This is a genomic window from Mucilaginibacter sp. P19, from assembly GCF_050632265.1.
Taxonomy (GTDB): Bacteria; Bacteroidota; Bacteroidia; order Sphingobacteriales; family Sphingobacteriaceae; genus Mucilaginibacter; species Mucilaginibacter gossypii.
Genome location: NZ_CP192586.1, coordinates 2018506 through 2133848 on the forward strand (window position 1 = coordinate 2018506; position 115343 = coordinate 2133848).

General features: G+C 43.5%; 94 protein-coding genes and 8 pseudogenes (2 of these 102 only partly in view). 72 read left to right on the plus strand and 30 right to left on the minus strand.

Translation table 11 applies throughout. The features are described 5' to 3' along the window. The 4 genes and pseudogenes from ACQ86K_RS09615 to ACQ86K_RS09630 form a co-directional block, all read right to left on the minus strand. Positions 1–674: the 5' portion of a hypothetical protein gene (locus ACQ86K_RS09615; RefSeq protein ID WP_431200248.1), read on the minus strand. Its footprint begins 25 nt before the window's first position; 674 of the gene's 699 nt are visible here — the first part of the coding sequence; the start codon lies at positions 672–674; its stop codon lies off the left edge, out of view. Then, positions 674–1537: an ArnT family glycosyltransferase gene (locus ACQ86K_RS09620; protein WP_431200249.1), complete on the minus strand. Its 864-nt coding sequence runs from the start codon at positions 1535–1537 to the stop codon at positions 674–676. Before ACQ86K_RS09620 ends, ACQ86K_RS09615 begins: the two co-directional genes overlap by 1 nt. A 171-nt stretch (positions 1538–1708) precedes the next feature. After that, a pseudogene (murA, locus tag ACQ86K_RS09625) lies at positions 1709–3017 on the minus strand (UDP-N-acetylglucosamine 1-carboxyvinyltransferase). Between the two features lie 140 nt (positions 3018–3157). After that, a complete protein-coding gene (locus tag ACQ86K_RS09630; RefSeq protein WP_431200250.1) occupies positions 3158–3961 on the minus strand; it encodes a DUF4290 domain-containing protein in 804 nt (267 codons plus the stop codon). Between the two features lie 206 nt (positions 3962–4167). Here ACQ86K_RS09630 and ACQ86K_RS09635 point away from each other — a divergent pair, with 206 nt between their 5' ends. Further along, positions 4168–5265, plus strand: a complete 1098-nt coding sequence (locus tag ACQ86K_RS09635) for a mandelate racemase/muconate lactonizing enzyme family protein (protein WP_091176411.1) — start codon at positions 4168–4170, stop codon at positions 5263–5265. A 5-nt stretch (positions 5266–5270) separates the two neighbouring features. Further along, positions 5271–5726 (plus strand): GNAT family N-acetyltransferase, encoded by a 456-nt coding sequence (locus ACQ86K_RS09640; protein ID WP_091176371.1) that lies wholly within the window; start codon positions 5271–5273, stop codon positions 5724–5726. Between the two features lie 62 nt (positions 5727–5788). On the opposite strand, the gene ACQ86K_RS09645 is transcribed toward ACQ86K_RS09640, so the two are convergent. From ACQ86K_RS09645 to ACQ86K_RS09675, 7 genes are all read right to left on the minus strand, one after another. Continuing rightward, positions 5789–5926, minus strand: a complete 138-nt coding sequence (locus tag ACQ86K_RS09645) for a hypothetical protein (protein ID WP_167516179.1) — start codon at positions 5924–5926, stop codon at positions 5789–5791. Between the two features lie 103 nt (positions 5927–6029). After that, positions 6030–7400, minus strand: coding sequence for a dipeptidase (locus tag ACQ86K_RS09650; RefSeq protein ID WP_091176368.1), 1371 nt, complete (start codon positions 7398–7400; stop codon positions 6030–6032). A 121-nt stretch (positions 7401–7521) separates the two neighbouring features. Further along, positions 7522–7689 (minus strand): hypothetical protein, encoded by a 168-nt coding sequence (locus ACQ86K_RS09655; protein ID WP_167516178.1) that lies wholly within the window; start codon positions 7687–7689, stop codon positions 7522–7524. 60 nt (positions 7690–7749) lie between these two features. After that, on the minus strand, positions 7750–8889 hold the full coding sequence (locus ACQ86K_RS09660; protein WP_431200251.1) for a hypothetical protein: 1140 nt from the start codon (positions 8887–8889) through the stop codon (positions 7750–7752). 70 nt (positions 8890–8959) lie between these two features. Beyond that, complete coding sequence (locus ACQ86K_RS09665; RefSeq protein ID WP_176844580.1) at positions 8960–9112, minus strand: hypothetical protein; 153 nt, start codon at positions 9110–9112, stop codon at positions 8960–8962. A gap of 35 nt (positions 9113–9147) precedes the next feature. Then, entirely contained in the window at positions 9148–9291 is a 144-nt protein-coding gene (locus ACQ86K_RS09670) for a hypothetical protein (RefSeq protein ID WP_167516175.1), read from the minus strand. A 50-nt stretch (positions 9292–9341) separates the two neighbouring features. Continuing rightward, positions 9342–9503, minus strand: a complete 162-nt coding sequence (locus ACQ86K_RS09675; protein WP_167516174.1) for a hypothetical protein — start codon at positions 9501–9503, stop codon at positions 9342–9344. A gap of 567 nt (positions 9504–10070) precedes the next feature. On the opposite strand from ACQ86K_RS09675, the gene ACQ86K_RS09680 reads away from it, so the two are divergent. Both ACQ86K_RS09680 and ACQ86K_RS09685 read left to right on the plus strand, forming a co-directional pair. Further along, positions 10071–11345: a tetratricopeptide repeat protein gene (locus tag ACQ86K_RS09680; protein WP_431200252.1), complete on the plus strand. Its 1275-nt coding sequence runs from the start codon at positions 10071–10073 to the stop codon at positions 11343–11345. Between the two features lie 25 nt (positions 11346–11370). Next, entirely contained in the window at positions 11371–11502 is a 132-nt protein-coding gene (locus tag ACQ86K_RS09685; RefSeq protein WP_431200253.1) for a hypothetical protein, read from the plus strand. A gap of 24 nt (positions 11503–11526) precedes the next feature. Here the strand turns inward: ACQ86K_RS09685 and ACQ86K_RS09690 are convergent, their stop codons facing one another. From ACQ86K_RS09690 to ACQ86K_RS09700, 3 genes and pseudogenes are all read right to left on the minus strand, one after another. Further along, a complete protein-coding gene (locus tag ACQ86K_RS09690) occupies positions 11527–11826 on the minus strand; it encodes a hypothetical protein (RefSeq protein ID WP_143020896.1) in 300 nt (99 codons plus the stop codon). A gap of 309 nt (positions 11827–12135) precedes the next feature. Continuing rightward, a complete protein-coding gene (locus tag ACQ86K_RS09695) occupies positions 12136–12414 on the minus strand; it encodes a helix-turn-helix domain-containing protein (protein WP_431200254.1) in 279 nt (92 codons plus the stop codon). A gap of 165 nt (positions 12415–12579) precedes the next feature. Then, a pseudogene (locus ACQ86K_RS09700) lies at positions 12580–14864 on the minus strand (ATP-dependent helicase). A 165-nt stretch (positions 14865–15029) separates the two neighbouring features. Here ACQ86K_RS09700 and ACQ86K_RS09705 point away from each other — a divergent pair. Further along, positions 15030–15536 carry a hypothetical protein gene (locus tag ACQ86K_RS09705; RefSeq protein WP_091175457.1) on the plus strand — a complete coding sequence of 169 codons (507 nt, stop codon included), beginning with the start codon at positions 15030–15032 and terminating at the stop codon, positions 15534–15536. Between the two features lie 10 nt (positions 15537–15546). Here ACQ86K_RS09705 and ACQ86K_RS09710 read toward each other — a convergent pair whose 3' ends face one another. Further along, positions 15547–15906 (minus strand): response regulator, encoded by a 360-nt coding sequence (locus ACQ86K_RS09710; RefSeq protein ID WP_167516173.1) that lies wholly within the window; start codon positions 15904–15906, stop codon positions 15547–15549. Between the two features lie 366 nt (positions 15907–16272). Next, on the minus strand, positions 16273–18237 hold the full coding sequence (locus ACQ86K_RS09715) for a M1 family metallopeptidase (protein WP_091175452.1): 1965 nt from the start codon (positions 18235–18237) through the stop codon (positions 16273–16275). A 268-nt stretch (positions 18238–18505) separates the two neighbouring features. Between ACQ86K_RS09715 and ACQ86K_RS09720 the strand changes: the two genes are divergently transcribed. Both ACQ86K_RS09720 and ACQ86K_RS09725 read left to right on the plus strand, forming a co-directional pair. Then, a complete protein-coding gene (locus tag ACQ86K_RS09720) occupies positions 18506–20527 on the plus strand; it encodes a thioredoxin domain-containing protein (protein WP_091175450.1) in 2022 nt (673 codons plus the stop codon). 12 nt (positions 20528–20539) lie between these two features. Then, complete coding sequence (locus tag ACQ86K_RS09725) at positions 20540–21043, plus strand: FKBP-type peptidyl-prolyl cis-trans isomerase (RefSeq protein WP_091175447.1); 504 nt, start codon at positions 20540–20542, stop codon at positions 21041–21043. Positions 21044–21178: 135 nt separating this feature from the next. Here ACQ86K_RS09725 and ACQ86K_RS09730 read toward each other — a convergent pair whose 3' ends face one another. Next, positions 21179–21898, minus strand: a complete 720-nt coding sequence (locus tag ACQ86K_RS09730) for a hypothetical protein (RefSeq protein ID WP_143020895.1) — start codon at positions 21896–21898, stop codon at positions 21179–21181. A gap of 292 nt (positions 21899–22190) precedes the next feature. After that, positions 22191–24767 carry a TonB-dependent receptor domain-containing protein gene (locus ACQ86K_RS09735; RefSeq protein WP_431200255.1) on the minus strand — a complete coding sequence of 859 codons (2577 nt, stop codon included), beginning with the start codon at positions 24765–24767 and terminating at the stop codon, positions 22191–22193. 115 nt (positions 24768–24882) lie between these two features. On the opposite strand from ACQ86K_RS09735, the gene ACQ86K_RS09740 reads away from it, so the two are divergent. The 38 genes and pseudogenes from ACQ86K_RS09740 (at position 24883) to uxuA (ending at position 67245) form a co-directional block, all read left to right on the plus strand. Continuing rightward, positions 24883–25449 carry an acyl-CoA thioesterase gene (locus ACQ86K_RS09740; RefSeq protein ID WP_090524579.1) on the plus strand — a complete coding sequence of 189 codons (567 nt, stop codon included), beginning with the start codon at positions 24883–24885 and terminating at the stop codon, positions 25447–25449. A 52-nt stretch (positions 25450–25501) separates the two neighbouring features. After that, complete coding sequence (locus ACQ86K_RS09745; RefSeq protein ID WP_431200256.1) at positions 25502–26332, plus strand: tetratricopeptide repeat protein; 831 nt, start codon at positions 25502–25504, stop codon at positions 26330–26332. Beyond that, entirely contained in the window at positions 26310–27407 is a 1098-nt protein-coding gene (locus ACQ86K_RS09750; RefSeq protein WP_431200257.1) for a sensor histidine kinase, read from the plus strand. The genes ACQ86K_RS09745 and ACQ86K_RS09750 overlap by 23 nt, the downstream gene beginning before the upstream one ends. A 422-nt stretch (positions 27408–27829) precedes the next feature. Next, on the plus strand, positions 27830–28735 hold the full coding sequence (locus ACQ86K_RS09755; RefSeq protein WP_431200258.1) for a fatty acid desaturase: 906 nt from the start codon (positions 27830–27832) through the stop codon (positions 28733–28735). A gap of 570 nt (positions 28736–29305) precedes the next feature. Beyond that, positions 29306–30835, plus strand: coding sequence for a TolB family protein (locus tag ACQ86K_RS09760; RefSeq protein ID WP_091175432.1), 1530 nt, complete (start codon positions 29306–29308; stop codon positions 30833–30835). 16 nt (positions 30836–30851) lie between these two features. Beyond that, positions 30852–31766 carry a TIM barrel protein gene (locus ACQ86K_RS09765; RefSeq protein WP_091175478.1) on the plus strand — a complete coding sequence of 305 codons (915 nt, stop codon included), beginning with the start codon at positions 30852–30854 and terminating at the stop codon, positions 31764–31766. 180 nt (positions 31767–31946) lie between these two features. Then, on the plus strand, positions 31947–32558 hold the full coding sequence (locus ACQ86K_RS09770) for a gluconate 2-dehydrogenase subunit 3 family protein (protein WP_431200259.1): 612 nt from the start codon (positions 31947–31949) through the stop codon (positions 32556–32558). Between the two features lie 3 nt (positions 32559–32561). After that, positions 32562–34276 (plus strand): annotated as a pseudogene (locus ACQ86K_RS09775) (GMC oxidoreductase). A gap of 270 nt (positions 34277–34546) precedes the next feature. Beyond that, positions 34547–36226 (plus strand): GMC oxidoreductase, encoded by a 1680-nt coding sequence (locus ACQ86K_RS09780; protein ID WP_090524591.1) that lies wholly within the window; start codon positions 34547–34549, stop codon positions 36224–36226. 36 nt (positions 36227–36262) lie between these two features. Then, on the plus strand, positions 36263–37690 hold the full coding sequence (locus tag ACQ86K_RS09785) for a Gfo/Idh/MocA family protein (protein WP_091175426.1): 1428 nt from the start codon (positions 36263–36265) through the stop codon (positions 37688–37690). A gap of 111 nt (positions 37691–37801) precedes the next feature. Further along, positions 37802–38368: a gluconate 2-dehydrogenase subunit 3 family protein gene (locus ACQ86K_RS09790; protein WP_091175423.1), complete on the plus strand. Its 567-nt coding sequence runs from the start codon at positions 37802–37804 to the stop codon at positions 38366–38368. A gap of 149 nt (positions 38369–38517) precedes the next feature. Next, entirely contained in the window at positions 38518–39519 is a 1002-nt protein-coding gene (locus ACQ86K_RS09795; RefSeq protein WP_431200260.1) for a Gfo/Idh/MocA family protein, read from the plus strand. Further along, positions 39516–39668: a hypothetical protein gene (locus ACQ86K_RS09800; protein ID WP_431200261.1), complete on the plus strand. Its 153-nt coding sequence runs from the start codon at positions 39516–39518 to the stop codon at positions 39666–39668. The genes ACQ86K_RS09795 and ACQ86K_RS09800 overlap by 4 nt, the downstream gene beginning before the upstream one ends. Before the next feature lie 26 nt (positions 39669–39694). Then, entirely contained in the window at positions 39695–40747 is a 1053-nt protein-coding gene (locus ACQ86K_RS09805; protein WP_091175421.1) for a sugar phosphate isomerase/epimerase family protein, read from the plus strand. A 438-nt stretch (positions 40748–41185) separates the two neighbouring features. Continuing rightward, positions 41186–42493, plus strand: a complete 1308-nt coding sequence (locus tag ACQ86K_RS09810) for an MFS transporter (protein WP_091175419.1) — start codon at positions 41186–41188, stop codon at positions 42491–42493. Between the two features lie 140 nt (positions 42494–42633). Then, the gene (locus ACQ86K_RS09815; RefSeq protein WP_091175416.1) at positions 42634–43077 is read left to right on the plus strand and encodes a c-type cytochrome; all 444 of its coding nucleotides are present in this window, start codon (positions 42634–42636) and stop codon (positions 43075–43077) included. A 73-nt stretch (positions 43078–43150) separates the two neighbouring features. Further along, positions 43151–44364: pseudogene (locus ACQ86K_RS09820) on the plus strand (nucleoside permease). A 2-nt stretch (positions 44365–44366) separates the two neighbouring features. Next, on the plus strand, positions 44367–45260 hold the full coding sequence (locus ACQ86K_RS09825) for a hydroxypyruvate isomerase family protein (RefSeq protein ID WP_091175411.1): 894 nt from the start codon (positions 44367–44369) through the stop codon (positions 45258–45260). 50 nt (positions 45261–45310) lie between these two features. Continuing rightward, a complete protein-coding gene (locus ACQ86K_RS09830; protein ID WP_091175408.1) occupies positions 45311–46186 on the plus strand; it encodes a sugar phosphate isomerase/epimerase family protein in 876 nt (291 codons plus the stop codon). 18 nt (positions 46187–46204) lie between these two features. Next, complete coding sequence (locus ACQ86K_RS09835) at positions 46205–46975, plus strand: 3-keto-disaccharide hydrolase (RefSeq protein WP_091175406.1); 771 nt, start codon at positions 46205–46207, stop codon at positions 46973–46975. Between the two features lie 339 nt (positions 46976–47314). After that, entirely contained in the window at positions 47315–49324 is a 2010-nt protein-coding gene (locus ACQ86K_RS09840; RefSeq protein ID WP_431200825.1) for a ligand-binding sensor domain-containing protein, read from the plus strand. A 14-nt stretch (positions 49325–49338) separates the two neighbouring features. Then, entirely contained in the window at positions 49339–51477 is a 2139-nt protein-coding gene (locus ACQ86K_RS09845; protein WP_431200262.1) for a response regulator, read from the plus strand. A gap of 32 nt (positions 51478–51509) precedes the next feature. Beyond that, positions 51510–52292: an NIPSNAP family protein gene (locus tag ACQ86K_RS09850; RefSeq protein ID WP_143020893.1), complete on the plus strand. Its 783-nt coding sequence runs from the start codon at positions 51510–51512 to the stop codon at positions 52290–52292. Between the two features lie 381 nt (positions 52293–52673). Then, entirely contained in the window at positions 52674–53312 is a 639-nt protein-coding gene (locus ACQ86K_RS09855; RefSeq protein WP_431200263.1) for a hypothetical protein, read from the plus strand. Then, positions 53282–53920 carry an efflux RND transporter periplasmic adaptor subunit gene (locus ACQ86K_RS09860; RefSeq protein WP_431200264.1) on the plus strand — a complete coding sequence of 213 codons (639 nt, stop codon included), beginning with the start codon at positions 53282–53284 and terminating at the stop codon, positions 53918–53920. The genes ACQ86K_RS09855 and ACQ86K_RS09860 overlap by 31 nt, the downstream gene beginning before the upstream one ends. Before the next feature lie 286 nt (positions 53921–54206). Then, on the plus strand, positions 54207–55664 hold the full coding sequence (locus tag ACQ86K_RS09865) for a TolC family protein (protein WP_091175398.1): 1458 nt from the start codon (positions 54207–54209) through the stop codon (positions 55662–55664). 79 nt (positions 55665–55743) lie between these two features. Further along, positions 55744–56409: an ABC transporter ATP-binding protein gene (locus tag ACQ86K_RS09870; RefSeq protein ID WP_091175395.1), complete on the plus strand. Its 666-nt coding sequence runs from the start codon at positions 55744–55746 to the stop codon at positions 56407–56409. Between the two features lie 24 nt (positions 56410–56433). Further along, positions 56434–57507, plus strand: a complete 1074-nt coding sequence (locus ACQ86K_RS09875) for an ABC transporter permease (RefSeq protein ID WP_431200265.1) — start codon at positions 56434–56436, stop codon at positions 57505–57507. Next, a complete protein-coding gene (locus tag ACQ86K_RS09880) occupies positions 57410–57658 on the plus strand; it encodes an ABC transporter permease (RefSeq protein WP_431200266.1) in 249 nt (82 codons plus the stop codon). The genes ACQ86K_RS09875 and ACQ86K_RS09880 overlap by 98 nt, the downstream gene beginning before the upstream one ends. Before the next feature lie 28 nt (positions 57659–57686). Beyond that, on the plus strand, positions 57687–58871 hold the full coding sequence (locus tag ACQ86K_RS09885) for an ABC transporter permease (RefSeq protein WP_091175390.1): 1185 nt from the start codon (positions 57687–57689) through the stop codon (positions 58869–58871). Between the two features lie 21 nt (positions 58872–58892). Continuing rightward, complete coding sequence (locus tag ACQ86K_RS09890; protein WP_431200267.1) at positions 58893–60266, plus strand: sigma-54-dependent transcriptional regulator; 1374 nt, start codon at positions 58893–58895, stop codon at positions 60264–60266. Further along, complete coding sequence (locus ACQ86K_RS09895; RefSeq protein WP_431200268.1) at positions 60250–61284, plus strand: sensor histidine kinase; 1035 nt, start codon at positions 60250–60252, stop codon at positions 61282–61284. Before ACQ86K_RS09890 ends, ACQ86K_RS09895 begins: the two co-directional genes overlap by 17 nt. Next, positions 61239–61448: a hypothetical protein gene (locus tag ACQ86K_RS09900; RefSeq protein WP_431200269.1), complete on the plus strand. Its 210-nt coding sequence runs from the start codon at positions 61239–61241 to the stop codon at positions 61446–61448. Before ACQ86K_RS09895 ends, ACQ86K_RS09900 begins: the two co-directional genes overlap by 46 nt. Continuing rightward, positions 61379–61546, plus strand: coding sequence for an ATP-binding protein (locus ACQ86K_RS09905; protein ID WP_431200826.1), 168 nt, complete (start codon positions 61379–61381; stop codon positions 61544–61546). The genes ACQ86K_RS09900 and ACQ86K_RS09905 overlap by 70 nt, the downstream gene beginning before the upstream one ends. 367 nt (positions 61547–61913) lie before the next feature. Further along, positions 61914–63584 carry a hypothetical protein gene (locus tag ACQ86K_RS09910; RefSeq protein ID WP_431200270.1) on the plus strand — a complete coding sequence of 557 codons (1671 nt, stop codon included), beginning with the start codon at positions 61914–61916 and terminating at the stop codon, positions 63582–63584. A 111-nt stretch (positions 63585–63695) separates the two neighbouring features. After that, positions 63696–64004 carry a transposase gene (locus ACQ86K_RS09915; protein WP_143020740.1) on the plus strand — a complete coding sequence of 103 codons (309 nt, stop codon included), beginning with the start codon at positions 63696–63698 and terminating at the stop codon, positions 64002–64004. Positions 64005–64009: 5 nt separating this feature from the next. Further along, complete coding sequence (locus ACQ86K_RS09920) at positions 64010–64894, plus strand: IS3 family transposase (RefSeq protein WP_431198369.1); 885 nt, start codon at positions 64010–64012, stop codon at positions 64892–64894. 1157 nt (positions 64895–66051) lie between these two features. Further along, complete coding sequence (uxuA, locus tag ACQ86K_RS09925; RefSeq protein WP_431200271.1) at positions 66052–67245, plus strand: mannonate dehydratase; 1194 nt, start codon at positions 66052–66054, stop codon at positions 67243–67245. An 83-nt stretch (positions 67246–67328) separates the two neighbouring features. Here the strand turns inward: uxuA and ACQ86K_RS09930 are convergent, their stop codons facing one another. Then, on the minus strand, positions 67329–67691 hold the full coding sequence (locus ACQ86K_RS09930; protein WP_431200272.1) for a SnoaL-like domain-containing protein: 363 nt from the start codon (positions 67689–67691) through the stop codon (positions 67329–67331). Between the two features lie 293 nt (positions 67692–67984). Here ACQ86K_RS09930 and ACQ86K_RS09935 point away from each other — a divergent pair. From ACQ86K_RS09935 to ACQ86K_RS09965, 7 genes and pseudogenes are all read left to right on the plus strand, one after another. Beyond that, a pseudogene (locus ACQ86K_RS09935) lies at positions 67985–68418 on the plus strand (RNA polymerase sigma factor). An 11-nt stretch (positions 68419–68429) separates the two neighbouring features. Further along, positions 68430–68921, plus strand: coding sequence for an anti-sigma factor family protein (locus ACQ86K_RS09940; protein WP_431200273.1), 492 nt, complete (start codon positions 68430–68432; stop codon positions 68919–68921). A gap of 35 nt (positions 68922–68956) precedes the next feature. Further along, positions 68957–69244, plus strand: coding sequence for a HEAT repeat domain-containing protein (locus ACQ86K_RS09945; protein WP_431200274.1), 288 nt, complete (start codon positions 68957–68959; stop codon positions 69242–69244). Positions 69245–69258: 14 nt separating this feature from the next. Then, complete coding sequence (locus ACQ86K_RS09950) at positions 69259–69624, plus strand: hypothetical protein (RefSeq protein ID WP_431200275.1); 366 nt, start codon at positions 69259–69261, stop codon at positions 69622–69624. Positions 69625–69656: 32 nt separating this feature from the next. Next, on the plus strand, positions 69657–70121 hold the full coding sequence (locus tag ACQ86K_RS09955; RefSeq protein ID WP_431200276.1) for a hypothetical protein: 465 nt from the start codon (positions 69657–69659) through the stop codon (positions 70119–70121). Between the two features lie 11 nt (positions 70122–70132). Beyond that, entirely contained in the window at positions 70133–70957 is an 825-nt protein-coding gene (locus ACQ86K_RS09960) for a DUF4097 family beta strand repeat-containing protein (RefSeq protein WP_431200277.1), read from the plus strand. Positions 70958–71422: 465 nt separating this feature from the next. Then, positions 71423–71833 (plus strand): RNA recognition motif domain-containing protein, encoded by a 411-nt coding sequence (locus ACQ86K_RS09965; RefSeq protein ID WP_091175364.1) that lies wholly within the window; start codon positions 71423–71425, stop codon positions 71831–71833. An 88-nt stretch (positions 71834–71921) separates the two neighbouring features. Here ACQ86K_RS09965 and ACQ86K_RS09970 read toward each other — a convergent pair whose 3' ends face one another. Further along, positions 71922–73265, minus strand: a complete 1344-nt coding sequence (locus ACQ86K_RS09970) for an FAD-binding protein (RefSeq protein WP_091175361.1) — start codon at positions 73263–73265, stop codon at positions 71922–71924. A 252-nt stretch (positions 73266–73517) separates the two neighbouring features. Between ACQ86K_RS09970 and ACQ86K_RS09975 the strand changes: the two are divergent. The 4 genes and pseudogenes from ACQ86K_RS09975 to ligD all read left to right on the plus strand — a co-directional run bounded on the left by ACQ86K_RS09975 (position 73518) and on the right by ligD (position 78893). After that, positions 73518–74161 (plus strand): annotated as a pseudogene (locus tag ACQ86K_RS09975) (carbohydrate-binding family 9-like protein). 31 nt (positions 74162–74192) lie between these two features. Continuing rightward, on the plus strand, positions 74193–75488 hold the full coding sequence (locus ACQ86K_RS09980; protein WP_431200278.1) for a sugar MFS transporter: 1296 nt from the start codon (positions 74193–74195) through the stop codon (positions 75486–75488). 496 nt (positions 75489–75984) lie between these two features. Further along, a complete protein-coding gene (locus ACQ86K_RS09985; protein WP_091175355.1) occupies positions 75985–76161 on the plus strand; it encodes a DUF3606 domain-containing protein in 177 nt (58 codons plus the stop codon). Between the two features lie 7 nt (positions 76162–76168). Continuing rightward, positions 76169–78893 (plus strand): annotated as a pseudogene (gene ligD / locus ACQ86K_RS09990) (DNA ligase D). 270 nt (positions 78894–79163) lie between these two features. Here the strand turns inward: ligD and ACQ86K_RS09995 are convergent. The 3 genes from ACQ86K_RS09995 to ACQ86K_RS10005 all read right to left on the minus strand — a co-directional run bounded on the left by ACQ86K_RS09995 (position 79164) and on the right by ACQ86K_RS10005 (position 81157). Beyond that, positions 79164–80000 (minus strand): IS3 family transposase, encoded by an 837-nt coding sequence (locus ACQ86K_RS09995; RefSeq protein WP_431200279.1) that lies wholly within the window; start codon positions 79998–80000, stop codon positions 79164–79166. Beyond that, positions 79993–80361, minus strand: coding sequence for a transposase (locus ACQ86K_RS10000; protein WP_431200280.1), 369 nt, complete (start codon positions 80359–80361; stop codon positions 79993–79995). The genes ACQ86K_RS09995 and ACQ86K_RS10000 overlap by 8 nt, the downstream gene beginning before the upstream one ends. Positions 80362–80650: 289 nt before the next feature. Continuing rightward, the gene (locus ACQ86K_RS10005; RefSeq protein ID WP_091168283.1) at positions 80651–81157 is read right to left on the minus strand and encodes a hypothetical protein; all 507 of its coding nucleotides are present in this window, start codon (positions 81155–81157) and stop codon (positions 80651–80653) included. A gap of 207 nt (positions 81158–81364) precedes the next feature. On the opposite strand from ACQ86K_RS10005, the gene msrA reads away from it, so the two are divergent. The 3 genes from msrA to ACQ86K_RS10020 all read left to right on the plus strand — a co-directional run bounded on the left by msrA (position 81365) and on the right by ACQ86K_RS10020 (position 83668). Then, positions 81365–81973 (plus strand): peptide-methionine (S)-S-oxide reductase MsrA, encoded by a 609-nt coding sequence (gene msrA, locus ACQ86K_RS10010; protein WP_090526174.1) that lies wholly within the window; start codon positions 81365–81367, stop codon positions 81971–81973. Next, a complete protein-coding gene (gene msrB, locus ACQ86K_RS10015; RefSeq protein ID WP_091168280.1) occupies positions 81973–82491 on the plus strand; it encodes a peptide-methionine (R)-S-oxide reductase MsrB in 519 nt (172 codons plus the stop codon). Before msrA ends, msrB begins: the two co-directional genes overlap by 1 nt. Before the next feature lie 145 nt (positions 82492–82636). Further along, a complete protein-coding gene (locus ACQ86K_RS10020; protein ID WP_091168277.1) occupies positions 82637–83668 on the plus strand; it encodes a class I fructose-bisphosphate aldolase in 1032 nt (343 codons plus the stop codon). A 47-nt stretch (positions 83669–83715) separates the two neighbouring features. On the opposite strand, the gene ACQ86K_RS10025 is transcribed toward ACQ86K_RS10020, so the two are convergent. Then, entirely contained in the window at positions 83716–84813 is a 1098-nt protein-coding gene (locus ACQ86K_RS10025; protein WP_091168276.1) for an alginate lyase family protein, read from the minus strand. A 7-nt stretch (positions 84814–84820) separates the two neighbouring features. Further along, complete coding sequence (locus tag ACQ86K_RS10030; protein ID WP_256337423.1) at positions 84821–86383, minus strand: M20/M25/M40 family metallo-hydrolase; 1563 nt, start codon at positions 86381–86383, stop codon at positions 84821–84823. A 206-nt stretch (positions 86384–86589) separates the two neighbouring features. Between ACQ86K_RS10030 and ACQ86K_RS10035 the strand changes: the two genes are divergently transcribed. The 8 genes from ACQ86K_RS10035 to ACQ86K_RS10070 all read left to right on the plus strand — a co-directional run bounded on the left by ACQ86K_RS10035 (position 86590) and on the right by ACQ86K_RS10070 (position 101783). Next, positions 86590–87876 (plus strand): esterase-like activity of phytase family protein, encoded by a 1287-nt coding sequence (locus ACQ86K_RS10035; RefSeq protein WP_091168275.1) that lies wholly within the window; start codon positions 86590–86592, stop codon positions 87874–87876. A gap of 417 nt (positions 87877–88293) precedes the next feature. After that, the gene (locus tag ACQ86K_RS10040) at positions 88294–88824 is read left to right on the plus strand and encodes a carboxypeptidase-like regulatory domain-containing protein (protein WP_431200281.1); all 531 of its coding nucleotides are present in this window, start codon (positions 88294–88296) and stop codon (positions 88822–88824) included. A gap of 5 nt (positions 88825–88829) precedes the next feature. Beyond that, complete coding sequence (locus ACQ86K_RS10045) at positions 88830–91493, plus strand: SusC/RagA family TonB-linked outer membrane protein (RefSeq protein ID WP_431200282.1); 2664 nt, start codon at positions 88830–88832, stop codon at positions 91491–91493. Between the two features lie 26 nt (positions 91494–91519). Next, the gene (locus ACQ86K_RS10050) at positions 91520–93259 is read left to right on the plus strand and encodes a RagB/SusD family nutrient uptake outer membrane protein (RefSeq protein ID WP_091168271.1); all 1740 of its coding nucleotides are present in this window, start codon (positions 91520–91522) and stop codon (positions 93257–93259) included. 251 nt (positions 93260–93510) lie between these two features. Continuing rightward, positions 93511–96927 carry a VCBS repeat-containing protein gene (locus tag ACQ86K_RS10055; RefSeq protein ID WP_431200283.1) on the plus strand — a complete coding sequence of 1139 codons (3417 nt, stop codon included), beginning with the start codon at positions 93511–93513 and terminating at the stop codon, positions 96925–96927. A 143-nt stretch (positions 96928–97070) separates the two neighbouring features. Next, entirely contained in the window at positions 97071–98906 is a 1836-nt protein-coding gene (locus ACQ86K_RS10060) for a family 16 glycoside hydrolase (RefSeq protein ID WP_091168264.1), read from the plus strand. A gap of 12 nt (positions 98907–98918) precedes the next feature. Continuing rightward, the gene (locus ACQ86K_RS10065; protein WP_218134415.1) at positions 98919–100883 is read left to right on the plus strand and encodes a c-type cytochrome; all 1965 of its coding nucleotides are present in this window, start codon (positions 98919–98921) and stop codon (positions 100881–100883) included. A 129-nt stretch (positions 100884–101012) separates the two neighbouring features. After that, a complete protein-coding gene (locus tag ACQ86K_RS10070) occupies positions 101013–101783 on the plus strand; it encodes a 3-keto-disaccharide hydrolase (protein ID WP_091168262.1) in 771 nt (256 codons plus the stop codon). A 126-nt stretch (positions 101784–101909) separates the two neighbouring features. Here the strand turns inward: ACQ86K_RS10070 and ACQ86K_RS10075 are convergent. Both ACQ86K_RS10075 and ACQ86K_RS10080 read right to left on the minus strand, forming a co-directional pair. Beyond that, positions 101910–103141 (minus strand): annotated as a pseudogene (locus tag ACQ86K_RS10075) (MFS transporter). 56 nt (positions 103142–103197) lie between these two features. Next, positions 103198–103851: a FadR/GntR family transcriptional regulator gene (locus ACQ86K_RS10080; protein WP_091168256.1), complete on the minus strand. Its 654-nt coding sequence runs from the start codon at positions 103849–103851 to the stop codon at positions 103198–103200. A 184-nt stretch (positions 103852–104035) separates the two neighbouring features. Here ACQ86K_RS10080 and ACQ86K_RS10085 point away from each other — a divergent pair, with 184 nt between their 5' ends. The 5 genes from ACQ86K_RS10085 to ACQ86K_RS10105 all read left to right on the plus strand — a co-directional run bounded on the left by ACQ86K_RS10085 (position 104036) and on the right by ACQ86K_RS10105 (position 112536). After that, a complete protein-coding gene (locus tag ACQ86K_RS10085; RefSeq protein WP_431200284.1) occupies positions 104036–104695 on the plus strand; it encodes an RNA polymerase sigma factor in 660 nt (219 codons plus the stop codon). Then, positions 104692–105630 (plus strand): FecR family protein, encoded by a 939-nt coding sequence (locus ACQ86K_RS10090; RefSeq protein ID WP_129568816.1) that lies wholly within the window; start codon positions 104692–104694, stop codon positions 105628–105630. The genes ACQ86K_RS10085 and ACQ86K_RS10090 overlap by 4 nt, the downstream gene beginning before the upstream one ends. 111 nt (positions 105631–105741) lie before the next feature. Continuing rightward, positions 105742–109095 (plus strand): SusC/RagA family TonB-linked outer membrane protein, encoded by a 3354-nt coding sequence (locus tag ACQ86K_RS10095; protein ID WP_091168243.1) that lies wholly within the window; start codon positions 105742–105744, stop codon positions 109093–109095. 33 nt (positions 109096–109128) lie between these two features. Then, positions 109129–110643: a RagB/SusD family nutrient uptake outer membrane protein gene (locus ACQ86K_RS10100; RefSeq protein ID WP_091168240.1), complete on the plus strand. Its 1515-nt coding sequence runs from the start codon at positions 109129–109131 to the stop codon at positions 110641–110643. A 93-nt stretch (positions 110644–110736) separates the two neighbouring features. Continuing rightward, on the plus strand, positions 110737–112536 hold the full coding sequence (locus ACQ86K_RS10105) for an alkaline phosphatase (RefSeq protein ID WP_431200285.1): 1800 nt from the start codon (positions 110737–110739) through the stop codon (positions 112534–112536). 92 nt (positions 112537–112628) lie between these two features. On the opposite strand, the gene ACQ86K_RS10110 is transcribed toward ACQ86K_RS10105, so the two are convergent. The 3 genes in view from ACQ86K_RS10110 to ACQ86K_RS10120 are tightly spaced (at most 54 nt apart) and all read right to left on the minus strand, a layout consistent with a single transcriptional unit that may run on beyond the window. Beyond that, the gene (locus tag ACQ86K_RS10110; RefSeq protein WP_091168235.1) at positions 112629–113360 is read right to left on the minus strand and encodes an MIP/aquaporin family protein; all 732 of its coding nucleotides are present in this window, start codon (positions 113358–113360) and stop codon (positions 112629–112631) included. A 24-nt stretch (positions 113361–113384) separates the two neighbouring features. Next, entirely contained in the window at positions 113385–114899 is a 1515-nt protein-coding gene (gene glpK / locus ACQ86K_RS10115) for a glycerol kinase GlpK (RefSeq protein ID WP_091168233.1), read from the minus strand. A 54-nt stretch (positions 114900–114953) separates the two neighbouring features. Continuing rightward, positions 114954–115343: the final stretch of a glycerol-3-phosphate dehydrogenase/oxidase gene (locus tag ACQ86K_RS10120; RefSeq protein ID WP_431200827.1), read on the minus strand. It continues 714 nt past the right edge of the window; the window shows 390 of its 1104 coding nt (coding positions 715–1104); its start codon lies beyond the right edge, outside the window; it ends in the stop codon at positions 114954–114956.

The following is a 115343-nucleotide window of genomic DNA, read 5'->3' on the forward strand; positions in this document are numbered from 1 at the left end:
TCCGGGCTATACCTTTGATTTAACCGGTAATTTGGTGTAATGATAAACACAGCCGTACCCTTCTCTCTTGCAAGCGGATTGGTTACCTCTCCAACTTTGGTAAAACTGCCTATCATTTTCCCTTCCACAAATTCCTTAATATTTTTTCCGCCGTTTTCATCTACATAAATCATGTATTTGCATTTGAGGCTATCGGGTGCCCAAAGGGTAAAGCTGCTGTTCAGTGATATTACATCGGGATAACCGTATTGCTTACCATAATGATGGATGGCGCCGGCTTCACCGTAGTTATCGGCATAAACTAAAGTTTGTTTCTGATCGTTGGCATTAAGGCTTTTGTAAGCTTTATCAACCAATGCTGCCATATCATCCCAGCCCAGCATGTCGGCATAATCCTGGGTGGTGGCGTGTTTTTTACCGTCTTCCCAGGTCATGGCAAAGCGAGCAGGCGGGAGATGTTTATCGGCAAACCTGAAGAATGCCAGCGTTTGCGATAGCGGGAGTATAGGCAGTACTATCGGGAATAAAACAAGGTTTGGTAAAGTAAATAAAATAATTGTCGCAGTACGCAAAACATACCCACTCGTTTTTAATAAACGTTCGAAACCGAAAGCCCCTGCCGCAAACAGCATAGGGTAGGCGCCAAATATGTAATAGCTTTTACCATCCATCATCAGTAAAAAAAGAAGATGAGCGCGTAAGCCAATGCCAGAAACTGGAAATTACGTAGCCTGAATGAAAATATCAGGAACGCCAGTCCGTTAAGCCATACAAATAAAGCTACGCCATTGACCAGTAATTGTTGTTTAATAAAGTCGGTTGGGGTAATGTAATCCAACTGCTGCTCACGCAGGGTTTTCATATGCGTAAATACAGGCATGTGATGTGTTATTTGCCAGATGAGGTTAGGCAGTACGATAACTATTGTTATGAAGGCAGCACCAAGAATATGCTTATTGAACAGTAATTTACGCTGCTTGCTGATAAGGATACCAATAACAAGTGAAGCCGCGAAAAACAGCATGGTGTACTTAGTAAGTACGCCAAAGCCAACGGCTGCGCCAAGCCAGTATAGGTACCTTACATCGGTAGTGTTGAGGTATTTTACGAGCAGCCAAACCGTTAATACCCACCAAAACTGATCGAATACTACTGGCTGAAAAAGATAGTCACTTGCTGCAAAGGCAGGCGCAAAAATGAGCGACAAACAGGCAAGGGTTATAGCAAACTTCTTTCCGCCAAATTCAATGACGATGAGTCCGGTAAGCAGCACAATAAGTCCTCCAAACAGGGTAGGGAACAATCGTGCCGCGAAAACGGAGTTGCCAAAACAAGTTACAGAGATTTTTGCCAGGATGGCTATAAACGGCGGTACTTCCTTGTATCCCCAATCCAGATGATCGGCCAATACAAGGTGCAAAAACTCATCCCTGTGAAAACCAAAATGCGATATCGCGAAAAGATTAAGAACAACTTTAATAAATACAAATATCAGTACAAAATAAACGTAGGTAGATTTCCGGTTTTTGTAAGGCATTGTTAATATAATGGGTTTTGAGCTAAAGGCCGAAGGCTGAAAGCATAAAGCTATAAAAATATATTTATAAAGCAGAAAGCCTCATAAAGCAAAAAGCTCAAAGCATAAGGCTTAAAGCTTTTGCTTGTCCTTATGTTTTGAGCTTTAAGCCTTCGGCCTTAAGCTTTCTGCTTATATTCTCGTTATATCAGCGCCCAAAGCTTTAAGCCTGGTATCAATATGCTGATAGCCACGTTCAATTTGTTCAATATTGTAAATGGTTGACTGGCCTTGTGCCGAAAGTGCGGCGATCAGCAATGAAACCCCGGCACGGATATCTGGCGAGGTCATGGAAATGCCGCGCAGTTTAACCTGGTTATCCAGGCCAATAACGGTTGCACGGTGCGGATCGCAAAGAATGATCTGCGCGCCCATATCCAACAGTTTATCCACGAAGAATAAGCGGCTCTCAAACATTTTTTGATGGATCAGTACCGAACCTTTTGCCTGGATAGCTACAACCAGCACAATGCTTAATAAGTCGGGAGTAAAGCCAGGCCATGGTGCATCGGCAATGGTCATGATACTGCCGTCGATAAAAGTCTCTATTTCGTAATGTTCCTGGGCCGGGATAAAGATATCATCACCTCTAAGCTCCAGTTTAATACCTAAACGCCTGAAAACGTCGGGGATCATGCCCAATTCTTTGTATTGAACATCTTTAATGGTAATCTCAGATCCCGTCATGGCTGCAAGGCCGATAAATGAACCGATCTCGATCATGTCGGGCAATAATCGGTGCTCTGTACCGCCTAATTTTTCAACACCTTCAATCGTTAGCAGGTTTGAGCCAATACCGCTGATCTTAGCACCCATACGGCTCAGCATTTTACAAAGCTGCTGCAGGTAAGGCTCGCAGGCGGCGTTGTAAATAGTAGTAGTGCCTTTGGCTAATACCGCGGCCATTACCACGTTGGCCGTTCCTGTTACAGAAGCTTCTGTCCAGCAGGATATAAGTACCTTGCAGGTTGGAGGCATCTACATTAAAGAAACCATTTTCGGGATTGTAATTAAATTGGGCCCCCAGTTTCTCGAAACCCAGGAAGTGGGTATCCAACCTGCGGCGACCGATTTTATCGCCACCTGGTTTAGGGATTGATGCTTTGCCAAAACGTGCCAGCAAGGGGCCAACTATCATGATAGAACCACGTAAGCCGCCACCCTTTGATTTAAAAGCTTCAGACAAGAAAAAATCCTGGTTGATGTCTTTGGCCTCAAAGGTGTAAGTATGCTCGTTAATACGTTCAACAATAACGCCCATATCGCCAAGCAGCTCTATCAGTTTGTTTACATCCTTAATATCGGGGATGTTGCTGATGGTTACTTTTTCTTCAGTAAGCAATACGGCAGATATAACCTGTAAAGCTTCGTTTTTTGCACCCTGAGGGGTTATTTCACCTTTTAGCGGTTTGCCGCCATTTATTACAAATGCGTTAGTCATGCGGAGTTTCGGATAATTGATAAGATCACCAATGATAAACTGTAAAAGCTATGATCGGTTTTGTCAAATAATTTATATGCGGCAAAGATTAGAAAATTAATGGAAAAACCTTGCTAAATATCCTGTACCAAAAGATACTTTTATGAAAGAGGGAAAGCAGAAGAAAAGCAAAAGCCCTCCCCTGAAGGGGAGGGTTGGGTGGGGTTAATATTTTTTGCGCCGCCGTTGTTACGGTTGCGGTTTTGGTTGTTGTTGCGGTTTTGATTATTGTTTTGCCTGCCGCCATTACCGCCGCCACGGTTTTGATTGTTTTGGTTATTGTTGCGGCCGCGGTTGTTATTATTGGTATTGTTTTGCTGAAAGTTATTAGGGCGGAAATCAACGCGGTTAAGGTTGATGTTCTCTTCCAGTTTCAACGTACCGCCCGATAAAGCATATAGATCTGACAGGATGCTTTCATCGCTCACCGAGTCTTTGTTCCATTGTACATAGGCCATTTTCATAAAGTTAGCTATCGCCTGGATCATGTGGCGCTTACGTTCAGGCTCCTCAATGGCCTTGGCCTTTTCAATCATCAGCTCAATGGTTTTGCCATAGTGCTTGTATTTGATACGCTGATGAGGATAGTTTAACGGTGCTGGTTTAATATGCACAGCATCAGGCGATGGCTTGGGGTACGGTGAATCCACATCAATCTGGTAATCAGAAATGATGTGCAGGTGGTCCCACAGTTTATGTTTAAAATCGGCCACATCGCGCAGGTGGGGGTTTAAAAAGCCCATCAGGTCAATAACTACCTGTGCGTAGCGGTTGCGTTCTTCTTTGGTTGGCAGCGCTACAATATATTTAACCATATTTTGTACGTTACGGCCATATTCAGACAGGATCAGTTTATTCCTGGTTGAGTTATAATCAAAATTTGCAGGCGTGTTTTCTTTAGCCATGGTAATAATTTTTTAAGAAAGTTGAAAGTTAGCCAGGCAAATTTCCCTGATTGGAAGGGCAAAAGAGGCTAAAATTGAATTGTTACTTGTATTGAAGTAGTGCAAATATAAACTAATACTTATAATACGCAAATTACGTTGGTTAATTGTTGCAAATATTTGTTTTATTTTAGCTTTTAAACATCTACAATTTGGAAAATCAGCAAATTACCATCACGCACACAGAGATCTACCGCTTCAGCATCCCGATGGAGCCGTTTACCATTGCTACCGGAACATTATCTCACGCCCAAAATGTTTTTATCCGTGTGCATACCGATGCCGGTTTTTACGGTGTAGGGGAATGCTCGGCTTTCCCGATGATTGTTGGCGAAACACAGGATACCTGCCTGATTATGGCGCGTGAGTTTGCCCGCTTATGGAAAGGCAAGGATGCGCTTGATATCGAAGCCCGGCTTGGCGAACTTCACAGTTTTACTGCCGGTAATACCACTATAAAAAGCGCTTTTGATAACGCCCTGTTTGATATAGCGGCAAAAAATGCAGGCCTGCCATTATACCAGTTTTTGGGCGGCGAAAAACGTATTGTTGAATCAGATATTACAATAGGGATCGCCGGACATCATACCATGGCTTTAAAAGCGCTTGATTTTAAGGCCTCCGGTGCTAATATATTAAAGGTGAAGCTGGGCAAAAATGCAGTGGAAGATGTAGAGCGCATCAAACAGATCCGGGAAGCTGTTGGCCCGGGTATGAAAATCCGTATTGATGCCAACCAGGGCTGGACTTTTAACGAAGCGGTTTTTGCACTGCAGTCAATTGCGCAATATGATATTGAGTTTTGCGAGCAACCTATACGTACCTGGTATGACGACCGGGTACCCGAGTTGATGCAGTTATCACCCGTTAAGATCATGGCCGACGAAAGCGTATACAACCACCATGATGCCCGCAAACAAATCAACGCCGGGGCCTGCCATTATATCAATATTAAAATGGCCAAGTCGGGCGGTATTTATGAGGCTAAAAGGATTCATGACGTTGCTGCTTCATACGGGATACCCTGTATGATGGGAGGGATGCTGGAAAGCCGGATAGCATTAAGCGCTAAATTACACTTTGTATATGCCAGCCCCAATATCCGGTTTTATGACATGGATACCTGTAAACTGGGGCATTTGGTTGACCCGTGTGTTGGCGGGGCCATATATGATGGATATCATTTAACCATCGACGACGCGCCAGGCATAGGCGCCGATGCCGATGAAGCATTTTTGGCCGATTGCGAACGATTTACTATTTAACGAATATGCTGATCAGAAAAGCTACCATTGAAGACCTGCCCGTATTGCTTCAATTTGAGCAGGGTATAATTACTGCCGAACGCCCTTTTGATAGCACACTCAAACCCGATCCTATCAGTTATTATGATTTGGAGGCCTTCATAACCTCAACAGATGTGCAGGTTTTGGTAGCCGAAATTGACGGGGAGATAGCGGGCAGCGGATATGCCCGAATTAAAAAGAACCCGGACGTGTACTATGACTTTGAAAAATATGCTTACCTGGGTTTTATGTATGTGCTGCCTGCATACCGGGGTATGGGAGTAAACCAGGCCATAATAGAAGAATTGAAGAAATGGACAGTTGAGCAGGGGTTGACCGAAATAAGGCTCGAGGTATATAATGATAATATTGGAGCCATTAAAGCCTATGAAAAGGCAGGATTTAAAAAACGTATGATCGAAATGCGGATAAGACTGTAATGGAATTATATAAAACGAGCCGGTAAGTTTCCCTTGCCGGCTCGTGGGGTGTTATAAATATCTTATAGCAGAGGCTTTCGCTTCATTTTATTTTCGCTTAAAGCCTTAGCTGTTTTTGTTTTGTCCTGTTTCGATGATTTTAGATCGCGCAACTGCTTAGATGCATCGGTCTTTTCTTTGTCCAATTCTTTAGTTGCCATGGTTTTGATTTTTGTATAGTTAGATAATATCATAAATATATTATTTGTTTTACCTAAATCAAAAAATAACTGTCGTTATCGCGCAAATTAAAGCTTCATGACATTAGTTTGATAACTCCGCAAAGTATTTGTGAAACAACGGAATGGTTTCTATGCCTTTATAATAATTGTAAATATCATATTTCTCATTGGGCGAGTGCAGGGCATCGCTATCAAGCCCGAAGCCCATCAATACAGTTTTTAAACCAAGCTCGGCTTCAAACAAAGCAACAATTGGGATACTGCCGCCGCCACGGGTAGGGATGGGCTCTTTGCCAAATGATTCGGCAATGGCTTTTTGAGCAGCACGGTAAGCCACACTGTCGGTTGGGGTTACAGCCGGTTCGCCGCCATGATGTGGAGTTACCTTAACCTTAACATAGGGAGGTGCAATACTTAAAAAATGGTCGGTAAACAGTTTGGTTATAGCATCTGACGTTTGGTTGGGCACTAAACGCATAGATATTTTGGCATTGGCTTTTGAAGGTAACACCGTTTTGGCGCCTTCGCCTATATAGCCGCCCCAAATGCCGTTTAGCTCGACGGTAGGACGGGTGCCTGTACGTTCAAAAGTACTGTAGCCCTTTTCGCCCCAAAGCTCGGCTACATCAAGGTCTTGTTTGTACCCGGCTTCATCATAAGGCGCGCTGTTAAGGGCTTTGCGTTCTGCTTCGCTCAAAGGTACTACATCATTATAAAAACCGGGAATGGTGATATGATTGTTTTCATCATGCAGGCTGGCAATCATTTGGGCCAGTATGGTGATAGGGTTAGCTACGGCGCCGCCGTAAACACCCGAATGCAGGTCGCGGTTTGGGCCGGTTACTTCTACTTCAAGGTAGGAGAGGCCACGTAAGCCGGTTTCAAGCGAAGGGTGCTCCATGCTGATCATCGATGTATCGGAGATCAGCACCACATCGGCTTTCAACTTTTCCTTGTTGGCTTTCACAAAGATGCCCAGGTTGGATGAACCTACTTCTTCTTCCCCTTCAATCATAAACTTAATATTGCATGGCAGGGTACCGGTTTGCATCAGCAGCTCAAAGGCTTTTACATGCATGTAAAACTGTCCTTTGTCATCGCAGGCGCCGCGGGCATATATTTTTCCATCCCGAACAGTTGGTTCGAATGGCGGTGTTTTCCACAGTTCCAACGGATCTGGCGGTTGTACGTCGTAGTGCCCATAAACCAATACTGTAGGTTTGGAAGCATCTATGATCTTTTCGCCGTACACAATAGGGTAGCCGGCGGTTTGGCATATTTCAACATTATCGGCTCCGGCATCGCGGAGCTTTGCTGCCACATAGTCGGCAGTTTTTAATACTTCGGGTTTGTATTTTGGATCGGCACTAACCGATGCCAAACGTAACAGGTCAAATAACTCATCAAGTAAACGCTGTTTGTTTTGCTCAACATATTGCTTTATGTGCTGCATAATATTATTGTTTGCAGCAAATATAGTTAGTTCATTGGTTCACTCGTTCATTAGTTTATTGGTGAATAAAATTAATCGCGAAAACCGTAATTCACCAATTCAATAATTCCCTAATTGATTATCAATCTGCCGAACCCAGATCTGATTTTGGTGTATTTGCAGTCTTAGTGGCAAACTCAACTTTCTCGACTTTTATTTTAGCTTCTTGTTTAGGCGCTTTATGAGTTAATGATACAGCGGTAAGGCCTGTAGCTATTAAAACCGCTGCTGCAATGATGAATTTTTTCATGTTGTTAACTATTCAAATTTTAGTTTATAACATATGATTTTATAATGGAAGAGTTGTGGATTATGCCATAAAATCAGCAGAGCCTAAATCTCTTTTTGGACCAGGGCCAGACATAGCGAAGTCAGCAGAACCTAAATCTCTTTTTGGACCAGGACCAGACATAGCGAAGTCAGCAGAACCTAAATCTCTTTTTGGACCAGGACCAGACATAGCGAAATCAGCAGAACCTAAATCTCTTTTTGGACCAGGGCCAGACATAGCGAAGTCAGCAGAGCCTAAATCTCTTTTTGGACCAGGACCAGACATAGCAAAATCAGCAGAACCTAAATCTCTTTTTGGACCAGGGCCAGACATAGCAAAATCAGCAGAACCTAAATCTCTTTTTGGACCAGGGCCAGACATAGCAAAATCAGCAGAACCTAAATCTCTTTTTGGACCAGGACCAGACATAGCGAAATCAGCAGAGCCTAAATCTCTTTTTGGACCAGGACCAGACATAGCAAAATCAGCAGAGCCTAAGTCGCGTTTTGGCTGAGGACCGAAGGCGAAATCAGCAGAACCTAAGTCACGTTTCGGCTGAGGACCGAAGGCGAAATCAGCAGAACCTAAGTCGCGTTTTGGCTGAGGACCGAAAGCGAAATCAGCAGAACCTAAGTCGCGTTTTGGCTGAGGACCGAAAGCGAAATCAGCAGAACCTAAGTCGCGTTTTGGCTGAGGGCCGAAGGCGAAATCAGCAGAACCTAAGTCGCGTTTTGGCTGAGGACCGAAGGCGAAATCAGCAGAACCTAAGTCGCGTTTTGGCTGAGGACCGAAAGCGAAATCAGCAGAACCTAAGTCGCGTTTTGGCTGAGGACCGAAAGCGAAATCAGCAGAACCTAAGTCGCGTTTTGGCTGAGGACCGAAGGCGAAATCAGCAGAACCTAAATCTCTTTTTGGTTGAGGACCACGGGCGAAATCAGCGGAACCTAAATCTCTTTTTGGTTGAGGGCCACGGGCGAAATCAGCGGAACCTAAATCTCTTTTTGGTTGAGGGCCACGGGCGAAATCAGCAGAACCTAAATCTCTTTTTGGCTGAGGGCCACGAGCATCAGCAGAACCTAAGTCACGTTTTGGTTGAGGGCCGTTAGCGGCATTTGCAAATGTGGCGGTCGATAATATGGTGCTTAATGCTAAAGTCGCTATTAGTGTTAAATTTTTCATGATGTTTTTAATGTGGGGGTACGTAAATATTTTTTGTTTATTAAATCTCTTGTTCGTTATTGTTTGTTTTTTAGTCGGCGCTGCCTAAGTCTCTTTTAAAACCGGTTGTCAGCGAGTTTACTGGTGCAATCACCATTTTGGTTTTGTTGTCATTTTTGTTTGTAGCTGATGATAATGCACCTGCACTAAGGGCTACTGTTGCTATGAGGATGAATTTTTTCATGTTGTTTTATGTTTTATTGATCTTGAATGGATAAATCAGTCAGCACTTCCCAGGTCTCTTTTGTAACCGGTTGCGAATAAGTGAAGGTTAGCAAACTCAGCTTTTGGTCTTTCCTTTTTGCAGGATGAAATGGCCCCGGTGAACAGAATTGCTAAAGCGATGGTGATTATCTTTTTCATGATCGTGTTATATTATCGATGTGGAACTTCCTGTATGATTTAATTGGATTTCAGTCGGCGCTTCCCAGGTCGCGTTTAAAACCTGCCGGCGTTTTGTTGAAATTGACAGCTGTTGGCTGTACGTCTTTTTTTGCCGATGATGACAAAACTGATGACGATGAGAGTACTCCGGCGCCTATGGTAAAGAGTACAAAAAACACTGTTTTTTTCATATTGATTAATTATTGTATTTAATATTCTATTTTTTAAATTAATACGATATATAATATTTATTAAAATCCGTCAAGCTTATTTAAAGCTTATCACAAATATTTTAAAAGTCTGATTTTACTCTCTGTTTTTTAAAAACTCTGTTTTGCTAAAATTTTAAAAAAGATTCTCTGTTTCGTATTTTTATACTGTTAATTATGGGGTTAAATTACTAATTTTAGATGTAATATCATCTGGATTAATTACCGGTATGGTATACAATTTATTGCACGATTTTCACATTATTTCATTTATTTGATATACAAACTATAATTATATTGTAAATCTCAGGATATATTTTGCAATATTATTGTAATTGCCTGTAATTTATTTGAAGTGATATTGTATAGGGCTTTTTTGTATTTAATATATTGTTTTTCAGATATTTAACAATGCAAATATAGATATGTTTTTAATAGGAGTAAAAAACATATGAAAATAATTTTCCACAATGTTTTTTATTCTTAACATTAAATATAATTCAGCATTATTTTATAACTTTCACCCCAACAGAACGTAAAAGTGTTTCAATGAAAAAAATCGGCACATTTATATTATTCTTTTTATTATCGCTGTCGGTATACGCGAATGATATAATTGATGTTGCTGCGAAAGATACTAATGAGGTAATAAGCCTGAATACCAGCGCTTATTCAAATAGGCTTACAAATCCGGAGCAAACCGTTGAAGATGCCACCAGGGCGCTGAAGCTGTCTGTCAAACTCAATTATATTAATGGTATCGCAGAAGCTTACCGTGTTATAGGTATTGGTAAATACTACCTTGATCAGCCTGAAAAGGCTATTGAAAACTATCTGAACTCCCTTTCATATTTTACCCGCAACAATAACCTCAGGGGCGAGGCTAAAGTTTATAATAATATCGGGATCCTGTTTCGTGACCACGACTACGAACGCTCCCTTACCTATCTTAACCGATCGCTGGAGATAGCACAAAAAATAAATGATACCAAATTGGTAGGCTCATTGTATTTAAATATAGGTAACGTTTACACGCGTAAAAATAACCTGTATATGGCGCTTAAGTTTTATGATAAAAGCTTTCCCATATTTCAAAAACTGAGGGACTCGGTAAACCTGATCCAATGTTTGCAAAACCGTGGTGTTATTTATTTTAAACTTAAGGATTACGATAAGGCCCTGGGTTTACTGCTGGAGGCTAATACCGGTGCAAAAGCACGTGACCTGAACGAGTCAGTAGCCAGTGTTGACCTTACGCTGGCAGCGCTTTACATGACCAAAGGCGATTTTAAAAATGCGGAAAAGATGGTGCAGGAAGGAACCGCCTATACACAGTTGGTTAAGGACCCTAAGCTTGACTACGATTATAAATACACTACATACGAACTGGAATATAATAAAAAGAATTATGCCCGTGCGGTAAATTTACTAAGGGAAATATATACCCAGGATAGTGTTACCTATAAAACCAACGTATCGGCGCAAATGAACCTGGTTGAGGCCAAACGCAGGCAGGAAGAACAACTGAAAGAAAACGAAAGAATTGCAGAACGGCAAGCTTACGACCGGTCGAAATTTTGGGCGGTAACGGTAGTTGCCGGTTTGATGCTTGTGGTAATTGGTTTGCTGATCAGCAATGTAAAACGTAAAGCCAAAACCAATGCACAGCTTACATTGCTAAACGGTGAGGTATCCCGGCAAAAAGATAACCTTGATAGGATCAATCATCATCTTGAAGAGATTATTGATGAACGTACCAAGGATCTGCAGTTAAAAAATAAAAAGCTTTCTGAGCATCTCGTCATACCTGTCACATCAAATTAGGGGGCCTATAGCTACGTTACGCGGTTTGATCAACCTTGAAAAAGAAGGCTTGGTTGACCAGGCCGAATGTTTGGATATGATGGATAAATGCGTATCCGAAATTGATGAAAAGATCATCGAAATGAGCGACATGCTGCATAATCCACCAAGAGTTTAGCTGCGCCTGGTTCTTCCTCCGGGTTTAACTAAAGTGTACAGGCAGGCTGGAGTGGATCTGTGCTTCTATAAGCCCAAGGTAAATACAATACCACGATATCATTTGCAAAACCAGCAGCTGTCTGTGTTTATTATAGCCCTGTGTTTCAAAGGCCAATGTTGTCTCATCGCCGGCAGTTACAAAAAACCTTACTTCGCCTTGGCTTGGTTTAAAACGTGCCCGCAGCAAATCAAACGCCTTAACTTTTAGCTTACTTTTGGGATCATGGATGACACCGTCGCTCGAGGTTTCGTTTTTTGATATGGAAATAAGATAATTTGACATACAGTTTGCTTTAGTAACCTGCATGCCACAATTATTACTCCAAAATGGCTATAAAACGCTCATTACGGATAAATTAGCCCATACAACGGGAGGCTTTTTTATTCAAATTTCCTTTTGCTAAATATTGTTAACTACTATGCAATGTAGTGAATAGGACAGGACACTGATGCGACGCAAACAATGTACACTATCGGTAAATTGTAATGTTTACTGCACACCTTTAGATAGCTACACCGGCCTTATTACGCAGCTCTTCATAAAGTAATATTACCTTACGCTGTAAATTGGCGATTTCTGATTCGCGATCTATCAGTTTTTTTGTGCAAGGCTTAAACTCGACGGCTTCATGTCAGTTTCTTCAGCATCGAGGGCCAGTATGTTCACAACGTTTACATCAAAAATATTGGCAATTTGTTCAAGACGCGACAGGTTTATATCAGTTACTCCAGTTTCAATTTTTGAAAACGCAGGAATAGAGATGCCCAAACGGTTAGCCACATCTTCCTGGCTCCATCCATGCTGATGGCGTAATACCCGGATGTTTTTACCAACGGATTTGTTTGTTTGCTTTTTAATAGTATCGCTCATATCAATTAATATTAATTAGGGAAAGGGGATACTTATACAATCCAAATGGTATGCCATCATTAAATTACCTTTAAATTAGTGTTATTAAGGCGATTTAATGATGGACTGTGGCGGAGCTTGGGGAATCATTTCCTCAAAGTAGGGATTTTAACTCTTGGTTTAAGTTTACTGAACTATGTAAAGTTTCGCAAATTTTAATAGCAACTGCTTTTGGCCAATTTCCTTAAAGAAGATTGTGGCTTTTATATCGGGCTTATTACCCTCAAGAGCGAGTACTTTACCAAAGCCAAAACGTTCGTGTTCAACCTCCATACCCACTTGTAAACCGGATGTATCAGAAGGTTTGAAATTGGCCGAAGGTACATGCGCCTTGGCCAGTATCGAAGTGGTTTTTACCGGTGCTGCAGCTGCCGGTTTTGGTCGCGAAAATGTGTCGGGCTGCTTATCTCTGCTCCATGCTTTACGCTCATCATCAAAAAATGGATTATTACCCGAAGCGGGTTTGGCGGTGTAGTCGAGCTCAAGATATTTTGCATCAATTTCGTCCAAAAAACGGCTTGGCTCGCAATTAATCAGTGTTCCAAACTTAAAACGCGAGGTGGCGTAACTGATATGGAGCTTACTTTCGGCACGGGTAACGGCTACGTAAAACAGGCGGCGCTCTTCTTCAAGATCGCTGCGTGAGTTAAGCGACATCTGCGAAGGGAAAAGGTTTTCTTCCAGTCCTACAACATAAACCTGCGGAAACTCAAGGCCTTTTGACGAGTGGATGGTCATGAGCGATACCGTATCGGCATCTTTGTTTTTGTCATTATCATCGTTAGTTAACAGGGCCACATCCTGCATGAAAACATCAAGGCCTTTTTCTTCAATATCCTCGCGCTCTGAAAACTCTTTGATCCCGTTTAAAAGCTCCTGGATATTTTCGTAACGGTTAAGCCCCTCTACCGATTTATCTTCATAAAGGTCCTTCAATAAGCCCGAATGCTGCGCGATATACAAAGCCGACTCATAGGCAGACTTGGTTTTGGTAAGCACCTGGAAGCTTTGGATCATGGTAGCAAAAGTGGACACTGCCCCTGATATTTTACCTTCAAGGTACTTGCCCGGCTCAACAATAACTTCCCAGGGGGTATACCATGCTGATCGGCAGCTACAATGATCTTATCAACCGAGGTGTCGCCAATACCGCGTTTAGGATAATTGATAACGCGTTTTAACGCTTCTTCATCATTAGGGTTAAAGGTGAGCCTGAAATAAGCTATCAGGTCCTTAATTTCCTTACGCTGATAAAACGACAAACCACCATATATTTTATATGGGATGCCCAGTTTGCGTAAAGCCTCCTCCATAGAACGCGACTGCGCATTGGTGCGGTAAAGGATAGCAAATGCCGACCAATTAAGCCCGTTTGAGCTGCGGTCTTGCATAATAGCTTCGGCTACTATTTTGCCTTCCTCGTTATCGCTGAAGGCCCGCATAACTTTAATCTTATCGCCCGACTCTTTTTCGGAGAATACATTCTTTTTAAGCTGATCTTTATTATTGCGGATGATGCTGTTGGCTACATTCACAATGTTTTGAGTTGAGCGATAATTTTGCTCCAGCTTAAACACCTTCAGATCGGGGTAATCCTTCTCAAAGTTTAAGATGTTTTGAATGTTGGCACCGCGGAAAGCATAGATACTTTGGGCGTCATCACCTACAACGCAAAGGTTTTCGTTAACAGCGGCAAGCTTTTTAACAATCAGGTACTGCGAAAAGTTGGTATCCTGATACTCATCAACCATAAGGTATTTAAACTTGTGCTGGTATTTATTGAGCACGTCGGGGTGCAGTTTCAGGAGCTCGTTGGTTTTATACAGCAAATCGTCAAAATCCATGGCACCGGCGCGGTAGCAGCGGGTGGCATACATCTCATAGATCTTACCCATTTGCCCGCGGCCGCTCGAAAAGTCGTCGGCCTGGATCTGCTCGTTCTTGTTGTATTCCTGCCACGAGATCAGGTTATTTTTTGATGCCGAGATGCGGTTAAGTACAAAGTTTACATTGTACAGCTTATCATCAAGGTTCATTTCTTTTAAAATGGCCCTTAAAACGCTCTTGCTATCGTCGGTATCGTAAATGGTAAAGTTGCTTGGATAACCGATTTTTTCGGCCTCAACCCGTAATATTTTCGCAAACACCGAGTGGAAGGTACCCATCCAAATATTTTTAGCTTCGGTACCAACAACGTGGGTGATACGCTCGCGCATTTCACGGGCGGCCTTGTTGGTAAAGGTTAACACCAGTATGTTAAATGAATCAACACCTTTGCGTATCAAATGTGCCACGCGATAGGTAATAACACGTGTTTTGCCCGATCCGGCACCGGCAATAATCATCACCGGCCCCTCGGTTTGTTCAACCGCTGCCCTTTGTTCGGGGTTTAATCCCTGTAAGTAATCCAAAATCTTTTCCTCTTTGCTATGAGCCAGCGAAATTAAGGTTTTGGGGCGAAAGGGGGAAGTGGTTTTGTGGATTTCGGATTTTTGATTTTATAATCGCGACAGTAAAAATGATTTATAATAGCTATCAACATTTTATTATTTAAAATTGCGCCGATATATCTTAAAATGACTGAAATCTTTGATACTTACACCCATCGCCCGTTTATTTATAAGCTAATGCAGGTGCCTGCTGTTTTAATGATAGCTGCACTGGTTTTAATTTTATTTGATGGTGATAACTTCAATCTGTTTGAAGATATCGTTGTCAGCATTTGTTTATTTGTCGGTTTGGCGGGTTTTTTAGTTCATTCTATGTGGAAAAACATGCCAACTTATATTAAAGACGGGGAGTTGCTTCTTCAGGAAGACGGTGTGAGCTTGAGAGAGGATATTTTTATGCTTAACGATTTGAAGATGATTGAAATAAACTGTTATAACTACGCTGGTTGGAGTAAAAGGTCAAGAAGTGATGGCTCCCGTAACAAAATTATGATAACCAAGATGAATGGGGAACTCATCAAGCAAAAGTTTGTCATAAGCTCGGTAAAAAAATCGCATAACCTCGGGATGATAATGAAGCAATGGAAACAAGAAGGCTTTAAAATAATCTCTAATGGGATAGATCTTATCTAACTTCCTTCCATCAATTCAAAAACCTGTTAATGGTTTTTACCAGCTTATTTATATCAAAAGGCTTGGGTACAAAGGCATCATATCCAAAATTAACCAGGGCAATTGCCTGTTCATGGTAGGCCGAAATCAGGATCACCGGGATGTGCCGGGTATCTTCGTTGCCTTTAATAAGCTGGCAAATGCGGCCGCCGTTGAGGCCGGGCAGCATATAGTCGGTTAATACCAGATCGGGGTTGTACGCTTTTACAGCACCAATAATATCATCAGTACGGTCAAGACCGGTAACCTCAAAATCATGAAAGGTGAGTACTGTTTCAAGTACCCGTAAAATTTCGGCGTCATCTTCAATTATGAGTATATTTCTTGCCATAGGTAACATGCTAATAGTAATTTAGCTATTAACTTTTAATATTAAAAATAAACAAAATGTTTTATAATTAAAAATATTTCCAGTGTTTAATTGAAATTGATATGGGGCTGTATTAATAGGTATATTGCTTATTAATAGGTAGATATAATGTTTTTTTAAGGGTATTTTATTGTTTTGTAAAAGTTGTATAATTTTATACTGACCGCGATAAAAACAACTCACAGTTAAGCAAACAGAATCGTAAAAAAAGCGATGAGCCCAAATACCCATCGCTTTTTGAAGTTTCCTCTAATCTCTAATCTCTAATCTCTAATCTCTAATCTCCTCACAAATCCGAAATCGAAATTCCCAAATCCCAAATCGAAATTACTCTCCCCTGTAAACGTTGTTTTTCAGGTCAACGTCAGGTAGTTGACGGTCAGGGTCTATTTCCATGCTTTTAATAGCCGATGTTGAGGGGTATTTAAATTTCCAAACGCCGTCACGCTGCCAGATGTTTACCGGCAGGTGAATAGTTTCGGTTTTGCCGTTGGCCTGAACAATTTTAAGATCAACCGGCATAGCCATTTTTTCGTTATTGGTAAGTGTGATCAGCGCACCTTCGGCCGGGTTACCTTTGATATAGCTTACCGAAGTAATGGCCTGGTCAAGCTTCCAGGTGGTGAAGAACCATGATTTCCAGAACCAGTTCAGATCTTCGCCTGTGGCATCATTCATGGCCCTGAAAAGATCGTACGGAAGCGGGTGCTTAAACGCCCAGTTTTTAACATATTCGCGAAAGGCATAGTCAAAGCGCTCGGGGCCAAGCACTACGTTGCGTAATATATCCAAACCTAACGCGGTTTTGGTATAATACTGACCGTAATCATTGAGCCCTATGGCTTCAGGAGCGGTCATGAGCGGGTCTTTACTGTTGCGGTAGCCGGCCAGTACATTTTGCGCCGAGCCACTTTTCTCAACATATTCGCCTTTATTAAATTGTTCGGTAGCATACTCATTAATAAAGGTGTTAAAACCTTCGTCCTGCCACATGTATTTGCGCTCGTTTGAGCCCACAATCATCGGGAACCAGTTATGGCCTATCTCATGGGTAACATCACCCCAAAGCTGTCCTTTTTTCAGGTTGCTGAGGCAGAAGATAGCGCCCGGATATTCCATGCCTAATGCCACGCCCGATACGTTAACAGCCGAATTCCATGGGTATTCAAAATATAGGTTTGAATAGATCTCCATGCTGTTTTTCAGGTACTCGGTTGAGCGGCCCCAGCCGTCATTGCCCGAACTTTCAACCGGGTAGGCCGACATGGCAATACCCTTGCGGCCCGATGGGAAATTAACCCTTGCCGCGTCCCAGATAAAAGCGTCAGAAGCGCCCCAGGCAATATCGCGGGTATTCTGCATTTTAAAGTGCCAGGTAAGCGTACCTTTAAACGGGCGGGTTGAGCCTTTGCCAACTTCACCTGCACTAATAATAGTTACCGTTTTATCGCTGTTGCGGGCTTCTGCCAGCCTTTTTTGTTGTGCCGGGGTAAGTACATCTTCGGGGTTTTGCAAATCGCCCGAGCCAACTACTATTTTGTTGGCGGGAGCAGTGATATAATAGTCAAAATCGCCATACTCGCAATAAAACTCGCCCAGTCCCATGTAGGGCAGGGTGTTCCAGCCTTCTACATCGTCATAAACGCACATGCGTGGGTACCATTGGGCAATTTCGTAAACATAGCCTTGTTTAAATTTTTTGCGGCCCATACGGTCGGCGCCATAAAATGGGATTGCAAAATCATAATTAACCTTGATCTCTATTTTTTCGCCTTTGCCATCCATTGGGGCATTAAGGCGTAATTGCATCCGTGCATCGGTAATGATAGGATCAACCTTGTAGGTTTCGCCTTTATAGGTAATCTCAACAGAAGCGATATGATAACCACCGCGACTAAATCCACGAACGTCAAACCTGTCGCCGGTGTATGGCGTTACCGCCGCTCCGCGCGAATCTGGTTTAAACAGGTTTTGATCCAGTTGCAGCCACAGATAATCCAACTTATCAGGGCTGTTGTTGGTGTAGGTAATGGTTACTTCGCCGGTTATGGTAGTGTCCTTACCTTCATTAAGGGAAGCTTTGATCTGGTAATCAGCGCGGTTTTGCCAGTAATTTGGTGAGGGCTTGCCTGCAGCCGAGCGTGTACCGCCACTGGTAACGGGCCATGTAATTGGGCCAAAAAGGTCCTGGTGGTTGTATTTTGTGGTGTCGGTAGTTTGGGCCGATGCCGGTCGCGTTAACGGCATCAGCGCCACGGCGCATAATAAATAATTCAGTTTTAAACAGTTCATCTTAAATTTTTGATAACAAGGGGGCAAATAAAGGGAAATAATTTGTGAGTTTGATAATTTTTAGATGTCGAAAGGGTTGGATAAGTGATTTTTAACCTCAGCTAAATCCTCTCCAAAGGAGAGGACTTTGAAATCAGTGGTGAAGTATCAAAGTTTTTACACCCTCTCCTTTGGAGAGGGCAGGGTGAGGCTAAAACTTTTCTAAATAAATTCCATTTAACTTACAGGTGCAATTATATCTGCATTTTTGCAGCAAACACACAGCTATATGAATCGCCTGGTCAATTCCACATCGCCCTATTTATTACAACATGCCAATAACCCGGTAAACTGGTACCCCTGGGGCAAAGAAGCCCTTGATAAAGCCAAAGCCGAAAATAAGCTCATTTTGGTAAGCATCGGCTACTCGGCCTGCCACTGGTGCCATGTTATGGAGCACGAAAGCTTTGAAGATGAAGCTGTAGCCGCCGTAATGAACGAATATTTTGTTTGTATTAAGGTGGATAGGGAAGAACGCCCCGATGTTGACCAGATTTATATGAGCGCCGTACAACTCATGAGCGGCAGGGGCGGCTGGCCGCTTAATTGTATTTGCCTGCCCGATCAAAGGCCTATTTACGGTGGGACCTACTTCCGTAAAAACGATTGGACGTCGCTGCTCTTTAACCTGGCCGATTTCTACAAACAAAAGCCCGAAGAGGCCGAAGACTACGCGGTTCGCCTTACCGAAGGGATTCAAAAATATGAGTCGATAGAATTTGTGGTGGCGCAGGCGCAATACAGTAAGACCGATTTGCAAGCCATTGTAAATAATTGGAAACGATATTTTGATAAGCAGGAGGGTGGCACCGGCAACGCGCCCAAATTCCCGATGCCAAATAACTGGCAGGCTTTAATGCGCTATGGCTATTTAATGAAAGATGATGAAATAGCGGAGCAAGTGAAACTTACTTTGCATAAAACGGCTTTCGGGGGGATTTATGATCATGTTGGCGGTGGATTTGCACGCTATTCGGTTGATGGGCGCTGGCATGTACCACATTTTGAAAAAATGCTGTATGATAACGCCCAGCTTATTAGCCTGTATGCCGAAGCTTACACCTGGCAGCCAGATGAATTGTACAAACAAATTGTTGATGAGATCATCACTTTCAGTACAAGTGAGTTGATGTCGCCTGAGTATGGATTTTATTCGGCGCTTGACGCGGATAGTGAAGGAAAGGAAGGCAAGTTCTATATTTTTACCAAAAATGAGATTGAAGAGATTTTAGGCGTTGAAGCCGGTTTGTTCAGTATCTACTACAATATTACGGAGAATGGCAACTGGGAAGAGGAGGAATCGAACGTATTGTTCCGGAAGGACAGCGATGAAGATCTGGCCGCAAAATTAGGGCTGCCTGTCCATGAATTGCTTGCCAAAATAGCTGCATCCCGTCAAAAAGTATTTGATGCCCGCGGCGTACGCGTACGGCCGGGATTGGATAACAAGATCCTGGCATCGTGGAATGGCCTTATGCTGAAAGGCCTGAGCGATGCTTACCGCACGTTTAATAAGCCGGAGTACCTTGAGCTTGCGCTGAACAATGCCGGGTTTATTTTAAATAACCTGCTTGGCCAAAATGGCAGGTTATCACGTGTTTACTGCGCCACATCGTCACCGGATAAACCTGTGGCATTTTTAGATGATTATGCCAATATCGTCGATGGGCTCATTGCCTTATATGAGGTTACTTTTAATGAGCATTGGCTGCAGCAGGCCAAAAGCCTTGCAGATACAGCCATAGCCCACTATTATGATGAAGCAAAGGGCATTTTCTTTTTTACGGCCGATGATGATGAACAGCTGATTGCCCGCAAATCTGAAATTATGGATGGGGTGATACCTGCCTCTAATTCGGTTATGGCACGGGTGCTTAAAAAGTTAGGCTTGCTTTTTGATAACGAAAGTTACATTGAAGTTTCGGCGCAGTTGTTACGCAATGTGATGCCACAGCTGGCAAAGTATGGTTCGGCCTATTCAAACTGGGTGATGCTTTTGCTGGATGAGGTGTTTGGAATAAATGAAATTGCGATAACAGGTGCCGGAGCGGAAACTTTCAGAAAGGAAATGGAAAATAATTACATCCCCAATAAAATTATGTTGGGCGGTAATACAGGAAGTTTACCTTTGCTGCAGGATAAGTTTGGTGCATCAACGCAAATTTTCATTTGTAAAGATAAAACCTGCGGATTACCTGCTCATAACCCGGCCGATGCCATAAAAGAAGTTGAAGCCAGATTTTACAACTAAAAACAATTTACAATGAAGATTGCACCTCAGCACGTAGTATCATTAACCTACGATTTGTACGTAGACCGCGAAAACACAGGTACCGAAACTTTGGTAGAAAGTACCACCCAGGAACAACCGTTAACCTTTTTATTTGGTGCAGGACAAATGCTGCCTAAATTTGAAGATAACCTGAGCACACTTTCAACAGGTGATGCGTACGAGTTTCGCTTATCTCCCGAAGATGCTTACGGCGTATATGATGAAGAAGCAGTAGCCAACCTGCCAAAAGAAATGTTTCAGGGCACTGAAATCCCTGAAATTGGCAGCATTTTGCCTTTACAGGATAACCAGGGCCACCGTTTCCAGGCTATGGTAGTTTCAATTGCCGAAGATGCTGTTATTGTTGACCTTAACCACCCAATGGCTGGTCAGGAACTGCACTTTAAAGGTAATATCCTTAACGTACGCCCTGCAACTCCCGAAGAATTATCACACGGCCACGCTCACGGCCCGGATGGTCATCACGCTCACTAAGCCCCACCCAACCCTCCCCTAAAGGGAGAGGGCTTTAAATAAAAAGGTTCATTTAGCATAATGCTAAATGAACCTTTTTATTTTGTTGCTATTAAAGTGTTCCCGTCCGGGGAGATTTAGAGGGGGCTTGCCTGCTTAATAGAATTCCAGCCCCCCGTCGTTTCTGAATGCGCACTTAATAAGCACACGGCAACCAACTGCTTCGCCGTTTACAGTAGCCGGTACAAAGATTTTATCGGCAGGGTCGGGTACGTCAATGCTCATATTGAATGTTTTCTTGAACGAGCCGCTGTACACATGCACTTTAAATGATGCAAGCCTCCCCAATGGGCTAATCAATAGCTCTACCGCTCCAAATGATACATTAGGGTTAAGGTTCATTAAATCGGGCGGAAGCTTAAATAAGTTCAGATAGGGGAGGTAGCCAAAAAATCTGCCGCCTACTTTAAGTGGTTTGGTTGTTTTGGCCGAATCATTAAGTTTTACATCAACAAAATACTGCAGGTTTGAAGTACTGTCTTCAGGTGCTTCATAGGTGATCTGGTTGGTCCTGTAGTCGAAATTTTGTACCAGGTGTCCGCGGTTGTCGAAAAAGTGCCAAACGCCGGTCCGTTTATCATTATCATAGTAACCGCTGGCCAGGGCATAGTTTTTTTGATAAAGGGCCTGGTATAGCCCCTGCCTTATGCCTCTGTTCGTTTTAAGCACGTTAAACCGTTCAACTACCGAATCGGTGAGGCGATGTTTTACAACAACGGTTTCCGGGGCAGTTTTTGCAGCGGCAGCATCCTTGGTTTGCGCAAATGTGCTGCCGATAAATAGTATCGATATAAAGGTTAAAATAAGCTTTCTCAATGCAGGAATATAGATTGTTGTAAATATATAACAGCGGCTCACGTATCTCCAAAAAAAGCAGGATACAAATTATCCCCTGCCTCCACGCCGACCGCCGCCAAAGCCACCAAAGCCCTTGCCGCCGCCATTACGCCCGCCTTGCGGACGACTGCCGGTAAATTTTTGAAGCCGGAGCGTAAAGCTCAGCATAAAGTATCTGCCCAGCCGGTTGGTGCGTGTATCAATGATTTGGTTACCTACGGCGGTGCGGGTTATACCTTTGTTCTGGTCAAAAATATCAAAAGCCTGGAACCTAAGCGAGGCTATATGCTTGTTTAAAAACTGGTATTCCAGGTAGCTGCTCAGCAGGGTGGGGTTCGCTTTTACGGTACTGCTGAAACCGTGATTGATGGTTTGAGTTAAACTGTAACCAAGCACCCAACTGTAAAAAATAATTGCGGCCGTCGAGCCCTAATGTCCAGGTTTGGGCATCGGTATTTAATGAGGACGGCAGGCTATAACGGGTAGTATTAATGCTGTAATTAGCGCTGATCTCGCTGTCCATAATGCTGTCAAGATCAACCCTTAGCTTAACGCCCTGGTTAAGTACCCAGTTTTTACCCTCATTACGCTGATTTTCAATATATGAAATGTTGTTGTTGTAGCTTGCGCCGCCGTTTAAGGATACGGTGTACTTGCGTTCGGCGAATGGTTTTGAAAATGAATAGTTGCCATTTACATTATAAAAACCGTTGGTGTTAATATAGCGGGTTGCCTGTATGGTATTGTTGCCTTTTGTGCTTTGGGTGCTATCGGTAACAGGGGCCGAATTGGTGACTATTTTATCCTGGGTTTCGGCAAATGATAAACTGGCGAACAGTGAATTGCCGCTGGCAATATCAAACTGGTTATAACGCACATTAAAGCTGTTGGTGAATTCGGGTTTCAGGTCAGGGTTGCCATAAACCCTGTTTTGGGGGTTTGAATAATCGGGCTGAAGTTGCAGCTGGCTAAATGATGGCTGGGCATTTGAGCCGCTATAGTTGAACGAGAATGAATGGTTTTTTGAAAAGTTATAGATAAATCTTGCCGTAGGGATGATATTAAAGGTAGATGTGGAGGTATGAAAATTGTGCGATTCCCCGTCAAGTTTTGAAGGCTGAACAGCCAGGCCCAGCGTATAATTATATTTAGGTTGTATCCCGCGAAGGTTTAACCCGATGCGGTTGGTGATGAACTGGTAGTTATACAACGTACTCAATGAATCAACGTAGGTTTGATTGCCTGTTACAGGATCAACCCGGTAGTTGTAGCGGTTATTATCGGTATTTGAATAATTATAACTGTAATTGCTTTCGAGGTAAGTTGTTTTGCCAACAGGTTCGATGTATGAAAAATGCAGGCTTACCCTTTGCGATTGATTATCAGAGTTGATCTGCTGAAACAATGGCGTTACCACGGTATCCTGCCGGGTAGTATATTTATCATTCAGTTCCTGATCGTTTTTAGAATAGCTTACATTGGCATTGACGCTGAAATTCCGTCCCTTTTTATGGAACTTGTGGTTATAAAGTACATTAAGACTGCCTGTTTGTGATGAATTATTGGTGAGAGCCAGCTCATTGCCGGTAACTAAACTTTGGTTACGGGTATTGCTGAAGGTATCGGTACTCATGTTTTCGGCAGTGGCGTATGAAAAGCCCGGGTTTATTTTGATATAGTTAGACGTATCAATTTTGTACTCGATATTGAAATCAAAACGGTGGTTGATACCATGGTTATGGTTAGTACTGTTGTCCATATTGATGATATTACCCGATTGATAAAGGTTTTGCTGCAAGGTTGTGCTGTTAATATCCCTGTCTTTATCGGCAAAACTATAGCTGCCATACACGGTAACTTTTTTGCTCCAGTCATCGCGGTAATTGGTACCTATGGAGCGGTTGGTAGTAATACCATTGGCGGTACTCACCCCGCCCGCGCTGCTGCCGCCTCCGCCACCTCCTCGTCCGGCCCGACCGCCGCCGCCACCGCTGCTGCCAAGGTTGAAGCTATTGGTGTTATTGTTATTCCAGGTGCCTATAACTGCCAGTTGCCTTGCATCATAAAATGAATTGGCCGAAAGACGGGCCTGATACCGGTCGTCATTACCAACGCCAACGCTGCCCTGGCCAAAATTACCTTTACTTTTTCCCTTTTGTATGGTGATGTTCAGGATCTTGTCCGGGTCGCCGGTTTTGATGCCGGTAAGGTTGGCCTGGTCGCCGTAATCGTCAATCACCTGTATGTTTTCCACAATATCGGCAGGCAGGTTCTGGGTGGCGGTTTGTACATCGCCGGTAAAATAATCCTTACCATTAACCCGCACCTTGGTAACCTGTTTGCCATGCGCGGTTACATTGCCGTCTTTATCAACACTTACGCCGGGCAGTTTTTTAAGTAAGTCTTCCACCGGCGATCCTTCCCGTACCTTATAGGCGCTGGCCTTATATTCTACGGTATCCTCCTTAATCGTGATAGGGATCACTGCCGAAACAACTACCGTATTTAGCATATTGGTTTGTACCTTTACTTTGATGGGGTCGAGGTTAATGGGTTTGGTATCGTTATCCATTACGTAACGGCGGGTAAAGGGCTGGTAACCGATACCGCTGATGGTGAGTTTAAAGTTTTTGGAGGCAACGGCGGGGAAATAAAATGCCCCGGCAGTGCTGGTTGCTACCACTACGCTGTCTTTGTCGGATATCAGTTTTACCGTAATTCCGGGTACGGCGCCCACGCTGTCAACTACCGTACCACGCACTTCGCGGGCTTGCTGGGCATAGGCAGTTGATAAAAAAGAATACCGATAAACGCGAGCAGTAAGTGTTTTTTCATAGTTTAGGGTCAATTTAGGTTATTGACCATTAAAGTTTAACGAAGGTTTAACTATTTAACCCTATGTAATACTAATGTTGCATATATTGTATTTTAGTGCTTAACCTTATACTATATTACCATATATTATGAACCCCTTACCCGATATAGACGGCTATAAAAGCGTGGCATTTTCGCAGGCCACCATTACCGAACTGATGATCCCTTCGTATTCCAATTTTGGCGGAAAGATCCATGGAGGGATCTTGCTTTCGCTCATGGACAAAGTAGCCTATGTATGTGCCGCCAAACACGCCGGTAATTATTGTGTAACAGCATCTATCGACACTGTGGATTTTTTGCAGCCCGTGGAAGTAGGGGAACTGGTATCGCTCATGGCATCGGTAAACTATGTAGGCAATACTTCGCTGGTGGTAGGGATCCGGGTGATATCTGAAAATATCAAAAACCATTCGGTAAAACATACCAACACCAGCTATTTTACTATGGTAGCTAAAGATGATTTTAACAAGCCGGCCAAAGTGCCCGGCCTGGTTTTGGAAAACCGGGAACAGGTAAGGCGTTTTATTGAAGCCCGCCGCCGTAAAGAGATTAAGCAGAGTTATATGAAAGAGGTTGAACAAATTCAAATGCCCGATAACTACGAGAATTGTATTGAACTGCTGCAGGGCGAGCGGTGCATTGTTGCCGGATAGCTATTGCCTATATTAAGTTTATTGTTAGATTGCAGTCTGAAACTGTTAGCGAATGACAAGGCCCCTTGGTTTATTATTGCTGTTATTAATGCATAGTACTGTTTATGCGCAAAAAACAAGCGGAATTGAGCCGGAAAAATCGCCGTCACTAATCAAAACCATCGACAGCCTTAACAAATTGGTTGAGGAAACCTATGTTAGTGCTCCCTACGAGGCAAGGGTAAGTGCTGAACATGCCTTGCTGCTTTCGGAAAAAATAAAATATAATGAAGGTACGGGCGCCGCTTTTTTAAATTTAGGGCATGTGTACTGGTCGCAGTCATACTATCCTATCAGTTTGTTTTATTTTAATTCGGCTTTAAATTATCTGCCCAAAAACAAGCCGCTGTTACTGGCCCACTGTTATAGTTCTATCGGCAGGGCTTATACAGATTTGCAAAACTATAGCAAGGCTATAAAAAATTTAGACATCGCGGCCCGGTTTGCCGGTCATGATCCTAAAATGCTTGCCGAAGTTTATAACGAGCGTTCATTTGTTTACGCCAGGCTTAAACAATATGATAAAGGCATTGCTCTTGCCAAACTTGCCATGCAGCTTAGCCGTACGGTAAATGACCAGCCCGCGATATGTATATTATATAGCCGGCTGGCTAATGCTTATCGGTTAAAAGGGCAGTATCAACAGGCGGTCGCTTATTCAGACACTGCCCTGCAAATGAGTTATATTGTTAATAATAAGCGTTTAAGGGCTATCTCATTTATTGAACGTGCTGTTATTTACAATTCGTTAAACCAGTTTGACAAAGCCGTTGACCTTGCAAAAAAAGGCGCGGATTTATCCGATAGCATCGGTGTTATGGATGGCATTTCTGTCGGCTTATAAAACCATGGCCTACAGCTTTGAGCAAAAGCATGATATGGTACAGTCGTTAGTCTATCAGAAAAAGTACACCCAGGCGCTCGATAGCGTTAGCGCTGCCAATAAGCGTAAAAGTACCGAGCTCATACAGAGTTATTTTGAGCTCAACAGCCGTCTTAATGCTATTGCCGCGGTTGAGGAAAAGGCAGGGCAATACCGCGAAAAAATTCATTTGCAAAAGGTTATAATCATTACACTGCTTATTTCATTGCTGGTTGTAATATTGGCTTTGTCGGTTACCTATTACCTTTATAAACAAAAGCGGGTTTTAAATAACCGGATGCGCAAGCAGCATAAAGCCTTATTAATTCAAAAAGAACTGATAGAAGACCAATCGGCAAACCTGGCAAATATTAATAATCTTAAAGATAAGTTACTGGCTGTAATAGGGCATGACCTGCGTACACCGCTTGCTAATCTGAATTCTATATTACGTTTATACAACACCCGTGTTTTAAGCGATGATGAAGTTCAGGACCTGATGAAGGAAATAGAGCCGGTAGTACAGGGTGCCGAATTAACCCTTTCAAACCTGCTTGAATGGGCGGGCAGCCAAATCAAAGGCGTTAATCTTGAAGCATCAGCAGTCGATATTTATTTAATTGGCAATGAAATCGGGAGGATTTTTAGTTACCTTTTTCAGCAAAAAAATATCAGGTTTGAAAACATGGCTTTACCCGGGATGTGTGTACAGGCCGATGAAAGGCATGTAAAAGTAGTTTTAAGTAACCTGGTTAGTAATGCTATTAAGTTTACGGGCAATTACGGTATTATTAGTTTGCTAAGCACCGTTGATGAAGGTATGGTGGTGATCAGTGTTAACGATACCGGCAACGGTATTCCTGCAGAAAAACTTGGCAAGTTATTTAGCCTTAATACGAAATATACAGCAACAGGTACTTCCGGCGAGAAAGGCACCGGCATTGGTTTGTTTTTATGCAAGGAGCTTATTGAGTTTAACGGCGGCAGGCTTTGGGTAAATTCAGAATTGAACAGGGGCAGTACCTTCAGTTTTAGTCTTCCCTTGGTAACGGATTAAACTTTCCTCAAAAATTATTCCTATTTTAAATTAATGGTCTGCTATACGATTAATGCTTATTAAGTAATATGTAGCTGATATTAACTTTTATAATTTCTTATAAAGAAATTTAATTATTTTGAAAAAGTTTTAATCATTTGTTGGGTAATTTAAATCTATTTATCCCGTTGTTACGTATAAGCAGTAGGTACTTTTTACTATATTGTGACAATTTATAACAATTCTCCGACAATTTTAAACTAATCTCCCAAACACTTAATGGCATTTTTAAACACTGTGCTCGAACCACCTGCATATGGTTGGACAGATGGGCTTGGCAACCTCTCAAAACCTACTAACACACAAATTGTAAAAGAATTTTTTAAACGGCTAAATGTATTCAGGGATAAAAAAACTGGCTTTCGTTTTTAAGCTGGTCGCTGGTGCTGGCTTTAGTGCCGTTCCTGGGGCTGTTCATCTTTAAATATTTCAGTATCACCGGGCTTATTGTTGCCTTCGTATACAGTATGATTATTATGGGCACCCATGGTACAATCTGGCACCACCGGTATTGCACTCACGGAGCTTACACCTTTAAAAATAAATTCTGGCGTTTTTTTACCCAGAACCTTACATTGAAGATCATCCCTGAAGAAATCTACGCAGTATCGCACCATGTGCACCACGCTTTATCTGATCAGCCGGGCGATCCTTACAATGCACAAGGTGGTTTTATGTATTGCTTTTTAGCAGATGTTAATCATCAGCCCATAGCACGAAACATGGACGAAGTCACTTACAAAAAATGTGTTAACCTGATGAAACACACGGGGGTAAATACAAATACTTACAAGCAGTATCAAAAATGGGGCACCCTGGCTAATCCAACCCGAACCATAATTGGTATTATACTGAACTGGGGCTTTTGGTTTACAGCTTTCTACCTTTTAGGCGGACCGGCATTAGCTTGTGCTGTATTTGGCTCTGCCGGCATTTGGGCAGTTGGTGTACGTACATTTAACTACGAAGGTCATGGAAAAGGAAAAGATATGCGCCGTGAAGGTATCGACCATAACCGCGAGGATATGTCAATCAATCAGTTGTGGCCGGGTTATGTAGCAGGTGAGTGGCATAACAACCACCATTTATATCCTAAAAGCGCCCGCTCTGGCTTTAAGCCATATCAGTTTGATTTGGCCTGGTGTTATATTAAAATGATGAGTATGCTGGGAGCTGTAAGCTCATACCGCGATTCAAAAGCTGATTTTTTGAAGGAATATTGTACGCCGGGACCGGTAGTATCGCCAGCGGCTATACCAGTTGCTGAAATATTGGTAGCGGCGGAATAAGCTGTTATTAAATACATTAAAAGGCCATAGCAAGATAAGTGCTGTGGCCTTTTTGTTTGGTTTGCCGCCACTTTGGCTGCTGTTAGTATTGTCATCGTCATCTTGTGGAAAGAAGAAAAGGCGTTGGATTGTGCGATTCCCTCCCCTGGGAGGGTGTAGGGAGGGGTTTCATCGCTTTGCCTATACCGGAAATAGCAGATGAACCCCTCCCTGCCATTACACATTTCCTACCACACCCCTCCCAGGGGAGGGAATTGAAAAACTTTTGCCGTTGTTGGTGTTGTCACCAACAACTATGCGCTGTGCAATTCAACTGGTGATCTCCGCTCTATGTCATCCGACGCGTTAACCTATCTGGTGGTTGTTGGTGACAACACCAACAACGGCAATGTGACAATACCAATAACAACAGCGTCCTGTTTTAACCTCCTCTCCGTGTTAAAATTACACTTTGTAAAAATCTGGCTATATATCAAAAATGTGGAGAATTGTTAAAATAGTACTATCTTAATAGCGAATTGATTATATACCTTAGTGAACCGATTATAGTGTACACTAAACACCAAACCAATGCGCTGTAAAATATTAAATGTTGTGTTATGCATAGCTTGCATTGCCTTGTTTTCTGCCCGGGTTAGTGCTCAGGACGTAGGAATATTTGAAGGCCAAACCGATGTTGGTACGGTCAAGCATCAGGGCAGCGGTGTATATGACGCTAAATTACAGCAATATACGCTTATTGGTTCGGGCCAGAATATCTGGGCTACGCATGATGATTTTCACTTTGTGTGGAAGAAAATGAAAGGCGATTTCATTCTTCGCACCAACGCCGCATTTATAGGCAAAGGTTTTGAAGCGCATCGCAAGGTTGGACTAATGGTTCGCACCACGCTTGATTCAAATTCAAAACATATCAATGCCGTTGTGCATGGAGATGGCTTAACCTCGTTGCAATACCGTAAAACGGTAAGCGGCATTACCGAAGAAAAGAAGGCATCCATCACTGCGGCCGATGTGATCCAGTTGGAACGCAAAGGTAATACCTATACCATGTCGGTAGCCCGCAAAGGCGATCTCTTTGTGAGCGAGGAAGTAACCGGTCTTGACCTGGGCGACGACGTTTATGTAGGCATTTTCATCTGCTCGCACAATGCGGATGTTACCGAGAAAGCTGTATTCAATAACGTACGTATAGTTACACCCGCACCGGCCTCATTGATTCCTTATAAACAATATTTAGGCAGCGCCATTGAGTTGCTTGACCTTGAAAGTCAGAATGCCACGGTGGTTTATCAATCACCAAAATCACTTCAGGCACCAAACTGGACGCTTGATGGCAAATCACTCATTTATAACAGCGAAGGCTCATTGTATAAATTCGATCTTAAATCGCATACACCAACGGTACTCAATACCGGCATCGCTAAAAATAATAATAACGACCATGTGCTTTCCTTCGATGGCAAAATGCTGGCTATCAGCAGCGGCGATGGTGGCCCATCAATAGGATACACAGTTTCTTCGGCCGGTGGCGAGGCTACACGGGTAACCCAAACCGGGCACGGCGCAAGTTATATGCATGGCTGGTCGCCTGATAAAAAGTACATCGTTTTTTGCGGTGAGCGCAATAAGGAATTTGACGTTTACCGCATCCCCGCCGCTGGTGGTCCCGAAGAGCGCCTTACCAACACGCCCGGTTTGGATGATGGCCCCGAATATTCGCCCGATGGAAAATACATCTACTTTAATTCGGTGCGCAGCGGCCTGATGCAGGTTTGGCGCATGAAAGCCGATGGTAGTGAACAAACCCAGCTTACTAATGATGATTATAACAACTGGTTCCCGCATATTTCGCCGGATGGTAAATGGATAGTTTATATTACCTTCCTGAAAAACGAAGTATCCCCCGGCGACCATCCTTTTTATAAGCATGTCTATTTAAGGCTGATGCCGGTAGGCGGAGGCCCTTCAAAAGTGGTAGCTTATTTATACGGCGGTCAGGGTACTATCAATACCCCGTCATGGGCGCCGGATAGCAAGCACCTGGCATTTGTAAGTAATTCTGATTTATTGTTTCCTGTATTTCCTATTGCAAAATAACCTTAAACATATAACCATGTATACATCACGCAGATCATTTTTAAAAACCGGCGCAATGGCAGTAGCCGGGGCGGCACTACTTCCTGATAGTTTATTTGCCGCTACGGATAGTAAGCTTAAACGGGTAGGGGTGCAGCTTTATAGTGTACGCGATGCCATGAAGGCCGATCCGCAGGGAACGCTTAAAAAGATAGCTGATGCAGGTTATGCACATGTGGAGCATGCAAATTACATCGACAGAAAATTTTACGGCTATACCGCCAAAGAATTTAAAAAGATCCTGGCCGATCTTGACCTTAAAATGCCAAGCGGCCATACCGTAATGACACCTCAGCACTGGGATGCAGCCAAAAATGATTTTACCGATGCCTGGAAGTATACTGTTGAAGACGCGGCCACTATGGGGCAAAAGTTTGTGATAAGCCCCTGGCTTGATGAAAAGGTACGTACAGATACCGATGCCCTGAAACGCACTATGGAGCAGTTTAACAAATGCGGTGAGCTTTGCAAGCAATCATCCATGATGTTTGGCTACCATAACCACAACTTTGAGATCAGTACCAAAGTAGGGGATATTACCCTTTATGATTATATCATCCAAAATACCGATCCGGCTTTGGTGGCCCAGCAAATAGATATCGGCAACATGTACACTACTGGTGGCAGGGCGTTGGAGTTTATCAATAAATATCCCGGCCGTTTCCAGTCCATGCACGTAAAGGACGAAATTAAAGTACCGCCTCATGGTGGCGATGATACTGAGAGTACTATTTTAGGCGCGGGGATCCTGCCTGTTAGGGATATTGTAAAGGCTGGGGCAAAAAAAGGCGGCACCTCGTTGTTCATTATTGAGCAGGAAGCATACCAGGGCAAAGACCCAATCGATTGTGTAAAAATTGATTTACAAATCATGAAAAAATGGGGCTATTAATAGTATAAGACTAACTTACACCCGTGAAGATTTAATTTTTACAGCCTTTTATTTTGAATTGTAATTATTAAGTTTGGGAACACATTATAAATCATATTAAGCCTTTCTCGTTACCTGTTCAGTAAGTTGAAAGTTTTGTGGCAGATAAATGGGCTTAGCTAAAACAATTTAGTTTAAACAATGGACCGGCGTACCGTCATTAAAAACCTGGCTTTAATAATAGGAGGGGCTGCATTGCTCCCGGCCTGTTCGCAGGATAAAGCAAAGTCGAAGGTTGCACTCAAAAATATTGATATCACTGCCGATCAGGAACAGTTGATAGGCAATGTAGCAGAAACTATTATACCTAAAACAACAACGCCGGGTGCCAAAGACCTGCAGCTGCATTTATTTGTGTTGAAGATGGTGGATGACTGCTATAAAAAGGAAGATCAGCAGGCATTTGTAACTGGCATGGACCATTTCGCAGATCAATCTCAAAAATTATATAGTAAAACGTTTGACCAGCTTGATACTAAAACCCGCGAAGTATTTTTGCTGGATATAGAAAAAGAAGGTAAAGCGGAAGAAGAGGCGGCCAGAAAAAACAGTGATAAAAAAGATGCTGCACCTGCCACTCCTCCTGCAGGCAAGTATTCGCCCGAGCTTAAGAAGTTTTACAGCATAGTAAAAAGGCAAACCATAAACGGTTATACCAATTCAAAATATTTTATGACTAAAGAGGTGGTATATGAGCTTGTGCCGGGCAGGTACAATGCGCATTTCCCTTACAAACAAAAGCAAGCAGTATAAGTAATGGCTAATTTAAATATCGACAGCGTTAAAGAACGCACTTTCGACGCGATAGTAATTGGTTCGGGCATGAGCGGGGGATGGGCTGCTAAAGAGTTTGCAGATAAAGGGTTAAAAACATTGATACTGGAGCGTGGCCGCGATGTGAAGCACATTAAGGATTACCCGACTACCAATATGTACCCCTGGGAGTTTGAACACCGGGGCGAATTGCCGATGGCTGTACAGGAAGCCAATCCTATTGTAAACCGCTGTTATGCTTTTGGAGAAAGCGCCGCGCATTTTTTGTTAAAGATGCAGAGCACCCATACATTCAGGATAAACCCTTCGACTGGATCCGCGGATACCAGGTTGGCGGTAAATCCCTGCTTTGGGCGCGCCAAACCCAGCGTTGGAGCGATTTTGATTTTGAAGGCCCCGCCCGCGATGGTTTCGCGGTAGACTGGCCTATCCGTTACAAAGATATTGCACCATGGTATAGTTATGTAGAGAAATTCGCCGGCATTTCGGGTAACCGTGATGGCATTGCCGAATTGCCGGATGGTGAGTTCCTACCCGCATTCCCATTAAATGCTGTTGAAGAATATTTCAGAGATCACGTAAAAAGTAAGTATAAAAACCGACATGTGATCAGCGCTCGTTGCGCCCACCTGTCAACCCCTAATCAAATCCACCTTGATCAGGGCAGGGTACAATGCCAAAGGAGAACGATCTGTGAGCGTGGCTGCCCCTTTGGTGGCTATTTCAGCGCTAACGCTACCACTATCCCCTGGGCTTTAAAATCTGGTCACGCCACATTAAGGCCATTTTCGGTAGTGGAATCTATTATATATGATGATAAGCTGGGTAAAGCTACCGGTGTGCGGGTTATTGATACCAATACCAAAGAAGCTATCGACTACTACGCCAAAGTAATATTTGTCAATGCAGCGGCGTTAAATACCAACCTGATATTGCTTAATTCTAAATCACACCGCTTCCCTAATGGTTTGGGCAATGATAGCGGTGTGCTGGGTAAATATGTAGCTTTCCATAATTATTCGGCCCATATTGGAGCCGAGTATGATGGTGCAAAGGAATGGACTACAGATGGCCGTAACCCTGCCGGCGGGGGGTATATCCCAAGGTTCAGGAATGTGTACAAACAAGAAACCGACTTTTTACGCGGTTATGCTTCAGGCTTTGGCGCTTACAGATCCCCGCAGCGTAGTTGGGACGGCGTAGGTAGCAGTCTGAAAGATAACCTGGCTAACAAAGAGCTTGGCCCGTGGCGTGTAGGCTCGCACATGATGGGCGAAACCATCCCGAAGGAAAGCAATTTTGTAAGTCTTGATGACAAGCAAAAAGATGCCTGGGGTGTGCCGTTATTAAAGATGAACATTGATTACGACGATAACGACGAGAAGATGAAGAAGGATTATGTGGAGCAGTTAACTGAGATGTTCACCAGCGCGGGCTTTACTAACATTAAAGCAAGTACCGATAAACGAGCACCGGGGCTTGATATTCATGAAATGGGCGGTGCCCGTATGGGGAATGATCCTAAAACATCGATATTAAACAAATGGAACCAGGTGCATAGCGTTAAAAACGTATTTGTTACCGACGGCGCCAGCATGACATCAACCTCGTGCCAAAATCCGTCACTAACTTATATGGCCTTTACGGCAAGGGCCGCCGATTATGCCATGAGCGAGATGAAGAAGGGGAATATATAGTGTAGTTTTGAGTGGCGGTTATTTAAATAGTAGCAGTTGCAGTTAAAAGTAGCAGCTATTTAAAAGTAAAAGTTGTAGAAAACAGCAAATATGTAGGGGAAACTAACTGCAACTGCCAGTGCTACTGCTACTAAAACTTACTACCAGTGCTACTACAACTAAAGGCTTCGTGTAAAAAAAACACAATGTAATATTTGGAAAATGAATTTTATTCATACATTTAACGACACAACCAAGTACTAAACAAATTTAACTAATCATATTATTCGTATGTCTGCAAACACTTATGACGCAATAGTCATTGGCTCAGGAATTTCAGGCGGGTGGGCTGCCAAGGAACTAACACAAAAGGGTTTGAAAACCATCATGCTTGAGCGTGGCCGTAATATTGAGCACATTAAAGATTACGTAAACGCAACCAAAGATCCATGGGAATTTCCGCACAGAGGCGGCCGTACCCAGAAAATGATTGATGATTACCCGGTTCTTAAACGCGACTATCCGTTAAATGAAACCAACCTTGACTATTGGGCAAGTGATAAAGATAGTCCTTATACAGAAATTAAACGTTTTGACTGGTTCCGTGGTTACCACGTAGGAGGCCGCTCACTGATGTGGGGACGCCAATCGTACCGCTGGGCTGATGTTGATTTTGAAGCCAACTTAAAGGATGGCATTGCTGTCGACTGGCCTATCCGCTACAAAGACATCGCTCCGTGGTATAGCTACGCTGAGCAGTTTGCCGGGATCTCCGGTAATAAAGATGGTTTACCTATCCTTCCTGATGGCGATTTTATGCCGCCTATGGAAATGAACGTGGTTGAAAAAGACGTTTCAAAACGCTTGAAAGAATTTTATAAAGAAGCGCGTCACATGATCATCGGTCGTACGGCTAATATCACTGTACCGCATAACAACCGTACCAACTGTCAATACCGTAACAAATGCTGGTTGGGCTGTCCGTTCGGTGCTTATTTCAGCACACAATCGGCTACATTGCCTGCGGCTATGGCTACCGGTAATTTAACCGTTCGCCCTTGGTCTATAGTTACCAAAATATTGTACGATAAGGATACCAAAAAAGCCAAAGGCGTTGAGGTATTGGATGCTGAAACCAATAAAACTTATGAATACTTCGCTAAGATCGTATTCGTAAACGCATCAACCATTAACTCGGCCTGGATCCTGATGAACTCAGCAACCGACGTTTGGGAAGGTGGCTTAGGCAGCAGCAGCGGCGAGCTTGGCCACAACCTGATGGACCACCACCTTAATGTTAGCGCTTATGGCAGGATCGAAGGTTATGAGGATAAATATTATTTCGGTCGCCGTGCAAATGGTTTTTATATCCCGCGCTACCGTAACCTTAACGGCGAAAAACGTGATTACATCCGTGGTTTCGGTTACCAGGGCTCGGCAAGCCGCGAAGGCTGGAGCCGTGACATTGCCGAATTGAACATTGGCGGTGCGTTTAAGGATGCATTGACCGAGCCAGGTTCATGGCATATAGGTATGGGCGCTTTTGGCGAAACATTGCCTTATCACGAAAACAAGGTTACCATCGACAAAACCAAAAAAGATAAATGGGGCTTGCCTGTTGTTGCCATTGATGCCGAATTGAAAGCGAATGAGCTGAAAATGCGTATCGATATGGAAAAAGACGGCAAAGAAATGCTGGAAGCTATTGGCGCTAAAGATGTACAAACTTCAAGCACTAATCCGTTCCTTGGCCGTGGTATTCACGAAATGGGTACCGCACGTATGGGCCGTGATCCAAAAACTTCAGTATTGAACGAGTGGAACCAGGTTTGGGATGCTAAGAACGTATTTGTTACCGATGGCTCATGTATGACTTCGGCTGCATGCCAAAACCCGTCGCTCACGTATATGGCATTAACCGCACGTGCAGCCAACCATGCTGTTGAGATCCTTAAAAAAGGTGAAATTTAACCAACATCACATAAAAACAACCTAATAAAAACACCTATGACTGAAGAAAAGGACAAAACCCCAAACCCGTCGAGACGGCAATTTATTAAAAGCAGCGCCATAGCGGCCGCTGGTTTTATGATAGTTCCGCGCCATGTTTTGGGCGGTAAAGGTTTTATAGCTCCAAGCGACAAGTTATTGATTGCCGGCGTAGGTGCCGGTGGTAAAGGGCAAAGCGATATTGCTAATTTTTACAAAAGCGGCAAGGCCGAGATCGCCTTCCTGTGCGATGTTGACGACCGCAGAGCAGCAAGATCACGCAGCGATTTTCCTAAGGCAAAGTATTATAAGGACTGGCGCGAAATGTTTGACAAAGAACACAAGCATTTTGACGCGGTATCGGTTTCAACACCCGATCACAACCACGCTATTATTACCTACAATGCTATGCAGCTGAACAAACACGTTTATGTTCAAAAGCCGCTAACGCACGATATTTGGGAAGCCCGTTTACTAACAGAGGCTGCCAAAAAGTATAAAGTGGTTACACAAATGGGTAACCAGGGTGCATCAAATGATGGTACACGCCTAATGTCGGAATGGTATGATGCCGACCTGATTGGCGATGTGCACACAGTTTACTGCTGGACAAACCGCCCCGTTTGGCCGCAAGGCATTGCATGGCCACCGCCCCAACCAAATATCCCTAAAGAGTTGGATTGGGACCTGTGGCTGGGTACAGCACCTAAAAAAGATTATGTTGATAAACTGGTACCATTTAACTGGCGCGGCTGGTGGGATTACGGTACCGGCGCCCTTGGCGATATGGGCTGTCACCTGGTTGAAGCTCCTTTCCGCGTGTTGGGTATTCAGTATGCTAAGGATGTACAGGCCAGTGTTGGCAGTGTTTATGTAGATGAGTTTAAAGAAGGCCACTTCCCTGAAAGCTGCCCTCCATCAAGCCACATCACGTTAACATTCCCTAAAACCGATAAAACCAAAGGTGATGTTACACTGCACTGGATGGACGGTGGTATCCAACCAGAAAGGCCTGCTGAATTATTAGCGAGCGAAGATTTTGGCGGTGAAGAAGGTAACGGTACATTGTTTATCGGTACAAAAGGTAAAATGTATGCAAGCACCTATTCTGATGCAGCAACATTATTGCCGAAATCGCTTACCAAAAGCGCTAAAGCTCCGCAGAAATGGGCACGTGTACCGGGCGGCGCTAACGGCCACTACGCACAGTGGGTTGAAGGATGTATAGCAGGTTATGGTAAAACAGAGTTAAGCTCATCGTTTGATAAGGCTGGTCCGCTTACTGAGGCGCTATTGATGGCTAACCTTGCGGTTCGCGGTCATGAGCTAAATGGCGGCAGAGTAAAATTGGTTTGGGATAACCAGGCTATGAAAGTTACCAACTTTGATGCTGTTAACCAATATATAAAACGCGATTACCGCGAAGGTTTCGTGTTAAAAGCGTAATTTAGGAATACGTGATTAGTTGGGGAAAGACTTACGAAGTTTTTAAAACTTCGTAAGTCTGGTAAACACTAATTCACTAACCCAACTAATTCAGTAAATCAATAATTAAACATGAATAGAAGAGAAGCGATAGGCAGGGTAGGTTTGATCCTTGGCGGTACCATCATCGGCGCCGAGTTCTTCATCTCCGGATGTAAATCATCTTCGCCGAAAGTAAACGACCTTTTTACACAGGATGATGTAGCCCTGATGGATGAAATTGGCGAAACCATTTTGCCTGCAACCTCAACCCCTGGGGCTAAAGCTGCCGAAATTGGCAAATTTATGACCGTAATGGTACAGGATTGCTATACTGCCGATGATCAGAAAATTTTCACCAAAGGCCTTAAAGACCTGAATGATGCAAGCGACAAAAAATTTGGTAAAAAGTTTTTGGAGGCCACTCCGGAGCAGCGTACCGAACTATTAACTGCGCTTGACAAAGAACAAAAAGACTATACCAAAACCAAAAAGCCCGAAGATCCTAACCATTATTTCAGGATGCTGAAGGAATTAACCCTGCTGGGTTTCTTCACTTCAAAACCGGGTGCCACACAGGCATTACGTTATATAGCCGTTCCTGGTAAATATGACGGTAACCTGCCATACAAAAAAGGTGATAAAGCCTGGGCAACCTAAAAAATTGCAATATCAATTGATTATACCTTTGATTTTTACAAAATTTGAATTGCTATCAAAAACAGCATTATGTAATAATGCTGTTTTTGATGTATACAATCGATTGAGAAGCGTTTAATCATCAAAAACATCAACCCCAACAAAAACAAATGAAATTAAGATTAGGAATGATAGGCGGCGGACAAGGTGCCTTTATTGGTGCCGTACACCGCATAGCTGCCCGTATTGATGGTGAGTATGAACTGGTTTGCGGCGCTTTTAGCAGTAATGCCGAAAAATCGCAGGCCAGCGGCCTTTTGCTTGGCTTACCGGCAAGCCGCTCATATAGCTCATACCAGGAACTTATTGAAAAAGAAAAGCAACTGCCCGAGAACGAACGTGTGCAGGTGATCAGCATTGTAACGCCTAACCATGTGCATTTTGCCCCAACCAAAATGGCGCTCGAAAACGGTTTTCATGTGGTGCTTGATAAACCCATGACCTTTTCGCTTGAGGAAGCTAAGGAACTGGAAAAAGTAGTTAGTACATCTGGCAAACTATTTTGCCTTACACATACTTACACAGGCTACCCAATGGTTAAGGAAGCTAAGCAATTGATTAAAGCAGGCGCCATAGGTACAATACGGAAGGTTTATGTTGAGTATCCGCAGGGGTGGTTGAGCAGTTTTTTAGAAGGAGAAGATAACAAACAAGCCTCCTGGCGTACCGATCCGGGTAAAAGCGGGATTGCCGGTGCCATGGGTGATATAGGTACACATGCCTTTAACCTTGCCGAATACGTTACCGGCTTACAGGTTACTAAAATTTGTGCCGATATCAACATTGTAGTTGAAGGCCGCAAGCTGGATGATGATGGCGCGGCGTTGTTAAAATTTAACAACGGTGCAAGCGGCGTGCTCACAGCTACCCAAATTGCGGCTGGCGAAGAAAATAATGTGAAGATCAGGGTTTATGGTGAAAAAGGCGGTTTGGAATGGCACCAGAGCGATGCTAACTCATTAACTGTAATGTATACCGATAAGCCTGCCGAAACCTGGCGCACCGGCGGGGGTATACCAGCTCATTCGCGCAGCATAATACACGTACGCCTGCCGGTCACCCCGAAGGTTATCTGGAGGCATTCGCCAACCTGTACCGTAATTTTGCTTTGACAGTTAAAGCCGGTTTGGAAGGTAAGCAGGCCACTCCCGAAGAACTTGATTTTCCGGGTATCGAAGAAGGCGTTCGGGGAATGGCTTTTATTGAAAATGTGATAGCATCAGGTAAATCAGATGCCAAATGGACTGATTTCACTATTTAATCCACCATCTATTTAAAACAAACAACATGACTACTATAAAAGGACCTGCCATATTTATAGCACAGTTTATAGGAGACGCGGCACCATTTAACAGCCTTGAATCTATTTGCCAGTGGGCAGCGGGTTTAGGCTACAAAGGTGTGCAGCTGCCAACAAACGATACCCGTTTTATCGACCTGCAAAAAGCCGCCGAAAGCAAAACTTATGCTGATGAAATTAAAGGTATAGTTAACGCCGCAGGGTTAGAAATAACTGAGCTATCAACCCACCTTCAAGGCCAGCTGGTAGCGGTAAATCCGGTTTATGACGATCTGTTCGACGGTTTCGCACCCGAGCATTTACGCGGTAACCCGGCCGAAAGGCAAAAATGGGCTATACAGCAATTGAAATATGCTGCACAGGCATCAAAAAATTTAGGTTTAAATGCATCGGTAACTTTTAGTGGTGCCCTGCTTTGGCCAATGGTATATCCGTGGCCTCAACGCCCTGCCGGGATTGTTGAGACTGCTTTTGGCGAACTGGCCAAACGCTGGACGCCGATACTGGATGTTTACGAGGAAAACGGCATCGACCTTTGCTACGAGATTCACCCGGGTGAAGACCTGCATGATGGTATCACTTACGAGATGTTCCTTGATCATGTAAAAGGCCACAAACGTGCTAACTTACTGTATGATCCTTCGCACTTTGTATTACAGTGCCTGGATTACCTGGAATATATCGACCTATACCATGAGCGCATTAAAATGTTCCATGTTAAGGATGCCGAGTTTAATCCAACAGGTCGTCAGGGTGTTTACGGTGGTTACCAGAACTGGGTTAACCGCGCAGGCCGTTTCCGCTCATTGGGTGATGGTCAGGTAGATTTTAAATCGATATTCAGTAAATTAACACAATATGATTACAAAGGATGGGCGGTGCTTGAATGGGAATGTGCGCTCAAACATCCTGAAGACGGTGCAAGGGAAGGTGCCCAATTCATTAAAGATCATATTATCCGTGTAACCGAACGAGCTTTTGATGATTTCGCCGCATCGGGTTCTGATGACGCTTTCAACAGGAAAACGTTAGGGATATAATTTTTTGATTTCGGAATTGGGATTTTTGATTTCGGAATTATAAAATCGTAAAAAACGTCATGCCGAACTTGTTTCGGCACCCCACAAGATAGGTATGCGAGTGCTTAGCATGGCTGCCTGGCAAGTGGGATGCTGAAGCAAGTTCAGCATGACGACATGATTTAAAACTTCGTAAGTCTGGATCTACAAATGCCAGATCAAAAACGAGTGTCATGCTGAGCCTGCCGAAGCATGGTGGGAGGCCTTTACGCGCGACCCTTCGACAGGCTAAGGATAACAGGCCTGCGCTCGCGATAATGACTTTATTTAATCATAAAATAGCCCATCGGTAAAACATGGGATTTTACTAAAAGGAAACATACAGCTGAAATAATTTCGGCAAAAAGCATTTTGATACAGCCAATTAACCAATTATCAAATAACCTTAAATAATTTAAAATGCAAACTATTAACCGTACACAGCTATTCAGGGCAAGCTGCCTGTCGTTGCTGGTAACGTCATTATCATTCGGTATCCGTGCCGGGATTTTGAATGACCAGGGCGTAAGATTTCATTTGAACGCTTCGCAACTGGGCACCATTGCAGCAACTGCTTTCTGGGGCTTTCCGCTGGCTATCATTGTAGGCGGCTTTATTGTCGATATCATCGGTATGAAAAAGCTGCTGGTGTCAGCTTTCGTGTTTCACCTGGTGGGGATCCTGCTTACCATTTTTGCCAATGGCTACTGGACGCTGTTTCTTTCTACCTTAATGATTGGTATTGCTAATGGTACGGTTGAAGCTTCATGTAACCCGCTTGTAGCTTCGCTATATACAGATAATAAAACTACAAAGCTTAATCACTTTCACCTCTGGTTTCCGGCGGGCATCGTGATCGGTACGCTCATCGTGTTCGGACTGGATACCACTTTGGCTCACGGTGTATCACCTAAACCGTACTGGATCTCGCAGATTGAGATAGCATTGATGCTGATCCCTACCATTGCTTATGGTTACCTGTTCTCGAAGTTGGATTTCCCGGTTACCGAGCGTGTATCTGCCGGTATAAGTACCGAGGATATGTATAAGGCATTGGTCAACCCGTTGTTCCTGTTCATGATCATTTGTATGTTCGGAACAGCTATTACCGAATTATTCACCAACCAGTGGACTGACGTTTTATTCAAAACAGTTACGGACAACGCCATCCTTATTTTAACTTTTGTTGCCTCGGTACAGGTATTGGGCCGCGCGTTTGCAAGCCCGATAGTTCACCGTTTGGCACCACAGGGGGTACTGTTGATCTCGGCCGTATTATCAGCTTTGGGCATTTATTTGATGGTACACCTGCATGGTGATGCTATCTATTTTGCAGCGGTAGTTTTTGGTCTTGGTGTAGCTTTCTTCTGGCCTTGCATGATAGGCTTTGTGGCCGAAAACCTGCCGCGTACAGGTGCCGTAGGTTTAAACCTGATGGGCGGGGCCGGTATGTTCGGGGTATCTATTTATATGATGTTTATGGGCGGTTTTTACGATAAAATCATGGCTTCAAAATTACCGGCGGGTGCCAGTCTGGACGCTTATCGGTCGGCGCCGGCGGGCTCGGATATGGCTAAAGCGTTTGATGCAGCACGGTCGGCGGCAGGTCCTGAAGTATTAAATACTACCCTGATTATCCCGATTGCATTAATCGTTGCATTTATAGGATTGGTAATTTATATGCGCTCACGTAAAAAAACCGCTTCATTAGGCGCTATATCGGTTTAATGAGGCTTTAATTATGATAAAAAGTTGTAATTTTCGCCTGATTAACCAACCCAATTAAAATTACATGATGAAAACAGCAGGGGCATTGTTAATGAACAGATTTTCTGTTAGGTTATCATCATAAACCACAATTAATCTTTATGAAAAAAGTATTCGTTATTCTTTGTATCAGCGCAGCGTTTGCTGCCTGTGGCGGAAATTCATCAAAAAACACCGGTGGTAGCGATAGCACTAACGGTACAAACCAATCAGCTAAAGCTGCCGATGCCAATGCTGATACTGTAGTAGCAAAAACCGGCACCGAACCGGCAGGTGGTTCTGCAGGTTCATCAGCCGGCGAAAAATTAATTGCAACGTTAGATTGCAGCACCTGTCATAAAGTTGACACCAAAGTTATTGGCCCTGCATTTCAGGATATAGCAGGTAAATACGAAGCTTCAGATGCTAATATCGAAATGTTGGCTAAAAAGATCATCGCCGGCGGTAGCGGCAACTGGGGCAACATAGCCATGACCCCACACCCTTCATTGCCTGAAAGCGATGCCAAAGAAATCGTTAAATATATTTTATCATTAAAAAAATAACGAGAAGGATAAGTTAGTCTGGCTTTAAAATATAATTATGAATATCGGAATTAGGGTAAAACTTTCAACAATGATGTTCCTGGAGTTCTTTATCTGGGGAGCGTGGTTTGTAACAATGGGCACTTATTTAACAGTTACGTTAAAGGCTACCGGCACACAAAATGCGGGTGCTTACGCAACGCAATCGTTAGGTGCTATTATAGCCCCTTTTGTTATCGGACTTATTGCTGATAAGTATTTTTCGGCACAAAGGATTCTGGGTGTACTGCACCTGTTGGGCGCGGCCTCACTTTATTATGCAACTACCATAGCTGATTTTGATAAGTTTTACCCTAATATCCTGTTTTACATGATCATTTACATGCCAACACTGGCACTGGTAAATTCGGTTTCATTTAAGCAGATGCAAAACCCAAGTAAAGAGTTTCCTTTAATCAGGGTGTTCGGAACAGCAGGGTGGATCATTGCAGGTATTGTTATCGGCTTATTAGGATGGGAAAAAAGCGGAACGCTTGTGCTCACCTTCAAAATGGCATCAATAGCGTCGTTGATATTAGGTTTATTAAGCTTTACCTTACCTGATACCCCTCCGGTAAAAAGGGGCCAAAAAACTACATTTGGCGATATCATTGGCTTAGATTCAATCAGCTTGTTAAAAAACAGGTCGTATTTAATTTTCTTTTTGGCGTCGGTAGCCATATGTGTGCCCTTGGCGTTTTACTACAACTTTACCAACCCTTTTTTAAATGAAGTGGGCGTTAAAGCCGCTGCCGGTGTACAGGCAATGGGGCAGGTATCCGAGCTGGCGTTCATGGCAGCGATGCCTTTGTTTTTTGTGCGGTTCGGTGTAAAAAAATGCTGGCTATTGGTATGCTGGCCTGGGTACTGCGGTATATATTCTTTGCCTACGGCGACGCAGGTTCAAGCTACTGGATGCTTATTGCGGGTATAGTAATGCATGGTATCTGTTACGATTTCTTCTTTGTAACCGGTCAGATCTATACCGATAATTTAGCGGGCGAGCGTTTTAAAAGCGCGGCCCAGGGCTTTATTACCTTAGCTACTTATGGCGTAGGTATGCTTATAGGCTCGTACATTTCAGGCCCTATTGTTGATCATTGGAAAGTATCCGATACATCACATAACTGGCAAACCATTTGGCTTATACCTGCAGGTATTGCCGCTGTGGTATTGATATTATTCCTCGCTTTATTTAAAGATAAAACAAGCATGGCCACAAAACCAGGTTTGGATATTCAGGAACCATCAGCACAAACCGAAATATAATTATGGCATCAAATCAAAACAGGCGGTCGGCTATCAAAAGCATGATCGCGGGCACGGCGGCAATTGGCGCGTCGGGTGTATTATCTTCATTTACCATCGAAACTGAAAAACATATGCAGGCTGATGATAAGCTCAAAGGCAATATTAACCATGCTGTATGCCGCTGGTGTTACGGCGATTTTACGATAGATCAACTTTGTGCCGCTGCTAAGGACATCGGCATAAAAGGGATCGATCTGGTTGGCCCTTCAGACTGGCCTACACTAAAAAAATACGGCTTGTTCTCATCTATGTGCAATGGTGCCGAGATCAACCTTACCGATGGTTTTGGTGATAAACAGTTTCATGCCAAACTGCATGAAAATTATACCAAAATGATCCCGCTGGTGGCAGAGGCGGGTTATAAAAACCTGATCTGCTTTAGCGGCAGCCGTCGCGGTAAAACCGATGAGGAAGGCTGGAATAATTGCGTTGAAGGCTTGAAACCTATGGTTGCCCTTGCCGAAAAACACAACGTAATATTGGTAATGGAACTGCTGAACAGCAAAATTGATCACAAAGATTACCAGTGCGACAGGGTAGAGTGGGGCGCCGAACTTTGCCGCAGGCTTGGTTCAGAAAACTTTAAATTGCTGTATGATATCTATCATATGCAGATTGACGAAGGCGATGTGATCCGCAATATCCGCGCTAATCATCAGTACATCGCTCATTACCATACCGGCGGTGTTCCCGGCCGTAACGAGATTGATGAAACCCAGGAACTTTACTACCCGGCCATTATGCGTGCCATTGTGGAGGTAGGGCATAAAGGCTTTGTAGCCCAGGAGTTCATCCCGAAACAGAAAGACAAAATAGCTTCGCTTAAAAAGGCGGTGCATATTTGTGATGTTTAAACCTTACATCACCTTATCACTCTAAAAAGCTAAACTAATAAAACAAATACATGACAACCAGAAGAACATTTTTAGCACAAGCCGGATTAATGGCCGCAGGCGCAATGCTTGCGCCGAAATTGGTATCGGCGAAAGCTTCAAATAAAGTGGGCCTGCAATTGTATAGCCTGCGCGATCAGTTACCCAAAGATGTAAAAGGTGTTATTGCACAAGTAGCAAAAGCCGGTTATAACGAAGTTGAAACCTTTGGTTTTAACAAAGAAACCGGTTATTGGGGATTAAAAGGTAAAGAATTTAGTCAGCTTTTAAAAGATAACGGACTAACAACTCCAAGCGGTCACTATGGCCTTGACGAGTATTTAGGCTCAGGTAAAACTGATGACCTGAACGCTTACATTGAAGTTGCCAATACCATTGGTCAGTCACATATTATTATCCCGGCTTTAAACCACAACTTTATTAAAACTGTTGATGATTGTAAAGGTGTGGCCGAGAAAATGAACAAGATTGCCGAGATCCTGAAAGCATCGGGCTTAAAATTAGGTTACCATAACCACAACTTTGAGTGGGCACCGGTTGGTGACACTACTTTTTACGATGTGGTGCTTGCCAATACCGATCCTAAACTGGTAGCCATGGAAATGGATATTTACTGGGTAGTGCGTGCCGGTAAAAACCCGGTTGAGATTTTTGAAAAACACCCCGGCCGGTTCGCTTTTGTGCATGTTAAAGACAGGGATAAAACCAATGCCGAACTGAATACTGAAATAGGTAACGGTGATATCGACTTTAAAACCATATTGGGTAAAGCTAAGCTTGCAGGCATTAAGCACTTTATTGTTGAGCAGGAAAACTATACCAATATCGACCCGTATGTGAGCATTGCAAAAAGCGCTTCATACCTTAAAAATACGCTTCACGTTTAAACCAATTATTTTAGAGAGATGAAATATCCATTAATACTAACCGCCCTTTTAGCAGGCAGCTGCTTCATGGCAAACGCGCAAAGTGCCAAACCTGAAGACACCGAGATTTGGGAACCGGTACCTAAGGTAGTTACACCGGGCAAAAATTTAGGCGATGCCCCTTCAGACGCAATTATTTTGTTTAACGGTAAAGGCCTTGACGAGTGGGTTTCTGTTGAAGATAAAACCCCTGCTAAATGGCTGGTAAAAGGAGATGTACTTACCGTAAATAAAGCTACCGGTAACATAGAAACTAAAAAAAGCTTTGGCAACTACCAACTGCACATTGAGTGGAAAGTACCTGCAAACATTACAGGCAGCGGGCAGGCCCGCGGCAACAGCGGCGTGTTCTTAGCTTCGATAGGTAAAGGTGACGCAGGTTATGAGCTACAGGTTTTAGATTCGTACGAAAATAAAACTTATGTTAACGGCATGGCAGGCAGCTTGTATAAGCAAGTGATCCCACTGGCAAACCCTGGTCGTAAACCCGGCGAGTGGAATGTTTATGATGTAATTTGGACCGCTCCTGTATTTAACGAAGACGGTTCATTGAAATCGGCAGCAAGGGCTACCGTATTTTTCAATGGTGTGCTTGTTGAAAATAATTTTGAGCTGCTTGGTCCTACTCAATACATCGGCAAACCATCGTACGAAGGCAAAAAACATGGCCCGTCGCCAATTAAGTTACAGGCCCATGGCGATAAGAGCGAACCGCTTAGCTTCCGCAATATTTGGGTAAGAGAGCTGTAAGCAACGCTACTAATTTTTGAAAATATGATAAGCCTCCCGGTAATGCCGGGAGGCTTTTTTTATGGTATTTAATATTCTAAAGGTAGAACCTACGGTTGCTAAACGCTGTCGCTATTTATATAGTCTATTTACTAATCAGTCTGTTAGCTTTGGTTTTTGTGTATTCCGCTTTCAGTTTTTATATCATTGCTTTTTTTTGTCTACATTAAACTTATAAATATTATAGCCGTATAAGTTAACTATAAACCATTCTGTTTCTCTTTTTAAGGAACGGATTTTCACGAAAATTAAAACTCAACACCGCCTGTTATTTTGAATATCTATAAATATTTGTTTGTTGTGGTTGCCTTGTTGATTACCCGAAATGGGTTTGCGCAAGATAGGAACCTTAAGTTTGAGCATATCGGCACCCGGGAGGGCTTATCACAAATTAATGTGAGTACCATAATTCAGGATAGCCGGGGTTTTATGTGGATAGGTACCCGCGACGGCCTTAACCGGTATGACGGATATAGCTTTGTGATATATAAGCACAGTATCCAGGATGATAATTCATTAAGCAGTAACCTGATATCAGATATCGCCGAAGACAAAGAGGGCAACATATGGCTGGCCACCCTTTTTGGCTTAAATAAGCTCGACCGCAAAACAGGTAAGTTTATACATTACTTTCATGACAGCGCCAATTCAAACAGCATCTCAAGCAATTTTGTAAACAGGCTGATATTTGATCATGATGGTATTTTATGGATAGGCAGCCAAAAAGGCGGGCTCGACCGGTTTGATATCTACCAAAATAAATTTACTCATTATAAACACAACGAGGCCGACCTGTCGTCATTAAGTGACGATGATGTAACCGCGTTAAAGGAAGACTCCAAGCACCGTTTATGGGTTGGTACCCTGAGCCACGGTCTTAATCTGTTTGACAGAAAGAAGGAAACTTTTACACGATATCAAAGCCAGCCGGGGGTAAACGCCAGTATTTCAGGAGGCTATGTAATTGCTATATACGAAGATATTGAGGGCAGGTTATGGATAGGGACGGAAGATGGCGGGCTTAATTTATTTGACCCGGGAAAAGGCACATTTAAACATTACCTTGAGAATAAAAAAGATTCCGGCTCTAACTCAGGCTATAGTGTTTTGGCATTAAACATGGACCTGAACGGTAATTTGTGGGTAGGTACCGAAAATAATGGCGTTAATATCCTGAACCCTGTAACCGGAAAAATAACAGCCTACAAGCATGATGATATTGACAGGGGCAGTATGAATGGTAATTCCATTTACAGTATTTGCCGGGATAGGATGGGGAATATGTGGCTTGGGGCATTTAGTGGCGGCATTAACCTGTATAAGCGCAGTACCGAAAGTTTTTCGCATTTCAGGCATAGCTCATCGCCAAACAGCCTGGCCAATAATTTTGTACTGTGCCTGCATGAAGATCAGGATAGTAATATTTGGGTAGGCACCGACGGGGGCGGTGTTAATGTGTTTAATAAGGATGGTACCGTTAAACATTATGTGAATGATCCGGCTAATGCCAATAGCCTGACCGGAAATTATGTATTGAACATCATCCAGGATTTTAAAGGTGACTTTTGGATAGGCACCTGGGCTGATGGTTTGTGCCGGTTTAATCCCCGCACCGGCAGTTTTACCGGTTTTAAACATGACGTGGCAAAGCACGGCAGCTTAAGTAATAACAATGTTTATGCCCTTACCCAAACCCGCGACAACCGCATCTGGGTAGGTACCTATAACGGCGGACTCGATTTGTATGACGAAAAGTCGGGCACATTTTCGGCTTTTAATTATGATCCTAATGATCCTAAAAGTATCAGCAGCGATAGGGTATATTCCCTGCTTGAGGATCATAACGGCAATTTTTGGGTTGGCACTTTTGATGCCGGCCTCAATTTGATGGATAGGAAAACAGGTACCTTCACCCGGTTTCAGCACGACGAGAGGCGTAACAGTATCAGCAATAACAGTGTCCCCGATTTGTTTGAGGATAGTAAGGGCCGCATCTGGATCAGTACACTTTCGGGGCTTAATCTATTTAACCCGGTTACCAAACATTTTACGGCGTTTACGACCAAAAATGGCTTACCAAGCGATGTCATTTATGCTGTGCGCGAAGATAAGCTGGGCACCATATGGGTTAGTACCAATAATGGTTTATCCAACTACGATCCGGTTAAGAACACCTTTAAAAACTATACTATTGAAGATGGTTTACAGGATGAAGAATTTAAATCACATTCGGCCCTGCAAACTAAGGACGGCAGGATCTTTTTGGGGGAATTAACGGTTTTAATTCCTTTACACCCGGACAGATCTTAAAACCATCCGCCTTTATGCCCCTGGTTATCACCAATTTTCAATTGTTCAATAAAACAGTTAAAATTGCCCGCGGCAAGGATGACCCATCACCCTTAAAACAAGATATAAGTGATACCAAATCAATTAAATTATCCTATACTCAATCTGTAATTACATTACAGTATGCGGCGCTTGATTACTCTTCATCTGATAAAAAGAAGTACAGTTACATACTCGAAAACTTCGACACAGACTGGAACAATGTGGGAAGCCGGAATACTGCTTCATATACCAATTTGCCGCCGGGCGAGTATACTTTTAAGTTAAAGTATCAGAATACATCAGGGTTATGGTCGCCACCTTCAGCGGGATTAAAAATTACTATTGTGCCGCCGTTTTGGTTAACCTGGTGGTTTAAATTAATTGCCGCGGTAACCATAATTGGTTTGGTATACTTTATTTTTAAATACCGGGTTAAATTTTTGAAGGCACAGAAAACCGTACTGGAACGCCAGGTAAAAGAACGTACCGAAAGCTTGGTAAAAATGACAGCGAATGAACGCCTGGCCCGTGAGGCATCAGAAAAAGCGCGTGAAGAAGCCGAAAGCGCCAATAAAGCCAAGAGTATTTTCCTTGCTACCATGAGCCATGAAATCCGGACACCTATGAACGGTGTTATCGGCATGGCAACATTGCTGGCCAGTACCCGGCTTACCAGCGAGCAGGAGGAGTATACCGAAACCATAAAAAATTGCGGCGATGCCCTGTTAACGGTTATTAATGACATTCTTGATTTTTCTAAAATTGAATCGGGCAATATGGAGCTTGATGAAGAGGATTTTGACCTGCGCGATTGCATAGAAGGCGTTTTGGATGTTTTTGCCGAAAAAGCTTCGCGGTTAAACCTTGATTTGGTTTACCAGGTTGAACATAATGTGCCGGTTCAAATTATTTCCGATTCGATACGTCTTCGACAGATCCTGATTAACCTGGTAGGCAATGCGGTGAAATTCACAACCCAGGGCGAAGTTTTTATACTGGTAGGGGTAAAAGAGCAAAAAGATGACGACCTGGAATTGATCTTTAAAATAAGGGATACAGGCATCGGCATTGCCGAGGATAAACTGGAGCGTTTGTTTAAGCCGTTTTCGCAGGTTGATTCAAGTACAACCCGTAAATATGGCGGCACTGGTTTAGGCTTGGCTATAAGCGAAAAACTGGTTAAGCTAATGGGCGGCGAAATCAGCGTACAAAGTGAAATAGGCAGGGGGACTACTTTCTCGTTCACCATAAAATCAAAAGTGGGGCAAAAGGTAAAACGAAATTACGTTTACCTTAACCTTACCGAGCTTGAAAACAAGCGTATTTTATTTGTTGATGACAATGCTACCAACCGCGATATAATTGACACGCAGCTGAGGCAGTGGAAATATGATCCTGTAGTTGTGGCATCGGCAACTGAGGCGTTAAAAGTGCTTAACGATCAGCATGAGCATGTTGACCTGCTGATAACAGATATGAGCATGCCCGAAATGGATGGCCTGCAGCTGGCTAAAGAAGTAAAACGGAAATTTCCTGAAATGCCTATTGTATTATTAAGCTCGATAGGCAGCGAACAAAGCAAGCGGGAAGACAATGTATTTAACGCGGTGTTAACTAAGCCTACAAAGCATAATCTGTTACATAAGCATATAGTTGAGCAGTTAAAAGCCGGCAGCGGTATTAAAACTGAGTACCACCAGGTGCAAACAGCGTTTTCTAAAGATTTTGCTAAAAATTACCCCATGAGCATTCTGATAGCCGAGGACAACTTAATAAATCAGAAGCTTGCTATGCATATGTTAAGTAAAATGGGCTATAGCGCCGATATTGCCGAAAATGGTCATGCTGCGTTAAATGCTATGGTAACAAAACATTACAACCTTATTTTGATGGATGTACAAATGCCCGATATGGATGGTTTGGAAGCAACGCGCTTTATCCGCAGTAACATGCAGGACCAACCAGTAATTATTGCCATGACCGCAAACGCAATGCCTGAAGATAAGCAGGCATGTATTGACGCCGGGATGAATGATTATCTGAGCAAGCCCATGAAACTTTCTGACTTAATGGAAATGCTTGAAAAATGGGGTAAATATATAAACGGACATAATGCAGGTTTAATGAATTGACATTATATTTACTTCGAAAATATAACGCAGTTATGAAACCTTTTGTAAAATCATCTATCGCTTTTTTTGCCTGTTTATTTATCGCTGCAGTGGCATTGGCAAATGCACCGGCGCGTAATTATTATCAGCTTAAAATATACCATTACAAAACCCAGGCGCAGGAAAATACCATTGAAAAGTATTTAGAACAGGCCTACATACCTGCGCTGCACCGGGCCGGCATTAAGAATGTCGGTGTGTTTAAGCCTGTAAGCCAGGCAGATACCGCGAAGCTGTTATATGTATTTACACCCTTTCAATCATGGGACAAGTTAATGGGTATCGATCAAAAGTTACAGGCCGATGCCGCATATCTTGCGGATGGAAAGGATTACATTGACGCCGCTTATAATGATCAGCCTTATACCCGTTTTGAAACAATTATACTACAGGCTTTTCCGGGCATGCCTTCAACAGCGGTGCCTAATTTGACCGCTAAAAAAGCCGATAGGGTTTATGAATTGCGTAGTTATGAAAGTCCTACCGAAAAATACAATGTCAATAAGGTAACCATGTTTAATGTGGGCGATGAAATAGGCCTGTTTAAACGGCTTGGTTTTAATGCCGTTTTTTATTCGGAGGTTATTGCGGGCAGTCATATGCCTAATTTAATGTACATGACCACTTTTAACAGTAAAGAAGACCGGGACAAGCATTGGGACACTTTTGGTAAAGATGCTTACTGGAAAACGCTTTCGGCTAAAGCTGAGTATCAGCATAACGTTTCCCATGCTGATATTATCTTTCTGCGCCCGGCAGATTATTCTGATTTTTAGGTTGCCGGCAGGTTCAACTTATGGACTTGCACCAGAGGTGCAAAAGGTTTGCAGCATCTTCGTCCCCTCAGGGTCTCTCGCAGAGGACCCTGAGGGGCACCGCAATTTAAATATCTACCGGATTGATTATCCAGGACGGCAAATAAGCATGGCGTATACCTCAGGGTCCTCTGCGAGAGACCCTGAGGGGACATGAACAACAACTCAACGGTATAAAAATAAATCAGCGCCATCAACGCAATCAAAAATCAATCAACGGTCGGTATTGAATATTTTGTCCGATATCGATCACTTTTTCAAAATTAAAAACATGTAACTTATTGATATTTAATGTTTTAATATTGGTATAGCTCTTGCAAAACCTTATCCAAATTTATCACAATGGATAAGGAAATTACACTTGAAGTTACAGCTGCCAAACGCAAAAAAAGCGCGGTAGTCATCATTATCAGCATAGCTGTTCTGGTGCTTGCCGTAATGCTTTTGCGCGGATATATTAAATCAACCATTACCAGGGCCGAAATTACAACCGCCAAAGTTGAAATCGGCAATATCGAAAATACCATAAACGCCACTGGCGAGGTTTTGCCTGAGTTTGAAGAGATCATCACCAGCCCGATAAATGCATCTATCAAGAGTGCGCTGATGGATGCGGGTAATAAGGTCAAAGCCGGCCAATCGATATTAACGCTGGATAAATCGGCTACCCAAACCGATTTTGAAAAACAAAAGTTTCAGCTCGAAACCAAACGCACCGAGATCAGCAAACTCAAGCTTGATCTGAACAAAAGCTTCTACGACATTCAATCCAATAATGATATTAAACAACTCCACATCAGCAACCTTGCCGATGCCGTTGAAAATGCCAAACGCCTGTATAAAGCCGGCGGCGGTACCCGCGAAAATATTGAACAGGCCGAGCTGAACCTCAAAGTTGCACAGCTTGAAAAAAACAGCTGGAAAACGAGATCAAAAGCAAGCAGCAAACCATGCAGCTGGAGATTAAAGAAGCTGAAATAGCGGCAGATATCCAGCAAAACGATTTGAAAGAATTACAACGTAAACTTGACCTGGCCAATGTGGTGGCAACACGGGCAGGAGTGATCACCTACGTAAACAAAAATATTGGCGCCAACATTCACGAAGGTGAAACCCTGGCACGGATTGCCGATCTGGGCAGTTTCAGGATCCAGGGCAGTATTTCTGATAACTCTGCCGATCAGCTGCATAGCGGCTTGCCGGTTATTGTGCGGATCAATGATGCCCAGCTAAGGGGGCATGTAAGCAATATATCCCCATCGGTACAAAACAGCATCATTTCGTTTGATGTGCAGCTGGATGACCGGGCCAGCAAATTGCTCCGGCCCAATATGAAAGTCGACGTTTTTTTGGTGACGGCTACACATAATAAAATTATGCGCGTGGCTAACGGCCCGGCATTTAAAGGCCCTTCTGTTCAGGACATTTTTGTACTGAACAATGGTAAAGCCGAACGCCGCACGGTACACATTGGTCTCACCAATTTTGACTATGTGGAGATACAGAGCGGCGTAAAGCCTGGTGATGTGATAATCACATCGGATATGAGCGAATATAAAAATTCGAAGGAAGTAACGGTGAAAAATTAGAAACAGGAGCTTGTGACACAACGGTGTTATCACGGCAGGCCCTTGGAAGAAACAAAAAAAGCGAGGGCTGTGCGATTCCCTCCCCTGGGAGGGTGTAGGGAGGGGTTTCGTGGACAAACAATTCGTTTAAATGGCGGATAAACCCCTCCCTGCCACTACGCATGTCTACACACCCCTCCCAAGGGAGGGAATTAAAAAATTCCCCAAACGGTTGTTGCTGACAACACCAACAACGGCGGGGTAACCATAACAGATTAAAAACGGTTAAAAAATAGAATCGGGCATCATGAAATTTATATACATCATACTATTATTAACCACAAGCTCAGTGGCGTTAGCACACGCTGGCACCGATACCCTGCGGCTAACGCTGCAGCAGGTGGTTGACATGGCCAAAGCCAATTCAATAGCCGCCAAGCAGGCTGCTACTGTACGCGAAACCAAATATTGGGAATACCGCACCTACAAATCAAACTACCAGCCGCAGCTGGCATTAAGCGGTACTTTACCTGGATATACTAAAACATTTTCGCAGGTGCAGCAGCCTGACGGTACTATACTTTTCCAGCCTATTCATAACGATAACTCATCATTACAGCTTAACTTTAGCCAAAGTATTACAGCTACCGGCGGTACTATTTATGGCACCACACAATTACAGCGGTTTGATGATTTTGACAGGCATAATGTATTGTATAACGGTATCCCTTACGGTATAAATTATTCACAGCCGCTGTTTCAGTTCAACAGCCTTAAATGGGATAAAAAAATTGAGCCTTTAAAGTTTAATGAAAGCAAACAGGTTTATATTGAAGCCCAGGAAAAGATAGCTGTTGACGTGGAAGGGTACTTTTTCGACCTGCTGCTGGCCCAGGTAAACCTGAAGATTGCCGAAACCAACTTGACTAATACCCAGGGGATCTTAAAGGTAGCCAACCTCAAGTACGAGTTAGGAAAGGTATCAAAAAACGAGATCCTGCAACTACAGCTGGAAAAGATCAACGCGCAGAAAGCCGTTGGTACAGCCAGGCGCGATATGGAGATTGCAACACTGAACCTGCGCAGTTTTACGGGGCAGGAGGGGAGTGAGCGGATAGTACTGGTAGTACCGAAAAATATTAGCCAGATGACCGTATCATCAGATAAAGTGCTGGCCGAAGCTTACGCCAACCGCTCGGATGCAATCGCTTTTTCACGCCGTATTGCAGAAGCAAAGCGCGATGTGGCTAAAGCCAAAGGGCAAAATGGTTTAACCGCCACGCTTACCGCCAGCCTGGGCTTTTCAAATACAGCTACCAATATTCCTGATGTATACAAGAACCCTCAAAACCAGCAATTGCTGCAGGTACAGCTTTCTATACCGATACTGGATTGGGGCAGATCCAAGTCCCGTGCTAAAACGGCTTTAGCCAACCAGCAGTTTACCGAGTATGCTGTTGAGCAGGATAAACAAACTTTTAAACAGCAGATAGTAACCCAGGTATCGCTTTTTAATGTAATGAAAGAGCAACTGGTTTATACCGCGCAGGCCGATAGCATAGCCGCCGAAAAATACCAGATAGCACGTGAACGCTATGTTTTAGGCGACCTGAGCATTACCGACCTTGGCATTGCCTTCCGCGAAAACGACCAGGCCCAGCGCGATTATGTAGCCGCCCTCCGTGATTTTTGGGGAGCTTACTACCAGTTGCGTTACCTTTCGCTCTATGATTTTGAAACAAACAAAAAAATCACCTATAACTAAATCAATAATTTATTTAACAAAACCCTAAACACATAAACGATAAAAATCACTAATTCACTAACTCAATAATTATTCACTCATGATACGTTTACAAAACATTGAAAAGGTGTACCGCACCGATACCGTAGAAACCCTGGCCCTGAACAGCGTAAGCCTTGATATTGCCAAAGGCGAATTTTTATCCATCATGGGCCCCTCGGGCTGCGGCAAAAGCACCCTGCTTAACATCATGGGCCTGCTTGACGCGCCCTCAAAAGGACAGATCAGGATTGACGATCAAAAAACAGAAGGTATGAATGATAAGCAACTGGCAGCTTTCCGGAATAAAAAGCTGGGTTTTATTTTTCAAAGCTATCATCTTATTAACGATCTGCAGGTGCTTGATAACGTGGAGCTGCCCTTACTTTATCGCGATACTACCGCCAAACAACGCCGTGAACTGGCTGCCGAAGCACTGGAAAAGGTAGGGCTTGCTAACCGTTTAAAACATTTTCCTACACAACTGTCTGGTGGTCAGCGGCAGCGTGTGGCCATAGCAAGGGCTATTGTAGGCAAACCCGAAATTATTTTAGCCGACGAGCCTACCGGCAACCTCGATAGTGCTATGGGCAATGAAATTATGGAGATCCTCCTTAACCTTAACCGTAATGATGGCACTACCATAGTAATGGTTACGCACGATGAAAATATGGCGCATAAAACCCACAGGCTGGTGCGCTTATTTGATGGTGCACAAGTTCAATAATTAACCGGTTTTAAAATTAAAGTTATGCTAAAAAATTATTTTAAAATAGCCATAGCGGTACTCAAGCGCCGTAAGTTTTTTACGTTTATCAGCTTGTTCGGGATTAGTTTTACGCTTACCATCCTGATAGTTTTAACAGCTTTTATTGATAAGGTAATTGGTGATAACTACCCGGATAAAAAGCGTGACAGGTCATTGTATATTACCCGGATCCAGGAGTCGGGGGATAATAATATGATGTCGAGTACCTTATCTTATTATTTTTTAAGCCATTATACGAGCATGATGAAAACCCCTGTAAAGGTTGCCATATCATCTATGTTTAAGGGAACCAATACCTATGTCAACAATAAAAAGATAGCTGTAAACTTCAAATACACCAATGCCGATTACTGGGATGTGCTGGATTACGATTTTACAGAAGGGAAACCGTTTAATAAGCAGCAGGTAAGCAATGCAGATCGTGTAGCTATCATATCAGAAGATATGAAACGGCAATACTTTGGCGATGTAACACAGGTGGTAGGTAAGTACATTGAGGCAGATAACGTGAATTACAGGGTAATTGGTGTTGTTAAGAACGTACCGGTAACTAATTACATGCTTTACAGCGATATCTACCTGCCGTATACCGTATCAAAAGAAGATTATAAAAGCAAAGGTTATCTGGGCGGTTATCTGGGCATTTTGCTTGCCAACTCGCCAGGGGATGTCCCCAAAATGAAGGCCGAATATGAGAATATTATAAAACGGGTGCCTGTTGAGCGAAAGGAATTTAAACACCTTTACAGCCATGCCAACACTTTTTTCAGGAGTTATGTTGATACCGGAAACGAAGAACATTCTGGCGTATTCATAGTAGTCACGGCCATAAGCATATTTGTATTCATATTTACCCTGCTGCCAACACTTAACCTGGTTAACATCAATATCACCCGTATTATGGAACGTCTCGTCAGAAATTGGCGTACGGAAGGCTTTTGGTGCCTCGTCAAAAACATTGGTTTACCAGTTTATTGTCGAAAACCTGATACTTACTTTATTGGGCGGCTTAATTGGGATTGTTCTATCGCTGATTGTGCTTTCTGCGATCAATAACGCTAATCTTATAGCCAATCTTGAGCTAAGCATCAACTTTACGGTTTTATTTATAGGCTTGCTGGTTTGTCTTGTTTTTGGTCTACTATCAGGTGTTTATCCGGCCTGGCGCATGTCAAAACTGAACGTGGTTACGGCATTAAAAGCTTAATGGTCATTTACTTTTAAATCAAAATATTATGTTCAAGCATTTATTTAAACTCATCTGGAATAAAAAGAAGCAGAACTTTCTGCTCATTACCGAGATGCTGGTATCCTTCCTGGTATTGTTTGCGGTATTTACACTTATGATGTATTACTATAACAATTACAAAAAGCCCATGGGTTTTGATTACCAGGATGTATGGGTTATTAATTATAACAATTCATACCAAACCAAAAATGTGGATTCACTTAATCTTTATTACGAAACGCTCCGCAAAACAATAAAATCATTACCCCATATAAAAGAAATCACTTTTGTTAGCGGCAATATTCCGTTTTCATCACGAACAAACGAAAGCGGGTTGACTTTCAGGGGTAAGCACGTTCAACATCTTAATAATTTTACTGTTGAAGATTACTATCAAAAAGTAATGAATGTTACTTTATTGGAAGGGCGCTGGTTTGATAAGGAAGATGTGGTTGGCAAAAACAAAAGTATCATTATTGATGCTGCTTTAAAGGAAGCTACGTTTGGTAAAGAACCTGCTGTTGGGAAACTTTTAGGCAACGATGATGATAAAAACAAGTTTAAGGTAGTCGGGGTAATTCAAACTATTAAAAAGAATGGGGATTATTTAAACCCAGGGCCGGGTATGTATTTCAGAACGGATACAGGCTCATTCCGATGGCTCGATAAGATCCTGGTAAAGGTTGATCATGGTGCCGATGCTGCCTTTGAAGGTAAATTGTACAAAACAATGGCCAACGATATGAAAAATGCCAATATCGAAATTGAACACCTTGCCAGTAAACGAACCGATGCTAACTACTTTGCTTTGGTGCCTATGATCATATTGGCTATCGTGAGCACATTCCTGGTGATTAACGTGGCGCTGGGCCTGTTTGGCGTATTGTGGTATAATATTAATAAGCGCAGGGGAGAGATAGGTTTACGCCGGGCCATTGGTGCTACAGGTGGCGCGGTATCAGCCCAATTAGTGTCCGAATCTATGATCCTGGCAACGCTGGCCCTTATTATCGGGACCTTTTTCGCGGCCCAGTTTCCATTGCTAAACGTTTTTGATTTGCCTGCAATTGTTTATATCGAAGGGATATTAATATCTGTTTTGTTTGTTTACCTGCTGGTGCTCATTTGTTCGCTTTACCCCGGCAAACAGGCCGCGGCTATTTACCCGGCTGTTGCTTTACACGAAGAATAATTACGATATTGACCGCTTGTTATGATATTGGTTATTGATGATGATATTGCCGTACGCACTTCGCTTATCCTGCTGCTAAAAAGCGAGGGGTATGATGCTGCAGGTGCCGATGAGCCTGCCGAAGCCCTTAAGATCATTAAGAAAAAGGCTCCTGAGTTGGTCATTTTAGATCTTAATTTTTCGATAGATACATCAGGGCAGGAGGGAATGGAACTGCTTGCAAAGATCAAAGCTTTTAACAGCGCTATCCCCGTGATCCTGATCACCGGCTGGGGGAGCATTGAATTGGCAGTTAAAGGTATGAAACTGGGCGCCAATGATTTCATCAATAAGCCGTGGAATAACGAGTACCTTATTCAATCAGTTAAAACCCTGCTCGATCTGCAGGATAAAAAGACCGAGCACCATACCCGTAAGCAACTGGATAAAACCTACAACTTTGAAAATATTGTAGGCGAAGATCCCCGGATGCTCGATATCCTGGAAACCATTGGCCGGGTAGCCTCGACCGATGCATCTGTGTTGATCATGGGCGAAAGCGGCACAGGTAAAGAGCTGATAGCCGAGGCCATTCACCAAAATAGCCTGCGTCGTAATAAGCCGTTTATTAAAGTAAACCTTGGGGGCATCTCAACATCGTTGTTTGAAAGCGAAATGTTCGGCCATATCCGCGGAGCGTTTACTGATGCACGGTTTGACAGGATAGGCCGCTTTGAAATGGCAAATAAAGGCACCATTTTTTTAGATGAAATAGGCGACCTGGATGCCGGCAGCCAGGTAAAGCTGCTCCGCGTATTGCAGGACCGCACCTATGAAGTATTGGGCAGCAGTCGCACCAAAACCGTTGATACGCGTGTGGTTTGCGCCACAAATAAAAACCTTAACGAGATGGTGGCCCGGGGTACTTTTCGCGAGGATTTGCTGTACCGAATCAACCTGATCACTGTTTACCTGCCCGCCCTGCGCGAGCGGCCGAAGGATATTCCATTGCTGGTTAGCTTTTTTATTAATAACTTGAAGCAGATCTATAACCGGCCCAATTTGTCGGTAGCACCATCGGCTATGAAGTGGTTACAGCAGTTGCCTTTACCGGGCAATATACGGCAGTTGAAAAACCTGGTGGAGCGCTCCATTTTGGTGAGCCGCAGGGATGAACTGAGTATCGATGACTTCCGGTCGCAATTGGAATTATCACCAGTTAAAAAAGGAAATATCCAGTTGCCGGGGGTGGGTACTTTAACTTTAGAAGAGGTTGAAGTAGAGATGATAAAACGGGCTTTAGATCATCATAAAAACAAGATAAGCAAGGCCGCCGCTGCTTTAGGGCTTACGCGCAGCGCCCTGTACCGGCGGCTCGAGAAATACCAGATCCCGTACGATGAAGCTGAGGACTAAATACATTTTATTCGTAGTGATCCTGCACCTGCTAACCCTGGTGCTTACTTATTTTATTTTCAACGATAACAAGATCTATTTTATCATATCGGAGGTGGTTGTGATCATCTCTTCGGTAATTGCCGTGCAGCTTTACCGGCAGCTCATTCAGCCACTAAAAATGCTGATGCAGGGCGTTGAGGCTATTAAAGATAAAGATTTTAATGTGAAATTCCTTTCAACCGGCAAGCACGAGGTTGACGCGCTGATTGATGTTTATAACCAAATGATGGACGAGCTAAGAACCGAACGGACACGACAGGAACAGCAGCATTTCTTTTTAGAAAAGCTCATCCACACTTCGCCAACAGGTATCATCATCCTTGATTTTGATGACCGTGTGCAACAGGTAAACCCTAAGGCGCTGCAGGCGTTGAACATGTGCGAAAAAGACCTGATAGGTGAACTGATAGAAGAATTGAAACACCCGCTCTTCGCACAGATCAAAGCCCTTAAATCGGGTGAAACCATAGTGGTTAAGCTGGATGGGATCAATTCATTCAAACTCCAAAAATCGCATTTTATCGACCGGGGATTTTCGCGCCATTTTATTATGCTGGAGGATTTGACAGCCGAGATCCTGGCAGCAGAAAAGAAAGTTTATGGCAAAGTGATCAGGATGATGGCACATGAGGTGAACAATACCATAGGCCCGGTAAATTCCATCATGCAATCGGCCATGAAAGCCGATCAGCTTTGGGCCGGTCATGATTTCGACCCTATAAAAGATGCCCTGCAGGTTGCTATGGACAGAAACCAAAACCTCAACCTGTTCATGCGCAATTTTGCCGATTTAGTGAAACTGCCGCCGGCCAACAAACAGCCTGTAGTATTGCAAAAGCTCTTAGCATCGGTAGTAAAGCTGATGAATATCCGTGCTGAAGAAAAAATGTGGTGTTGGTCCTTCATTTACCCGAAGAACCGGTTAATATCATGGCTGATGAACAACAACTGGAGCAGGCATTCATTAACATTGTAAAAAACGCTATTGAGGCTATTGATGACCAGGGATCAGTAACCTTTACCATCAACCTCAAAGAAAAAAGCTCGTTATCACTGATACCGGCAAAGGTATCTCAGCCGAACAAAATGCCAACCTGTTTACTCCCTTCTTCAGCACCAAAAAAGACGGGCAGGGGATAGGCTTAACCCTGGTACGTGAAATCATGCTGAACCATGGCTTTGAGTTTTCGTTAAAAACGGTGGCTGATCAGCAGACGGAGTTTGTAATTTATTTTTGATTGGCTTTTATGTTTCACAGATAAACTGTTTAAATTCAATTGTTTTAATTGTAGAGACGCATAATTGCGTCTCCCTAATGCAAATTACGGCAAGTAAAAAACGACGAGGAAAGCCGCTTGTCCTATGAGAGACGCAACTATGCGTCTCTACCCAAAAATCCAATTGCATTTCGCCGCCGCTCGGCCCCAGCCGAGCGGCAACTATCAAGCGGCCTCCGGCCGCCGTTGAAAAAGCAGTCAAGATGAGTTGGTTGGGTAACTTCAATAAAAATTCAACATTGTATTAGTTTTTGCTTAATCCTTTTAGTAACGTTGTAAACCAATTTAAATGTTACCTTAACAGATAATCACTGCAATTACATCTACTATGCAAAGACGGCATTTTATCAAAATTTCTGCAGCCACGGGCGCTGCAATGCTTTTTAGCAAGCTTACTTATTCGGCCCTGAACGGAGCCGCGATGATGAACGCCCCTGATGAGGTTTGGGCTCAATCCGGTACCGATTGGGTTAAGCTTACTGCGTCAAACGGATCTCACTACGCTAATAAAGAAATAAGCGTAAGCTTGAAAACTAATGGCAATGCACTTGGCGTATTCGTTTCATCGCCAAAACAGGAATTAAACGCGATAAGATTAAAGTGGAAACACAATACTGCTGCATCCGCCAGGTTCCTGGGCGATCATTGGGAACGTTCATACGGTGATCTGCAATGGAAAAACATAGCCGCAGGCATTAAAAATCCATGGTATGTAATTATTCATGATGATAAGCAAACGACATGTTTTGGGGTAAAGACTGGTGCTAATAGTATTTGCTGGTGGGGCGTAAATAATGACAGTATTGAACTCACCCTGGACACAACCTCGGGTGGGGTAGGTGTATTATTGGGCGACAGGCAACTGCACGCTGCTGACCTCATAACCACAAATGCCAAAACAGGAGAGAATACTTTTGCTGCAACCCACCGCTTTTGTAAAATGATGTGCGAAAAGCCGCGCATTCCAAAGCAACCGGTATACGGGATTAACGACTGGTACTTTGCTTACGGAAACAACTCGGCCGAACTGATCAAAAAAACCACCGCTATGATGGCCGAACTGGTTACCGATCATAGTAATAAACCTTTTTCGGTTATAGATGCCGGTTGGGCAACTTATTCGCCGTTATTACCCGGTGATGGTGGCTGGAACGATGACTTTTCAAAGCCAAACGATAAGTTTAAGGATATGCATGCGCTGGGTGATGAGATCAAAAAATTGGGTATGCGCCCCGGCCTGTGGATGCGTCCGCTTTGTGCTAAGCATGATGAGAAGGCCAGCTTACTGGCGCCAAAGGTCCCCGGCAGGGATGACCCGAAAAATCCGGTACTCGATCCAACCATCCCCGAAAATATAGCCCGTATTAAACATAATTTTGATGTGTACAAGCAATGGGGATACGAAATGGTAAAGCATGATTTTACCACTTATGACATAGCAGGCAGCTGGGGTTTTGATATGAAGGACAGCTTTACTTCGCCGGGCTGGCATTTTAACGACAGGACAAAAACCAACGCCGAGATCATCCTGCACCTGTACCGCTCCATCCGTGAAGCCGCGGGTGATGGCATTTATGTGATTGGTTGTAATACGATGAGCCACCTGTCGGCCGGGGTGTTTGAACTTTGCCGTATCGGCGATGATACCAGTGGTCATGAATGGGCGCGTACCCGTAAAATGGGCGTTAACACGCTCGCTTTCCGCCTGCCGCAGCACAATGCCTTTTATGCGGTAGATGGCGATTGCGTAGGGCTTACTAAAGACATTGAATGGAAAAGGAACAAGCAGTGGCTGCAATTATTAGCCGAAAGTGGCGCGCCGCTGTTCATCTCCGGTCAGCCCGAAGCCATGGGCGAAGAGCAAAAGAAAGCAGTAAAAACAGCTTTCGCACAAGCCGCCAAAGTACAGCCACTGGGCCAGCCATTGGATTGGATGGAAACCATGTTGCCAACCAAATGGAAACTGAATGGCAGGGTGGTTGATTTTGATTGGGCTTAAACCAAGAGAGGGGCTTGTCACCCTGAGCCAGTCGAAGGGTCGCGCGCAGAGGCCTTGCCCTGAGATGCATCGGTAAAGCCGGACAGTCGAGATGCTTAACTTAGCAAATCAATGGACAAGAAAAAGTCAAGCCGCCGTGTTTACGATGCGGATTTTAGGTCGGATGTATTGAAGATGGTTTTTAGTGGTCGTTCGGTTGTGGACGTGGCCGCTTCGTTGGGGATCAGGGAGAATTTGATCCACAAATGGAAAAGCCGTTATAAAGAAACAACGGGATCATCGGCGCTGAAATCGCCAGGGTCAGAAACGCCGATTGTATCGGTAGAAGAATATGAACGAATGAAGGTACGTCTGCGAGAAGTGGAGCAGGAAAGGGATATCTTAAAAAAAGCATTGGGCATTTTCAGCCGGACAACTTAAAGCAGGTGTACGCTTTTATTTTATCACAGGAGCTGTTTTTTCCGGTGATAAGGATGTGTGATGTATTATCGGTGAGCAGGAGCTGTTACTATGCCTATCGTAAGCAGGATGAGCAGGCTGAATGCTCAGTTCAAAAGAAGATCGAAGCGCAGGTAGTTGAAGCCTTCCGGTTACATAAACACCGTTATGGTATCCGTAGGTTAGTCCCGGAGTTGTCAGACCAGGGATTAAAGATAGGTCATTACCGGGTACGGCGTATCTTACATCAAAATGGATTGAAAGCGATTCAACCCAGATCATTTGTGCCCCGGACAACAGATAGCCGACATCCATATCCAATCAGCCCCAACCGGTTGAAAGACAGGTTACCGCCATCAGGGATAGACCAGATATGGGTTGGCGATATCACCTATATCCCGCTAAGAGAAGGATCCTGGTGCTATCTGGCGGTATGGATGGATCTGTTTTCCCGCAGAGTGATCGGGTGGCAGTTGTTGCACCACATGAAAGAGGCCCTTGTACTGGAGGCGTTTCAGAAGGCCTATAGCAATCGTAAAGCTGATAAGGGGTTGATCGTTCATTCAGATCGTGGCGGACAATATGCAGGGAATATATTCCGCCGATGGCTTGCCAGGTGTCATGTACTACAAAGCATGAGCGATGCGGACAATCCGTATGACAATGCTTTTATGGAATCGTACTTCTCCCGGTTTAAAGCCGAGCTATTGCAGGACGGCTCTTTTGAAAATATAGAAAATGCCCGCAGCGAGATATTTGAATATATTGAAATGTACTATAACCCTATCCGAAGACATTCAGCCTTAGGCTATATCAGCCCGATGGCGTTTGAGCGAAAGGCAAGTTATCCACAAAAAGCGGAGGCCCGATAAAAAGAAAAAAGAAGCAAAAAAGAAAAACGTGTTGAAATATGGAAAACTCTCCGAGTTTCCCACATTTCAACACCACAAACAAACAACAAGTTATTTATTTTTACTTTTATAAATCATGACAGATCAACTGTCCGGATAAACCATCACACCCCACCCACCATGCTTCGACTGGCTACCCATGACAAGATAAAAATGTGGTTTTTCGCAGCAGATCAGCTTCGGGTGAAAACGAACAGAACGATGCTGGGCGGTGCGGCTGCAGGGGCATAGCAAGTTTTTGCAGAAGCGGAGGCATTGCGTGCGAATCGGGGCAAAATAATTGCAGCCCGTGGTTCTGTTCGTTTTGCAGGGTGAAGGCCGTGCCGATGGCTATGGGGCCAGGTTGTGCGCAAAGAAGCCTCTCTGCTGCAAGCCTTTTTGGTTACTTTTGTGGCGACAAAAGTAACTGGCCTCGCGCGGCCAAGAGCGCGATGATGTAAGTTTATAGAATAAAGTCTTTTATCTGCCTGCTGGGGATTGCTTCGTAACTCAGCAATGACATGGTGGATATGTCATTGCTCCTTCAGAGGCCACCGGATTTAAATCACTCAGCATGACACCCGTTTTTAACATGTCATGGGTAGCGATAGCGAAGGATCTTCTTCAATATGCAGCACTGCTATACAGGGCAAGAAGATGTTTCGTTATTACCCATATAAGCTATAGAACCCAGACTTACGAAGTTTTCAAAACTTCGTAAGTCTTTCCCCGTTTCACTCATTCACTTTTCAACCTGCCGAATTCCCAAACCCGTAGCGATCATTTCTTAACCTGTCCGGGGAATGCGTGAAGAAATCCCCATTATGTATTCGTAACTCAAAATAATTTGAATTAACTGTTAGGCTATTAAAAAAATATAACGATAATTGGCGCGTGATAATTGCAGCTTGATATGTGTTTACTGACATGGCTGTGTCAGTGTTCAATTTTTAAAAATCAGGTGTTCAATGAAATAAGTTGTTAAATGTTATTTTGTTGATTATTAGTGTTTTAGTTATTTTGCTGTAATATTTTGAACACTTAAGTGCTTGATTATCAATATTGGCTTTTTTTGAAGTGTTCAACCTTTCTAAAATTGAACACCCTGTTTTTGAATATTAAATCTACTACTATATAAAATGAGTGATACCAATACAAGCAATGCCTTCAGTATGATCAACACGATGCGTTGGTATGGCCCTAATGATCCTGTAAGTTTGGCCGATATCAGGCAGGCGGGGTGTACAGGCGTAGTAAGCGCCCTGCACCAGGTACCCAACGGCAAGGTATGGACAATTGAAGCCATTAACGAGCGCAAAGCCATCATCGAAGCTGCCGGGCTTACCTGGGATGTAGTTGAAAGCGTACCCGTGCATGAAGCCATCAAAACCCAAACCGGCGACTACCTGCAATACATCGAAAACTATAAACAAAGCCTGCAAAACCTGGCCGCCTGCGGGATCCATATCGTTACCTATAACTTTATGCCTGTACTGGATTGGACGCGTACCGATCTCGCTTTTACAGTTGAAGACGGCTCAAAGGCCCTCCGCTTTGAAAATGCTGCATTTATAGCTTTCGACGTATTTATGCTCAAAAGAGAAGGGGCCGAACAGGAGTATACCGCCGATGAACTTGCCCGTGCCAAAGCCCGTTTTGGTGGCATGAGCGATGATGACAAGCAACTACTTCAGCGCAATATAATAGCCGGCCTGCCCGGTAGCGAAGAAAGCTTTACGCTGGATAAATTCAGGGACGCCCTTGCTGCCTATGACGGCATTGATGCGGAAAGGCTGAGGCAAAACCTGATCTTTTTCCTGCAGCAGGTTATCCCGGTTGCCGACGCCAATAATATAAAAATGGTTATCCACCCGGACGATCCTCCATATGCCATTTTAGGCCTACCAAGGGTAGTGAGCACCGCCGAACATATCAACGCGCTTATTGAGGCTGTACCTTCATTAAACAATGGTTTATGCTTTTGCACAGGTTCATACGGAGTAAGATCGGATAATGACCTGCCAGCCATGGTAAAACAATTTGGCGACAGGATCAACTTCATCCACCTGCGCAGCACCCGCCGCAATGAGTTTGGCGATTTTTATGAGGATAACCACCTGGAAGGCGATGTGGATATGTACGCTGTGGTAAAAGAGTTGGTGCAGGTAATGAAACAACGTAAATTAAGTATCCCTATGCGCCCCGATCATGGTCACCAGATGCTTGATGACCTTAAAAAGAAAACTAATCCCGGTTATTCGGCCATTGGCAGGCTGCGTGGCCTTGCCGAATTAAGAGGGCTTGAGCTGGGTATTATCCGCTCAATGGAATAGTGATCTTTATTGCTCCGAAGATAAAAACAAAAGGCCTTTGCGGAGAGCGAAGGCCTTTGTCATTTATTATTGGTTAGGTGCGCTTAGCCCATATTATAAAAAAACTGCTCGGCTATAATTTTTCCGTCTTTCACTTCATAAACCGCAATTTCATTCATTGGAATACGGCCACCTTCTTTATAGGTAACATCCATATCCATGGTTACCGCGAAAAAATTACCGGTAACAATCGGGTCAGATACCTCGCCGCTGTGAATCTCCTGAACCGAGGCATACCAATATTCTGTTTTGCCTTTAACTGCCTCTTTACCTTCAGTAAGCTCCATTGGCGAACCTTTTGGCTCCCGGCTCACAATATTATCTGCATAAAGCTCATCAATAGCCTGGGTATGATTGCCTTCGCGGCAATACTGAACTAATTTTGCTGCTACTTCGGTGGTGGTCATGATGTTATGGTTTTAATTGTTATTATAAAGTTAGTTAATTACACTTCAAACCAATTGCCTGTTTGGTTTAAATTTCTGTTAAGTTTGATCGCCAATTGCATCCTCCAAAAAATAAAAATTTTCTGTAACCATTTTACGCCGCTGAAGTACTTAAGGTATATTACATAATTACAAACTGATTGAATACGCTTACAGACAATGCCATTATGCTAAAGGTGAAAGCCGGCGACCTTGACAGGATGGGTATGCTCTTTGAACGCTACAATCGGCAGTTGTATGGCTTTCTGTTCCACATGACCTACCAGCGCGAACTAAGTGAGGACATGGTACAGCAGGTTTTTTACAAAATGCTCAAATACCGGCACACGTTTACCGGCACCGGCGAATATATCCACTGGATGTACTCTATCGCCCGCAATGTTTTAAAAGATCACTGGCGCAAAAACAAACAGCAGGTACAACACGAGGGCGTGGAAGCGGCTGAAACCATGGCAGGGGGCCTGGTGCCGGATGAACAATTTGAAAAAAGCAAGCTAAGGCTGAGCTACATCGTGCCATGGAAAAGTTAAGTGAAAGCCAGCGCGAGATTTTGGCCCTGAGCCGTTTCCAGGAACTAAAATGCCAGGAGATAGCCGAAATACTGGGCATGACCGAAGGCACAGTAAAAGTGCGCATCCACCGGGCCATGCAGGAGCTTAAAAGTATTTATGTAAAAATGGAACGATAAAACAGTATAAGATGAAATGTGAGCTATATGAGGAACTGTTTACCGGTTGGATAAACAAAGAGTTAAGTCCTCAAGAAAGTGGGGCTTTAGAGCGACATATTGCAGGCTGTGCCAATTGTCGCGAAGAGCTGCAGGGGCTTCAGCAAATGTGGGATGCAATGGGCCAAATCGAAACGCCCGAACCATCGGCCAATATGGGCGTGAAGTTTTATACCATGCTGGATACCTACAAGGAATCTGTAAAAGAGCAAAGGAGTTTGTGGGCTGATATTAAATACAAGGTAAGCCGGATCTGGGAGTGGCAGCCACGCTGGCCCATGGCCTATAACCTGGCAATGGTTGTGATTTTAGTGGGTGCGGGGTACCTGTTTTTCGGTAAAAGCAAAAGTGATGATCAGGATAAACAACTGAAAGCCCTAAGCTCGCAGGTGCATGAGCTTAAACAAACCATGATGCTGGCCCTGCTTGAAAATCCATCAGCCTCCGAGCGGATCAGGGGGTAAGCTATACCAGTGAGATTAAACATGCGGATAAGCAGGTGATAGACGCCCTACTGGCTACGCTGAACAACGATCCAAATGTAAATGTACGCCTGAGCACGCTTGATGCGCTGACACACCTTACCGGTTATCCGGAAGTAAGGGAAGGCCTCATCAAATCAATAGTTGAGCAGGATTCGCCGCTGATGCAACTGGCCATTGCTGATGTCATGCTGAAACTGCAGGAAAAACGATCAGTAAAATCATTTAAAGAACTGCTGAAGCAAAAAGGCCTTGATAACGGCGTTCGCGATAAAATCAAACAAACGATAACCCAACTTATTTAAAAATAAACCCAATCATGAAAAGATCACTATTACCTGTGTTAGCAGGTCTGGGGCTTTGCCTTGCCCAAATTTCGGCTCATGCCCAGGATTATAAAGAGCATATCAGTAAACAATTCACTTTGCAGGGAGCGGCTTCGGGCACTACGCTGGCCATTTACAACATTTGGGGTTCCATAAGCGTGCAGGGATATTCAGGCAACCAGGTATCAATTGAGGTAGATGAAACCATCCGGGGCAAAAGCGCCGGTGATGTAGAAACCGGTAAAAAGAAGTTAAACTGGGATTCGATCAAAAGGCTGATAGCATTATCGCTTACACGGCCGAACCCTATGATACCCGCCCGCGCCGCAACTGGAACCGGGAGGATCGTCATCATATAGACTATACGGTAAAATTAGAGTATACTGTTAAAGTGCCCTATGGTATAAACCTGTGCGTATCAACGGTAAACGATGGTAACGTTGAAGTTAAAGATGTATATGGGGCATTAAAAGTAAATAATGTAAACGGCGGTATAACCATTGCCAATGCCAAAGGTACAACCAGTGCCCATACCATTAACGGGCCGCTTAATGTAACTTACCTCTCGGTGCCACCCGATGCTTCAAACTATTATACGCTTAATGGTAAGCTTGAAGTAACTTACCCGGCTAACCTCGCAGCTGATCTTGAATTTAAAAGTATGAACGGACAGTTTTATACCGATTTTCCGGATGCAGAGATTTTGCCTACAAGAGTAAGTAAAACTGAATCAAAAAGCGGCAGCAGCACTACTTACAAGCTTAGTAAAAATAATGGCGTACGTATAGGGGCAGGCGGAAAGCTATTTAAGTTTGAAACACTTAACGGCAATATTTATATCAAAAAACAACAATAAAAGATAACAACATGAAAACGATAAGATTTACAGGTATATTACTACTAACTGCGCTGTTAAGCACGAGGCTTTGGGCGCAGGACGGTGAAAAAGGGCAGTTAGTTGTGCCGTTAAGTGATCCGGGAAAGCCATATAAACTGGAAGTAGGATTGATTAACGGTTCAATAACCATAACAGGTTATGAGGGTAAGGATATTATTATTGATGCCCAGGGTGAAGAAAGAAAACACCGTGAAAAGGAACCGGCACCGGGCGGAATGAGGCGTTTATCGGCTGGAAGCAACCTGGATGTGCAGGCACAGGAAAACAATAACCAGGTAAACATTCATGGCAGCCCTAATAAAACTACTAATTTGACTATTAAAGTGCCCATGAATAGTACCAGCGTTAAATTATCCACGGTAAATAATGGTAATATCAATGCCAGCAATCTGAGCGGCGACCTGGAAATACGGAATGTTAACGGCTATATCAAACTAAATAATATATCAGGATCTGTTGTGGCCAATACGGTTAATGGCAATGTTGAGGTTAGCTTTAAAAGCATTGATGCAAAAGCGGCCATGGCATTTTCAACGCTTAATGGTAAGGTCGACGTTACCTTTCCGGCAAGTCTTAAAGCCAATGTAAAGTTAAAATCAGACCAGGGTGATATATTTACCGATTTTGATGTGGTAACCGAACAACGCAAACCGGTTGTTACAAAAAATAGCGGTGAAAAAGGAATGTACAGCTTGAAGATGGAGGATTGGGTTTACGGTAAAATAGCCGGTGGCGGTCCCGAATTATTGATGAAAACCACCTTCGGCAGTCTTTATATCCGCAAGGCAAAATAATTAAGCAGCGTTTAATAAGTTTTAACCAGGCATTACAATATTGAGGAACTATGGGTAATTTTATCAGCAATTTTCACCAGTTAACCAATAGTGCGAGGTGTTAACAGCAACGGTAAAAGAAAAAATCAAGCCGTGAATTCTCGAGCGATACCGATACTATATCAATCCTTTGAATAGCATCGATCCACAGTGATAATGCTCGTGTATATATATGCAGCTTAAGTAGCTAAATAAAGGGCAAGGGATTGATTATGAGTTGAGATAATATTTAAGACGCTAAAGAGGTTTGAATGGAAATAATCCAAAGCGATTTACTACACAATTAGTGTGAAAAAGCGTTCCGGGATAATATCCGGAACGCTTTTTTTGTAAATAAGCCTTTAACAGGTGGTTAAGCAATAGGCTAAACCATTTTTGTGCACTATATTTGCTGACTGGTTACCTATTGCAATTACTTGGTAGAGTATGATTAAGCTTTTTATCGTGGGTTTTCCGCGGGACATGGAAGAAATTGAACTTGTTGAACTGTTCAGTGCTTATGGCACGGTAAGCACCGTGCGGATAATTACCGATAAAGACAGCGGCATTAGTAAAGGTTATGGTTTTTTAGAAATGACTGATGAGGCAGGCGCTCAACGGGCAATTGACGCTATGAATGGTGCTACTATCGATGAGCGTGAGATAAGCGTGAGGATAGCAGAACAAAAGCACCAGCCGCAACAAAAGCAGCAATTTTCAAAACCTAAGCCCGGTTTTAACAAGGTAAAACCACAAGGTTACAATAAGCCCCGCTTTCCGCGCGAAAATAACCGCTATGAACAGCAGGAGGCTGCGGCCCCGGTAAGAGCAAAACGCCCGCGCAGGCAGCAGCCATAAGTTTTTTCGAAAAGCTTAAAGCAAAAAGCATAAGGCTAAAAGCTAATAAATTGATTTTTTAATTAGCTGCAGCCTTAGCCCATTGATTTCAGGAAGTATAAAGCTCGTTTGCTAAAAATTGGTTTCTGAATTTTCCATGCGGATCGTATTCGGCTACCAGAGCTTTAAAAGCATCCATCTTTTCGTAACGTGCTGCTAATGTTTTAGCAGGGATGGTAAAGATTTTACCCCAGTGTGGTTTTGCTTTAAACGGAGAAAGCTCCTGTTCAATTTGAGGGAGCAATTTCAACACAGCTTCTGTTTCCTGTTTCCAGGTAAAATGGATAGCCACCGATTTTTGATTATGGGCAGGGCTCATCCACAGGTCATCGGCGGCAATGGTGCGGATCTCGGTGATGAAAAGATGAGGGCCAATCTGCTTCCCTAATCGCGCCACTGCTTCGATAGCTTCAACGGCATGATCAAAAGGCACAAAAAACTCTGATTGTAGCTCCTTTCCGCTGCTTGGTGTAAAGCCCATTTTAAAATGCGGCAACCGCTCATACCATGGCCCCGGAACGCCCATTTGATCGGTGCAGTTTTCGGCAGAGAGCCCTATAATTGGGTGCAGGTTTTTTGTAGCTGCTTTTGCTCCGTAAAATTCCTTCAGGTTTTCGTCTTTATCGGTACCCATCCGGCTTTTTATCCAAACTTCGTTAATATCGTCACTTTGCCAGTCGGTAAACAGGCTAACACTATACCCGGCCGAAACAATTTTTTCAAAATGCTGCTTTAGCTCGCTCATAGGCAAGCCTGTAAATACATGCTGTTTCATCATGTAAGTTGGTTGTATTTGCAGGGTAACTTTGGTGATTACACCCAATGCTCCAAGCCCAACCACGGCCGCATTTAGCTTTATCGCATCTTTTGCTTTTGAAAGATGAACGATACTGCCATCGGCTTTAACAATTTCCAGCCCCACTACTGCGCTTGATAGGTTACCGTTTTTTACGCCCGAGCCATGTGTTGCCGTTGTAATTGAGCCGGCTACTGATATATGGGGCAACGAGGCGAGGTTATGCAGCGCAAAGCCCTCTTTATCGAGATGCGGGGCAAGCTCGCCGTATTTTATACCTCCTTCAACCGTAACTGTATGATTTTGCTTGTCGATGGATACCACTTTGTTCAGGTCGCGCGTGGAGAGCAGGTTATCTTTACTGTCTGCGATATTATTAAAGCAATGCCTGGTGCCCAATGCTTTTATTTTATCGTACTTATTAATGAGCTGCTGTACCTCTTCAACCGATTTTGGGTAAAATACATTGCCTGTGCTGTAAGTTAAATTACCCGACCAGTTTTGCAGGCGGGGTTGTTGCGCGAATGATTCGAATGATGATAATAAGGGAGACGCCATCAAGGTAGTACTTAATCGAATGAAAGTTTTTCTTTTCATAACAAATTGGTTAGTACAAGGTAGCTAATTATAAAGTAGAACTGAAAGAGAAATTGCAGGTGGTTCTCCGGTAAGCACGAGGATTGAAAAGTTTTTATATTTTTTTAATAAGTAAATTTAGATTATTAAAAAATTTATAAACTTTTTGTTTATTTTGGTAGAAAAATTAACATTAGCCTGTTAATTCTGCATGAATCATTGATTTGGAATGCGCTTTTGATAATTTGAAACTAAACATTTTATAAAATAACAGTGAAGGAAGTTTACGCCCCCTTTATTCCGGGTACTTACAATGAAAATAACCTTGATGAGCTATCGGTTTTACTCGAAAAAGGAGAAAAGTACGCTATCGATAATCTTTTATGGAGCGATACCCAATATTTTCCATCAGTTAATTTTTCAATAGCTCATGTCAAAAACGGTGTAGCCCTAAAATATTTTGTAGAGGAACAATATACACAGGTAACTTATAAAGCTGTAAATGATCCGGTTTATAAAGATAGCTGCGTGGAGTTTTTTATAAGTTTTGCCGATGACCAAAATTACTACAACCTGGAATTTAATGCCCTCGGGACTGCATTGGTTGGCTTTGGTAAAGACCGCAATGGAAGGCTGGCTGTACCTAATGATACGGTGAGTGGCATAAAAGTATTAAGTAAGATAAATTGGGCTGAAGATTTAGCCAGTTTTAATAAATGGGAGTTAACGTTGCTGGTTCCTTTTGATGTTTTTATTTATCATGATATTCAAACATTGAATGGCATAACCAGCCGGGCAAACTTTTTAAATGCGGCGATGACCTGCCCGAACCGCATTTTATAAGCTGGAGCAACATAGATAGCCCCGTACCTGATTTTCATTTGTCGCAGTTTTTTGGTACGGTAAAATTCATTTAAAATAAAATACCTCTAAATAAAATAATATACTATGGCCCAGGCAACAAGTTCAGTAATCGAATCGCCGGTAAAAAGATCAGCGATAAACCCAATTGTAATTATCGGTGCTTTATTTTTCATTTTTGGTTTTGTAACCTGGATGAACGGAACACTCATTCCCTACTTAAAAATAGCGTGCGAGCTGACTACCAAGGAAGCATATTTTGTAACTACAGCTTTTTATATTGCTTACGTTGTTATGGGTATTCCCGCCGGAAAAACCATCAAAAAGTTTGGATTTAAAAACGGGATGGCCATAGGCTTGTTTGTAATGGCAATAGGTGCATTGATATTTATCCCCGCTGCAATGACCCGTACTTACGGGATATTTTTAATTGGCTTGTTTGTTCAGGGCACTGGGCTAACCGTGCTGCAAACCGCTTCAAACCCCTATATCACTATTTTGGGGCCTGCCGAAACTGCTGCCCGGCGGATCAGTATCATGGGGATCTGTAACAAGATCGCCGGCGCTTTAGCACCTGTTATTTTGGGTACTGTAGTACTCGCCAATATTGATTCGATAACCGAAAAGCTTAAAACTTTAAGTGCAACAGAAAAAGCACTGGAGTTAAATGAGCTGGCATCAAGGGTGATTATGCCCTACAGTATCATGGTGGTAGTTTTGATTTTGCTGGCCATCCTTATTTATTTTTCATCATTACCCGAGATCAACACCGAGCATGAAGACAGAACCGTAGCTGCCGCAAATACCAATAAAACAAGTATTGTACAGTTTCCGCATTTGATGCTTGGCGTAGCAACCCTGTTTGTTTATGTAGGTGCCGAAGTTATTGCCGGCGATTCAATTTCACTTTACGGCACTTCTCAACATATCCCATTATCAACAGCTAAATTTTTTACATCATGTACTTTGATCTCCATGATCGTTGGTTACCTGGTTGGTGTTTTCTGTATCCCGAAACTTATCACACAACAAAAAGCGTTGGTAGCTTCGGCAATTTTGGGTCTCATTTTAACCATTGCAACATTGTTAACCCACGGCTACGCATCGGTATTTTGTATTGCATTGCTTGGTTTGGCCAATTCGTTAATGTGGCCTGCTATATGGCCGCTGGCATTGGCCGGTTTAGGCCGCTTTACTAAAATAGCATCTTCATTATTGGTTATGGGCATTGCAGGTGGCGCTGTTTTGCCCCCGCTCTATGGTTATTTTTCGGAAAAGTTTTCGGCGCAGTCTGCCTATATTTTGCTTATTCCTATTTACCTGTTTATCCTTTTTTATTCTACAATAGGGCATAAGGCCGGCAGGCAAAACATAAAAGCCTGATCGTAACATTCTTTTAAGCGTTTTATCTAAAAGCCTGGGAAGCGAAACTTCTCAGGCTTTGTTGTTTGAAACTGTCCTGAATGCGATTTAAAAACTGTTTGTAGCATCAATAAAAGGGCGGGTGTTTATCACTAATAATCGTTAAACAATCGTCGATACTCGAAATATGGTGAATTTTAATTAGTGGTATTGATGTAACCTGTTGGTATTTAAATAGTTGTAAAATGGCACGCGGTATGCTTAAGTTTTACACAGCAAACCAAATTAAAATATCTAAAAAAATAACTATGGAAACGTTTATATTCTGGGTAACCCGCTTGGTATTGCTTGCCTGCCTTGCTGTACTGGTTTACATGATGATGCCAAACTACGCCGACCAAAGTGATGGGTGGGAGTAACCATCTGCTGATTAATAAATTTTAGTACAATAATTTATTAATTAATAATCAAACCTTTAATTGGCCGATCTGTTAATATATCAATCATAAAACTAATCATGAACAACGGGAACAAAGCGGGATTGCATGACAACAGCATCATCAATACCAGCGAAAATTATGAGGTTGAGTATTGGGCAAACAAATTTGGAGTTCGCCCGGAAAGGTTAAAAACAGCGGTACGTGCCGTTGGGAATTCAGCCGTCGCGGTAGCCAAATTTTTGAACAACAAATAGCACCACTATGAGCCTGGAAAAGTATGCAGAAAAACGCGATTTTAGCAAAACCCGTGAGCCCAAAGCGGGGAGGAGCAAGGACAAAGACCACCTGATGTTTGTGATCCAAAAGCATGATGCTTCGCGTTTACACTATGATTTCAGGCTTGAAATGGATGGTGTACTTAAAAGCTGGGCCATACCCAAAGGCCCCTCAACCGATCCTAAGGTCAAGCGCCTTGCTATGATGGTTGAGGATCATCCATTTGACTACCGGAATTTTGAAGGCCTGATCCCCAAAGGTGAGTATGGCGGCGGTACCGTTATAGTTTGGGATGAGGGTACTTATGAGCCCATTGAAGAGATCAAAGGCAAAAAAGCCCAGGAAAAACACCTGCTTAAACAACTCGAGGCAGGGTCGGTAAAGATCAAACTGCATGGCGAGAAGCTGGAGGGTGAATATGCCCTTGTTAAAACTCATGGTATGGGCGAAAACGGCTGGCTGCTCATTAAGCACAATGATCAATTTGCGTCGGTTAAAGATATTACCAAAAAAGATAAATCTATTCTTTCTGGAAAAACCATTGAAAATATGGAAAAAACCAGCGAAAAGGTTTGGCAGCACGGGCATGAAGAGGATGTAGAAAAGCCTGAAAAAACAGGTAAAAAAAGTCCTGAACGAACCCGTTGAACAACTGGAAAAGAAAGTGGACACTAATGATACGGAGGATTTTGATGTTGAACAACTACTAAAAAAAGCACCTGAATCAAAAGCGCCAACTAAGATAAAGCCAATGAAGGCCACCCTTGTAGACGAGCCTTTTGATGACCCCGATTGGCTTTACGAGGTTAAATGGGATGGCTACAGGGCCATTGCCGTGATCGACAAGAAAGGAGCGGAGCTGATCTCCCGTAATAATCTTCCTTTTGATAAATATTATCCAATTAATAAATTACTGAAAGACTGGCAGATCAATGCTGTAATTGATGGCGAGATCCTGGTATTGAATGATAAAGGTGTTTCCGATTTTGGAGCGCTGCAAAACTGGCGGAGCGAGGCCGATGGCAATTTGGTTTATTATGTTTTCGATATCCTTTGGTATGAGGGTAAAAACCTGATGGGATTGCCCCTTAAACAACGCCAGGCTATCTTAAGTGCGGTTCTTCCCACCAATGATGACCGCATCCGTCAAAGCAAAGTTTTTGATACAGGTGGGATCGAATTTTTTAACGCCGCCGAAAGGATTGGACTGGAAGGTATCATCGCTAAAAAAGCCAGCAGTGTTTATACTTCCGATCTTCGCTCAAAAGAGTGGCTTAAAATAAAAGTGCAACGCAGGCAGGAAGTGATCATTGCCGGCTTTACCAAAAATGCGGGCACTTCCAAATCGTTCAGCGCGCTGGTGCTTGCTTTATATGATGATAAGGGTAAACTACAGTATGCCGGTAAAGTGGGTACAGGCTTTTCTGATAAACTGCAGAAAGAAATGATGGAACAGTTTAAGCCGCTTATTACCGATAAAAGTCCGTTTGAAGTGGAGCCTGATGTGGATAAGCCGTCAAGGTTCAGGCCGCAGCGATTAGGGGCCAAACCCACCTGGCTTAAACCCGAATTGGTTTGCGAGGTGGCATTTGCTGAAGTGACCAATGATGGAGTGTTCAGGCAAGCCTCTTTTAAAGGGATGCGTAGCGATAAAAAAACAAAAGATGTTGTACTGGAAACTCCGAAACATACCGCCGAAACCGTTGAGGAAGCCGAAGGAGCTGATAATGATACACACGCTAAAGCCATTAAGCCCGTGAAAAATACTGACCGGAAAACCCTTCTTAATCCTAAAGATGAAACCCAGGTACGCAAAATTTGCGGACATGAGCTCAAATTTACACACCTGAGCAAAGTTTACTGGCCCGAAGATGGTGTAACCAAGCGGGATATGTTCAACTACTATTACCAGGTCGCTGAATATATTTTACCTTATTTAAAGGATAGGCCTATGTCGCTCAACAGGTTTCCTAATGGCATTCATGGGCCAAGTTTTTACCAAAAGGATGTGAAAGGTAAAGCACCCGATTGGATTACTAAAACTTTCCCTTACACCACCAGCGAAGGGGAACATAAAGAATATCTGGTAGGTTCTGATGAATCTTATTTACTATGGATGGCATCACTGGGATGTATTGAAATGAACCCCTGGTTTAGCCGGGTACAATCGCCGGATAATCCTGATTACTGCGTGATCGACCTCGATCCGGATAAAAATACGTTCGACCAGGTTATTGCGGCCGCTTTGGAGGTAAAAAAAGTGCTTGACGCTATAGATGTACCTTCATACTGTAAAACATCGGGATCAACAGGGATGCATATTTATATCCCGTTGGGCGCGAAGTATGATTATGATCAGTCACAGATGTTTGCGCGGCTCGTGGTGGGCATTGTTCATAAGCAAATTCCCGATTATACAAGTTTGGAACGTATGGTAGCCAAGCGAAATGGTAAAATGTACCTTGATTTTCTGCAGAACCGTCCGGGAGCTACCGTAGCGGGGCCGTATTCCTTAAGACCTAAACCGGGCGCTACTGTTTCTATGCCCCTGCATTGGGACGAAGTGAAACCTGGGCTCACCATGAAAGATTTTACCATTTTTAATTCCATCGACCGCCTTAAAGAAACCGGCGACCTTTTTAAAGGTGTACTGGCAAAAGGCATCGACCTGGAAAAAACTATTAAGAAGGCGAAGAGTGTGTTTGAGTAGAATTTAATAGATTGTGATGCTGAGTGTTTAAACCCGGAGGCCTCTGAAGGTGAAATGACAAAAGATGGCCTGTCAGTCTGAGCCTGTCGAAGACCCGTGCGCAGAGGCCTGCCCGCTGGGGTGTGATGGTTTATCCGGACAGTTGATCTGTCATGATTTATAAAAGTAAAAATAAATAACTTGTTGTTTGTTTGTGGTGTTGAAATGTGGGAAACTCGGAGAGTTTTCCATATTTCAACACGTTTTTCTTTTTTTGCTTCTTTTTTCTTTTTATCGGGCCTCCGCTTTTTGTGGATAACTTGCCTTTCGCTCAAACGCCATCGGGCTGATATAGCCTAAGGCTGAATGTCTTCGGATAGGGTTATAGTACATTTCAATATATTCAAATATCTCGCTGCGGGCATTTTCTATATTTTCAAAAGAGCCGTCCTGCAATAGCTCGGCTTTAAACCGGGAGAAGTACGATTCCATAAAAGCATTGTCATACGGATTGTCCGCATCGCTCATGCTTTGTAGTACATGACACCTGGCAAGCCATCGGCGGAATATATTCCCTGCATATTGTCCGCCACGATCTGAATGAACGATCAACCCCTTATCAGCTTTACGATTGCTATAGGCCTTCTGAAACGCCTCCAGTACAAGGGCCTCTTTCATGTGGTGCAACAACTGCCACCCGATCACTCTGCGGGAAAACAGATCCATCCATACCGCCAGATAGCACCAGGATCCTTCTCTTAGCGGGATATAGGTGATATCGCCAACCCATATCTGGTCTATCCCTGATGGCGGTAACCTGTCTTTCAACCGGTTGGGGCTGATTGGATATGGATGTCGGCTATCTGTTGTCCGGGGCACAAATGATCTGGGTTGAATCGCTTTCAATCCATTTTGATGTAAGATACGCCGTACCCGGTAATGACCTATCTTTAATCCCTGGTCTGACAACTCCGGGACTAACCTACGGATACCATAACGGTGTTTATGTAACCGGAAGGCTTCAACTACCTGCGCTTCGATCTTCTTTTGAACTGAGCATTCAGCCTGCTCATCCTGCTTACGATAGGCATAGTAACAGCTCCTGCTCACCGATAATACATCACACATCCTTATCACCGGAAAAAACAGCTCCTGTGATAAAATAAAAGCGTACACCTGCTTTAAGTTGTCCGGCTGAAAATGCCCAATGCTTTTTTAAGATATCCCTTTCCTGCTCCACTTCTCGCAGACGTACCTTCATTCGTTCATATTCTTCTACCGATACAATCGGCGTTTCTGACCCTGGCGATTTCAGCGCCGATGATCCCGTTGTTTCTTTATAACGGCTTTTCCATTTGTGGATCAAATTCTCCCTGATCCCCAACGAAGCGGCCACGTCCACAACCGAACGACCACTAAAAACCATCTTCAATACATCCGACCTAAAATCCGCATCGTAAACACGGCGGCTTGACTTTTTCTTGTCCATTGATTTGCTAAGTTAAGCATCTCGACTGTCCGGCTTTACCGATGCATCTCACGCCATGCTTCGACGGGCTACCCATGACACCCGTTTTAAGTTGTCATGGGTGGGAACGAAGCATCTTCTTCGCCCTGTATAGCAGTTTTGCTTATCGAAGAAGATCTTGTGCTATCGCTGCCATTGACAAGTTGGCAATATGCTGATTATCAGATACAAAAAAAGTCATCTGCAATGCGATCATTTGTGCGCAAATAAACCCTACTCAGGGCGACAATCGGTTAAATTCAATGCTGTTTCACGCCACAGCAGCCGATAGTATTATCCCATTATGCGCATTCACTACACCGTTGGCATAGCCATTATTATCTATGAACATCTTTTCGTTCTCTATCAGGAAATGCGCTCCGCCAACAAAGAAATTTCCTTTAATGGTTAGTACACGGTCAGGATGCTGCGCGTGGATCTCATTCAGCACATGGCTTGATAAACCGCTGTATTCATGCGGATCGAACTGATACACATCCAGTACAGGCTCCGCGTGTCCGGGTTGAAATATCTTAACACGGCCTTTAGTTACATCAAGGCGTATATCAGCGCCGTTTTCATTGGTATTAGCACTTATCCTGATCGTTTCGCCGTTAGGAGCGTTAATATTGGCCTCGATGGTAAGCACTTTGCCCTTTTGCTCATTATAAAATGAAAGGATCCTCAAAAACTCAATATTACTAAGCCCATCGCTATAAGTAAGCGTATTTTGCTCGCACAAAAATATGGTAGTCCCAAAAATGAATGCATGTTTCATGACGGAAATTTTAATTGGTTAATTGATATTGATACAATTAGCAAAATCTCAAAATGTTTTAAATTTCCATTATTCTTTCGAAGTAAAACAGCATGTTTTGTCAAACAACTATCACAAAGCATTAATATGGTAATTTTGCTCAACGCTCCCCGTGTTTTTTACGTTAGTTACTGCAAATACGCATCGTATAAAACCTATATGTTATACATGAAAAAAATAACTTGTTTCATAGCTGTACTGTTAACGGCTTGTTTTTCTGTTTCGGCATCTGCCCCTAAAAAAGTGTTAGATACCGCTACTTTTGCTACAGGGTGCTTCTGGTGCACCGAAGCTAAATTTCAGCAATTAAAAGGGGTTGAAAAAGTGATCTCCGGATTTTCCGGCGGGCATGTGGCCAACCCATCCTACGAGTTGGTTTGCACTGGTACAACCGGTCATGCAGAAGCTTGCAATATCATCTACGACCCAGCAAAAATTACCTATGACGAGTTGCTGGCTGCATTTTTTGTGGCGCATGACCCAACGCAATTAAACAGGCAGGGTAATGATGTAGGCACACAATACCGGTCGGCTATATTTTATCATAATGCCCGGCAAAAGCAAAAGGCCCAATATTACATCACGAAGCTGAACGCCGAAAAAGCCTATAAAGATCCGATAGTGACACAAGTGGTGCCATACAAAGCTTTTTACAAGGCCGAAGACTATCATCAAAACTATTTTAACCAGAATGGCAGCCAACCATACTGTAAATATGTGATCCAGCCCGAACTGGAGAAGTTTAAAAAAGTATTTAAAGATAAACTGAAGCAATAATGAAAGCGGTATTTATGATAGCAGCGCTGTTGTTTTTTACAACGGGAATGTTTGCACAGCAGGCAAAGACAATAAAGGGGCACGAAAATAATCCTTATTACTCCAATACCGATACCCGGCATTTAAATGTATCGAACGCCGAGTGGAAAAAAATCCTGCCGCCTGCTTTGTACGCCACTGCAAGAGAACAGGAAACCGAACGCGCATTTACCGGTAAATACTGGAACAAGGATACTAAAGGCACTTATTACTGCGCGGTATGCGGCAACAAACTTTTTCGCTCAGATGCCAAATTTGCAAGCGACTGCGGCTGGCCGAGTTTTTACGAACCCGTGCGCAAAAAAAGTGTAATTTATAAAGAGGATAACTCGTACGGCATGCAGCGTACCGAGGTGATCTGCGCCCGCTGTGATTCGCACCTGGGGCATATATTTGATGATGGTCCGCCGCCAACACATAAAAGGTTTTGTATGAACTCCGTTTCTCTTGATTTTGTACCTGAAGGATTTGGACTGTAAGCTGGCGTGACAATTATTAACGACCGGTTCGTTACATCAATTTACCTGCTAAAGTCATCCACAAGTAAACCTGCAATATTCTCTTTGCCGCTTGAAACAAGTATGAATTAACTTGTGTTATTCACCAATAATCAAGCAATCACTTATGGAACTGCAAAGCCTGAAATATATCGCAAAACAGCTTATGGCCGGTAATAAAGGCCTTTTGGCAATGGACGAAAGTACTAATACCTGTAACAAACGTTTTAAAGCGCTGAATATCCCGCAAACGGAAGAATACCGCCGCAAATACCGCGACCTGATCGTGAACACGCCGAAGCTGGAAGAAGCCATTAGCGGGGCCATTTTGTTTGATGAAACCATAAGGCAAAGCACCCCGGATGGTAAACTGTTTGTTGATATCCTGAAAGAAAAAGGAATTATCCCCGGTATCAAAGTGGATGAAAGTGCAAGGGACATGGATGGTTTCCCTGGTGAAAAAATAACTGAAGGATTGGACGGTTTGCCTGAACGCCTGGCCGAATATTATAAAATGGGCGCTCGTTTTGCCAAATGGCGGGCGGTTATAACCATAGGTGAAAATACTCCAACAAGTGGAAGCATCAAAGCCAATGCTTTTCTGTTGGCCCGCTACGCGATTATTTGCCAGGAGGCAGGTATTGTGCCTATTGTGGAGCCCGAAGTTTTAATGGATGGAGATCACTCGCTTCAAACTTGTGCTGAAGTAACTAATGAGGTTTTGCATGCTGTATTTAACCAGTTGTACCAGCAAAGGGTAAATTTTGAGGGTATGATATTAAAGCCCAATATGATAGTGCCTGGTATTAAAGCTGCCCAACAGGATAGTGCTGATGTGGTGGCCGATGCTACCATCAATTGTTTTTTACGCTGCGTGCCTGCCGCTGTGCCCGGTATCGCGTTCCTTTCTGGCGGACAATCTCCCGAACTGGCATCCGAGCGGTTAAACGCTATGCATGTACGCTTTAAAGATAAAATGCCCTGGGCATTAACTTTTTCATATTCAAGGGCTGTGCAGCAACCTGCACTGGAAAAATGGGGCGGTAAAGATGAAAATATTGAAGAGGCACAAAAGCTGTTATATGAACGTGCCCATATTAATACAGTAGCCCGTGATGGCAAATATACACCGGAGCTGGAGAAGCATCCAGTAGCATAAAACAAAAACGCCGCCTTTTTTCGGGCGGCGTTTTTGTTGGCTTGTTTTTATAGTCCCTTAACTTTGTAATGGGTATAGGTGGTAAATCCTAAAAACGTATTATCAACAGGCACGCCAAGCGGCGCCTGTAAGCCTCTCAGATAATTTAGGTTATCAGTATTATAATGACCATAGGCAACCTCAACGCCCGGGAAAATCCGGCTGTTTAAGTTGCAGTAATCGCAGCCGGTTTTCTGCTCATAGGCTTTCCGCATAAAATCATATCCAAGACTGATGTTTTTATTGCCGATCTTCCATAAACTATTATCTCCCTGTATTTTGGCAATAGCAGCAGCATATGCGTAAGCTGTTAACGAATATTGATAATGCACGCAGTCTTTACGTACGCAAAGCTCGGGTAGGGTACCATCCGGTTGAATGATATTTGACAATTCTTTTACCAACAAATCGTGCCCGGCACGATAAACGGAATCCTGATCTAAAAACACACCGATGGCCATTTTTGCATATCCTGCAGAGGCATCCCAGTTGTTTTTATAATCGGGGATCTTGTTGATGTAATTATCTTTTACATTGATAAGATATTTACTGAACTGTTCAATATCAGCAACAGCCCATCCGGCAGATTTACCCTGCACCTTATAATATCTGATGATTTCGGCAGCAGCCACAAAACTTGGTGTTGTCCATGATGCTTCCAGATCGGGCTGGTTGGGGGTGGTTTTTCCTTCAAGCAGACCATAGTCTTTAAATGCATATGCCCAGCCATTCAGTAAACCAATTGCCTTTTTTGCATAATCAGCGTTACCGGTAGCAGCCCAGGCCAGTGCGAGAGCGTAAACCAGTTCGCAATCTTTTCTGATCTGCGTTTTTGACGGTGATGTAGCCCCATTTGAACCTACAACGATGGTGGATGGGAATGATGCCGGGTACTCATGATCTTTAATAAAATCCAGCACTTTTTGATAGGCTGCTATACGCATTGTATCACCGGCCTTTAGTTGTGTGCTGATGAGGTCCAAACTGCCCCTGGTATTTAAAATACCAGGATGCACAAATTTGGTTTTATTGTTTTCCTGTGCTTGCAAACTAAAGCTTAAGAGCAGCAACAGGAATGTAAATAAGGCCGTTTTATTATATCTCATCTTCAGCCTACTTATCCAATCCGCCGCGGCGCGTTGCTTTAACCTGTGCAGGCCATTTAATGCCTTCGGTTTTGGTGTTAACGGTTTTTTGCGGGTCTTCGCTGGCCATGTAAGCCATGATTGCAGCTAAAATGGCATTGTTTTTCAGATCGTCGAAAACAACTTTATCATAAGTATCGCGGTTGGTGTGCCATGTATATGATCCGTACGACCAGTTAAGCGAACCCAAAGAAAAGCCGGGCGCGCCAACAGCTACAAACGATGCAAAATCAGACCCGCCACCGCCTGGCTGACCAGGAAATACGGTTTTGATCCGGTTTTTGATCGTATCAGGTACAGCGGCAAGCCATCTGCTTAAATAATCCTTAGCTTCCACAAAACCCTGCCCGGTAAGGTTTACCACGCGGCCGGTGCCATTATCCTGGTTAAACAAAGCTTGCAGATTACTAACAATTTCGGGATGGTCCTCAACAAAAGCGCGTGAGCCGTTCAGGCCTTCCTCTTCGCTGCCCCAATGGCCTACTAATATGGTACGTTTTGGGTGTGGATAGAATTTTTTCAGCAGGCGCATAGCTTCCATCATGGTCAAAGTACCTGTACCGTTATCGGTAGCACCCGTACCGCCATCCCACGAATCAAAGTGCGCGCTCAGCATTACATACTCATTGGGTTTTTCGGTGCCTTTGATTTCGGCAATGGTATTAAAGGTTGGCACTACACCTAATTCTTTTGATTCGCAATGAATACTAATCACCGGTTTGTTGCCCGATTCACTCAGGCGGTAAAGCATGCCATAATCTTCCAATGCAATATCAACCGTAGGCACGATTTTGGTATAGGCAGCAAAGATCTTATCAACCCCAAATCCGGCCGACCAGTTATTGGTCAGAATACCTGCTGCGCCAGCATTTTCCAACGCCACGGGCAAAGTTTTATTGGTAAACCCGGTTTTGCTGATGCGTTTTTTCCATGCATCGGTTTGGGCGGTGCGTTCGGCTTTCATTTTATCAAATGATTCCTTCAGGGCAAACTCCTGCCAGTTATAATCGGGCCTGCCGGTTGGCTGGAGCATGGAGATCATTACAAATTTACCCTTTACATTGGGGAGCCATTGTTGAAAGGCTACCGAATCGGCCACATCCGGTAGGATAATTACCTCGGCAGTAGTGGTCTTTTTGTCCATGCCCGGGCTCCAGGCCAGTTGCGTGCCTTCTAATGATTTTGCCCTTGGCGATACCATATCAATATGCGAGATCCCGCGTTCCCAGCCGCGCCATTCGCCCCATTTTTCGTTTTTAGCCTGGATGTCCCAGCTTTTGTATTTAGCAACTGCCCAGTCGTTTGCCTGTTTCATTTGCGGCGTACCAACCAAACGGGGGCCGATACCATCAAACAGCTCATGCGCCAGTTTTTCCAGTTGCGAATTGGTGGTTTCTTCGGTCATGATGCTGTTGATAACCGGGTTAGTTGATTGTGCCGAAGCTATGCCGCTGCAAAGCAGCATGCCCAAAACAAAAGGCCTTGCCTTGTTCCAAAGGTTGTTGCAGGTATAATGGTAAATATGTTTCATAAGGTTAAAAATATGAAAAAGCGGATGAGGTAATACGTTTTATCTTAAATGATATTGGTAAGTAACATAAATATTGCAAAATGTTGAGTTGTTTATATGTTCAGATTTAATAGAGTTTGTGCTTGTAGGTTAAATTATTGTTATAGAATTAACAATAGATTTATATATGGCCGATTCCTTTGTAAAACTAATCGATCACTTATCAAATGAAAAAACAATTACTTAGCGTCATCGCGTTATCCGCGGCGATCCTTTCTTCCTGCCATAATGATAATAAGATAAATCCTTTCAGCTATCCTGATATGGCCGAGGCGCAAAACCCGGCTATCCTTTTCACCACTGCCGACGGCGTAAAGGTTTATAACGGCGGCTTTGGATCCGCAGTGGCAGCAGATCCAAACCACAAAGATGTATTTTACCTGCTTACCGACCGCGGCTCAAACGTGGCCGGGCAGACAGCCAATTCCATCATCATCGGTAAACCGGATTTTGATCCGCAGATAGGTAAATTCAGGTTAAAAGATGATAAACTGGTGCTGGAACAAACCATAGAGTTAAAAAATGCCAACGGCGTGAAATTAAATGGTTTACCAAACCCCGCCGGAATGGGAGCTTCGGGCGAAATTCCATTTGATCTGAGCGGAAATCAGTTATCTCCAAGTGCTGATGGTATTGATTCGGAAGGTTTGGTTCTGGCATCCGACGGTACTTTTTGGGTAAGTGACGAATACGGTCCGCATATAGTACACTTTGATGCCAGCGGCAAAACCATCGAACGCATTAACCCTTACGGATCAGGCACCGGCGGCCGTAAAATTCCTGCTGTATTTGCTACCCGCAGGGCTAACCGCGGTATGGAAGGGTTAGCCATCACACCCGATGGCAAAACACTGGTTGGCATGATGCAATCGCCAATGTATAACCCATCTAAAGCAAAGGTTGCTAATTCAACTGTATTGCGCATCCTTACCTTTGATATTGCAACGGGCAATACAAAACAGTATGCTTACCTTATGGATAATACTTCATTAACAGGCGTTAGTGACATAACCGCCGTTAATGCCACTACATTCTTAACTATTGAACGCGATGGTAAGTTCGGAGGTGCGCCTACCGATGCCGCTAAGTTCAAAAAAGTATTTAAAATAGATATCAGCAATGCTACCGATATCTCCGACCCCGCAAACGGCGCCAACGGCAAATTATATAACACAAAAACTGTTGAAGAGCTTAATGATTTAGCCGGTTTACAGGCCGCTGGTATTACCCCGGTTACCAAAACCCAGGTGCTTGATTTGCTAAAAGATTTGCCAACTGTTTACCCTCATGATAAAGCCGAAGGTTTGACTTTACTACCGGGTAATATCCTTGCCATATCTAACGATGATGACTTCGGTGTTATTGATAATGGTAAAAACGGTTTTGCTGCAAAAATTTTACCGGCTACCAATTCGGTTGACAGGAACAGGATTTATTTTGTGAAGCTAAAATAGGGGATTTAAAAAGTTAAAAATGATCAATGCCTTCCGGTGTTAACTGGTAGGCATTTTTGTTTATACAACCTGCACAACGTTAGGTTAATGTTTTAAAATCAAAATCAATTTTATTGTTAAAATAACATTTATTCGGTGATTTAATTTTAACATTGATATGTATTATTTTATCACGATGGCGATAATATATTGACTTTCGGTTTTGTTTTTAATCTTTAACTAATTGATAATTAGTTATTTGAAATTTTAAATTTATATTTTTGGGTTATGTTAAAATAATACAAAAAACCACTCATATCGTATTATAATCGATTGTTACCTCTGGCTACTTTTACTTAGCATATAATCTCTTTGGCGACAACTGTTAAGAAGTGATCATGTGCTTTAAACCAATTTTAACAAATTAAAGTAAAACGTATGAGAGGAAAACTACGTATCAAAAAAGTTGTGGCCTTAATCTGTACAAGTTTATCATTTGTGTTGATAAGCCTGTCGGGGCAAGCCCAAAGTAAATTGATTACCGGTAAGATCACCGGTTCGGACAACGGACTACCTTTGCCGGGTGTTACCGTTAAGATAAAAGGGAGCACGCAGGCTGCGGGTTCAAAGGCCGATGGTACCTACTCAATAACCGCCGGTAACAATGAAACACTTGTTTTTAGCTTTGTTGGCTTCTTAAACCAGGAAGTTGCCATAAACGGCAGATCGGTTATTAACGTATCGTTAGTGCCCGATAATAAAACACTGACCGAGGTAGTTGTTGTGGGTTATGGTACTACTAAGCGTAAAGATTTAACGGGGGCTATTAGTTCAATCAACGCCGATCAGGTAGGTAAAGTGCCTGTGACCAGCGTTGACCAGGCTTTGCAAGGCAGGGCAGCGGGTGTACAGGTTACTAACAATGATGGCGCACCCGGTAGTAGTGTGAGTGTATTGATCAGGGGGTAGGTAGTTTGGCTACAAATGGTAATGAGCCTCTATATGTGGTTGATGGTTACCCGATCAGCGGAGGCTTAAATAACGTTAATCCTAACGATATAGCTAATATTGATGTGTTGAAAGATGCTTCGGCAACAGCTATTTATGGTGTTAGGGCAGCAAACGGCGTTGTTATCATTACTACAAAAAAAGGTCGGAAGGATGGTGGGGTGCAGGTATCGTTAGATGCCTATGGTTCATTGCAATCAAAACCCAAAAAGTATAAAGTTCTTAACGCGCAGCAATGGGCAACCCTGGCCAATGAAGATCACGCATCTGAGGGTAATTTTACAGAATTGCCTGAATGGGCAAATCCTTCGGCATTAACCAGTGTCGACTGGCAGGATGCAATTTATCGCCAGGGGGCAAAACAGAGCTACAACCTTGGTATACGCGGAGGCAACGAAAAAATTCAATCTGCCTTTTCAGCTGGTTATTATGACCAAAAGGGGATTGTTTTAGGTTCATATTTTAAGCGGTTAAACCTGGGTATGAATATTGATTATACCGTAAGTAAATGGCTTAAATCATCTACCAGTGCTAAGTATTCAAGGCAGGATCAAAATAATCCATTTGGTTCAGGATCATTGCAGCAATTAACAGAGCTTATCCCTACGCTCGATGGTGGTAATAAGTTAACCAACCAGATAAAAGACAAAAATAGGAACTATGGTTTTTATAACCCGATCAATATTTACACAAAAAGCTGGAACAATCCATTATATGCTATTGAAAAAAACGATTATAAAAACCTAAATAATTACCTTTTGGCAAGTAGCTCATTAGAGGCTACTATTATAGACGGACTTAAGATCAAAACCAATGCGGGCCTAAACGTAAGTGACTATTCGGGTTACTTCTTTCAACCGGAAGACCTTCGCTGGCAGGAGCAATATGGTTTAAGCGGAGCTAACCAAAATTCTGTTTATTCGCAAAGCGCTAATAACACTTTTGAGTGGTTATGGGAAAATACCATATCGTATGATAAAACCTTCGGAAAGCACGCTATTAACTTTGTTGGTGGTGTTTCAGCACAATCAAATACCTACCGGTATATGACAGGTACCGGAGATAAATTGATCAATAATGCCCTTCGGGATCTGGCGCAGGTTAACGATCTTGTTGTTACAGGCAGCCAATATACAACAACTTTTGCTTCACAATTTGGACGGTTAATCTATAAATACAATGACAAATATATTGTAACAGGTACCGTTAGGCGCGATGGTTCGTCGAAATTTGCTAACGGGCATCAATATGGTGTATTCCCTTCGGGTTCCGTAGCCTGGAAAGCTAAAGAAGAATCATTCCTGAAAAACGTTGCATGGCTGTCTGATCTGAAGTTCAGAGGAGGGTATGGCGAAGTTGGTAATCAGGGCTCTATTCCATTATTTCAATATAATGCCTTATATTCATCAGGTGGTGCAGCTACTACCGGCACAAACGTGGGTTACCCATTTGGTAAAAATGGTTCGTCAGGAGAGGTTTATCAACCCGGCTTGGCACCAACACAACCTGCCAACCCCGACCTCAGATGGGAGACTGATTACCAAACTGACATTGGTATGGATGCTGCCTTCCTGAATGGCGCGCTTACTTTTACAGTTGATTATTATAACAGGAGATCGAAAGACTTTTTGTTAAACCTTCCTGTATCGTCACAAACTGGCTTTAGCCAAAACCTGGCACAAAATGTTGGTGAAATTAATAACAAAGGTTTTGAGTTTGCCGTAAACTACAACCACACGGTAAATGATTTCAGGTATGGTGTGGGCTTGACTTTTACTACGGTTAAAAATAAATTAGTTAGCCTTAATAAAAGCCTAACCTTTATTGATAACCTTACCACGGTTACTGGTCTTAACGGTAATGGCTGGGGGCAATTCAGCGAAACCAATATCGGGCAGGCTGTAGGTGAGTTTTTTGGTTATAAATCATTAGGTATATTCCAGTCGCAGGCACAAATCAACGCTTTAAATACGGCCGCTGCAGCTAAATTTCCAAGTAACCCATATTACTGGAAAAGCGTTACCCAACCAGGGGATCGTTATTATGCCGACAACAACGGTGACGGACAGGTTACCCCTTCAGACAGGACAAGCCTCGGTAGTCCGATCCCTAAATTTTATGGTGGTTTAAACCTCGATTTTGCTTATAAGGCATTTGATCTTAACGCATATTTCTATGGCTCTTACGGAAATAAGATCCTGAATTATCAGCAAAGGACCCTTGAAAGCTTTCAGGCCCCCGGCTTTGTTGGTGTTGAAAACGTAGGTTACGATTATTATGTTAATCACTGGACCCCGAGTAATCCATCAAATCGTTACGCAAGGCTTACATATAATGATGATACCAGCGCAAATAACGTACCATCAAGTGTGTATGTTGAAGATGGTAGCTATCTCCGTTTAAGGAACCTTACCCTGGGTTATACATTACCGTCTGACGTCACCAAAAAGTTGACCCTATCAAAAGTGAGAATTTACTTTTCCACCCAGAATTTGTTTACTATAACCGGGTATAAAGGACTGGATCCTGAAATTGGCACAGCTAATGGAAGTGCAACGGCATCTGGTATTGATGCGGGTAATTACCCTTCATCTAAGTTTTATACACTTGGTTTAAATGTAACTTTCTAATTGGGCAGCGATAAAACAGTAAAGAAATGAAAATCAATAAAAAATATATCACACTAATTGCTCTCGGTGCCACACTTATGGTTCCATTGAGCTGTAAAAAGAATTTTCTTGACCAAACAAGCTATACACAGCTCGCTAAAGATGCTTATTTTAATAAAGCAGCTGACGGTATAGCGCTTGTAAACTCAATTTATGATACCTATCAAAATGCCGACCTGCTAAAAAAGTCGATCTGGTATTATGCTAACTTTCAAACCCATGATTTTTTTAACTGGGGAAATGACCGCTTTTATAATTACTACGCAATAACTACAGATTTTGGCCCGATCAGGACTTTTTGGCAACGTGCTTATGTGGGTATATCACGGGCTAACTCTGCAATTGAAATCATTCCCGAAATGAAAGCCAAAGGGATTCTTGACGAAAGTTTAGCTAACCGATTGCTTGGTGAAGCCTACTTTTTACGCGGAATGACCTATTACTATCTGGCGGGTAGTTTTGGCGGTGTGCCACTGGAGCTTAAATCAGTAACTGATGGTTTAACCGCAAGAAGTACACAAGAACAAGTATTTGCACAGGTAATTGCCGACACCAAGCAGGCTGCAACTTTATTACCATGGAGGGAAGATTTGCCGGCTTCTGAACTTGGAAGGGCAACAAAAGGTGCTGCTTTAGCTTATGAAGGTGCCGCGCAAATGTGGAATAAAGATTACGCCGGTGCATTGGCAAACTTTAACCAGTTGGATGGGCATTTTTCACTGATGCCTAATTTTATAGATGTAAATGAATACAACCATCAAAATAATGCTGAGTCGATATTTGAGGTGCAGTTCACAGTAGCAGGTACCCAAAGTTGGGGTGCAGGTAATGAAGTAGCCTGGATTTCGGATTTTAGCTGGCCGGAGGAGGTTTCAAACTTCGGTTATGATTATGCCAATCCGGGATTATATTATTCATACCAGGCTGGTGACAAACGTAAACTGGCAACAGTGATTGGCCCCGGCGATGAGAACATTAGTCCGGGAATTATAGGTCGGGGCGGCATTAAAGTTTATCCTTTAGTAGTAGCAGGTTTTGCGAGCTCCGATCCTAAGGTAAAAGCTAAATACACTGGGGATGACGGTAAGATCATCAATACCTGTGGTACACATGCCAATCCATGGTATGGTTCTGACGGTGATGGTTTACGTACCGGTTTCTACTGTGCTAAAATGTGGCGCGACCCCAACCTTGATGCTAACTCCGGCAATTCAACAATTTTTGGCGCTCAAAATCAAATACTGTTACGTTATGCCGAAGTATTGCTTGATAAAGCCGAGTGCCAGATCCGTACAGGTGACGCAGCAGGTGGCCTGGCCACGATTAAAAAGGTAAGAGACCGTGCGTGGGGCGGCACTGCGCCGGCTGTAATGCAGGATGGTGCAAATTATGACGGTTCGGCTTCAAGCCCAATCACAGACCCACTGCAAATGGTTTACAGCGAGTACAGGCATGAACTTTCGGGTGAATATTCTGTGTTTTATAACCTGCGCAGGGCTGGTGTAGCTGCCGAATTCATTAAAAAAGCTTACGGTACAGTTGACAACAATACCAACATGATTGCTAACCCCAACACTGCAGATGCAAAGCTTGATGCAGACAATGGTTTAAAGCTTCATGGCTTGTATAATACATCACTTCCTGTTGGCCGTGATCTTTATCCTATTCCGCAGCTTGAGCGTGGGCTAAACCCTAATTTAACTCAAAATCCGGCATACGGTAATTAGTATATTGTTATCATTTAACAGAAAAGGCTTCTCCCGCGGGGAGAAAGCCTTTTTGTGTTAATTATTATCTTTAAAGAATAAACCGATCTCCTAATTGATGAAGAAAATTTTACCCATCGCTATACTATGTCTCGTCTGCCTTATTCTCCTGTAAAAAAACTTCACTTTTTCAGCAGGTTTCATCATCTCATTCGGGCATTCATTTTAAAAATGAGATCATCGAAAACGATTCGATAAACCCGTTAGACCTGGTGAATATTTACAATGGCGGCGGCGTAGGGGTTGGCGATTTTAATGGCGATGGTCTGCCCGATTTATACTTTACAGGTAATATGGTGGCAAGCAAGCTATATCTTAATAAAGGTGATTTTAAGTTTGATGATATTACCGATGCCGCGGGTGTAAATGGCGCGGGCCGATGGGGAAGAGGTGTTGCGGTAGTTGATATCAACAATGATGGTTTACCGGACCTTTACATTTGCAATACCATTGCCAAAGACTCGCTGAAAAGGCGGAATATACTATACGTTAACCAGGGGAAAGGCAACGATGGTATTCCTCATTTTAAAGATGAGGCTTCAGAATATGGTCTGGAAGCTGGCGCACAATCAACCATGGCAAGCTTTTTTGACTATGACAACGATGGCGACTTGGATATGTACCTTACAGTAAACAGCGCCACGGCAAGTTACAATCCTAATTTATTCGGTAATTCAAATTATACGGCAAATCATAGCCGGGGCAGGTTGTACCGTAACGATTGGGATGGAAAATTACATCATGGCGTGTTTCATGATGTATCCGCACAGGCAGGTATTAACCTGGATGGTTATGGCCATGCAGCCACAACGGTCGATTTTAACAACGACGGGTGGAAAGACATTTACGTATCGGATGATTTTATATCAAACAACGTCCTTTACATCAACAACCATGATGGTACCTTTACCAATCGTACCAAAGAATATTTTAAACACACATCCTACAACGCTATGGGGCAGGATGTTATCGATATCAATAACGATGGCTTGCCGGATGTTGTTGAACTGGACATGGATCCGGAGGACAACTATCGCAAAAAGATGATCCTCGGTCCCAATAGTTACCAAACTTATCAAAACTTTGATATTTATGGTACCCAGTACCAGTATGTACGCAATACCCTGCAATTAAACCAGGGGCCGCGTTTAGGGCAGAATGGTGCTATGGGCGCCCCTGCTTTTAGCGAAATAGGCTTTTTAAGTGGCATTGCCCAAACCGACTGGAGCTGGACACCGCTGATCACCGATTTTAATAATGACGGCTATCGGGACATGATCGTAACCAACGGCTTCCCTAAGGATGTGTCTGACCACGACTTTATGACTTACCGCGAGCAGGCCTATGCCGTTACTTCCAAGCAAAAAGTTTTGGATCAAATCCCCGAAATTAAGCTGCATAACTATGCTTTTGCGAATAACGGCAACCTCACCTTTACCGATGTGAGTAAGGATTGGGGCTTAAGCCTGCCTACTTTTTCAAACGGGGCTGTATATGTCGATTTGGATAACGATGGCGCCATGGATATGGTTGTTAATAATATCAATGACGAAGCATTTGTTTACCGCAATACATCGCGTGATGATAAAAATAAGCTTGATAAAACCCACTACCTGCAAATTAGCTTTAAAGGTGATAAGCAAAATATTAATGGTTTAGGTGCTACGGCCGAGATATTTTACGATAAGGATAAGACACAGGTATATGAAAATGATCCCTACCGGGGATATATTTCATCGGTACAAAGTATGGCGCATTTCGGTCTGGGTAAAATTAACACAATAGATTCGGTCTTGATCAAATGGCCGAATGGCAAAAGAGAAAAGCTGACAAAGCTAAAAGCAGATCAGTTAATAAAGGTTGATATAAAAAACGCTAATGACCCTTATTCCCTGGTTCAGCCGCAAATAGCCGCGAATGCTTTATTTAAAGAAATAACAGATTCCATAGGGATCCATTATACCAACAAGGGAAGCGGTTTTCTTGATTTTAATATCCAGAAACTACTGCCGCATAAACTTTCTGAGTATAATCCGGCTTTAGCCGTGGGCGATATCGACGGCAATGGTTTTGATGATTTGATCATTGGGGGCACCGCTTACGATCAGGCGCAGGTTTTTTTCCAGATGCCCGATGGCAAATTTAACCGCCGTAACCTGTTAGCAGGCGATATTAATCCTCTCCATAATTTTCAAGATGAAGGTTTGTTGCTTTTTGATGCTAATGGTGATGGCAAGCTCGATTTATATGCAGCCAGTGGAGGTTACGAATTTGCAGCAAATGGCCCTGAATACCAGGACAGGCTTTATATCAATGATGGCAAAGGCAATTTTACGCTTACAACGGATGCTTTGCCTTCAAACCTCACCAGCAAACTTTGCGTACGGGCTTGTGATTATAATAAAGATGGTAAGCCCGACCTGTTTGTATCAGGAAGAGTTGAGCCATGGAAATACCCCAACCCGGTTTCGAGTTTTATTTTGCGGAACGATAGTGAAAATGGGCACGCAAAATTTACGGATGTTACAGCACAGGTAGCCCCGGCTTTGAAAAACATAGGCATGATTTGCGATGCCCTGTTTACCGATTATGATAACGACGGCTGGCCCGACCTGGTCATGGCCGGCGAGTGGATGCCGGTAACATTCCTTAAAAATGAACATGGTAAGTTTGTTAATACCACAGTTCAATCCGGCCTGGGCAATAAGCTGGGGTGGTGGAACTCATTGGTGGCCGGAGATTTCAGGCATACCGGCCGCACGGATTATATTGTCGGGAATTTGGGCGAGAATAGCCTCATCAAAGCCAGTGACCAGTATCCTGTTTACATTACAGCTAAAGAATTTGATAAGAGTGGCATCTACAGCGCGATTCCTTCTATTTTTCAGCCCGATCAAAACGGGGACAAAAAGGAGTACCCAATGTACGGTCGCGATGATATGCTGAAGCAAATGATCAGCATGAGAAAAAAGTTTACCAATTATCGCTCGTACGCTTTGGCAACTATGGACGAGGTGCTTTCACCCGAACAGAGGAGCGGGGCGTTGAGGCTGAAAGCTAATACCTTACAATCATGTTTTTTAAGGAATGATGGCAATGGTAAATTTACAGCTATCCCGCTGCCTGTTGAAGCCCAGGTATCGGTATTAAACGGTATGGAAACCGGCGATTTTGACGGGGATGGAAACCTCGACGTAGTTATTAATGGCAACGATTATGGCAGTGATGCTACTATCGGGCGTTATGACGCGCTTAACGGTTTAATGCTGAAAGGTGACGGCAAAGGCAACTTTAAGCCATTAAGTATTATGCAAAGCGGTATTTATATTCCGGGGGATGGTAAGGCCCTGGTTAAGTTCCGCGATAAAAATGGGCAGGTAATATTGGCCGCCAGTCAGCATAAAGATGTTTTAAAAGTTTTCAGATCAGAAAATAAAACAAAAACTATCCCAGTCAAGGCCAATGATGTTTATGCACTGATTAAATACAAGAACGGCAATACCTCAAGGCAGGAATTTTATTTTGGCTCATCTTTTTTGTCGCAGTCGGCAAGGTTTATACAGCTTAATGACAAAATATTAAGCGTTACCGTTTTTGATGACAAGGGTAATCAAAGGCTTGTAAATTAGGTGTTTTGCCCCTGGTTGAAATTACACCGGAAAATGATTAAAATATTCGTAATCGATTGCGTAAATTAATTATCTTGCGTTGCTAATATAAGGCCGCATTGTTATGCGCTTTAGCCAATAAACCATATTATAATTAAAAATCAATGCATTGCTTTAATCAATCTCCTAAACTCTTCGGCAGAAAAAAGTTTTGGATAGCATGTGTTTGCCTGCTGGGTTGCCAGCAACTCAGGGCGCAAAACACGGTACCTCTTAATGATCTTTCTTTTTTTGATAATCCATCATCCAATTGGAAAGTAGCAGCCGGCGCACAGGCTGATATTGCGCAGGATGAAGTTTTAACCCTTAAAGATGGTAGCGGGATTTTGGTAAACCTACCCGGCAAAAAGGGCGCAAAAGACCTGTTTACCAAATCTGCTTATGGCGATGCCGACCTGGAGCTTGATTATATGATGGCCAAAGGTTCCAATTCGGGTATTTATTTGCAGGGGCGTTATGAAATTCAGCTTTTAGATAGCTGGGGAACGGTAAACCCGAAATCGGGAGATAATGGTGGTATTTATGAGCGCTGGGACGGTAGCAAGCCCGAAGGGCAGCAAGGTTATGATGGCCATGCGCCACGGCAAAATGCCAGCCGTGCGCCGGGTTTATGGCAGCACATGAAAATTTCGTTCCAGGCACCGCGCTTTGATGTCAGCGGCCAAAAGATCAGCAATGCCAAGGTCCTTTACGTTTGGCTCAATGGTGTTTTGATCCAGGATAATGTTGAGCTTGCCGGGCCAACCCGCGGAGCTTTTGACAACAAGGAGGCCACCACCGGTCCGCTGCGTTTGCAGGGCGATCATGGCCCGGTAGCTTTCAGGAATATCAGGATAACCAGTTTTGACAAGCCTCACCCTACACTTTCAAACCTGAAATACGGGGTTTATAAAGATGGGGTTATTGAGGGAGATAGTTATAAGAAACTAAAACCCGAATCAGAAGGAACTTCGCCTGTATTATCATCAAATCAGGGTAAGCTTACCAATAATTTCCTAATCCGTTATACTGGCAGTATTCAAATTAAAGAAGCTGGTGAATATGTTTTTAAACTAAATGTACCGGGTGGTAAAGGCAAATTGCGTATTGACGGGGTTGATGCGGTTATGTTAGCCGAAAACAGGGGCGAGGGCAAGGCCCAGTTACAACCCGGCGATCATCCGTTTGAATTACTCTACTCAAAAACTGTCGATTGGGTCAGGCCGGCTTTAGGGCTTACGGCATCAGGCCCGGGCATCCGCGAGTATTTATTGAGCGATGCCAATGTAAGCAACAATGATCCTGTTGATCCTATTTTGATCAATGCAACTTCAAATACTGTATTACGGAGCTTTTCTGATTTACCGGGAGGTATCAGGGTTACCCATGGTGTAAATGTAGGCAGCCCTGAACTGTTGCATTACACTTACGATTTGGATAAAGGAATGATTGTAGAGATCTGGCGTGGTGGTTTCTTAGATGCCACACCCATGTGGCATGACAGGGGCGATGGCTCATCGCGCCCGGCTGGTTCTGTACAATACCTTGGCAAACCTGTCCCTGCTATCGAAAAGCTGAGCGATGCAAATGCCGCCTGGGCTTTGGATACTGCAGGTACAGGGTACAGGCCAAAAGGCTATGTTTTGAATGCCGACGATGTTCCGGCATTTAAGTACAATATTTATGGTACTTCGGTAAATGATGCCAGCAGTGTGATGGATAAAGGCCAGGGCATTCACCGGGAAGTAACACTTGCCAATGCAGTAGACGGCCTGTTTTATCACCTGGCATCCGGCAATATCGAAACACTTGGCAATGGATTATATGTCATTGACGATAAATCCTACTATATCCGTATTGATGATGCAGCGGGCGCCAAACCTATCGTTCGGGATGCGGGAGGGAAGCAGGAGCTCATCATTCCTATTCAAAAGAAATTAACCTATTCTATCATTTTTTAAGCTGCCTTGATCATGAACAATACTTTAAAACAAATGATAAACAAGGGCACGTTTTTATTTACGCTTATAATTATCGCGCTGTTGAGCGATATCAAAAATACCTTTGCCCAGGCCGAATCGCCTAAAGAAGATGACTTTTTTAAGATCATGAAAGTGCCCGCGCCTGAGGGTACTATCCTTGAAGTTGGCGGTTTGTGCACGCTGCCTAATGGTACGCTGGCAGTAACCACTCGTCGCGGAGATATATTTATGGTCGAAAATCCAACCGGTCAGCATCCTTTTTTCCGCAAGTTTGCTTCTGGCTTGCATGAGGTGCTGGGTGCCGCCTGGAAAGACGGTGCGTTGTACGTTGTTCAGCGCGGCGAATTGACCAAGCTGGTTGATACGAATATGGATGGTAAGGCCGATGTTTTTGAAACCATTTATGCATGGCCGTTATCAGGAAATTATCATGAGTATAGCTTCGGGCCTAAAATAGCGCCCGATGGCTCATTCTTTGTGACTTTGAACCTCGGCTTCCCGCCCGATTGGTGGCACCCGAAAAGCTTTGTGCCTTACCGGGGCTGGGCTTTAAATATTAAGGAAGATGGCACTGTTACGCCATGGGCGGCAGGCTTGCGTTCGCCTTGCGGTATCAGTATGATTGATGGCGAACTTTGGTATTCAGATAACCAGGGTGACTGGGTTGGTTCAGGTAGTATCATGCCGATCAAAAAAGGGGCTTTTATGGGGCATCCTTCAAGCCTGGTTTGGACGGGTTTGCCTAACTCGCCGCTAAAACTCACTTCCGAGCAATTCTTTGCCAAAAACAACCCGAGGATAGAATTTGATAAAAACGGCCAACCTGTAAAGCCGCAGGATATTGTTAATGAAAAATTTAAAACGGAGTTTGAGGCTAAAAAAGAGATCCCTGAGTTACAGCTGCCCGCGGTTTGGTTACCGCATGGGATCTTAGGAATCTCCAACTCCGAAATTGTTAAAATCCCGGAAGGCGCATTCGGCCCTTTTGCCGGGCAATTACTGATCTGCGACCAGGGCCAAAGTATGGTTGACAGGGTGTTTTTAGAGAAGGTTAACGGCGAATACCAGGGCGCGGCCTGGGCTTTCAGAAGCGGTTTCCAGTCAGGCATAGTAAGGCTGGCCTGGTTACCTGATGGTTCATTGGCTGCAGGCGAAACCAACCGTGGCTGGGGATCTGCAGGGGAAGCCACTATGGGATTGCAGCGATTGGTATGGAACAATAAAGTTCCGTTTGAGATGCGTGCTATCCGTGCAATGCCCGATGGTTTTGAGATAGAGTTTACCAAGCCGGTTGATAAGAAAGTAGCTGAAGATATAGCTTCATACTCTGTAGAAAGCTATATCTATAAATACCATGGCGTATATGGCAGTCCGCCGGTAAATACCGAAAAATGCCCGATAGCAGGTGTGAAGGTATCTGCAGATGGTTTAAAAGCGCGATTGATTGTGAATAACCTGCGTAAATATTATATCCACACCATTACGCTTGCAGGTATCCGCGATAAGGAAAACTATTTCAATTTAGTTCATCCAACGGCTTATTATACGTTGAATAATATCCCCGAAGGGCAAAAACTTTCTATGACGGAGGTAAGCACGATAAACTCTGCCAAAGCTGCAGCTGCGGCCGATCTGAAAAAAGGCCTCGCCGGCAAAAAAGCTGCTACGGCAAAATCTGCAGCAGGATTAAACACGGTTCCTACTTATGCCGAGGTGCAGCCGATCCTGCTGAAAAATACCTGTCTTTCGTGCCATAACGCTACAAAAAGACAAGTTGGCCCGGCTTACGTGGATGTAGCTAAACGCAAATACAGCGTGGCCGAATTGATCCAGCTGATCCGTAGCCCGAAACCCGAGCACTGGCCCGATTATTCAACGCCTATGCCACCTATGCCACAGGTTACTAAGGAAGATGCCCGTAAGATAGCTTTATGGATCAAATCGCTGGCTAAGTAAAGCTGAAAGCCGAATGCTTAAAGCAAAAAGCTAAAGACCCAGTATTAAAAGTTTTCAGCCTTTTGCTTTAGGCTTTCAGCTAAACACGAATAGTTATCTGATTATTTAACCCTGATCAATTGTTTTAAAATGAAACGCAAACTTATTTTTACTGCTTTATTAGCAGGCTGTTCTTTAACAATATTCGCGCAGCAAAATGCTAAGCCGGAGGATACCGAGATCTGGTCGCCGGTGCCGGCTGTGGTTACCCCTGGTAAAACTCTGGGAGATGCACCTTCTGATGCCATCATTTTGTTTGATGGCAAAAACCTCGATGAATGGGTAGCCACCAACGACAGTACATCAAGTCATAAATGGAAGGTGGATGATAAAATTATTACGGTAGATAAAACGGCAGGCGATATCCAAACTAAACGAAAATTCATGGATTTTCAGTTGCATATCGAATATCGCATCCCATCAAACATAACCGGCAGCGGACAAGCACGCGGTAACAGCGGCATTTTCCTGGCAGCCCTGCCATGGGGAGCCGGTGGTTATGAGTTGCAGGTGCTTGATAACTATAATAATAAAACCTATGTGAACGGGCAGGTGGGCAGTTTATACAAACAAGCCATCCCCCTGGCAAACGCTTGCCGCAAACCCGGCGAGTGGCAAACCTATGACGTAATCTGGACAGCACCCCGTTTTAATGAGGATGGTTCATTAAAATCAGCGGCTCGCGCTACCGCAATTCATAATGGTGTGCTGGTTCAAAACAATACCTCATTAATAGGAGATACCCCGTATATCGGCAAACCCGAATATCGTAAACATGGTGCTTCGCCAATTAAGCTGCAAGCTCATGGTGATAAAAGTGAGCCTATCAGTTATCGTAATATTTGGGTAAGGGAATTATAAGAGGAAGGTTATTGCGCGGTACGAAGCAATCCCAAACTGTACAGAGAGACTTGCATAGCTGCTCTGCTAATCGGGGATTGCTTCGTTCCTAGCAATGACGCATTGAATTAGCCTATGTTGTTTTGTTTAACCCTTCACCGCCCTCTTCCCTTCAATATTTGGCAGCAAACCAGTGAAAATACCTATCAACGGTAAATACGCACAGATCTTAAATACATAGTTGATACTGGTCATATCTGCAACTTTACCCAACACTGCGGAGCCTAAACCGCCCATTCCAAAGGCAAGGCCGAAGAACAAACCCGCTATCAATCCGACTTTTCCTGGTACCAACTCAGTTGCGTAAACTAAGATGGCCGAAAATGCTGATGAAAGGATCAGGCCTATAAACACAGATAAAACACCGGTCCAAAACAATGACACGTAGGGTAGGAGCATGGTAAAGGGCGCCACACCCAATATCGAAATCCAGATGATGTATTTACGGCCAAAGCGGTCGCCCAGTGGCCCGCCGAATAATGTTCCGGCTGCTACTGATCCTAAAAACATGAATAAATAAATTTGTGATTGCTGAATGCTTAAGTGGAACTTATTGATCAGGAAGAAAGTATAATAGCTGGTGATGCTGGCCAGGTAAAAATATTTGGAGAATATAAGCACCAGCAATATACCCAGGGAGAATATTACCCTCCTTTTGGAGATATTCAACTGAACGGTTTCTTTAGCATTTTTGTTTTTTGCATTAAAACTGAGGCGTTCGGCATACCATTTAGCTATGCGGAGCAATACCAAAATTCCGGCGAAGGCGATAAGGCAAAACCAGATCACGTTTGATTGTCCGTAAGGGATCACGATAAGAGCTGCAAGCAGGGGGCCAATAGCGCTGCCGGCATTACCACCCAGCTGAAAAATAGATTGAGCCAGTCCTTTTTTCCTCCCGATGCTAAATGTGCCACCCGGGATGACTCCGGGTGAAATATGGATGAGCCAATACCAATAAGACTTACGGCCATCAGCATAATATAAAAGTTGCCGGCAAAAGAGGCAAGCATCAATCCGGATAGAGTGAAACCCATGCCAATTGCCAATGAATATGGTTTAGGTTTTTTATCGGTATAAAGACCTACAAATGGCTGCAAAATAGAAGCAGTAATTTGATAGGTGAAGGTGATTAGCCCTATTTGAGTAAAATTAAGACTAAACCGTTGCTTGATAAGCGGATAGATAGACGGTATAACCGACTGTAGCATATCATTGATAAAGTGTGCAAGGCTTATTGTAAACAAAATTGAATACACTGTTTGCTGAACCAATTTTTTAGGTTCGGGGATAATAGTTGTTGGCGATGTAGATTCCATTAGCGACAGGTTAAATTATAAAACATTATATCATCAGATGAATTTTGCGAAATTTTTTAATATTGATGAATTTCCATAGCTGTATTCCAGGCCTGTTTCGAATCGCAATCGAGAATGTTTTTCAGGAGCTTTTCGTGAAGGTGCTGGGTTTCGATAAAAATGCGCGTATCAGGGTGGATTTCAGTGAACCATTTTTTTAAATGTACGGCTGCCGTTTTATATAGATCGCTCAGGATCTCGTTTTTTGATGCTTCGGCAATAGCGATGTGAAATTTAACATCAGCGTCAATACACTCTTCCAATAGCCCGGCTTCGGCAGTTCTGTTCCGGGTTTCCAAATGGCTTTTCATGTTAAAAATATGTTTTTGCGAGCGGTTTATAGCAGCTTTTTCAGCTATTTTCATCTCCAGTAATTGTCTTACCTCATCAAGGTCCTGAGAGCGGGCACGTTTTAAACGGGCTTCCATAGGCTCAGGATTACTGGCTGTGCGTTCCACAAAAGTCCCAGCACCCTGCTGGATTCTGAGCAGGCCCAAATGTACCAGGCTTTTAGTTGCTTCGCGGATGCTAGAGCGGCCAACGCCAAACTCGGCCATGAGTGCGGGTTCGGTAGGCAGCTTGTCGTTTACCCGGTAATGGCCGCTGCTTATCTGTTCTTTCAGTTTTTCTGCTATCTCTTGTGCCAGCGATCTTTTAATAATTTTGCTCATTTGTAAATCATCAGATGAATTACAAAGGTATAGGTTTGTTTGAGAAATAAAAGTTATTTTGGGGGCAAAATCTATTTTTAAAAAATAGTGCCAATTATTAGCCTGTGTTTTCTAAAGCATTAATATATATTTAAATTTAGCTTAACATTAGTGCCGTTACTTTGATGCGATAAAAATACCCCTTGTGAAACAATATTCGGATGCACAACTTCTACTTGAACTGCAGGGCGGTAACGATGGTGCATTCCGGGAAATTTATGAGCGTTATGCGGATAGGTTGATTGCCTTCGCGTTAAAGAAAACCCAAAACGAGGATGAAGCGATGGACATGGTACAGGAGCTGTTCCTTTCCATATGGAAAAATCGTAATACCATCCAGGTAAATGGTGCGCTTGAAGCCTACCTCATGGTTTCTGTTAACTACATGAGCTATAAGTGGTACAAAAAGCAAAGCATCAAACCTCGCCCGTTAGATGATGTTTCCGAAATACAGGAAACTTATGAACACAGTACCGACCAAAAACTTTCCCTTGCCGAATTGCACTTGTTGATAGACCAGGAAATTGCGGATATGCCCGAAAAGATGCGCCAGGTGTATTTGTGCAGCCGCGAGCAGGATATGACCGGCCCGCAAATAGCCGAATTTTTAGGCTTATCGCACCAAACCGTGCGCAACCAAATTAGTAATGCTTTAAGCAGGTTGAAGAAATCTGTTCAGAAGTATTACGATGTCATCCCCTTTGATAATTACAGCAGATTTTTGCTGTTGATAATTTTTTCAAAAAGTTATAGTACACTCCTCCGTCTCGGGTCACTTATCAGGTATAAAGCCCCTGTTAGGTGAATCAAAGAGAAATAGAAAAACTACTCAATAAGTTTAACGCTGGCAAATGTACCGACGAGGAATTGCAGCTTTTACAACAACTGATGCATAACCTTGACATGGACGCCAAAACCGGCGACAATGTTAAAGCCCTTAAGCAGCCGCTTTGGGAACGTATAGAAAAACAAACTATAGATAAAGGTAAAGTCCGCAGGCTAAATACCACCTGGTTAAAAGTAGCTGCGGCTGTTTTGGTAGCTGTATGTGCCGGACTGTTCTATTCAAAATTAGCTACTCATAAAAATGAGCAAATTGCTTACCAGGTAATCACTGCCCCTAAGGGCAGCATGAAACAGGTAATGCTGCCAGATAGCTCAACCGTTCAGTTAAATGCAGGCACATCGTTAAAGTTCCCGGTTAGTTTTGGCGATACGAAAAGAGAAGTAACGCTGATAAATGGCGAGGCGTTTTTTGACGTGAAACATGATGTGAAGCGGCCATTTATGGTGCATGCCGCAAAAGTTATTACTCAAGTACTTGGTACATCGTTCAATATCAAATTTTATAAGGAGCTGCCCGACATACAGGTTTATGTGAATAGCGGGAAGGTAGAGGTGCATGATCAGCGCCATACATTGGGTTTTTACACACCCAGGCAGCAGTTAACCTATAACAAACAACATGAAAGCTTTACGCGCCAGGAACTAACGGCTGATCATTCGCTGAGCTGGATGCATGAGGAGTTGATACTGGATAATGCGTCATTTAAGGAAATTACCATTTATCTGCAAAACCGCTATAACGTGAATTTTAAATACAATGAAAAACGATTGGCGCAGCAGCATTACTCGGTTAGGTTTTCAAATAAGTTGAATATCAGACAGGTGCTGGATATACTCCAGTTTATTGACGGCCGAAAGTATAAGTTAAACGGAGATACTGTAAATATTAGATAACAATATAAAAAGGAAAACCAATGCCTGCTCCAACAGGCACTGGCTCAATTAAGTGTAGCTGCCAAAACTAAAAGCCAACAGGCAGTTACTAATCACTTTAAAAACAAATGTATGGAAAAATCTTTAACCCGGATTTCAAGAAGATTAATCTCAGCAATTTTATTGCTGGTAACAACCCTGACGGCAGTATTGCCCTCACGCGCCTTCGCCGAGCGTAGTGTGTCGCTGATGGATCAGCCGGTAACCGTAAAGTTTGCCGATGAAACCATGGATGCCTCGCTCGAGAAACTCAAAAAAGCGGTAAATACCGTTGCATTTAACTACAAGATGGATGATGTGGCCGCGGTAAAAGTAAAGGCAAATTCATTTGTTAACAAACCATTAAAAGATGTGCTTAACGCTTTAACTGCCAATACACAATTGGAGTACCGCGAAAAATACGGCACTATTATTATCTCGCACAAAAAGGTGGTACGTGCACCCGAAAAAATTACGGTGACCGGAACAGTGAACGATAAGGACGGTCCGCTGGCCGGCGTGGCTGTACGCAGCAAAACTTCAACTGCCGCCACTTCAACCGACGTTAATGGTAATTTTAAAATTACTGTTGAAAAGGGCGAGGTGCTGGTATTCAGTTTTATCGGCTACAAGAGCCGCGAAGTTGCCGCCGGTCAATTTCCGCTTAGCATTACTTTAGAAGCTGACGTTACCGGTTTGAACGCCGTAGTAGTGGTAGGTTATGGCACACAAAAAAATACCGACGTAACCGGTTCGGTAGGTTCATTAAAAGTTAGTAATGTTAAAGATCGTTCGGTAGGTTCGGTGACTGAAATGCTGCAGGGACAAATTGCCGGTGTTACAGTTTTGAACGAAGGTGGTGACCCAACTTCGGGCCCAAGCATCAGGTTACGCGGTCAAAGCTCTTTCAATAATGAAGGTCCGCTGATGGTTGTTGACGGTACCATTTATAACGGCGGCCCCATCGATCCTTCGGACATCGAATCTATCGACGTATTGAAAGATTCATATGCTGCCATCTATGGTGCCAAGGCTGCTGGTGGTGTAATTTTGATCACTACCAAACGCGGTAAACAAGGTAAAACCAATCTTGACATTACCGCAAAAGGCGGCGTACAAAACGCCTTGAAAATATTACAGGCCTTAAACGCTGCCGATTATGCAGATGCTATAAATACTGCTTATGATAACGCAGGCAAAACCCGCTTACCTGCATTTGATGGTACTATAAACCCTGATTCGCGCGTAACCCGTACCAACTGGACAGATGCCTTGTTCAGAACAGGTTACATACAGGATTATAACTTGAATATCAGTGGCGGCAGCGAAAAATCTACCTTTTATATTTCAGGAGGCTATCGTAAAAATGATGCGATCCTGTTAAATACCAATGCTATTCGCTACAACTTTCGTGTAAACTCTGATCATCAGATCAACAACTGGTTAAAGATTGGCGAAAGTTTCTCTTATTCATATAACAACGGACAAGGTGCCAATACTACAAGTGCTTACACCGGTGCTATTTTATCAGCTATATTTTACCCTCCAAACGCTTCTATCTATAATGCCGATGGCAGCTTTGGTGGTGTGCCCGCCCAATATGCAGGTTCATATGGTGACGTAATTAACCCGGTTGCTTATTTAAAACGTTTGGACAACAGCGATGCTGTAAATAGCTTTAATGTCAACCCTTATGTTGAAATTAACCTGATTAAAGGTTTAAAATTTCGCTCAAATCTGGGGGTTACTAAGAACTCTGAAACCATTAAAAACTTTAGCACAAGGGTATTGGAGCCCGGTAAAAAGTTTTTTGATAACTTCCTTTTCCAGGAGCAAAACAATACACGCACTATCCTGGCCGAGCAAACTTTAAACTTCGACAGGACTTTTTGTAATCATCACGTAAGTGCTTTGGCAGGTTATACTTATCAGAATGATACCCAGGAGTTTTTTAGCGTTAACACAGATAACTACCTGAGCGAAGATCCTGCTTATCGTTATATCATCAACGGTAGTCTTAACCCAACAGGCGTACCGCTACAAGGCAACAAGAACGAATCTGCTTTGATCTCATACCTGGGCAGGATCGGTTATGATTATGCCGGTAAATACTTTGTCAACGGTATCATCCGTCGTGATGCTACCTCATTATTATCAAGCAGCAACCGTGCTGAAGTTTATCCTGGCGTATCGGCTGGTTGGTTAATTAGCAAGGAATCATTTTTTCCTACCGATGCTCTGGTATCATTTGCTAAGTTAAGGGCAAGTTACGGTCAGTCGGGTAACCTTGCAGGTTTACCAAGCTTCCCAACTTCAGTTTCGTTAACCAAAACTGCCGGTTATTTAGGTAGCCCGGCTACAGCTATTACAGGTTCGGCTGTTGATGGCTTGGCTAACCTTAATCTTAAATGGGAAAAAGCTACACAAACCGATATTGGTGTTGATTTAGGCCTGATGAACGGTAAGATCAATGTTACTGCTGATGTGTTTCAGAAAAGAAATACCCGTTTCCTGTTCCAGCCACCGGTTGCAGCTGTTTATGGCGTGTCAAACCCTCCGTTTGTTAACGGTGGTCAGATCACCAATAAAGGTATTGAGTTAGCAGTTAAATACCAGGGTAGCGTTGGTGAATTCCATTATAATTTAGCAGCTAACGGATCATACATCAAAAATAAAATTGATAACATACTTCCAGGTCAGCAAACCATCCTTTCTGGTCCAACAGTAAGAGATAACCTGGTGCCTGTGTGGTTACAACAGGGGTATTCTTTGTATTCGTTCTTTGGATACAAAACCGCGGGCTTATTCCAATCGCAGGATGAGGTAAATAATTATAAAGGATCCTCGGGTACGCTTATTCAACCAAATGCAAAACCAGGCGATATCAAATTCCAGGACCTTAATAATGACGGTAAAATAACCGAGGCCGACAAAACTTACCTGGGTACACCTTTCCCTAAAATTAGCTATGGTTTTACGGCAAACTTTAACTATGGCCCGTTTGATATGAGCGTATTTTTGCAAGGTGTCGCAGGTAATAAACTTTTCAATGCTGTTAAATACACAGGTTTAAATGCATCTATCCAAAACTATAACCTGCTGGCCGACGCTAAAAATGCCTGGACACCAACCCATACAAACACCAATATCCCGCGCTTATCTGCAAGTGATGCAAACGGCAACTTTGGTAACGTATCTGACTTTTATGTTGAGAACGGTTCATACATGCGTATCAAAAACGTAACGCTTGGTTACACACTGCCAAAAGCGCTGATGACTAAAATTGGTGTACGCAGCGCCCGCATTTTTGCCAACGCGCAAAACCTGGCCACATTTACCAAATACAGAGGTCTTGACCCCGAAGTTGGTATCAACCAAAACGGCGTTGATTTAGGCTTGTACCCACAGGCAAGGATTATTTTAATAGGTGTTAACGTAGGCTTATAATTAATCAGGAACCACAATTAAGAAGATATAGAGATGAAATTCAAAAATATAATTAGCAAAGGCTTAATGGGTGCAATGGTTATTGCACTGGCCCAAAGCTGTAAAAAAGGCACTTTAGATAATATTAAACCAACCGGTACGCCAACCAGTACAAACTTCTGGAAAACTGCTGCCGATGCCCAGGCAGCGGCCAATGGTTTGTATGAGAAACAAAGTAACAGCGAAGATCTTTACGGTCGCGGTTTCTTTTGGTTCATTAATGCCAGCGATGACATGGTTGTTGGCCGTACATCTGCCGATAGGGAAAATATCAAAAACTTTATCTGTACCGGCAACGAAAGCAGTATTTACGCTCCATGGCAACTGCATTTTGTAGTGATGAAACGTGCTAATGACGTCATCAACAACGTGCCGAACATCAACATGGACGCAGCTACCAAAAACTTTATTTTGGGCCAGGCTTACTTTATTCATGCTGTAATGCACCTGGAAATTGCCGATCTGTACGGATCGGACAAACAAGGTGCTCCTTTGCAAAATCGCGCTAATCCATTAGCGTTCCCGGCGCAATTGCCCTCAGTTAAAGATAACTACGCTTATATCGAGGCTGATTTGAAAAAGGCAGCTTCTTTATTGCCTTATTTCGATAAACTGGCTGCTGCCGATAAAGGCCGCGCTCATAAAACTGCTGCTTATGCTTATTTGGCTAAAACTTACCTGCATGCTAAGGATTACGCTAATGCCGAAAAATATGCCGACTCGGTTATCCTTAGCGGAAAACATGCTTTGCTAAGTAATTATGCGGATGTGTTCAAGATCGCTAATAACTATAGCTCTGAGTATATCTGGTCGGTTGCAAGTAACCTGAATGGTCAGAGCATTTTGCCTGGTGCTATGTTGGAGAACAAAGGCTGGGGTTTATATAACGGCTTCGGTTATTATCAGCCAACCAAAGAATTGGTTGATGAGTTTGAAGCAGGCGATAAAAGGCTTCCGGCTACTATCCTGCAAAAAGGCGATAGCTTCCAGTATTTCGGTCAAACTTATACTTACCCAATTGGTGGTAAAAGCAACAGCTTAACCGGCTACCAGTTTAATAAATATATGGAACCGTTTAGCTATGCAGGTGGTATTCACGTAAGCCCTAACGGCGATGAACCATCTACAGATTTAAACGTGCCATTATTGCGTTATGCCGAGATCTTGCTGATTAAAGCCGAAGCGCAGATCATGCAGGGTAAAAACGGTGATGCCGCGCTTAACCAGGTGCGTGTACGTGCAGGATTGCCCCCGATTACTAATGCCACAATGGCAAACCTCAAACACGAACGCCGCGTTGAATTGGCTGGTGAGTGGAGTGATCGTAACTTTGACCTGGTACGCTGGGGCGATGCACAGGCAATTTACGCAAAACCGTTACACGGTTCGGATGGCTTAGTTGTGTGGAAAGCTCGTAACTTTGACCCGGCGAGGGATAACGTTTGGCCAATTCCGCCAAAAGATATCCAGATAAGCCAGGGCCAGCTGAAACAGAATGCCGGCTGGTAATTGACATATTGAAACTTACAAAACCGGGCACAGCCCGGTTTTGCTATATCTATACCAAATGAAAAAAGTACTACCCTAATTACGCTGGCAGCGTTGCTGGCAAACGCCGGCCTCACGGCCAATGCGCAGGTTAAAAACTACACCGTAGCCGACGCGCACTCCCATAACGATTACAAAAACAACATCCCTTTTTACCGGGCCTATGAAAAAGGTTTCGGTTCTATCGAGGCCGACTGTTATGCAGTTAATGGGCAGCTGATGGTGGCTCATGATAAAAAAGAGATTGACGCTAAACGGTCGTTGAAAATCTTGTACATCGATCCGCTGATTGAAAAATTTAAACGAGATCCGCAGCGCCATTTAAGGCTGCTCATCGAAATTAAGGAAGATCATAAGGCGGTATTGCCCTTGGTGATCAAAGAACTGAAACCGTTAGAACAATATTTTGATTATGAAGGTCACCCGGGGAGGTTATCGATAGTGTTGACAGGAGCAGTGCCCCCTGCGGCAGAGATGACCAATTATCCGGCCTGGATCTCTTTTGATGTTGACCATATGAACGGTTTTACTCCGGCGCAATGGAAAAAGATTGGCATGGTAAGCTTTCCGTTTGGTAAATATATGCACTGGAATGGTAAAGGTGTATTGAATAACGAAGAGATCTCGAGGATAAAAGCAGGGATCGATAGCGTACATAACTCCGGTAAAAAGGTCCGTTTTTGGGAAACTCCTGATACCAAAAGCAGTTGGCTGGCGCTGATCCGTTTAGGTGTTGATGTAATTGGCACCGATAAAATAGAAGAGCTTGGCGATTTTCTGAACAAGAAGCCAGCAAGTGAGTACACCGCGCCACAAGAGTATGGCATTTATAAGCCAACGTATAAATCGGACGGTACGGTTAAGAAAGTAAAAAACATCATTTTGTGTATCGGCGATGGCATGGGCTTATCGCAGATCTATTCAACCTATACCGCCAACCGCGGCCAGTTGAATATTTTCCAGATGCTCAACATTGGCTTTTCAGTAACTAATTCTGCCGATGCTTATATCACTGATTCGGCTGCAGGAGCCACCGCTTTTGCATCAGGCCAAAAAACTAACGACAGGGCAGTAGGTGTTGATCCCTCAGGTAAACCGTTGAAATCATTAGCTGACTACAGCGCGGCAGCAGGTAAAAAGACTGCTGATATTGTTGCCTGCGAGCTTACAGATGCAACTCCGGCTGCGTTCTACGCGCATGATTCGGAGCGAAGCCATTCTACTGCTATCGCTAATCAAATTACGTCATCACCTATTGATATTTTCTTAGGCTCGTCATATAAAGATTTTATCTGGCCGGTTAATGGCGAAAGCCCGGTTGATAAAATGAAGAAGAGGGGATACACGGTGATCCGCAACTTTGATGAGTTTTTGAATAGCTCGGCCCCGAAAATCCTGGGTTTGATGGATGATAGCGTAACCCGCCCGAAAATGGAGGGTAGGGGGAATTATCTGCCGCTGGCATTCAATAAAGTAACCCAAACGTTCAAAAATGCCCCTAATGGTTTCTTTATGATGATTGAGGGTTCGCAGATTGACCATGGCGGTCACGCTAACAACTTAAAACAGGTGATCACCGAAAATAGCGACTTTGACCGTGTTGTTGGCGATGCTCTGAAATTTGCCGACGAAGATGGCGAAACCCTGGTAATTGTAACTGCCGATCATGAAACAGGCGGCTTAACCCTGCTTGACGGCAGTATCAACGATGGTTACGTATGGGGCGATTTTAGCACCAATGATCATACCGGTACCCCGGTTCCGGTATTTAGCTACGGCCCGCATTCGCTGGATTTCAGAGGAGTTTACAGCAATACCGAGATCTTTAACAAGATTAAGTCGTTGTTGCAGTAGTAGCACATTGATAGCTGCCGTAGCTTAACAGAGCTTTTAAAGCCTAACGAAGCCTTTAAAACTTCGTTAGGCTAATGCTGTTTTGATGATATTTATAGCTTAATTGAAAGATACAATACAGCAGCAATGGAAGCCCCAACCAATGGGCCGATAATCGGGATCCATGCATAAGCCCAATCGCTCGTTCCTTTGCCTTTTATCGGTAATAGCATATGCATAAAGCGCGGCCCAAGATCACGGGCCGGGTTGATAGCATAGCCGGTAGTGCCTCCTAATGACAAACCGATTACCCAAACCAGTAATGCTACCGGGATAGCGCCTACTGAGCCCAGGCCAATAGGGGTTTTAGCGGGCGTGATTTCGGCACCGGCTATGTAGAAAATGGTGAAGAGCAATACAAAAGCACCAATTATTTCGCTGGCAATGTTTGATATGTAATTACGTACGGCTGGCCCGGTGCAAAATACGGCCAAAATAGAAGCCGGATCATTTGTGCGTTTAAAATGATCGTAATACATGATCCAAACTAAAAATGCACCGATACAAGCGCCCGCAAACTGTGCGATAATGTAGGGCACAACGTTTGCCCAGGCAAACTTACCCGCAATGGCGAGGGCTATGGTTACAGCAGGGTTAAGGTGCGCGCCGCTATACGGACCGGCAACAACTACCCCTACAAAAACGGCTAATCCCCAGGCAGTGGTAATTACTATCCATCCGCTGTTATTTCCCTTGGTATCTTTTAAAACTACGTTGGCCACTACACCATCACCCAACAATATCAGGAGCATGGTGCCTATCAGCTCGGCTACAAATGGAGACATGTTAAAATATTTAAAAGATGGATATTAAATAACTGTTACAGGATGCCCGGAATTTGACCAGCATTGAGCCGTGCTTACCGCACGTTTCCAACCCGCAATGCCCGATTTGACTTCATCAAGATCGTCAGCCGGAGTAAATTCCGCTTCGGCGGCCCACAAGTGCTGAATTTCGGCTATATCTTTCCAATATCCTACAGCCAGTCCGGCCATATAGGCTACACCAAGTGCTGTAGTTTCGGTAACCTCGGGCCGGATCACTTTACAGTTTAATACGTCTGATTGAAACTGCATCAGCAGGTTATTGGCTGTTGCGCCGCCATCTACACGTAGTTCTTTTATCTCCATGCCTGCATCAGCTTCCATCGCTTTAAGCACATCCATGGTTTGGTAGGCTATTGATGATAATGCGGCCCTTGAAATGTGGGCTGCTGTAGCACCCCTGGTTAAACCAACTATAGCCCCCCGAACTTCCGGGTCCCAGTAGGGAGCGCCCAAACCTGCAAACGCGGGTACAAAGTAAACGCCCGCGGTATCTTTTACTGAGGTAGCCAGCTTTTCAACATCTGCCGACGTTTTGATAATGCCCAGCCCATCGCGCAGCCACTGAACAACTGCGCCTCCTATAAAAATGCTGCCCTCAAAGGCGTAGGTGATCTCGCCGTTTATTTTCCAGGCGATGGTGGTAAGCAGGTTGTTTTTTGATTTGATAAACTCGTGCCCGATATTCATCAGCATAAAACAGCCGGTGCCATAAGTATTTTTAACCATGGCTTTATCAATACACATTTGCCCGAATAAAGCCGCATGCTGATCTCCTGCTATGCCTGCTATCGGGATCCGTTGCGCAAACAGATTATTGGCGGTTTGTCCGTACAGCTCGCTTGACTGTTTTACTTCGGGCAAGATACTTTTTGGGATGTTGAACAGTTGTAACAACTCCTCGTCCCACTGTTGGGTGCGGATATTGAACAGCATGGTACGGCCGGCATTGGTTACATCGGTGGCGTGTACTTCGCTGCGGGTTAACTGCCAGATGAGCCAGCTGTCAACCGTTCCAAAGGCCAGTTCGCCGGCTTCTGCCTGCGCTCTTGCACCTTCCACATTATCCAGGATCCATTTAACTTTTGAGCCGGAAAAATAAGCATCGATTACCAGGCCGGTTTTATCGCGGATCATTTCGCTATGACCGTTTTGTTTTAGCTCATCGCAAAAGGCAGCAGTGCGCCTGTCCTGCCAAACAATGGCATTGTGGATGGGGTCGCCGGTTTTGCGGTTCCATACTATGGTGGTTTCGCGTTGGTTAGTTATGCCTATAGCTTTGATATTGCCGCCACCCAGGCCTGCTTTCGCGATGGCCTCCACGGCTACTGCTATCTGCCCAGCCCAAATCTCGTTAGGGTCATGCTCAACCCAGCCGGGTTTGGGAAAATACTGCTTAAATTCTTTTTGTGCCGAAGCAATAATTTTGCCTGCATGATCAAAAATTATGGCCCGTGAGCTGGTAGTACCCTGGTCGAGCGCTAAAATGTATTCCTGCATAATTTGGTTTGGTTTACCTTGGTTTATTTGTTGAATATCACATTAAATTTTATTTTAATGTGGTGTTAGTATATAATTTTTTGCTGTTTCGTTAAATGCTTTAACCTGTGCCGTCTCCCATTCAGCATCTTTCCCCAATTCGCCGGCCATGAGGTGTGCTACTTCGGGAGCCATTTCAATAGCTAAACGGGCATCTAAAAAAAGCACACGGGTACGGCGGGCCAGTATATCTTCAACGGTGCGCGCCATTTCATTTCTTACCGACCAGATCACTTCGCCCTTAGTGTAGCTACATTCGGCATGAACAAGGTTTTTCCAGTTCGGATTCTCTTTGTACAAAGCCAAAACGTTTTCAATATCGGCACCATAAACAAACATTGGGTTTGTGCGGTCGGGATTGGGGCGACTGCCATGGATAGATAAGGAGGCAGTTTTACACGGTAT

Excerpts from the sequence above, each read along its gene's own strand:
- ACQ86K_RS09815 (WP_091175416.1), top strand. The coding sequence starts at position 42,634 with ATGAAAAAAGTATTCGTTATTCTTTGTATCAGCGCAGCGTTTGCTGCC.
- ACQ86K_RS09835 (WP_091175406.1), top strand. The coding sequence starts at position 46,205 with ATGAAATATCCATTAATACTAACCGCCCTTTTAGCAGGCAGCTGCTTC.
- ACQ86K_RS09855 (WP_431200263.1), top strand. The coding sequence starts at position 52,674 with ATGGATAAGGAAATTACACTTGAAGTTACAGCTGCCAAACGCAAAAAA.
- ACQ86K_RS10035 (WP_091168275.1), top strand. The coding sequence starts at position 86,590 with ATGAAAAAACAATTACTTAGCGTCATCGCGTTATCCGCGGCGATCCTT.
- ACQ86K_RS09900 (WP_431200269.1), top strand. The coding sequence starts at position 61,239 with ATGGCTGATGAACAACAACTGGAGCAGGCATTCATTAACATTGTAAAA.
- ACQ86K_RS09790 (WP_091175423.1), top strand. The coding sequence starts at position 37,802 with ATGAATAGAAGAGAAGCGATAGGCAGGGTAGGTTTGATCCTTGGCGGT.
- ACQ86K_RS09795 (WP_431200260.1), top strand. The coding sequence starts at position 38,518 with ATGAAATTAAGATTAGGAATGATAGGCGGCGGACAAGGTGCCTTTATT.
- ACQ86K_RS09745 (WP_431200256.1), top strand. The coding sequence starts at position 25,502 with ATGACAAGGCCCCTTGGTTTATTATTGCTGTTATTAATGCATAGTACT.
- ACQ86K_RS09705 (WP_091175457.1), top strand. The coding sequence starts at position 15,030 with ATGACTGAAATCTTTGATACTTACACCCATCGCCCGTTTATTTATAAG.
- ACQ86K_RS09725 (WP_091175447.1), top strand. The coding sequence starts at position 20,540 with ATGAAGATTGCACCTCAGCACGTAGTATCATTAACCTACGATTTGTAC.
- ACQ86K_RS10095 (WP_091168243.1), top strand. The coding sequence starts at position 105,742 with ATGGAAAAATCTTTAACCCGGATTTCAAGAAGATTAATCTCAGCAATT.
- ACQ86K_RS09720 (WP_091175450.1), top strand. The coding sequence starts at position 18,506 with ATGAATCGCCTGGTCAATTCCACATCGCCCTATTTATTACAACATGCC.
- ACQ86K_RS10065 (WP_218134415.1), top strand. The coding sequence starts at position 98,919 with ATGAACAATACTTTAAAACAAATGATAAACAAGGGCACGTTTTTATTT.
- ACQ86K_RS09940 (WP_431200273.1), top strand. The coding sequence starts at position 68,430 with ATGAAATGTGAGCTATATGAGGAACTGTTTACCGGTTGGATAAACAAA.
- ACQ86K_RS09865 (WP_091175398.1), top strand. The coding sequence starts at position 54,207 with ATGAAATTTATATACATCATACTATTATTAACCACAAGCTCAGTGGCG.
- ACQ86K_RS09670 (WP_167516175.1), bottom strand. The coding sequence starts at position 9,291 with ATGAAAAAGATAATCACCATCGCTTTAGCAATTCTGTTCACCGGGGCC.
- ACQ86K_RS09765 (WP_091175478.1), top strand. The coding sequence starts at position 30,852 with ATGTATACATCACGCAGATCATTTTTAAAAACCGGCGCAATGGCAGTA.
- ACQ86K_RS09740 (WP_090524579.1), top strand. The coding sequence starts at position 24,883 with ATGAACCCCTTACCCGATATAGACGGCTATAAAAGCGTGGCATTTTCG.
- ACQ86K_RS09965 (WP_091175364.1), top strand. The coding sequence starts at position 71,423 with ATGATTAAGCTTTTTATCGTGGGTTTTCCGCGGGACATGGAAGAAATT.
- msrB (WP_091168280.1), top strand. The coding sequence starts at position 81,973 with ATGAAAGCGGTATTTATGATAGCAGCGCTGTTGTTTTTTACAACGGGA.
- ACQ86K_RS10100 (WP_091168240.1), top strand. The coding sequence starts at position 109,129 with ATGAAATTCAAAAATATAATTAGCAAAGGCTTAATGGGTGCAATGGTT.
- ACQ86K_RS09960 (WP_431200277.1), top strand. The coding sequence starts at position 70,133 with ATGAAAACGATAAGATTTACAGGTATATTACTACTAACTGCGCTGTTA.
- ACQ86K_RS09910 (WP_431200270.1), top strand. The coding sequence starts at position 61,914 with ATGCAAAGACGGCATTTTATCAAAATTTCTGCAGCCACGGGCGCTGCA.
- ACQ86K_RS09650 (WP_091176368.1), bottom strand. The coding sequence starts at position 7,400 with ATGCAGCACATAAAGCAATATGTTGAGCAAAACAAACAGCGTTTACTT.
- ACQ86K_RS09995 (WP_431200279.1), bottom strand. The coding sequence starts at position 80,000 with ATGTGTGATGTATTATCGGTGAGCAGGAGCTGTTACTATGCCTATCGT.
- ACQ86K_RS10025 (WP_091168276.1), bottom strand. The coding sequence starts at position 84,813 with ATGAGATATAATAAAACGGCCTTATTTACATTCCTGTTGCTGCTCTTA.
- ACQ86K_RS09985 (WP_091175355.1), top strand. The coding sequence starts at position 75,985 with ATGAACAACGGGAACAAAGCGGGATTGCATGACAACAGCATCATCAAT.
- ACQ86K_RS09845 (WP_431200262.1), top strand. The coding sequence starts at position 49,339 with ATGCCCCTGGTTATCACCAATTTTCAATTGTTCAATAAAACAGTTAAA.
- ACQ86K_RS09645 (WP_167516179.1), bottom strand. The coding sequence starts at position 5,926 with ATGGCAACTAAAGAATTGGACAAAGAAAAGACCGATGCATCTAAGCAG.
- ACQ86K_RS09860 (WP_431200264.1), top strand. The coding sequence starts at position 53,282 with ATGCAGCTGGAGATTAAAGAAGCTGAAATAGCGGCAGATATCCAGCAA.
- ACQ86K_RS09895 (WP_431200268.1), top strand. The coding sequence starts at position 60,250 with ATGAAGCTGAGGACTAAATACATTTTATTCGTAGTGATCCTGCACCTG.
- ACQ86K_RS10080 (WP_091168256.1), bottom strand. The coding sequence starts at position 103,851 with ATGAGCAAAATTATTAAAAGATCGCTGGCACAAGAGATAGCAGAAAAA.
- ACQ86K_RS09715 (WP_091175452.1), bottom strand. The coding sequence starts at position 18,237 with ATGAACTGTTTAAAACTGAATTATTTATTATGCGCCGTGGCGCTGATG.
- ACQ86K_RS10005 (WP_091168283.1), bottom strand. The coding sequence starts at position 81,157 with ATGAAACATGCATTCATTTTTGGGACTACCATATTTTTGTGCGAGCAA.
- ACQ86K_RS10060 (WP_091168264.1), top strand. The coding sequence starts at position 97,071 with ATGCATTGCTTTAATCAATCTCCTAAACTCTTCGGCAGAAAAAAGTTT.
- ACQ86K_RS10110 (WP_091168235.1), bottom strand. The coding sequence starts at position 113,360 with ATGTCTCCATTTGTAGCCGAGCTGATAGGCACCATGCTCCTGATATTG.
- msrA (WP_090526174.1), top strand. The coding sequence starts at position 81,365 with ATGAAAAAAATAACTTGTTTCATAGCTGTACTGTTAACGGCTTGTTTT.
- ACQ86K_RS10000 (WP_431200280.1), bottom strand. The coding sequence starts at position 80,361 with ATGGACAAGAAAAAGTCAAGCCGCCGTGTTTACGATGCGGATTTTAGG.
- ACQ86K_RS10050 (WP_091168271.1), top strand. The coding sequence starts at position 91,520 with ATGAAAATCAATAAAAAATATATCACACTAATTGCTCTCGGTGCCACA.
- ACQ86K_RS09665 (WP_176844580.1), bottom strand. The coding sequence starts at position 9,112 with ATGAAAAAATTCATCCTCATAGCAACAGTAGCCCTTAGTGCAGGTGCA.
- ACQ86K_RS09885 (WP_091175390.1), top strand. The coding sequence starts at position 57,687 with ATGTTCAAGCATTTATTTAAACTCATCTGGAATAAAAAGAAGCAGAAC.
- ACQ86K_RS09785 (WP_091175426.1), top strand. The coding sequence starts at position 36,263 with ATGACTGAAGAAAAGGACAAAACCCCAAACCCGTCGAGACGGCAATTT.
- ACQ86K_RS09770 (WP_431200259.1), top strand. The coding sequence starts at position 31,947 with ATGGACCGGCGTACCGTCATTAAAAACCTGGCTTTAATAATAGGAGGG.
- ACQ86K_RS09620 (WP_431200249.1), bottom strand. The coding sequence starts at position 1,537 with ATGCCTTACAAAAACCGGAAATCTACCTACGTTTATTTTGTACTGATA.
- ACQ86K_RS09710 (WP_167516173.1), bottom strand. The coding sequence starts at position 15,906 with ATGGCAAGAAATATACTCATAATTGAAGATGACGCCGAAATTTTACGG.
- ACQ86K_RS09930 (WP_431200272.1), bottom strand. The coding sequence starts at position 67,691 with ATGACCACCACCGAAGTAGCAGCAAAATTAGTTCAGTATTGCCGCGAA.
- ACQ86K_RS09780 (WP_090524591.1), top strand. The coding sequence starts at position 34,547 with ATGTCTGCAAACACTTATGACGCAATAGTCATTGGCTCAGGAATTTCA.
- ACQ86K_RS09915 (WP_143020740.1), top strand. The coding sequence starts at position 63,696 with ATGGACAAGAAAAAGTCAAGCCGCCGTGTTTACGATGCGGATTTTAGG.
- ACQ86K_RS09970 (WP_091175361.1), bottom strand. The coding sequence starts at position 73,265 with ATGAAAAGAAAAACTTTCATTCGATTAAGTACTACCTTGATGGCGTCT.
- ACQ86K_RS09810 (WP_091175419.1), top strand. The coding sequence starts at position 41,186 with ATGCAAACTATTAACCGTACACAGCTATTCAGGGCAAGCTGCCTGTCG.
- ACQ86K_RS09690 (WP_143020896.1), bottom strand. The coding sequence starts at position 11,826 with ATGTCAAATTATCTTATTTCCATATCAAAAAACGAAACCTCGAGCGAC.
- uxuA (WP_431200271.1), top strand. The coding sequence starts at position 66,052 with ATGAGTGATACCAATACAAGCAATGCCTTCAGTATGATCAACACGATG.
- ACQ86K_RS09680 (WP_431200252.1), top strand. The coding sequence starts at position 10,071 with ATGAAAAAAATCGGCACATTTATATTATTCTTTTTATTATCGCTGTCG.
- ACQ86K_RS09825 (WP_091175411.1), top strand. The coding sequence starts at position 44,367 with ATGGCATCAAATCAAAACAGGCGGTCGGCTATCAAAAGCATGATCGCG.
- ACQ86K_RS10070 (WP_091168262.1), top strand. The coding sequence starts at position 101,013 with ATGAAACGCAAACTTATTTTTACTGCTTTATTAGCAGGCTGTTCTTTA.
- ACQ86K_RS09980 (WP_431200278.1), top strand. The coding sequence starts at position 74,193 with ATGGCCCAGGCAACAAGTTCAGTAATCGAATCGCCGGTAAAAAGATCA.
- ACQ86K_RS09890 (WP_431200267.1), top strand. The coding sequence starts at position 58,893 with ATGATATTGGTTATTGATGATGATATTGCCGTACGCACTTCGCTTATC.
- ACQ86K_RS09830 (WP_091175408.1), top strand. The coding sequence starts at position 45,311 with ATGACAACCAGAAGAACATTTTTAGCACAAGCCGGATTAATGGCCGCA.
- ACQ86K_RS10020 (WP_091168277.1), top strand. The coding sequence starts at position 82,637 with ATGGAACTGCAAAGCCTGAAATATATCGCAAAACAGCTTATGGCCGGT.
- ACQ86K_RS10030 (WP_256337423.1), bottom strand. The coding sequence starts at position 86,383 with ATGAAACATATTTACCATTATACCTGCAACAACCTTTGGAACAAGGCA.
- ACQ86K_RS09805 (WP_091175421.1), top strand. The coding sequence starts at position 39,695 with ATGACTACTATAAAAGGACCTGCCATATTTATAGCACAGTTTATAGGA.
- ACQ86K_RS09695 (WP_431200254.1), bottom strand. The coding sequence starts at position 12,414 with ATGAGCGATACTATTAAAAAGCAAACAAACAAATCCGTTGGTAAAAAC.
- ACQ86K_RS10040 (WP_431200281.1), top strand. The coding sequence starts at position 88,294 with ATGAGAGGAAAACTACGTATCAAAAAAGTTGTGGCCTTAATCTGTACA.
- ACQ86K_RS09640 (WP_091176371.1), top strand. The coding sequence starts at position 5,271 with ATGCTGATCAGAAAAGCTACCATTGAAGACCTGCCCGTATTGCTTCAA.
- glpK (WP_091168233.1), bottom strand. The coding sequence starts at position 114,899 with ATGCAGGAATACATTTTAGCGCTCGACCAGGGTACTACCAGCTCACGG.
- ACQ86K_RS09875 (WP_431200265.1), top strand. The coding sequence starts at position 56,434 with ATGCTAAAAAATTATTTTAAAATAGCCATAGCGGTACTCAAGCGCCGT.
- ACQ86K_RS09630 (WP_431200250.1), bottom strand. The coding sequence starts at position 3,961 with ATGGCTAAAGAAAACACGCCTGCAAATTTTGATTATAACTCAACCAGG.
- ACQ86K_RS09660 (WP_431200251.1), bottom strand. The coding sequence starts at position 8,889 with ATGAAAAATTTAACACTAATAGCGACTTTAGCATTAAGCACCATATTA.
- ACQ86K_RS09760 (WP_091175432.1), top strand. The coding sequence starts at position 29,306 with ATGCGCTGTAAAATATTAAATGTTGTGTTATGCATAGCTTGCATTGCC.
- ACQ86K_RS09655 (WP_167516178.1), bottom strand. The coding sequence starts at position 7,689 with ATGAAAAAATTCATCATTGCAGCAGCGGTTTTAATAGCTACAGGCCTT.
- ACQ86K_RS09675 (WP_167516174.1), bottom strand. The coding sequence starts at position 9,503 with ATGAAAAAAACAGTGTTTTTTGTACTCTTTACCATAGGCGCCGGAGTA.
- ACQ86K_RS09870 (WP_091175395.1), top strand. The coding sequence starts at position 55,744 with ATGATACGTTTACAAAACATTGAAAAGGTGTACCGCACCGATACCGTA.
- ACQ86K_RS09950 (WP_431200275.1), top strand. The coding sequence starts at position 69,259 with ATGAAAAGATCACTATTACCTGTGTTAGCAGGTCTGGGGCTTTGCCTT.
- ACQ86K_RS09750 (WP_431200257.1), top strand. The coding sequence starts at position 26,310 with ATGGCATTTCTGTCGGCTTATAAAACCATGGCCTACAGCTTTGAGCAA.
- ACQ86K_RS09850 (WP_143020893.1), top strand. The coding sequence starts at position 51,510 with ATGAAACCTTTTGTAAAATCATCTATCGCTTTTTTTGCCTGTTTATTT.